Consider the following 111,866-nt stretch of genomic DNA (forward strand, 5'->3'; position numbering starts at 1 on the left):
AGGACAATATGGTGCGCCTGGACATGAGCGAATACCAGGAGCGGCATACGGTCAGCAGGCTGATCGGCGCGCCTCCCGGCTACGTCGGTTATGACGAGGGCGGGCAACTCACCGAGGCGGTGCGACGCAAGCCGTACTCGGTGGTGTTGTTCGACGAGATCGAGAAGGCGCACGCCGACGTGTTCAACACCCTGTTGCAGGTGCTCGACGACGGCCGGATCACCGATTCGCAAGGCCGACAAGTCGATTTCCGCAACACCGTGGTCATCATGACCTCGAATATCGGCTCCCAGCACCTCCTCGACGGCGTCACCGCCCACGGCGAAATCAAGCCGGACGCACGGGATCGGGTGCTCGCCGAGCTACGCGGACACTTCCGCCCCGAGTTCCTCAACCGCGTCGATGACATCGTGCTGTTCACGCCGCTGACGCTGCCGCAGATCGAGCACATCGTCGAGCTACAACTCGAAGAACTCCGACGTCGCCTGACCGAACGCCAGATCAGTCTCGATATCACCCCGCAGGCGCGCAAGCTCATCGCCCAGCACGGATTCGATCCGGTCTACGGTGCGCGTCCGTTGCGCCGCTACATCGCACACGAAGTCGAGACGAAGATCGGCCGGGCGCTGATGCGCGGCGATATCGGTCAGGGCGGCACCGTCACCGTCACCGTGGACGGTGCCGATCTCGCGGTCACGTACACCGCGGCCGCGATCGCGGCATGAAACGAGGTACAACCATGGAACCCGCGAAGATCAAATGCCCCAACTGCGGGAAGATCAATCGGGTCGCGGCCGCGGCGGAGGGCACACCGCGCTGCGGTAACTGCCACACACCGCTGCCGTGGATCGTCGCGGCCGGCGACGACGACTTCGCCGAGGTGACCGGAAACTCTTCGGTGCCAGTCCTTGTCGACCTGTGGGCGACCTGGTGCCGGCCCTGTCTGATGGTCAGCCCGGCGCTCGAACAGCTCGCGACCGAACGGGCAGGTCGGTTGAAGCTGGTCAAGGTCGACATCGATGCCGCCCCGCGTACCGCCGAGCGGTTGGCCGTGCGGGCGGTGCCGACCTTGCTCGTGCTCGACCGCGGCGAGGCGCTGGCCCGGCAGGCGGGCGCCGCTCCGGTACCGGAACTGCGGAGATGGCTGGACCAGGCCCTCTCCGATCGAGCAGATAGGGGCGTGACCGCATGACCTCCATTCATACCGATCCCCATGTCGCTGCGATCCGACCGGTCGCCCCGCGGACACCACAGGGCTGCGAGGAGTGTCTTCGGCTCGGCACGCCATGGCTACATCTGCGGCTGTGCCTGACCTGCGGGCACGTCGGGTGCTGCGACTCGTCCCCGATGCGGCACGCGCGAGCCCACGCCGCCGGGACCGCCCACCCCATCGTCCAATCCATGGAAGCCGGCGAGAATTGGCGCTGGTGCTACGTCCACCAGAACTTCGTCTGATGAACGCCGAAACCCCCGACGATGTCGGCGCGTATCCGCGATTGTCGGACGCGCAGGTGGCGACGCTCGCGGTCGGCGGCGCCCGGCGAGCCGTGCGCGCCGGTGAGATATTGGTTCGCGCCGGCGCCCCGAGCGACGAGTTCTTCGTGATTCTGTCCGGTACCGTCGCGATCGTCGACGACGATGCGGGGCAACGCCGGGTGCTGCGCATCCACGGGCCCGGCCGATTTCTCGGTGAGCTGGGCCTGCTGGAAGGCCAGGTCGCGTTCTACACCGCGGAGATGACCGAAGACGGCGAGGTGCTGGTCGTCCCGGTCAAGCGGATCCGCGCGCTGGTCGAACACGACCCGGTGCTCAGCGACCTCATTCTGCGCGCGTATCTGATCCGGCGCTGTCGGCTGCTCGATTTCGTCTCCGGGTTCCGAATCATCGGTTCCTGTTACTCGCCCGACACCCGGCGGCTACGCGAGTTCGCGGTGCGAAACCGGTTGCCGCACAATTGGATCGACCTCGAGCGCGACAGGAGGGCAGAACAACTCCTGCGTGATCTCGGTGTCGCGCCCGAGGACACCCCGGTCGTCGTCTGGCGTGGCGAGCAGGTGCTGCGCAATCCGACGAATGCCGAGTTGGGGCACCTCATCGGCCTACCGGTGCCGACCACGGCGCGCGAGGTGTGCGACCTCATCGTGGTGGGTGCCGGCCCAGCCGGTCTGGCCGCCGCGGTGTACGGCGCCTCGGACGGGCTCGACACCTCGGTGCTGGAGGCGATCGCGGCGGGTGGGCAAGCGGGCACGTCCTCGCGGATCGAGAACTATCTGGGCTTTCCCGCGGGTATCTCCGGCACCGAGCTGGCCGAGCGAGCGGTCATCCAGGCCGGAAAGTTCGGCGCCCGATTGCTGGTGTCCGCGCAAGTAGTCGGGCTGGAAGCCGACGATGGACACCATCTGCTGCGACTGGCCGAGGGCGGCGCGCTCCTCGGCCGCACTATCGTGCTGGCCACCGGCGCTCGCTATCGCAGACTCGCCGTGACCGGAATCGAGCGTTTCGAGGGCACCGGCGTGTACTACGCCGCGACCCATCAAGAGGCGGCGTTGTGCGGCGTGGACCCGGTAGCTGTCGTCGGCGGCGGTAACTCCGCCGGGCAGGCGACGGTATTTCTCGCCGGGCGTGTCGAACACGTGCACCTACTCATCCGAGGTGGCGATCTCGGCAAGAGCATGTCCCGGTATCTGGTCGAGCAGATCGAGCAGCACCCGCGTGTGACGGTGCACCGCAACACCGAGGTGCGCGAGGTCACCGGCGGCGGCGAGCTCGAAGCAATCGTGGTCGAGAACAACCGCACCGAGGAGCGGGACCAGCTCGCGGTGCGCGCCGTGTTCGTTTTCATCGGGGCCATCCCGTACACCAGGTGGTTGGCGGACACCGTCGCGCTCGACGCGCACGGGTTCGTCTGTACCGGCCCGGACGCGGTGTACCCGTCCGAGCAGCAGCGCGATTCCGACCGCAGACCGCTACCGCTCGAAACAAGCAGGCCCGGCGTCTTCGCTGTGGGCGACGTCCGTAGCGGCTCGGTCAAGCGAGTCGCGTCCGCCGTGGGTGAAGGCGCGATGGCGGTCCGCCATATCCACGAATACATCGAGAGGAGCTGACCGAAATGCCGGTAATGGGCGTTGTCAAGTTTCAGCGTTTCTTTCGTGCCGCGGCCGGGCTGCAGGTGCACCGCAACGATCTCGAGCGCTACACCGAGTTCATCGACGACAAGATCTACGACCTGTTCGTCGTTGCCAAGGCGTCGGCGAAGGCGAACTCGCGCGATGTGATCGAACCGTGGGACCTTCCGATCACCGCGGGACTGCAGCAGAGCATCCATCGGTTCGAGAAGCTGGATGAGGATATCGAGCTGCAACCGCTGCTCGACCAGCTCGCCGCACGACCGCCGCTCGACCTCGCCGTCTCCGAGGGCACCGAGCACCGACTGCCGCTGATCGCGGGCGGCCTCAGCGTGGCGCTCGCACAGACGCTCGTGGCGATCGCACCCAAGGTCAAGAATCCGGGAACTGCCGAATGGTCGGTGGTGTTCGAGATATTTCATCTGCTGCTTTGATGCAGCAACGATGCATATTCGGCACCGGCCGCAAACGCCGGATCTGTCGGTGTACCGTCATGACCAACGTCCACAGAATCAGCCGGCACCTGGATGTCTGTCACTCGAAGCGAATCGATGCGTGTGGCGGCGAGTGGATCGGCCGAAATTCTCCGGGTGGGCGCGGCCGAGGCTGCCGCAGTATCAGGTTCGACCGAAACCTACGATGGGCCAGACCCGCCATGAATCAGCAACTGCTGAGTTATCCAATCGTCGACGGCTCGGCACGCGCCCACCTGGCGTCGCTGCACGGGTTGTGCGCACTGTCGGCGGCGCTGTCGAGCGAGCACGACGAAGCGGAAATACTTCGAATGGCCCGTACGGCTGTCCCGGCCCTCGGCTCGTGTCGCACGCTCGCGAGCTATCGCCGGGTGGACGACGAATTCACCCGGTCCCCACAGACTCGACCTGCACACCCCGGCCTGGACGCGCAGGTCAGCGCGCAGGCGGGCGAGGGCAGTGTGAGCCTGGACGGTGAGAAATGGGTGTGGGCATTCGCCCTGCGAAGCACGTCCGGAGCGGTCGGCTCACTCATTGTCGGCTCCAACCGCGAGCCACGGCCGGACGAGATATTCCTGCTGAAAGTGCTGGCGCAGCTCACCGGTTCAGCACTGGCCAACGCGACCACGCATGAACGTGCTCGCGCCCACGCGACCGAACTCACCGAGATCAACGAGCACCTGGCCGCCACGGTGCGACGCCTCGAACAGCAGACCCGGGTGCACGAGGTGCTCGCCGGCGCCGCCGCGTACGGACAGGGCGAGCAAGGGATCGCCGACGCCCTCGCCCAGCTCACCGATTTGCCCGTCGCGGTCGAGGATCCCTTCGGCAATCTGCGCGCCTGGTCCGGACCCGACCGACCGGAACCCTATCCCAAAGCCGCACCCGAGCAGCGTGATCAACTACTGCACCGTCTGGCGACCCACAATGCGCCGCTGCGACTCCACGATCGGATGATCATGCTGGTGAAACCGCACAGCGATATCCTCGGCACGGTCGCGCTGATCGACCCGGACCATCGAGTTGTCGAGGCCCAGCTGTTCGCACTGGTCTACGCCAGCACCATGCTCGCCCTCGAACTCGCACATCAACGCACTCTCGCCGAGATCGAACTGCGGCTACATCGCGAACTCGTCGACGATCTCGCCTCCGGCACCGACAACGACAGCGCCTACGCCCGCGCCGAAGCGTTGGGACACGACCTGCACGGAACGCATTATGTCGTCGCGGTGCACAGCGCAGGCCGCGCCGACGATTCGATCGCAGACGCCGCGAGCCGCGCCGCGTCGGCCCTGAGCCTGCAATACATCCAGGGCCGCCACGGCGGCACGGTCGTGCTGATCACCGACCGCAGACCCGATCCAGGCGCCTTCCACCACGCAATCCACGAACGCCTCGACACCACGCCGATAACCATCGGAATCAGCGCCCGGTGCGAACAGCCCAGTGATTTCGTACGCGCGTTCGCCGATGCCCACTGTGCCATCCACATCCGGCTACAGTCCCGAATACCTGACGGCGCGACGACATTCGAAGAACTCGGCTTCTACCGTCTGCTCGACGCGGCACACGCCGACGATCAGGTCGATCACTACATACGCGAATGGCTCGGTGCCCTTCTGGAGTACGACACCACCCGGCATTCGGACCTCGTGTACACCCTGGCCCAGTATCTCGAATGCGGCGGCAACTACAACGATTCCGCCGCCGTACTACACATCCACCGCAGCACCCTGCGCTATCGCCTCGGCCGCATCCGCGAACTCACCGGCTTCGACCTACATGATGCGAATATCCGATTCAATCTCCAAGCCGCAACGCGCGCATGGCAATTCCTGTCCGTCGGCGCCAACCCGTGACGTTGTTGTGACCGCCAGCTATTCCCCCGGCCGATCAAAGCCCGTCCCGCAGATCGATGGCAACCCATCAAGAGGCAACGATTTCAACCAGCCCGAAACCGTTGTGACACTATGTCAATCACCTCTCGAGCGTCCTGCCGCAACGAGGTGACCATCATGGCCGGAGACACGGTCATTGTCACCGGTTCAACGGGATTCGGCGGCGAATCCGGAGCCTCGGTGCAGGCCTCCTGCGTGTCGGATCGGTCATCAGGCGTTGTCGAGGACCGCGGTGGGATCGGTTGATCTTGTCGGTTGCCCGCGAGCACGCCACACAGCCGTTCGAGCGATCTGCGCGGGTTCGGTAACTCGGGCAGCCCTCGAGAGTTACAACAACATGTCACATCCGCCGAAGCGTCAAATCGAATACGCACCCACGATGACCAGGCGATTTCCGGTTGCCCATGTTTTGCGTGTCCCGCCGGGGGCGCTCAGCGCTCTGAACAGCGACGACGCCGTCGGGTTCAGAGATTCCCAGCCCGAACAGCGTTCAAACACCACGGAACTTTCCGGGTAGATTCCGGGCATGGGACAGGGCTTGGACGACATCGACGAACTCCTCGAGGACTTCGAGACCGAGCTTCGCCACGTCAACAAGTCCCAGGGCACCATCGACCCGAGGGGCGGGCCGGGTGGCAGCGAGATCGCCGGCAGTACCCGCACCGCGGTGTGACGGGACAGTCGAACCGGCAATGCGGCCGGCACGCGGACCGCCGCCCCGACCGGCCAGTTCTTTCACGATCGCCGCACCTGGCCGGTCGGTCGGGTCGTTCGCCGTTGGTAGCGTTCGGCAAGCCCGGGAACCTGTTCACGGAAAGTCTTGCAGCACTGCGGTGTCGAGAAAACCAGTGATCTGGCCGTAGTCGACGAAGAACGTCTTGGCTGCGTCGGGATTCAGGAACACGAACCGCGCGATGTTGGCGAGGCGTCGCGGCTCTGCCGGCACCGATGCATACGGCGCTCGGCCGAATTGGTTCATGGCGAGCACGGCGGTTCAGGGCCGGCCGGCGAATATGAGATGTGCTGCGCGAGTGATGGTGTGGCGAATGTCGGCGATGGCGGCCGGGTTGGTGGTCAGGTCGAGCAGGCATGTGGTCAGGACATGGCCGAGGACCAAGGCTTGGTCGTGATCGTCGGTCCAGTCGGGATCGCCGATCGCGGCACGGACGAGTTCGGTGAACAGAGGCCGCCACACTCTGATGCCGGGTCCGTCACCGGAGTGCACCGAACTCATGCCCGCCTGTAGCAGGTTGCGGTCCTCGTCGGCCCAGGTGATGAACTCGGCGAACGCTGCCGCCACTCGCTCGGCAGTGTCGGTGGCGGGGTCGCTGGTGCGGTGTTCGAGGCGGGCGAGAGTGTCCAGGGCCCATTCGGACATGAGGTGCTGGACCAGTCCGTCCTTGGAACCGAAGTAGCGGTAGACGGTCACCGGTGTTGTTCCGGCTTCGGCGGCGACCGCTCGGATGGTCACTCCCTTGTAGCCGTTGCGGGAGGCCATCGCGCGGGCGACCGCGGCGATCTCGGCGCGGCGCTCGCGTTCGGCCGGGCCGAATTCGCGTACCACTCGCAGAGAATCACGGGACTCGCGCAGCAGCTCGAACGCGTCATCGATCACCGATCGAGGGTACCGCAGCCCGAGAACACGGTGTATAACACGTTATATAACGCGCGGTGTCCCGCCTCGCGGATGGCGCGATCGGATTCACCGCAACGAGATGACCAGGCCGATAGGGCCTTCGGGCCCGCACCGCTCACCCGAGTCGGGGCGCACGTGCCCGGATCGCCGATCGCGAGGTAGAGGTATCACAACAAGTTCCACTGGTATAACGTGTTATACAACGTGTGAAAGGCAGTTACGATCGTGACCATCAGCGACCTGTTCTCCCCAGCCGTCCTCGAAGACCCCTATCCGGTTCTGGACGAGTTACGTGCGGCCGGTGACGTGCATTTTCTTCCCGATCAGCAGCTGTACGTGGTGCTGGGGTTCGAGGCGATCCGTACGGTTCTGGCCGATCCGCAGGCCTACTCGAGCAATCTGGTCGCGGTCCTGAACGCGGCGTCGGAGGGATCGGCGACGGTGTCGGTGGCCCAGTCCGGTGGAGTGGATGTGCTGGCGACCTCGGATCCGCCGGTGCACACCGCACATCGAGCGCTGGTGATGTCGCGGTTCAGCCCCCGCGCGGTCGCGGACCTGACCGCACTGATCGACCAGGCCGTCGCTCCCGCGGTCGCCGAGCTGGTCACAGCCGGTGCGGGTGACTGGATGCGGATCGTCGCGCACCGCGTGCCGGTGCGGGTGATCGGGCAGCTGATCGGATTGCCGGCCGAGGACAACCAGCAGCTCGCGGCGTGGTCGGACGCGGCGATCGAGCTCGTGTCCGGCGTCGCCACTCCCGAGCGCGTCGGGCAGGCAGCCCTGTCGGTGCTGGAGTTCACGCAGTATCTGGGCGAACGGCTCGACAGTGCGTCCGGCGATGACGCGCCCGGGGTTCTGGGCACGATCGCCACGGCCGTCGCATCGGGCACCCTGACCCGAGACCAGGGCGCGATCCTGCTGGTGCAACTGGTGACCGCGGGCGCCGAATCGACCACCAGCCTGCTCGGCACCGCGGCGCGACTGCTCGCTCAGGACGAGGATCTGCAGCAGCGGGTGCGCGCTGACCCTGATCGGATCGGCGCGCTGGTGGAAGAGGCCGTGCGCGTGGAAAGCCCGTTCCGCGGCCATTTCCGCGTCACGACCAGACCGACCCGGCTGGCCGGGGTACGCATCGAGGAAGGCGCCCGGCTGATGCTGATGTGGGGAGCCTCCAACCGCGACCCCCGCATCTTCGACCACCCGGACCGCGTCGACCTCGACCGCGCCCAACCCAAACTCCACCACAGCTTCGGACGCGGCATCCACTTCTGCCTCGGCGCCCACCTGGCCCGCAAGGAAACCGTCCAGGCCCTCCACACTCTCGTGCACACCACCAGCGACATCCAGATCGCCGACAACGCACAGTTGAACTACGTTCCCAGCCTCATCGTGCGCCGGCTCGCCGCACTCGACCTCACCGTGACCCCGGCATGACCCCACCGGTTCACGCACTCGCCGCCCGGCTGCCGGGAACAGAGCTGTTCACGCGATACGGGCAGTACCGGGAGTATCACCCCGATCTGCGGCCATACGCGATCGTGCTGCCCCGCGAAACCGTCGCCGGCCCCCGCACACTGTCGGTGGTTCGCCACCTGACCGCCCGCGTGCCCGGCCACCCGGCCGCAACGGTCATCGACCTCGGAGACGGTCTGTCGGTCCGGGTGTTCGGCCCACCGGCAACTGTTCCCCGCACTGGCGCGGCGGTGATGTGGATCCACGGCGGCGGCTACATCTTCGGCACCGCCGCCCAGGACGACCGCTGGTGCCACCGCATCGCCGCCCGCACCGGCGCACAGGTGGTGTCCGTCGAGTACCGCCTCGCCCCCGAACACCCGTACCCCGCAGCCCTCGACGACTGCCACCGCGCATTGGATTGGATCGCCGAACAGCCCGGAACCGACCCCGCCCGAATTGTCGTCGCCGGAGCCAGCGCGGGCGGCGGACTCGCCGCGGCCCTGGCCCTGCGCAGCCGAGACCACGGGCCCGTCCGGCCGGCGCTGCAACTGCTGCTCTATCCCATGCTCGACAATCGTCCCCTCCCCGACACGGACTCCTGGCATCGAATGTGGGGGCCACGCGGCAACTCCTACGCCTGGACCAGCTATCTCGCGGACGCCACCCCGGCCGAGGCCGTCCCCGCACGCCGCACCGACCTGCACGACCTGCCGCCCGCGTGGATCGCCGTGGGCACCCGTGACCTGTTCCACGACCACAACCGCAGCTACCACCAAGCCCTGTCCGCTGCCGGAACCATCAGCGCCTTCACCTCCATCGACGGCGCATTCCACGGCTTCGACGCCATCGCACCGCACACCGGCATCGCACAACGACTCCACGACAACGCCATCCAAGCCATCCGCGATGCGATCGACCGGCCCCGGCCGTGACCCCTCGATCGATCCCCACGCGCGAGTTCCCGACCGGCTGCACGATCGTCGTCCACCCGGCCCGCGAATGCTCTCGGATCGCCGCACCGACATATGAGGTCTTACGAGATATGTTGTCCTGCAAGTGAAGTCGCTCAATCATGCCGTCAAGGCGCGTCCGGCAGCGGCACACGACCGGAACGACGATGGCCGCAGCATTACTCCCGCCGAAAACGACTGTGGCGCAAACCCGTTGGACGATGCGCGCCGCGGCGTGCTGTCAGCTCTCGAGGTACGCGACGAGGGCGCCGATCAGGCCGTCGAGCGCGTCGTCGAGGTCGCCGTAGGTGCCCAGTGTCCGTTCCGAGGTGATGCCGCGCATCGCGGCGGGGATGAGCGCGGCCACCTGCCGGATCTTGAGCGCGTCCACTCCGAGGTCGGCGAAGGCTCGTTCACAAGCGGAGTCCCAGTTGGGTTTCCAGGACGACAACTCCGCGGCGGTCAGCGGGAAGTCGCGCTCGAGTTCGGCGTTGTCACGCGGCAGCGCCGCCCGCAGGGTCTCGATCGCCAGAGATTCGGGCCTGCGCAGGCCCGCGGCCATGGTACGAATCATTGCGGAAACCCGCTCGCGCAGTGTGCCGTCGGGCTTGACCCCCGCGGGCAGATCGCCGCGCTTGTCGGCGGTATATCGCAGCACCGCAGCCCACAGGCCGTCGATGTCGCCGAACTGGTACTTGATCACTCCCCATGTCGCGCCGATATCGCGCGCGATCCGGTTACCCGACACCGCCCCGGGATCACCCGTGGCCAGCGAGGCGATCGCTGCCTCGAGCATGCTCTCCCGCGAGGCGATTCCCCGCTTGTTCGCTCGCCGCCCACCCACTGCCACTTCCGTCACAACTGCTGATTGTACGGATCCCGACCAGCGAATCCTAGTTTTCATAGAGCCCTCTTGTTTTATTTCATAGAGGGTTCTACGCTAATCGTTGTCGCTCGGCGAGAATGGTTTCCGCGGTGGATTCCGGCACCGAGCAGTTCCCGTAGTGCCCTTCGAAGGTTCTGGAGGTTCGAGATGGCGAAACCGCCATTGTCGATGGAGCCGACCGGCTGGTTCCAGGTGGCCTGGTGCGCCGAGATCGCCGTCGGCGCCGTGCACAAGATGAAGTATTTCGGCCGCGAAATGGTCGCCTGGCGCTCGGCGTCGGGCCAGGTCGCGGTATTCGACGCCTACTGCGAGCACCTCGGTGCGCACCTGGGATACGGCGGGCACGTCGAGGGCGAGAACATCGTCTGCGCGTTCCACGGCTGGGAATGGAACCGCGAGGGCCGCAACGTATGCATCCCGTACGAGAAACACCCGAACAAGGGCCGCCGCATCCGCAGTTACCCCGTCGTCGAGCGGAACGAGGCGGTGTGGATCTGGTACGACATCGACGGGCGGGCACCGTATTTCGACGTCCCGGATATCTTCGAGTCGTTCGGCGACGGTAAGACCGCCGCGGACTATTACCCGCCGGTGCCCGCGGCGACCCTGTTCCGGGAGCGGCAGGAACTGCACCCGCAATACGTCATGGAGAACGGCGTCGACGCCGCGCACTTCAAGTTCGTGCACAAGACACCGTTCATCCCGGAATTCACCCGGCACGACTTCTCCGGCCCGGTGTCCTATGTCGACTTCACCATCGCGTTCGACGAGGGCATAGCCGAAGACGAGATCAACAGCGGCGTCGAATCGATCAACGCCGGATTGGGATGCTCGATCACCAAGAGCTGGGGCATGGTCGACAACCGCACCATGCCCGCGGTGACACCCGTGGACGAGTTCACCTCCGATGTCCGGTTCACCGTGTGGATCGGCCGCAAACCCGGTGACGACAGCCCGGAGATCACCAAATACGGCAAGACAATGGCCGATTTCGTCATCGACCAGTTCGACGCCGACGTCCACATCTGGGCACATCAGCGTTACTCGGACCCACCTGCGTTGTCACGCAAGGAATTCCAGGGATTCACCGCGCTGCGCGAATGGGCGAGGCAGTTCTACCCCGACGGCGGGCCCGCCGCGGCGGCACGACCAGGCAGCGGCGCGGTCGAACCCCGGCCACGGACGGTCACCGGCACCTGACCGGCACACAACAGACGACATCACCCTCCCTCATGACAGAAAGGCGTTTCGCCATGAGCACTTCCGGCAAGGTCCGAGTCTTCCAGGTCGCCACCGGCAACCTCGGCACCGAAATGATCAGCCGCATCCGCGATCATCGCGATCTGGAACTGGTTGGGCTGCACTGCTACTCGCCCGACAAGATCGGGCGGGACGCGGGAGAGATCGTCGGTATCGACCCGGTCGGCGTGAAAGCCACCGGCACGATCGAGGAGATCATCGCGGCCCGCCCCGACGTACTCACCTTCCACGGCGTCTTCCCGGACGAGGACCTCTACGAGAAGGTCCTCGAAGCAGGGATCAACGTGGTCACCACCGCCGACTGGATCACCGGATTCCACCGCGACAAGAACCACCCGCACCCCTCCGGACGTAAGGTCAGCGAGGTGATCCAGGCCGCGTGCGAGCGCGGGAACTCGACCTTCTACGGCACCGGGATGAACCCCGGCTTGAACCAGATCCTCGGAATCGTGCACACCGCGGACGTCTCCGAGATCGAGAACATCACCACCACCGAATCGGTCGACGTGTCCTGCCACCACTCGGTCGACACCTGGAAGGCCGTCGGTTACGGCCGCCCGGTCGATGATCCGACGATCCCGGACTCGCTCTACAAGTACACCGCGGTGTTCGCCGACGCGGTCTACCTGATGGCCGACGCCTTCGACCTCGAACTCGACGAGGTCAAGTTCAGCTACGAACTAGGCGCCTGCACAAAGGATGTCGATCTGGGCTGGTATTTCATGCCCAAAGGCTCGCTCGGCGCCAACTACATCAAATACCAGGGCATGGTCGACGGCGTCCCACGGGTGGAAACCCATCTGGAATGGCAGATGACCCCGCACACCGACCCGTCGTGGGAGATCAAGGGCTGCTACATCACCCAGGTGACCGGCGACCCGAACATCTACAGCAAACACATGATCTTCCCGCGCAAGGGATTCGACCTGTCGAACCCGGAGAACTTCGCCTCCATCGGCATGACCGTCACCGGACTGCCCGCCCTGAACTCCATCAAATCCGTCGTCGCCGCCCGACCCGGAATCATCACCAGCGCCGACCTGCCGCTACGCGCATTCGCCGGCCGATTCAACATCTGAGTCCCCGCCCCACCACACCGGCGGTGCGCCGACTATCGCTCCGGCAATAGGTCGGCGCACCCCCGCAGTTCGCCGACTACCGATCTTCGCTCGTAGAACCTGCGACCGGGAAATCAGGCTCGGGAGAGCACACACCCGAACGGCAATCGAGGTCCGTGTCGGCCGCCGGGGGTTCCACGGATCGGCCGTCCTCGTTGCGGTCGGCAGTAGCGTCCACTCGGTCGACGAATTCATCTGTGGCAGTGCCACTCTCGGGTCGCGTTCAGCCGCTTCGACGCGCGGCCCGTTCTATGGTCGGTCAGAACCATTGTCGGCAATTCGTTGGGTTTCGAATCTTGGCTGGTCATGACCATGCCGGACACTCGTTGTCGCACAACAGACTTGACGGTCCAGCAGGCGGGTTCAGGAGATGCCTGGCTCGGTCGGCAATTCGCGGCTGCGGTGTTCGATCTGGTTGTGGATAGGTCGCCCGACCTCGAGGGTGTGTCCGGCAGCCTCCTCGACGGCCCAGTCGCGGTTAGGGCACGCCCGGGAAGTAGGGGCAGGTGTCGCCCCGGCCCATGGCCACCACGATGGTTGAGTTTTCGACCGTGTCAGCGGTTGGGGGCTTCGGGGTCCGGGTGGTGATGCCGCTGCAGTTCTGCATGCGAGTGTGTGTCGGCACTAGCTCCCACCCGATGCCTCGGTACAGTGTCGTCGAAGGTTTCGGAAATGAATGTCGTTTTTAGTAGGAGAGGAGTGCGGCGGTGAAAATCGCCTTCGTCGGCAAGGGTGGGAGTGGGAAAACCACGCTGTCGTCGTTGTTCATCGGCTATCTCGTCGAGCAGGGCGCACCGGTCCTGGCGATCGATGCCGATATCAACCAGCACTTGGCGGCGGCTCTGGGATGAGCGAGGAGGAGTCGGTGACCCTGCCGACGCTCGCCGGGCATCTGCCGTTGATCAAGGACTACCTGCGCGGTAGCAATCCCCGGATTGCCTCGGCCGAGGCAATGATCAAGACAACGCCGCCGGGGACCGGATCGCGGCTGCTGGGAGTGGTGGACGACAACCCGATCTATGCCGCCTGTGTGCGGGAGGCCGGTGGGGCCCGGCTGATGGTGACCGGGCCGTTCGCCGAGGAGGATCTGGGGGTGGCCTGCTATCACTCCAAGGTCGGTGCCGCGGAGATGCTGCTCAATCACATGGCCGACGGTCCGGGCGAGTACGTGGTGGTCGATATGACCGCTGGCGCCGATTCGTTCGCTTCGGGATTGTTCACCCGTTTCGATCTGACCGCTCTGGTGTGTGAGCCGACGCTGCGTAGCGTCGGGGTCTACCGGCAATACCTGGGCTACGCCAGGGATTTCGGTATCCGGATCGTGGTGATCGGCAACAAGGTGTGCGACGAGGATGATCTGGCGTTCCTGCGCGAGCAGGTGGGCGAGGATCTGCTGTGCTGGGTGGGGCGGTCGGGCCATGTGCGTGCCGCCGAGCGCGGCGAGGTCCGGCCGGTCGCCGATCTGGAACCGGACAACCGCGGTGCGCTGGCCACTCTGCGGTCGGCTCTGGATTCTGTCGAGCGGGACTGGGCGACCTACCAGCGTTACGCCGTCGAATTCCATGTCCGCAACGCCGAGGCATGGGCGGGGAAAGACCTTGTCGCACAGGTTGACCCGGGGTTCGTGATGCGTCCGGGCGTACTGGCGGCTCGGTAGCGGAAGTGCCGGGCGGAACCGCGCAGGCGTGGCGGCGGCCGCCCGGCAGCAGGCCGCCTTCCGGGCTGGAGAGCGGTCGCGCGGTTGCCCACGTCGGGCGACAACGCGGCCGGGGCGAGCGGCCGGCTGACACGCTCTTGGAGCGAGTCGAAAGATGTTGACTTACAACAGAATCCAAGGCAGCTAGGTGATAGGTGCGAGGTTGAGCACGCCTCGGATCCGCTGCCGCAGAATATGGTACCCGCTCGAGCGGTGCGCTGCGGCGCCGCTGGACGAGCGGCGTGAAGACTGGGTCGGTCCCGGCCGGGCAGGTCCGGGGTGCCGAATCCGGCGACCGCCGCGGAATCGGCGAGCGCGCGTTATGTTTGCGATTGACCGTGTTGGCCGACAGCGCAATCCGGGCATGTTCCGTACAGGTCGATGTGGTGATCGACGTCGGCGTACCGGTGATGTTGTGCGATGTGTTGGGTGTGGAGTTCCAGGGTGTCGAGGGTGAATTGTTCGGCGCGGCCGCAGATCCGGCACAAAAGGTTGTGGTGGTGAATCGTGGTGTGGCGCAGGCGGTAGAGCAGTTCGCCGTCCTCGGCGCGCTGGGTCTCCACGAGTTGTTCATGGGTGAGCTGGTGCAGGATGCGGTACACGCTGGTCAGTCCGGCGCGCACAGCCGTGCCGGCGAGTAGCTCGGCGTGTAACTGCTGGGCGCTGCGGAATTTGTCGCTGCGCTCCAGCGCCTCGAGGACGGCGCGCTGCTGTGGTGTGACGCGGCGGCGCTGCCCGGGTCGGGTGTCAGTTGGCTGTCGGTTCGGTGAGGGCATGGGTTCGGTGGGTTCGGGCTCGGTGGCGGCGGAATCGGTCCAGTAGTACGGCGGCGAGGTAACCGCAGGTGGCTACGGTCATGATCGTGAAGCTGGCCGGTGCGGCGGGAACGAGGTAGGACGCGGTGATACCGGCCCAGACCGCTAGTACCGCCAGCGCGGCCGAGCCCCAGAACGCCCGCCACGGCCGGTTGGTGAGCCGGGCAGCGGCAGCGGGCGGGGCGGCGAGCAAGCCGAGCACGACGACGGCGCCCACCAGTGGGGTGGCCTCGGCGACCGCGGCACCGATCAGCGCCAGGAATACCGCGCCGAGCATCCGGACGGGCACACCGGCCGCGCGTGCGACGGCGGGGTCGATGGTGGCGAACAACAGTGGTCGCGAGATGACCAGCAGCAGAACGATGCTCGCGGCCGTGACGAGCACGGCGGTGACCGCATCGTCGGTGTTGATGCCGAAGATGCTGCCGAACAGCACGTTCACGTTCGCGTTGCCGGTGCTGCCGCCGCTGCGATGGGTGGTGTAATAGGTCAGGAACAGCACGCCCAGACCGAGGGTCCAGGAGAAGAACGAGCCGATCGCCACGTCGTCGGAGCCGCCGCGGGCCCCGCCGAGCCCGAGTGCGATTCCGGCCGCCACCGCGGCGATGAAAAGCCCTGTGTACAGGTTGATTCCGGCGGCCAGCGCTGCCATCGCGCCGGTGTAGGCGACATGCCCGAGCGCGTCCGCGGCGAAGACCTCACCGCGCTGCACCAGGAAGTACCCGGCCAGCCCGCACAGCAACGCCACGGCGGTGCCGGCGGTCAGCGCATGCGTAATGAACGGGTGCGCGAACATGCTCGTCAGAGGTGTCATGCCGGCACCCTTGTGACTGCGGGGGCGGGCCGGGCGTGCCGCTGGGCTCCCCGGTCCAGCACTGCGCGAGCGGCAGCGGCGAGCAGATAGATCCCGAACGCGAAACTCGCGACCCAGAATCCGATCGGGTACGGCGAGAAGTACGCGAACCCCATCCCGACCCAGGTGACGGCGAGGGCGATCACCACAGATACCGCGATGCCCCGCCCGGGGTGGCTGGTCAGCTGGTGTGCCGCGGCGGCCGGGGCGACGAGCAGCGCGAACACCAGCAGGCTGCCGGTGACCTGGCTCGTACCGACCGCCGCGACGCCCAGCAGCACCATGAACAACGCCCCACCAGCCGCACCGGAACACCCTGCGCGGCAGCGGTTCCCGGATCGACCGAGGCCCACAGCAGGGGGCGGCAGAGCACGAACAGCAGCAGCAGGCAGGGCACGGCCGCGGCCAGCAGGATGGTCACCTGGCCGGTGGTGACCCCGGCGATGGTTCCGAACAGCAGATTGGTCAGCCCCGACAGGAACCCCTTGTAGAGGCTGACGAACAACATGCCCGCGGCCAGCGCGAACGCCTGCACGATGCCGATCACCGCCGACCGCTCGGCGCTACCACGGGAGCGGGCCGCCGCGGGCAGTGCGGCGATGACCAGGGCCGCGCCGAGGCAGGCCGCGAAATAGCCGTAGCCGGCGGCCAGTCCGAGCCAGGTAGCCGCCGCCGCGCCGGGAAACCCGACCACCGCGAGGGTGTGCCCGGCGAAGCTTTCGCGGCGCAGCACCATCATCCAGCCCACCGCGCCGGCCACGACCGCGACGATCGTGCCCGCCCGCAGGGCGTTGACCATGAACGGGAACGACAGCATCTGGCGCAGGTCCTGCGCCAGGTTCCAGGTTGCGGCCGGATTCATTCGCCGCGCCTCGCCGCCGGATCCGTTACGCCATGGCCGGCGGGCGCGTCGGGCTGGCCGACCACGACGAGCCGGCCGGTGCTGTCGCGCAGCACTTCGATCCGGATGCCGTACAAAGCCGAGAGCTGCTCTGCGGTGATCACATCCTGCGGGCTGCCGCTGACCGCGGTCGCGCGCGCGAGATACACCACCCGATCCAGGTACGGCAGAATCGGATTCACATCGTGCGCGACCATCATGACCGCGATGTTCTCCCGGTGGCAGATGTCGCGGATCAGTGCGCTGATACCGGCCTGGCTGGGCACATCCAGGCTGTCGAGTGGTTCGTCGAGCAGCAGCAGGCGCGGGCGGCGGATCAATGCTTGCGCGATGAGCAGGCGTTGCTGCTCGCCACCGGAACACTGCCCGATCGGCCGATGCGCGTAGGCACTCGCACCGACCAACTCGATCACCTCACCCAACCGCTGTTGTTCGTCGCGGACACGTTGGGGTGCAACGAGTCTGGATAGCCACGGCAGCGGCGTGCCCCAGCGGGCGCCGTCGAGGCCGAGCCGCACGATGTCGACACCGCGCAGGCGCACACCCGTATCGAAGGCCCGGCGCTGAGGCAGATAGCCGATGCCGGCGTTGTTCCGTCCCGGCGGCCCGCCGAGCACCTCGATATCCCCGGTCGCCGGTGTCACACCCAAGATCGCTTTCAGCAGCGTGGATTTCCCGGCGCCGTTCGGGCCGAGCACGGCAACGAACTGTCCCGGCTCCACGTCCACAGACACGCGCGACCAGACCTGCTTGCCGCCCACTACCGCCGCGGCCCCCCTCATAGAGACCACGGAGGCAGCGTGCGGGATCGCGATGTCGTCCGGCACAGCCCTGGCCTGTGACCTGGTCATGGCTACTTGCCGGTCGCGGTGTGCAGAGCATCTTCCAGCGACTGCAACTGGCTGCTCTGCCAATCCTGGAACGTCGCCCCGGCCGGGGCGAGGGTCTCGGTGACGGTGGTGACCGCGATACCCTGCTTCTTCGCCGCGTCCACCTGCGCCTGCACATCCGGGGTGCTGTTCTGGCTGTTGAACACGTATACCCGCAGCGCCTTGGCGGCGATCTGCTGATCGATGGCCGCCTTGTCCGCCGGCGACGGATCGGTGCCCTCGCTGATCGCCTTCAGGAACTCCGGCGGCGTGATCAGGTTCAGCCCCAGCGCCTCGGCGAGCGGAGCGACGATCGACTCGCTCGCCCCGACCGGGGTGCCGGCGTACTTGGTCTTGATATCGGAGATCAGGCCCTTGTACTTGGCGAGGGTGGTGTTCTCGAACGTGTTCTTCCGATCCTCGAAGTATGCCGCGTCGGCCGGGTCGGCCTTCTTGTAGTCATCGGTGATCGCGTCGACGACCTTGGTCACCGAATCGGGCGAGTATCACTGGTGCGGGTTGCCGTCGTCGGGCACACCCAACTGCTTGCCGATGTTCAGTTCGGTGCGGTTCTGGCCCGGGTTGGCCGCCAGCAGCTTGTCCGCCCAGGCGTCGTAACCGATGCCGTTCTCGAGGAACACCTTCGCCCCGGCCACAGCCCGCGCGTCGGCCGGGGACGGCTCGTAGTCGTGCGGGTCGGTGTCGGGATTGGTGATGATGCTCGTCAGGTGCACCTTGTCGCCACCGAGCTGTCCGGCGATGCTGCCCCACGCATTGATCGTCGCGACCACCTCGAGCTTCCCGCCGGAATTACCCGGCCCGGATGACGTCGAGGACGTACCGCACGCCGTCGCCGTCGCGACGAGCGCGACCCCGCACAACGCGGCCGCCATCACACGGTTGCTCTTACCCGAACCCACCATCATGCATCCCTCATCAGAACATGAAACTGAAAACCATTGTCATCAAGGTAGCAGGGCGCGGGCCGGTTATCCAGCCGAACAGAACCCGCAGCCGCAGGCTGCCCAGTCCGCCTGCGCGGCACGAGGTCCGGCCGCAGCCGAATCGGCCTCCCCCTGGTGTGCGCGCTACCCCGCAACGGTGCGGGTCACGGTGCCGGGAAACCGGTTGACACGCGATTCCCAGCAATGACCGTTACGCTGCCGCGCATGATCGGCGCATCCGGACTCGACTGGGGTCACGAGCTCTTCCACAGCCTCTGGTGGATCGCGAAGGGGTTCGCCCTCACCGCGGCCATCTTCCTGATGATCGCGGCCGCGTTGATCAAGTTCACCGGGTGGGGGCGGATGTTCTGGCGCATCACCGGCGGCTACTTCACGGGCCGTCACAGCTGGGCCGGGTGGGGCCTGCTGGGGATCGTCGTTCTGCTCGCGGTGTACTCGGTGCGTATCCAGGTGCTGTTCACCTACTACTACAACGACATGTACTCCTCGCTGCAGCTCGGCGTGCAGGCACTGGCCGGCCACGATGCATCGAATATGGCCCACGCCAAGACGTTGTTCTGGCACAGCATGATCGTGTTCACGGTGCTGGCCACCATTTTCACGGTCATGGTGATGGTCACGTACTGGCTGAACTACGCCTTCCAGATCCACTGGTGGAAATGGCTGAACCAGCGCTACCTCGACGACTGGCTGTCCGGCAAGGCGTACTACCGAAACCGGTTCATCGACAACACCATCGACAACGCCGACCAACGCATCCAGCAGGACACGCAGGACTTCGTCAACGGCATCTTCGCCCTGGCCTTCGGCGGCACCGTCGGCCCGTATGCGGTCAGCGGCAGCGGTGTGATCGGCAGCGGCCTGACCGTGGTGTCGTTCACGCCGATCCTGTGGAAACTCTCACTCCCGCTGAACGTCCTGGGCTGGCACCTTCCCCGCGCATTGGTGTTCTCGGTGTTCATATTCACCGTGGTCGTCACCGCTGTCGCGTTCTGGATCGGGCACCCACTGATCCGGTTGAACTTCCTGTTCCAGCGCCGCACCGCCGACTACCGCTTCGGCCTCGTGCGCCTGCGCGAGAACGCCGAGAACGTCGCGTTCTATCACGGTGAACGCGAAGAACGCGCCGGGCTCGACCATCGCTTCGACGCCGTCATCGACAACGCCTGGCAGCGCGTCTACCGCCTCATCAAGTTCTACGGCTGGAACCAGCTCACCAACCAGGTCACCGGTATCTTCGTCGGACTGATCATGGGCCCCCAAATACTCGAGGGCATCACCACCCTCGGCAACATGCAACAGGCGGGCAGCGCCTTCACCAGCTTGCAGGCCGCGGTGTCCATGCCACAAAACTCCTACGACGCGTTCACCTACGTGCGAGCCACCCTGGTCCGCCTCGACGGGCTGCGCGACGCCGACGAGAAATCCAGGACACTCCCATCGATCGACACCAGCACATCGAGTGCGGGCCTGGAACTTGTCGATGTGACGGTCACCAAGCCGGACGGGACACCACTGATCAACGATCTGTCCCTGCGACTCCACCCCGGCGATGCACTGGTCGTGAAGGGGAAATCCGGCGCCGGCAAGACCACCCTGCTCCGCAGCATCGGCGAATTATGGCCCTACACAACAGGTTCCGTGCGACGACCGATGGGGAACGACACCCTGTTCCTGTCCCAGCGCCCGTACCTGCCACTCGGGAATTTGCGCGACGCCATCTCCTATCCGGGCACGCCGGGCAGTATCAGCGACCAGACGCTGCGCGAAACCCTGATCAAGGTCAACCTGGGCCACCTGGTCGATCGGCTCGATGACGACGACAACTGGGGTGACACGCTCTCCCCAGGGGAACAACAGCGGATCGGTTTCGCGCGAATTCTGTTGCTACGACCCAAACTCGCCTTCCTCGACGAGGCCACCTCCGCAGTCGACGAGGGCCTGGAATACACCCTCTACCATCTGGTGCGCAGCGAGTCACCCGACACAGTGCTGGTCAGTGTGGCACACCGCAGCACGGTGGATCGCCATCACAACCACCGACTCGAGATCAGTGGCAGCGGCGAGTGGAACCTTTCCCCGGCCGCGCTGAGCGCGTAGCGGGCGAGAAAACCGCATTCATCTACTCACCACGCAGTACCATGCCACCCACGTGGGCAATCGATGGGCAACATAGCTGATGTATGCGAGGATACGAATTATTGGATGGTATCGAAACCTCGGAGAGGGAGTACAGCAGAATGACCAGCAGTGTCCACACCCCGCATTCGAGCCATGAGCACGTCCACGGCGAGGGATGCGGTCACGTCGCCGTACCGCACGGCGACCACGTCGACTACGTCCATGACGGGCATATTCACCGAGTTCACGGCGACCATGTGGATGAATGCGAGCCGGCCGATCACGCCGAGCATTCCGGCGGGCACGAGCATGTCCACGGCGAAGGATGCGGTCACGTCGCCGTACCGCACGGCGACCACGTCGACTACATCCATGACGGACACCGGCACGCGGCACACGACGGCCACTACGACGAGCACTGATCGACACCTCGCCAGACACCACCCGGCTACTGCTGGGCGACCGGGACCGGGAGCCCGCCACGTGCTTCTGCGGTGGCCCCATAAGGACCACCGCGAAGCCTGTTCCAATCCGCGGCCTGCCGGCGCATCAAATCAGCTATAACCGGCCGTCACGAACCGGAACAACAGCCGATCGCCGCAGCGAGGCCGACTCGGGAAATACCCGACTCCACCTCGCTGAGGCTCGGCTCCGGCCGGCCCGACGCGGGCTGTACTACCCGTTCGCGGGACTGCGGTCGCTCACAGGCGGTCCAGATCGATCACGCCCCGGCGCACCGCGGCCGCGAGCCGGGGCGGGATGTACCGCACCACACCATTCACCGTGATCGGAATCAGCTGGGGCGCAGTGGCTTTCCACTGCGAGCGGCGGTGGCGGGTGTTGGCGCGCGAGGTGCGGCGTTTGGGCACGGCCATCCTCACGCCTCCTTTCCGGGCCGCACGCGGCGGCCGTAGCGTCGTTCGAACTTCTCCACCCGGCCCGCGGTGTCCAGCACGCGATGGGCACCGGTCCAGAACGGGTGTGAGTCCGAGGTCACGTCCATGACGAGCAGCGGATAGGTATGCCCGTCGGTCCAGGTGACGGTGCGGTCGCTGGTGGCAGTCGAGCGGGTGAGGAAACGCTTTGCGGTGCTGGAATCCTCGATGACGACCGGGTGGTAGTCGGGATGGATGCCGGGTTTCACGACTGTTCTCCTTCACGGGTGGGGTATACGGAGGTGGGTTCGGTTGTGGCGCACGGGTCTTCGTGCCAGTCGCCGAACGGGTCCGGCCAGTGCTGCCATGAATCCTGTTGGCGCAGTTCGTCGTCGGTGACCAGGGCCCATTGCAGGGCGCGTTCGATGTCGCTGGGGTCGGCGTGGTGCACCAGGGCGACGAGCGCGCAGTGCCGGTCACCGAAGCGGGGATGCCAGCGCAGCGCGGCCAGGGCCAGCCGTTCCGGATTCTCGGCCTGTTGATCGGCGGGGGACAAGGCCGCGAGCCACGGCCCGGCCGGGCCGATACGCAGTCCCGAACCGGCGGATTCGAGCCACAGCACCTCCTGGGGGCGGGTCGCCAGCCAGATCCGGCCGCGCGCGGTGATCACCCCGTCGAGCAGCACATCGATGGCCTCGTGCAGCCGCTCGGGATGAAACGGACGCTCGGCGGTGAACTCGACCAGGCAGACCCCGGCGTCCATCTCCAGCGGCGGCGCGCCGGCCAGCAGCGGCGCGTGCGGATCGAAGCCGCGCCCGGTCCGGGAGGGCTCACCCGTACTCGCGAGCACGCCGGCGGCATCGAGAGTCCCGCTCGCCCACTGCCGCGGCACACCCGGGGCCAACCGGTCGAAGACGGCGTTCAGCACCGCCGCGTCCAGCGGGTCGGGTTGCCCGAAAAACGTTATGGCGTCGGCGAATTCGACCTGAGCGAGCGCGACCTGGGCCACCGTGCGGTCGTCGTCGCCGGCGCCGAGGCGCTCGGCGAGGGTCTCATCGCCCGTGGCGTCCGCCAGCCAGGTGGCGGCGTCGACGGCGGCCAGCATCGCAGTGATCCGCACATCGTGGCCGGCCGGGGCGTCGACCCGGCCGGGAACACCGGCGACGACGACGGTCTCGATCGCCTCGCACACCTCGATCGGTTCCATCACCGGATCCAGCAGCAGCACGATGCGCGTCACCGAACTGCGGTCGGACAGCGTGCGCAGCAGCGGCAGCAGCGACGCGCGCAGCGTGCACGACACACAACCGTGCGCCAGTTCCAGCACCGCCGTCTGTTCGCGATCGTGCATGGTCAGCGTCCGGGTGACCACACCTTCGCGCAGCAGCGCCAGATCGTGCCGGACCAGCGCCGTCCCGGGGGTGAGCAGTCCGGAGCCGAGCTGTCGCACCCCGTCGGGGTGGCCCCCGACCATGATGACGGGCGTCCTGGCGTCCACGTCACTCCTTTCGACAACCATTTTCATTAACTGCGACCCGAGGGTACAGTGCCGACAGGGAGTTGTCGAAAATGATTTTCAACAGTGAGGAGAGTGGTGTGTCCGCACACTGCCAGGTGACCGGGCGAGCGCCCGGCTTCGGCAAGTCGGTGTCGCATTCGCACCGGCGCACCAACCGGCGCTGGGATCCGAACATCCAGCGCAAGACCTACTTCGTGCCCAGCCTGGGGCGGCGGGTCACGCTGAACGTCTCGGCCAAGGGCATCAAGGTCATCGACCGCGACGGCATCGACGCTGTGGCCGCCCGGCTGCGGGCCCGAGGGGAGCGGATCTGATGGCATCCAAGAGCACCGATATCCGCCCGATCGTCAAGCTGCGCTCGACCGCGGGCACCGGCTACACGTACGTGACCCGCAAGAACCGGCGCAATGACCCGGACCGGCTCGTGCTGCGCAAATACGACCCGGTCGTGCGGCGGCACGTCGATTTCCGAGAGGACCGCTGAACCGTGGCGAAGAAGTCCAAGATCGTCAAGAACGAGCAGCGCGAGCTGGTGGTGGCCCGCTATGCCGAGCGGCGCGCGGAATTGCGTGCGACCGTGCGGGATCCGCACGCGAGCCCCGAAACCCAGGCCGCGGCGCAGCTCGCGCTGCAGCGGCTGCCGCGCGACGCCAGCCCGACCCGGCTGCGCAATCGCGATGCGGTCGACGGCCGTCCGCGCGGGCATCTGCGCAAGTTCGGGCTGTCCCGAGTCCGGCTGCGCGAGATGGCACACCGCGGCGAGTTGCCCGGCGTCAGCAAATCCAGCTGGTAGGAGGGCAGGTAGCAACCGCCGTGAAGAACGCCCGCGAAATGGGCCTCCTGCCCTACACCGGAAGGTAGCCGCCCCCGCCCGGCGCCCATCCGGCGCCAGGCCCGGCCCGCCTCCGTCGCACGATGGCAAGCGACCAGCCGAAACGGCGACCCTACCTGCCCACAACTGATATTCGGCGTAGATCACCAGCCGAGCCGCCGTTCCCATGTTCGCCGCGTCCTCCCCGGGGCGCTCAGCCGCTCTGCACAGCGAGATTGCCATCGGGTTCGGAATCTCCCAGCCCGCACGGCGTTCGAACACCCGGGAACGTCGCGGGCGGAATCGGAACATGCCGAACATCCGGCGCGGGCCTTCGGCCCTGGTGAGCAATTCGTCTTCGCGCTCACCTGGCCGGATCGTCGTACTATGCGACGAGTCCCGCACCCGGCGGGAACGCGCCTCACCCGCGAGGGGTGAGCGCATCCGTGACATTCGGGGCGAACTCACCCCGAGCGGATGACGTGCCGCCACGATCGGCGAGCGAATCTGGATCCCGACAGTGTTGGAGTCGGCCCGCGACGAGACGCACCAGCCCACGAGAAGGTGAGCGTGCATGGCGACTGCCGTTCGGTACCGGTTCGTCATCGAGGGCGACCTGTCCGAACGCGCACAGGCCGCCTTCCCCGAACTGACCCGCAGCGCCCACTCCACGCCGGGCACCACCACCCTGTACGGAACGGTTCCGGACAGCACCGCGGTCCGCAGCGTGCTGGCCCGCATCGACACCCTCGGCCTCACTCTGCTGGAGATGTCCCGTCTGCCGGACTGACCCCCGGACGGCCTGATGTGCCTCGCCCTTTCGAGATGAATTCGATCCGGTCAAGAGATCAGCTACCCCCTCGTATCCAGCAAATAGCTGGTATACGTTCGAATTCAGACAGATCAGACCCCTCGACAGCGGCTCGGACGGACAGACAAGCTCACGGAGGCGTTATGGTCGCACCCGAACTATCCACCCTGCGCACCAGCGCGAACCGGTACCGCTCGAACGCCGCGGCGGCTTCGGCGCACACGCCGCCGATCCTGTCCTTCACCCCGCTGCGGATGGTCGCGGCGCAGGCCCGGATGAATCAGGCCAGGCAAGCGGCGAACGGCCACACGATTCTCGTGTGCGCCCCGGCGGGAACCGGTAAGACCGTCCTGGCTGCCGATTGGGTCCAGCGTCGGCTCTGCCCGGCCGCTCTCGCCTGGGTCGGCCTCGCGGATCTCGGCGAAACCCAGCTGTGGCCCGCCGTCGCGACGGCCCTGGACCTGCAGTCGAGCACCGGCGGCGGGTCCGTCCCGGACACCCCGATCGACGAGGCCGCGGCAGTGATATCCGCGATCGGCGACGCGTCCACCGATACGGTGCTGGTCCTCGACGACGCTCACCTGATCACCGACGCGCTGGCGCTCGCGGGCCTCGAGTACTTCCTCGAACATGCCCCGCCCACGCTGACCACCGTGGTCGTCGGCCGCTACGAACCACCCGTTCGGTGGCACACCCTGCAGATGACAGGTCGGCTGACCCGCATCGGGTCGCGCGACCTGTACTTCGACATAGAGCACACCGCGGCGCTGCTGGCCCAGCACGACTGCCGGCTCACCGAATCCGAACTGGCCTCCTTCCACGAACTCACCCGCGGCTGGGCGGGGCTGGTCCGGATCGGCGCGTTCCACCTGGCCTCGCACACCCGCGACCGCGCCACCGCGCTGGCCGCGCTGGAACACGGATCCCACGCGGTGGCCGATTTCCTGGTCGGTGAACTGTTGTCGGCGCTGGCGCCCAAGATGCTGGATTTCCTGCTCGCCACGGCGATCCCGGACTCCTTCTCGGCAGATCTGGCCGAAACGCTGGCGGGGCGAACCGCGCCCCGCACACTGGAATCGCTACTGCGCGGCAACTTTCCGCTAGAGGCGGCCGCCCGCAACGGCAGCCTCTGGTACACCTACCACCCGATGTTGCGCACCTATCTCCTCGCGGAGATCGCGCGGACCGAACCGGACCGCGCACCCGCGCTGCACGCTGCCTGCGCGCGTTGGTTCACCACCGCCGGCATGCTGCCCGAAGCACTGCACCATCTGCTGGCCGCACCGGATCGGACCGGACTGACCGAATTCGTCCGCGAACACGGTCCCCGCATGGTGTTCGACGGCGACGGCGCGACGCTGTTCCGCCGGCTCGACCCTCTCGGCACGGCGACCGACGCCTTCGTCGTCCTGCTGCGGACCGCCGAGGCGATCGAACGGGGCGACCTCGTCCACGCCGCGGCGCTCGGCGACCTGGTCCGGCGGTTCCCATTGCCGGATTCGGTCTTCGCGGCGCCGGAACTGCTCGGGCCGCTGGCCGACGCGGTCGGAACCGACGTCGACATCGCGACCGGTCGACTCACCGAGACCACACCGCGCGGCCTGCCCACCCCGACGGGTTATCCGGAGCTGGACTGCTACATCGCCCTGCAGGCCGCCAGCACTCACCTGTTCGGTCCGCACCCGCACGACAAGGGCGAATCGGAGTTGCGGCACGTTCTCGCGCTCGCCGAGCACGCCGGACTGGACCGGCTGACGATGCACGCCCTGACCCGTCTGGCCGTCGCGGCCGGACTGGGCGGATCGCTCACGCTGATGCGGGAGCGATCCGTGCAGGCGGTCGCCTTCGCCGAAAGCCACCATCTCCAGGACAGCACGGCGCTGACGCATGCGCGAACCATGATCGCGCTCACCGCCTATCTGCAGGCCGACGAGCAGCAGCTGCCCATCGAGCAGATCGCCCCGCTCACCCGCCGGGTGGACGGGTCCGTCGCCCCGGCCCCGGGTCGGCACGCACAGATCCTGGCACTGCTGTTGAACTCGGACTCCACCGCCGACAAACACACTCTCGCCGACACACTGCGCACCGAAATGCACACCCTGCTCGAGGAGACCCCGCTGGTCGCCACCACCGGCGGGCTGCTGATCCAGGTCACCTGGGCGCTGTTGCGCGTCCGGTGGTCCGATACCGCGCAACGACTGCTCGACCGAGCGGCCGCCGCGCTGGGCCGCATCCCCGAGACGGTTCTCGCCCAGGCCGCCCTCGCCGAAACCAAGCACTGCTCATCGGTCACCCTCGAACTGGTCACTCCCCTGCTGGGCCAGGACGATCGACTGCACCCGATCCCGGCGATCCAGGCCTGGCTGCTCTACGCCTCGGCCTGCCACCGGCTCGACCGGCCGGTCGCGGTCTACGACGCGCTGCACCGCGCCGCCACGCTCGCGTACACCGACCGGCTGATCCGGCCCTTCCTGGACGTGCCCGGCACCATCGAACTGCTCGACCAGTACATGGGCCGGTTCGGCTACCTCGACGACTTCGTCGACACGATCCGCCGGCACCGCCGCGCCGACGCCGCCCTGCACGGCCCACATCTGACCGACGCCGAGGTCGCGGTCCTGCGTCAGCTTCCCTCGGGAATGACCACCAACGACATCGCCACCGATATGGGCGTCTCGATCAACACCGTCAAAACCCATCTGCGCGGGATCTATCACAAACTCGGCGTCCGCACCCGCGCCGACGCCATCACCCGAGGCCGCACCCTGGGCGCGATCTGACCCGGGCCGCCACGGCTTCGGCGCTCAGCTGCCGATGCCGTCCAGCCGCACCCGCATCGGCCCGGACAGCTCCGGTTCCGGTGCCGGCGCGATCATGCCGGCCTCCCGGTGCGGCCGGTTGGCGAGATGCGACCGGGTCAGCAGCATCGTCGTCGAGGATCGGTAGGTGACGGCCCCCGCGGTGTCGATGGTCACCCCGACGAGGTCCTGTGCCAGCACGAGATCGTCGGCGGGCAGGGCGAACAGGGAGATCGTGACAGCGGGCGGACCATCGGCGTCTCCGGCGTGCAGCGAGCCGGTGACGAATGCCGGGCATCCCGACAACAGCATGATCGCGGTGCCGAAATCGGCCGGGGCGGTCCCGGGTGTGCGGACCCCGGCCGCCGCGGCGGCCACCGCGCTGCTCAGCGTCGGGTGCCCGGCAGGCCAGTGCGGCGGTTGCAGCCGATGCCATCGCCGCAGCGCCGGACAGGAATCCAGCTCGGCGCGGCCGAGCCAGCGGCGCCGGCCGCACGCCAGTACCCGGCCGACCCGGGATTGCAGACGTGTCGTGTCGTCGATGACAGCTCGGAACTGGACCTTCTCACAGGAGACGAAGGAGCGTTCGGCCGTCATCGGCGGTTCCGGGTGCGTCTGGGTCATGTCACCCTCCGGCGGTTCACTCGAATTCCGTTGCCCTGCAAGCCATTTACCGAACCCTTGCGCACCCGCATCCGCGGCGTCCGCCGATGCCGCGATCTGCGCCGGGCCACCGCGAACGCGAGACTCGCTCCGACGATCAGCACGACGCCGGTCGCCACGGTCGCCACCAGCAGCGCGGCTCCCACGGCCGCCGCGCCGTTGTGCTGCCGGAGCAGAATCGCCGCGCCCACCGGACCCACCGATACGAGGGCCGGAATCAGCAGAATCATGCCGACGGTCGTTGCGAACACCGCGGAATCGGTCCCGAGTGCCCCACCGCCCCCTCGGCCCGGAGGGTGCCGCTCCCACCTGCCAGGATGAGGTTTCTCGCTCATCGGAATCTCCATACCTGCCGACCGATCTCGATGACCGTTGACGGAAGATCTCGGAGCACGAGTCTGCACCCGCCGGTCACGAACTCGACTCACCCGGCCGGGATGATCTCCGTGGGAGCAGAACCCCTGTGACCGAGCGGCGCGGCGCGCCGGGCCGGACCGAACTCGGCGAGGTCGTCGGGCCGGCCGGTTCGTTCGTAGGTGCCCTGCGGGCGCATCAGCGGCGACGGGCCTGGCGGAAGTCCGGATCACTCGGCGACCGCCCTCACCCGCGACGGGTGAATCACCCGGAAGCGCTGCCGTGCCGGGCGGTCCTGCCTTCGCGGGACCGCCCGCGAGCCGCGACGCATCTCACCCGGGCAGGGTGAGGATCGGGCAGCACGCGGCTGCGATCCTCGCTGACAATCCGTGAATCCTGGTCCGCGAAGCCGATAGGGGTTGTGCAATGACCGCTCACACCGAGGTCTCGGCCACCGTGCAGATGCTGAACGAGGAGTCCGCCCGGGCCGGTTCCTTCGATGACGACCAGGATTTCGCCGACGCCCGACGCGGCTTCGTCGCGGCACTCGAACCCGGCGTGATCACCGACGCGGCCGGGAACACCGTATGGGACAGCGACGCCTACGCGTTCCTCGACCAGGACTGCCCCGCGACGGTGAATCCGAGTCTGTGGCGGCAGTCGAAGCTGTGCGCGATGCAGGGATTGTTCGAGGTGACCCGGGGCATCTATCAGATCCGTGGGCTCGATCTGTCGAATATGACGCTGGTCGAGGGCGATACCGGAGTCGTCGTGATCGATCCGCTGATCTCCGCGGAGACCGCGGCCGCCGGGCTCGGGCTCTACCGTGAGCATCGCGGAAACCGGCCGGTGACCGGCGTGATCTTCTCGCATTCGCACATCGATCACTTCGGCGGCGTCAAGGGCGTCACCACACCGCAGGAGGTGGCGGCGGGTCGCTGTCCGATCCTGGCGCCCGCCGGCTTCGTGGAACACGCGGTCGAGGAGAACGTCTACGCGGGCACCGCCATGGCGAGACGGGCCGCCTACATGTACGGCGCGGCCCTGCCCCGCGGACCGCTCGGCGCGGTGGGGGCCGGGCTCGGCCCGACGACCTCGACCGGCACCCCGACGCTCATCACCCCGACCATCGACGTCACCCACACCGGCCAGACCGAAGTCGTCGACGGCGTCCGCGTCGAATTCCAGCTCACGCCCGGCACCGAGGCGCCCGCGGAGATGAACTTCCACTTCCCCGATCACCGCGCCCTGTGCATGGCCGAGAACGCGACCCACACCCTGCACAACCTGCTGACCTTGCGCGGCGCGCTGGTCCGCGACCCGCACGTGTGGTCCAGATATCTGACCGAATCCATCAACCGATACGCCGCCCGGTCCGATGTCCTGTTCGCCTCACACCACTGGCCGACCTGGGGTACCGAGCGCCTGACCGAATTCCTCGCGGTGCAGCGCGACCTCTACGGATACCTGCACGACCAGACGCTGCGCGCACTGAACAAGGGCGCCACCGGAATCGAGATCGCCGAGAGCATCGAACTCCCGCCGGCCATCGTCGGGGCCTGGCACACCCACGGCTACTACGGATCGGTCAGTCACAACGTCAAAGCCGTCTACCAGAGGTACATGGGCTGGTTCGACGGAAACCCGGCCACGCTGTGGCAGCATCCGCCGATCGAATCGGCCGAACGGCACGTCGAATTCATGGGCGGAGCACAGAACGTCGTGCGCAAGGCACGCGAATCGTACGAGGCCGGCGACTTCCGCTGGGCCGCACAGATTCTGAACTACGTGATCTTCGCCGAGCCCGGCAACGCCGAGGCGAGATCACTGCAGGCCGACACCCTCGAACAGCTCGGCTTCGGCGCGGAGAACGGCACCTGGCGCAATTTCTTCCTGATGGGCGCCTACGAACTGCGCAACGGCTCGGTCGGGACGCCGACCGCCACCGCCGCACCGGATATCGCCGCGGCACTCACCGTCGAACAGCTCTTCGACGCCGCCGCCCTGCGCATCGATGGCCCCAGGGCGTGGTCCGCGAACATCACCATCGACTGGCGCATCTCCGACCAGAATCTCGTGCACCGCACTCAACTCCGCAACGGCGTACTGGTGCACTTCGACGTCGACGACCAGTTCCCCGCGGCCGCAACCACATTCACCCTCAGCGGCGCGGACCTGCACGCCGCCCTGCTCGGCAGCCGGGACCTCGGCGAGATGATCTCCGACGGAACCATCACCGTCGAGGGCGATCCGGGCGCACTGACCGAACTGGTCGGCTACTTGGACTCGCCCGACCCCGACTTCGCCATCGTGACGCCGTAGCGCGCCGACCGAACGGCGAAACCGCCTCGGCCACAGCGCAAGACGCGGGTGAGCGGCACCTCGCACACTCGCCGCACCCGACGTGCACAGCGCGACGGCCCGGCCCGCGGATCAGCGGCGTCGACCTCGTCCGAGCGCGGGTGCGGCGATCAGCCGGCCGGAGCGGTCAGGGCACTACCCAGCCGACCGGACCGTCCGAGTGGAAGCCGTGCGCGACGAGCCCGACCTGACCGGGCGAGGTGTCGATGGCCGCGGCCCAGCGGTTGTTGTAGCTATAGCGCAGCAACGGCTGGTCACCGAGGTCCGGGGCGTTGTCGATCCAGCCGATCACGCCCTCGTCGGCGACCCCGGGGTTCTTGATGTCGCGGTCCGCGATCGCCAGCAGGTACGACGGGTGCTCGCTGGACTTGAGCCGCAGGCGATGCACCGCGACCCGGTTGGGTCCCGCAGCGGTGTGCAGGTGGCCGAGATCCTCGACCTTGGTGAAGTGATACTTGCTCACCGCGGCCGACGCCTCGGCCGGGTTGGTGGTGAAGAAGAACCCGGTGTGCCGCGGATCGCGCGATCCGTCGTTGAAGGTCGCGAACTCCTGCAGGGTGACCAGACCGTCCGCCACCGGTGCGGCGGGAGCGGCGTCGGCCTGGGGCAACGCACCGGGCGTCGAGTACATCATCGACGCGAAAGCCAGTGCGGCCGCGAGACCTCCGGCCAATCCGATCCGAACAGTGAACCTCTTCACGTGACACCTTTCATCCGACCACGGAAACAAGTCAGGCACAGTGTAATTGCCGAAGCCGTCCACACCAGTGCGGACAAGGCCGGAGCCGGTGTCGGGTCGTATTCGAAACGGCTGGTCGACAGGGGCGACGATGGTTTCGGCCGGATCACCGCCGCCGAACCGCCGAACGCGGCGAGCACAGCCGATAGGGTCGATTCGTCCGGTGCGCATACGCCGTGTTGCTCCGATGCCGGCGAGGGAGTGTTGTCGTGAAAGTGCATCTGCAGGTGGATGGTTCGCCGCAGGAGGTATCGCGGCACGCACGGGAGATCGCAGATCTCGGCGCGGACGGGCTGTTCACCTTCGAAGGGCCGCACGACGCGTTCTTTCCGCTGGTGGTCGCGTCGGGAAGCACGGATGTCGAGCTGATGACCAATGTCGCCATCGCCGGGCCCCGCAGCCCGATGCATCTGGCGCACGCGGCATACGATCTGCAGTGCTACAGCCGCGGCCGGTTCCGGCTGGGGCTGGGCTCACAGATCAAGCCGCACATCGAGAAACGGTACGGCGCTACCTGGGACAGGCCGGTCGCTCGGATGGCGGAGACGGTGCGGGCGGTCAAGGCGATCTTCGCGGCCTGGGAGGGCGCGGAACGGCTCGATTTCCGCGGGGAGTTCTTCACGCACACGCTGATGCCGCCGAACTTCGACCCCGGCCCGAACCCGTACGGGCCGCCGCCCGTTCTGGTCGGCGCGCTCGGCCCGCGGATGACGGCCATGGCGGCCGAGACGGCCGACGGACTGCTGGTGATGCCGTTCAACTCCGCCCGCCACTTCGCCGAGCGCACGATTCCGGCTGTGCGGAGCGGACTTCGGCGAGCGGAGCGGGACGCGGACGAGTTCCGGATCATCGCGCAGGTGATGGTCGCGGTGGGCCGCACCGAACAACAGTTGGCCGCGGCCGTCGAGGGCGTGTCCGGGCTGACCGCCTTCTACGGGTCGACCCCGGCTTATCTGCCGGTGCTCGAGGTCGAGGGGTGGGCCGATCTGCAGCCCGAGTTGAACGCACTGTCCAAGGCCGGACGATTCCCGCGAATGCGCGAGTTGATCACCCCGGAGATCGTGGCCACGCTGGCCGTGGTCGGCAGCCCCGAGGAATGCGCCGAGCAGATTCGCGACCGGTTCGCCGGACATGCGAGCGAGGTGTGCTGCTATTTCCCGGGTTACCGCGAAGCGCCGGCCGACGTCGCCGATCTCGTCGCGGCACTGCACGCCGGCCCGGCGTGAGCGGACCTGCTGCCGAGTCGATCGGCCGCGGGGGTCGCTCGTCGTGAATCAGAGAGCCGGGAATCAGGGAGTGGCGCCTTGGGATCCGACGAGTCGCTCGGCCTCCTCCTCGGACTGAGCGGACGGCGCCGAACCCCACATCCGCCGGCCGTTGGGCTCCTGCAGGAAGTAGACCGACACCGCGCCGATCACCCCGGCGATGATCAGGTAGTACGCGGGCCAGTTCAGATCGCCGGTGGCTCCCACGAGTGCGCCGACCACCACCGAGGTGGTGCCCGCGAACAACGAGACCGCGACGTTGAACGACACCGACAGGCCCGCAGCGCGCACCTTCGTCGGGAACAGCGAGGGCAGCGTGGACGGCATCGTCGCGCTGAAGCAGATCAGCGTCAGCCCCATGATCAGCAGGCCGAGGAAGACGGCGAACGCGTTGTGCATGCGGACCAGCAGCACCATCGGAAAAGCCAGCACGATCAGCGCGACGATGCCGCCCCAGATGATCGGTTTGCGGCCGACGCGATCGGACAGCAGGCCCAGTAGCGGAATGGTCAGCAGCGCAATGGCCATCACCGCGATCTGCAACCATTGCGACACCGTCGAGGACACGCCGCCGCCGTCCGCATCGGGCACGGTCGCGGTGACATAGGTCGGCATGTACGAGGTGAGCATGTAGTTGGTGACGTTCCAGACGATGACCAGTCCCATGCAGACCAGCACGTACGGCCACAGCTTGGCGAGGATCTTGGCCTCGTCACCGGTCTTGCTGGACTTCTCCCGATCCTCGGATTCCTTCTCCAGCGCGGCGAAGGCCGGAGTGTCGGCCAGCCGCATCCGCAGATAGACCCCGACGACGCCGAGCGGCAGCGCCACGAAGAACGGCAGCCGCCAGCCCCAGGCCAGCAGCTGGTCGTGCGACATCGTCGCATCGGCGAGCGTGACGATCAGAGCGCCGAGCAGATATCCGGTGAACGTCCCGAATTCCAGCCAGCTGCCGAGGAAGCCGCGGCGGCGATCCGGCGCGTACTCGGCGATGAAGGTCATCGCGTTGCCGTACTCCCCGCCGGTGGAGAAACCTTGCAGCAACCGGGCGCACAGCAGCAACATCGGGGCCCACAGGCCGATCGAGTTCTGGTCCGGGATGCAGCCGATCGCGAAGGTGCCGGCCGCCATCAGGATCATGGTCGTGGCGAGAACCTTGTTGCGGCCCACCCGATCCGCGAGCGGTCCGAAGAACATGCCGCCGAACGGACGGACCAGGAACGCCACCGCGAACAGTCCGAAGGTCGCGATCGTGCCCGCGGTATTGCCCAGATGGGAGAAGAACACCTCTTTGATGGTCGGCTCGAAATAGGCGTAGACGCCGAAGTCGTACCACTCGGTGATGTTGCCGATACTCGCCGCGCCGATGGCCCGGCGGATGATCGGCGGGTCCGTGACGACGATGTCGTCGAGCGACCACCGTCTCGGACGTTCGCGCGGGGTCAGCACATGCACCGGACACGACCTCCTCGGGACTCACGAGCAACACTCCCGATCCGCGACCGCGCGGCGCCCGCCGAGCACATCCACACCCTCGGCGAATACTGTCCGGCCGGGATCAGCCTTTCCAGGCTAGGTGATCCTCAGCGATCCGCGAGCGAACTTCCCCGGACCGGGCATCTGTGTCCGTGCGTCGCGACGACCTCGGCTGGCAGACTGTTCCACGCGCGGCGAACGCGCGTCCCGAGTCGAGATCGGAGCGAACGATGCAGGCGATTCGTTTCAGCCGGTTCGGCGGCCCGGAGGTGCTCGAGGTCGTCGAGCTGCCGGATCCGCATCCGGGGCCAGGCCAGGTGCGGATCGCGGTGCGCGCGGCCGGGATCAACCCGAGCGACTGGAAGAAGCGGGCGGGCCTGATGGATCGGCAGCTCCCGCAGACCATGGGCTACGAGGCGGCGGGCGTGGTCGACGAACTCGGCGAGGGCGTCGCGGACGTGTCGGTCGGCGATCGTGTTTTCGGCTTCGCCGCCCGGGAGGGTACCCAGGCCGAACTGGCGGTGCTGTCCCACTACGCGCCGATCCCGGCGGCACTGGACTTCACCGACGCCGCCGCGCTTCCGGCCGCGATCGAGACGGCCACTCGCGCACTCGACCAGCTCGGCGTCACGGACGGGGTGACGCTGCTGATCAACGGCGCGTCCGGCAGCGTCGGCAGCGCCGCGGTCCAGCTGGCGGTCGCGCGGGGCGCGCGGGTGATCGGCACCGCCGGACCGGCCAATCAGGAGTATGTCCGCTCGCTCGGCGCCGAACCGGTCACCTACGGTGCGGGCCTGCTGGCCCGGGTGCGCGCACTCACTCCCGGCGGCGTCGACCTCGCCCTCGACGTCGCGGGCAGCGGAATCCTGCCCGATCTCATCGAAATCGCCGGTGGCGCAACACATGTCATCACCGTTGCCGATTTCGCCGGAGCGCAGGAGCACGGCGTGCGGTTCAGCCGCGGTGATTCCGGACGCGCACTGCACGCCATCGACGAGATCGGCGAACTGATCGACTCCGGCCGCTTCGCACTCCCGCTCGCCCGCGCCTTCCCGCTCACCGAGGTCGCCGAGGCGCACCGGCTGGGTGAACAAGGCGCCGTGCGCGGGAAACTGGTGCTGCTGGTCGACTGAGTGCCGCTCGAATCACTTCGTGACCCCGTGCCCGGGGAACGGGCGGCGATGGCCGGGGGGTCGTGCTCTCGCGGCTCCCGAGCGGGGAAGCCGCCGACCGGACGCGACCGCGTTCGTTACCCCGATCACACCTGTGCCGGAATGGCCGCCCCCTTCCCGGTGTTGTTCCGGCGACCGGATTTCGACAATCGAATCGCCGAATCGGAAGGAAATATGCTCCATGTCACAAGAATCGGTCGGTGATCCCTCGATCCACCTCGACGGATTGTTCACCGAATTCGACACGGGATCGCTGCGGCTGCGGAACCGGTTCGCGATGGCCCCGATGACGCGGGTGAAATCGCCTGGCGGCGTGCCCAATTCGGAGAACATCGAGTACTACCGGCAACATGCGGCCGGTGGTGTGGGGCTGATCATCACCGAGGGGACCTACGTCCGCGGTCCGGCGGCCGGACCGCTCTCGGGGGTACCGAGGTTCTACGGCGAGGACAGCGCGGCGGGCTGGCGAGCGGTGGCCGACGCCGTGCATGCCGAGGGCGCTGCCATCGTGCCGCAGTTGTGGCATACCGGCGTCGAGCGGGGTAACGAACCCGAGTTCGAGCCGGAGACCCGGTCGGTGAGCCCGTCGGGGATCGATCACACCGGGGCTCCGGTCGGGCGCGCGCTGACCGCCGACGACCTGGATACTCTCGTCGCCTCCTACGTGGAGTCCGCGATGCTGGCTCGGCAACTCGGCTTCGACGGTATCGAAATCCATGGCGCGCACGGCTATCTGCTCGACCAATTCTTCTGGGCCGCAACCAATCGCCGCACCGACGACTACGGTGCGACGCTACGGCGCCGCGCGGCGTTCCCGGCTCGCGTGGTCGCGGCCGTGCGCGAGGCCGTGGGCCCGGACTTCCCGATCATCTACCGCTATTCGCAGTGGAAGGGCGTCGACTACACCGCCCGGATCGCCGCGAACCCGGGTGAACTCGAGCAGTTGCTGACCCCGCTGGTCGACGCGGGAGTCGACCTCTTCCACACCTCGCTGCGGCGGCACTGGCTGCCCGAATTCACCGACCACGCAGAGGATTTGAGCCTCGCGGGCTGGACCAAGAAGATCACCGGCCGACCGGTGATCACCGTCGGTTCGGTCGGCGTGGACAGCGTCTTCCGAGGTGACCGGATCGACGAGACCCAGGCCGAACGCTTCCGCTTCCTGAACGAGCAGTTCGAGCACGGCGAATTCGACGTCGTCGCCCTGGGCCGTGCGCTGCTCGCCGATCCGGAGTGGGTGAACAAGGTTCGCGGCCGAAGGCTTTCGGAGATCATTCCGTTCCGGTAGCGGGCACCGGCGCATGCGGCGCCGGCCGCGGCGGCGCGTTCAGCCGAGTACTCGCGCCCCGGATCGCCGCCGGCCTGTCGAGGCCGAGGATGGCAGGCCCGTTGCCGCAACGACTTTCAGCTCACCGCACGAGGGCGCAGGTCCCGCTCGGCTGCCGGGATCGCGGGGGCCCGGGCACATCGGCCGCGCATATCTGCGGCGGCCGCGACCCAGCGGGCATGAACGAAGCCGCGCGCCCGATCCGGTCGGAGCGGGCGCGCGGAATGTTCCGGCTGATCGGAAAGCGTTGCGTGTCAGCGCATCCGGCAGAAGGTGGCGTAGTGATCCCCGGTGTACCAGGCCGATCCGTCGTCACCGGTGACGATGCGCTCGGCATCGCGGTTGTGGCCGGGCACCTTGCGGTTGACGTCCCACTCCTTGTAGTGAACGGCCTTGCCGCCGTCGGTCCGAGGCAGATTTCCTTCGCGATCACTCCAGGTGGTGCCGCCCTTGGTGCCCGAACCGTCGTTCGGCGGCCACTGACCGGCATCGATCAGGCCCAGCGTCTGCCGGGCCTGATCGGGAATCGAGCACGCGACCGGGCGCTGGTCGGTGGCGCTGTGAGCGCCGGCCGAGGCGGTATCGGCCTGATGCGCCGCGCCCGTGCCGCCCAGCAGGACCGACAGCGCGACCAGGGTGGCCATCATCGCGGCCGCGAGCATCGAGAGGGGTCTGGTCCACACGTTCCCGGGCGAGCGGATCTCCGGCGATATCGGATCGTTCGTCATCAAATACCTCGCAATGGTCGTCGATACACCGGCGCCGCTCCGACACCCCCGGGCCGAATGTACTGGTAGCGCGATCCGCATCGGTCGACGCGCAGCCGAGCAACCGGACAACAACAGATGACGAATTCGCATTACCGGACCAGGAGCCGCTCGACCGGCATCGGTCCGGTCCGGTGCGGATACGCTGCACATCGCCCTGCCGCGCAATAGCATCGACCAGCGAGCGCAAGGCCGCGACCACTGTGGAGGCCCCGATGGATCGAACCACCTGTCTCATCGCCGGTGGAGGTCCGGCGGGAATCGTGCTGGGTCTCCTGCTGGCCCGCGCCGGAGTCCAGGTCACCGTGCTGGAGAAGCATGCGGACTTCCTGCGCGACTTCCGCGGCGACACCGTACATCCCACCACGCTCGACCTGCTCGACGAGCTCGGCCTGGGCGAACGCTTCGCGAAACTACCGCAGCGCCGGTTGACTTCGGTGCAACTGCCGATCCGCGGACATATGTTCACCGTCGCCACCATGGACCGGCTACCGGGACCGCACCGTTACATCGCGATGGTGCCGCAGTGGGATCTACTGAATCTCCTTGCCGGAGAAGCCGATTCGGAGCCCACGTTCACGCTGCGAATGAACACCGAGGCAATCGATGTGATCCGCGAGGACGGACGGGTTGTCGGCGCCCGGTATCGCACTCGCGACGGCGAGTCCGGCGAGATCCGGGCGGATCTCACCGTGGCGTGCGACGGGCGGACCTCCGCCCTGCGTGCGGCGGCCGGACTCGGATCGCGGCGCTGGCCAACGCCTTTCGACGTGTGGTGGTTCCGGATTCCGCGCAACGGCACCGACCCGTCCGGCGCCGTCGGATTCCTCACCCCGCGGCGGGTGGCCCTGCTGTTCGATCGTGGCGACTACTGGCAGTGCGCGACATTGATCGGCAAGGGCAGCGACCCCGCGCTGCGCAGCGGCCCCGTTTCCGAGATCATGCGTCCGCTCACCGATATCGTGCCCTGGCTCTCCGACCGCGCCGACGCCGTGTCGAGCTGGGACGAGGTGAAACTGCTGGACGTCCAGCTGGATCGCCTGGACCACTGGTACACCGAGGGCCTGCTGTGCCTGGGCGATGCCGCACACGCCATGTCCCCCGTCGGCGGGGTCGGCATCAACCTCGCCGTCCAGGACGCGGTAGCGGCCGCGAGAATCCTTGCCCCCAAACTCCTTTCGGGCCGACTGAGCACCGCCGACCTGGCTCGCGTGCAACGCCGCCGCCGTCTCTCCACCGCCGTAACCCAGGGCCTGCAACGCTTCCTGCACGCACACGCGATAACCCCCGCCCTCGGCGGCCGGCTCAACATCTCCGACAACCCCACTCCCCCTCTCCCGCTGCGTCTGTTGCGCCGCACGCCTTTCCTTCGCGACCTCCCACCTCGCCTCGTGGCCCGCGGCGTCCTGCCCGAACACGCCCCGGAATTCGCCCGCCGCCCGAGCTGATCGCGGCGGCGCGGACGCCGCGGTATCGGGATCTAGCGCAAATCGTTCCGACGCCACGGGGTCCACCGGTGGCCGGTGTCCGGCGGGAGAATCGCGCGCCCGGACTCCGCCCGTGCGCCGGGCGGGTGTTCGATGCGCTCCGGCAGCGGACTGCCCTCGGGCGAACGGGCCGCGAACGGCGGGGTCGAGCCGGCGAGACTGACGGAGCCGTCGACGCTCTGCCGGACCGAAAGCCCGAAGCCGTCGGCTGTGGATGTGTATGCCGCTCTAGGCCGGGAACCGCGGTCCGTCCGGACCGGCCATGCGGATTCCCGCCACACCCGCACCACGAGGTCGAACGTCTCGTCGGCGGTGGCCGGAGTGGTTCCCGCGACCCAGTACGCGATATCGAAGAACTCCCGATCGACATCCTGGCCGGTCTCGTCGCAGGGTAGTACGACACCACCGTGAAATCGTGCCCGCGCAATCTCGGGATGCGCGAGCGACAGTGCCAGCTCCGCCGGAAGGGCACGCAGCGTCTGCGCGAGATACCGATAGAGCCGGTCCTGCGCCTGCGCCCGGGTCAACTCCGCTCGCATACCGCCATCCTCGTCCGATTCGTTGGTTTCTGAAGGCCCGGCCAGGGTCACGGTCACCTCACCATATGACCGAGTCCGGTGATGATCAGTCCGAGCTTCCCCGCGGCAGGATTGCGGGAATCGAGATAGTGCGAGGCGAAATGCTCGTCCGAAATCCAGCGCGGCTCGCCGGGAGTGGAAGCGGAAGCGAAAACCTTGGCGCCGAATCCCGGAGAGGTGGGAGGCGGTCCGTGCGTTTTCGGCATCAGCTGAACGAAATCGCGTCGGGCCATGGTCGCGAACACATGGTTGCCGATGTCCTCGGCTTCGACGCCGGCGAGCCGCAACTCCCGGACATTTCGCACTCCCATACCCCAGCTGCCGATCACGACCAGGTCGTCGGTGTCGAGCACGGCGCCGTTGCCGGCGGCATGACCCGCCAGGACACTCCCGTACGAATGGCCGACGGTGGTGTTGTGTGACGGCTCTCCCTCATGTGTGATCCGCAGGCCGACGTGATGTTCGCGCGCCATGGCCGCACCGTCCTCGGCGAACTGCGGAAACATCGCCTCGGTCATCGATTGCGGATTGCGGTATGCCCCCCAGAGCGTTATCGCGGTATTTTTGCCGGGTTCGATCGTCGTTGCTATCTGCCGCATCTGGCTCATGGTTTCATCGGCGTACGCGGTGGGGGCGTCGGCGGCGCCGGCGGGATTCAGCAGAATGACGGTGTTGTCGGCGAAGTCCGGGTTGTCGAGGTCGATCACGAAACGCCCGCGATCGTCGACGTACGCGACGTTGATATCCGGTTCACCGCGCCGCGTTCGGTAGATCATGGACTCCAGGTCGTTGTAGGTGTCCGCACGGCCGAAGTCGCCCGAATCCCGGGCCTGCGACCACAGTCGGTCGATATTGCGCTTGTTGAACTCGTATCGATCCGCCCTCGGAATGCCGTCCCGATTGCCGATGAAGGGATCGGCATGGAACAGCTCGTTCTTGTCCGATTCGTTCAGGCCGGACCAGAACTCGTGCAACTCCCTCGGGTTCTCCGGTATGCCGATGTCCGGCAGCTTCGGCCGGGGGATCTCCGGCGGCAGTTCGGACCGCGCCGACTCACCGATCAGGCGGGCGAAATTCTCGTCGTTCGCGACAAGATCCCCTTCGCCACGCACCACCGCATCCCGGGTCTTGCGATAAAGATTCTCGGCGATGCCTTCGCCGGCTTCCTGGATGATCGACTCCAGCCGCCGCGCGATCATGTTCGCGCGGCGAATACCCGGGTACAGCTCGAGCGCGGAGTCGATCGACCCGGCGTCCGGATCGAACTCGCTCACGCTCTGGCGATCGCGACATGATCCGGTCGGCGACCGGGCCCATCGCGGTAGACGGACGATTCGGTCATGCAGGGAGTGTGCCAGATCACGCCGGACCGGACCATTCACCGCCACCGGGCAGCCTGCGGACGCTGGACATACCCGCCGCGATTCAGAAATCGTCGGCGCAGCCGCACGAACCGCGGGTCCGCAGCCCGGCTTCCAGCGACACCACACCAGGATGTGTTGTGCCGCTGTCGATCTGGTCGAGCAACAGTTGTACCGCGAGTTCACCCATGCGGCGGGTGGGCTGGACCATGGTGGTCAGGCCGGGGCGGGTGTAGCGGGCGTATTCGATGCCGTCGAAGGCCACCACGGCCAGGTCGTCGGGGACGCGCAGCCCGGCGTCGTAGGCGGCGCGGAGCATACCCATCGCCTGGAGGTCGCTGGTGACGAAAATCGCGGTCGGGCGGCGGGGGGCGGCCAGGAGTTCGGACAGGGCGCGATATCCGGCCGCGCCGCCGAAATCCGTGCGGACGATAGGTCCTTCGGGTAATCCGCAGGCGGACAGTGCATTGCGATATCCCTGCACGCGGTCCTCGGCAGTGGAGACGTGCGGTCCGCTCAGACAGGCGATTTCGCGGTGCCCGTGCTCGATCAGGTGGGCCACCGCCGCCTGCGCGCCGCTCACCGAATCACACATCACGTGCGTGAACCGGGCCGGATCGATGATGCGGTCCACCGCCACCAGCGCCATCCCGGCCTCGGCGCACGCATCCCCGACACCGGTCTCGAAGGACGACGAAATGGCAAGCAGCCCTTCGACTCTGCGATCGATGAAGGTCCGCACATAGGCCTGTTCGCGCTCCGAGTCACCGGCGGCGTTGCCCACGAACAGCGGATACCCGCGGGCGAAGGCGGCCGCCTCGATGACCGCGGACAGTTCGGCGAAGAACGGATTCGCACCGTCCGGGATCACCATGCCGAGCGCGTGCCCGCGATTCATCCGCAGGCTGCGCGCGGACATGTTGGGCCGGTAGCCCAATTCGGCGATGGCGGCCTCGATCCGCGCCCGGGTCGCCGGCGCGACCTGACGCGGCCCGCCGTTGAGCACGTAGCTCACCAAGGCGGGCGAGGTGCCGGCCAGACGCGCAACGTCCGCGCGTGTCACTGCCATTCGGATCTCTCCTCGTCCTCGGTCACGGTTCGATCCCACGCTATTGGGCCCAACCCCTTGACAGTCGGTGACTCAGGTCACAGACTACTCATCAATTCGTGTTGATCAACACGAGTTGATCAATTGAGGGATAGGTCGAACACCCATGAATGCTCGATTCAGGCGTGCGATGGCGCCGCTTGTCCTCGTCGGCGCGCTCGCCGCGGCCGCCTGCGGGCGTGGCGATCACAGCAGCTCCGGGGATTTCAAGATCGCCATCGTCACCCGCAACTTCACCAACCCGTACTGGGCGGCGTTGCGCGACGGGGCCATGGCCGAAGCGGGGAAGCTCGGCGTGAAGGTCACCGTGCAGGCCGGGCAGTCCGAAACCGACGCCGACGGTGAGAACGCGCAGATCTCCACCATGGCCGCGCAGGGCTTCGGCTGCTTCGGCGTGGTGCCGGTGAACGGCACCAACGTCATCACCCCGCTCACCGCGGTCGCCCGCAAGAACATCCCGATCCTCGATCTGGACACCCAGATCGATCCGGCCGCCTCCAAGGCCGCCGGGGTCTCCTACGCGAGTTTCATCGGCTCGGACAACGTCGAGGCCGGTAAGACCGCGGGCCAGAAACTGCTCGAAGCCCTGGGCGGCACGGGTAAGGTCGCGGTCCTGCAGGGCATCGCCGGTGAGCAGAACGGCATCAACCGCGACAAGGGCTTCGCCGAGGCCGTCGCGGGCAAGCTGGACATCGTCCAGGAGGCACCCGCGGATTACGAACAGGACAAGGGCCTGCAGGTCACCGAGGCGATCCTGAAGGCGCATCCGGACATCACCGGCATCTTCTCCGCGAACGACACCATGGGCCTCGGCGCGGCGCAGGCGATCAAGAACGCCGGCCGCACCGGGCAGATCAAGGTGATCTCCGTCGACGGCATCCAGGCCGCGCTGGAGGCGGTCAAGGCGGGCACCCTCTACGGCACCGTCACCCAATACCCTTATGCCGAAGGACAACTCGCGGTGCAGGGCTGCCTGGCCCAGCACCGGGGCAAGAAGCTGCCGGACCGCGTGGTCTCCCCGATCGCGTTCATCGGCAAGGACAATGTGGATCAGCAGATCACCGCGTTCCCGCGTCCGATCGTCACCTTCGCCAACCCGCTGGAAGGACTCCTGAACAAGTGAGCTCCACGGCAGATATCGCACCCGCCGAGGGCGGCGCCGCGGACGCCGGTACGCGTGAGGGGCGCACCGAAATCCCGGCCAAGCTCGCCGAATACGCGGCGCCGATCGCGCTGGTCCTGCTCTGGGTGGCCTTCTTCATCGCCACGCCGGATTTCCTGACCCTGGCCAATATCGGTGACCTGCTGGTCTCCGCGTCGATCCTGACCGTGCTGGCGCTGGGCCAGCAGTTCGCGGTCACCGCCGGCGGTATCGATCTGTCGGTGGGCGCGAATCTGCCTTGGGCCGCAGCACTGTTGGGCTACACGACCAGCCACGGCTATCCGATCGCGATCGGCATCGTCGTCGCGATCGCGGGCGGACTGATCGTCGGCGTGATCAACGGCGTGCTGGTCGGCCGGCTGCACATGACCGACTTCGTGGTCACCCTGGGCATGCTCAGCGTGCTGAGCGGGCTGACATTGCTGCTGACACACGGCAACACCACGGCGGTGAACTCGTCCTTCCTGCAGAAACTCGCACTGGACGGCATCGGTCCGGTGCGCTGGTTCTGGCTGCTCGCGCTGATCGCGGCACTCGTGGTGGCGGGCATCATCTTCCGCACTCGGATCGGCACCCACCTGCTGGCCACCGGCGGACGTCTGGAGGCCGCCCGCGACACCGGTATCGCGGTGAATCGCATCCGGCTGTTCGCGTATGCGATGTCCGGGCTGCTGTGCGGGGTCGCCGGGGTGATGCTCGTGGCGCGCAACGGCGGCGCGGATCCCTCGCTGCAGACGACCTATCTGCTCAGTTCGATCGCGGCGGTGGTCCTCGGCGGGTCGTCGCTGGCCGGCGGAAAGGCGTCGGTGCTGGGCACCGTCGCGGGTGCGGTGCTGTTCACCTCGCTGATCAACGGGTTCACCATCCTGGGCATCTCGCAGTACTACCAGCCGGTCGCGGTCGGCGCGGTACTGCTGCTGGCCGCCGGGATCTCCCGGTTCCGAAAGTAGGCGCACGTCATGAACATCGAGTCCACTCCCCTGCTCGAGGCCCGGGACCTGACCAAATCCTTCGACTCGGTGCGCGCGCTGGACGGGGTGTCGCTGCGCATCCCCGAAGGCGAGGTCACCGCGCTCGTCGGCGACAACGGAGCCGGGAAATCCACCCTGGTGCGCTGCCTGACCGGCGTGCAGTCCCCCGACACCGGTCAGATCCTGTTCCGCGGTGAACCGGTGCGCCTGCGTTCCCCCGAGGATGCGCGCAAGATGGGGATCGAGACCGTGTACCAGGACCTGGCACTGATCGATGACCTGACGGTGTGGCAAAATCTGTTCCTCAACCGGGAACTGGTGCATCCGCTCGGAATCGTCAACCGGCGCGGCATGATCGCGCGCAGCGGCGAGATCATGCGCGAACTGGACGTCGACGTGCCCTCGGTCCGCACCACCGTGCGGCGGATGAGCGGCGGCCAGCGCCAATCCATCGCCATCGCCCGCGCCGTCGCCTGGGGCAAGGCCATGGTGATCATGGACGAGCCCACCGCCGCCCTGGGCGTCCGGGAGACCGCCGCGGTGGAGAAACTGGTCCGCGGCCTGCGCGAACGCGGCGTCACGGTGCTCATCATCAGTCACGACCTGGCTCAGGTGATGCGCGTCTGCGATAACGTGGTAGTCCTGCGCAGAGGCAGATCGGTTGCCGCGCATTCGATTTCGGAAGTCGACGGCGACCGGCTCGTCGGCCTCATCACCGGCGCGATCGCCGGGAATACGCAGACCCCGCAGCACGGTGACGTCCGGACCGAGGACACCACAACGGCTTCCGAGACGGCGCGAACGTCCTCGGCCACCTCCGAGGCGGCCTCATGACCGTCGTCGTGGTGGGTTCGGTGAACGTGGATGTGGTGAGCGAGGTCGAACGACTGCCCGCACCCGGGGAAACGGTGCTGGCATCGCGGTCGCGAACGAATCTGGGCGGCAAGGGATCCAATCAGGCCGTCGCCGCCGCACGGGCCGGCGGCCGGGTGGAATTCGTCGCCCGGGTGGGTGCCGACGCCGATCCCGGCTTGTGGAAGTCGTTGCTGGAGTTCGGCATCGGCCTCACAGCGGTTCGCGAGGTGCCCGACAGCCGGACCGGTACCGCGTACATCACGGTGGCCGGCGGGGAGAATCAGATCGTGGTGGACCCGGGGGCGAACTTCGGCTGGGAGAACGAAGCCGAGCTGAACGAGCTGACCGTCGAGGCCGGACTGCTGGAGACGGCGGAGGTCGTGGTGGCGCAGCTGGAAATCCCTGTGCGCGTGGTCGATTGGATCTCCACGCGGGCCCGGCGGTTCATCCTCAACGCGGCGCCGGCGATGCGGCTGTCCGAAGACCTGCTGCGCCGCTGCGATCCGCTGATCGTCAACGAATCGGAATTGGCGGCGGTGAGCGGTTCGGTCCCCGAATCTCCCCAACAGGCATTCGCACAGGTCCGGGCGCTGTGCCTGCGCGGGGTGCCATCGGCGGTGGCGACGCTGGGCGCAGCCGGGTCGGTATGGGCGCGGAGCGTATCCGCAGCGCAGGTCGTCGGCGCGTACCAGCCTGCGCCCCAGGTGACTACGGTCGATTCGACCGGCGCCGGGGACGCCTTCGTCGGGGCCCTGGCCACCGCGCTCGCCGAGGGCGCCGAACTCGGCCGGGCCGTCGCCTTCGCCACCGCCGCGGGCGCCCTCGCGGTGCAGTCGCCCGGCACGCACGCCTCGTATCCCACCGGCGACCGGATCACGGCCGAACTCGCGGCGGTACCGCGATCCCGCACGCTCGCTTCGTGATTCGAGCACCCCTCACGCCGACCAGGAGACCCATGCGCACCACCGGAATCATCCACGCCGAACTTGCCGCGGCCCTGACCGGCCTACGCCACACCGATCTGTTCGCGATCAGCGACTCCGGCCTGCCGGTACCCGCCGCAGTCCCCGTCATCGACCTCGGCATTTCCTACGGATTTCCCCGCTTCGAGCCGATCCTTGATCTCGTGCTGCACGAGGTGACCGTCGAAGCCGCCTGGGCCAGCCGCGAGGTGATCGCCGAAAATCCCGACGCCGCAAGACTTCTCACGGAGAATCTGCACGCCGAGCTGATCGACCACGAGGCCTTCAAATCCCGCATCGCCGGCTGCCGCTTCGTCGTGCGCACCGGCGAGGCCCGGCCCTACGCCAACGTCCTGTTGCGCGCGGGCGTGCCCTGGTGACACCGGACGCCCTGTGCCCGGCCGCCGTCGAATACCATCGCGGGCATGCCTGAGATCTTGGTGGAACGTCGCGACAAGGTCGCCGTGGTCACGGTGCACGATCCGGAGCGGCGCAACGCGCTGACCCGGGATCTGTCGGCCGGACTCGTCGACGCGGTGGCGGATGCCGAGGGAGACAAGGATATTCACGCCCTGGTCATCACCGGAACACCGCCCGCGTTCTGCGCCGGAGCCGATCTCACGCTGTTGGGCGCCGCCCGGGAGGAGGGGTTGCGCGCGATCTACGCGGGCTTCCTGGCCGTCGCGAACTGCGCATTGCCGACCATCGCCGCCGTCGGCGGGGCGGCGGTGGGTGCGGGCCTGAACCTCGCGCTCGCGGCCGATATCCGGATCGCCGGTCCCCGCGCCCGCTTCGACGCACGATTTCTCCAGCTGGGCCTGCATCCCGGCGGCGGCATGACCTGGATGTTGCAACGTGCCGTCGGTACCCAGCGCGCCGCCGCCATGACGTTGTTCGGCGAGATCGTGGACGCGGAGCGGGCCGAGGAGATCGGCCTGGTGCACCGCCTGACCCTGGGCGACCACGAGACCCTGCTGAACGAGGCCGTCGCCTTCGCACAGCCCGCCGCCGACGCTCCGCGCGACCTGGTCCTGGCCGCCAAGCGCACCATGCGAATCACGCGCGAGTCGAGCGCACACGCCGACGCCGTCGACGCCGAAATCGCCCCGCAGCTGGCGTCGCTGGACTCCCCCGAGTTCGCCGAACGCCTGGCGGCGATGAAGGCTCGCATCACCCGTTCCTGACATCACCGACCGCACGTATCTACGCTCGATTGCGTGCAGACCACTTCTCCCCTTCCGGCGGCGCTTCGCTCTCTCGTGGTGGACGAGGTCATCGCCGCGCTGCCGCAGGGCCGGGTGCTGACCGATCCCGGCGTCATCGCCCGATACGAGCACGACGAAGGTGAGTGGGCCGAGTTCCGGACCCCGGTCGCCGTGGTGTGCGCCCGATCGGCCGGGGAGGTCCAGGCGGTGGTGCGGCTGTGCCGCCGGCACGGCATCGGGGTGATCGCGCGCGGAGCGGGCACCGGCCTGTCCGGGGGCGCCAACGCCCGCGCGGACAGCATCGTCGTCTCGCTCGAGGCGATGAACGACATCGTCGCGATCGATCCCCTCGAGCGCACCGCGGTGGTGGGCCCGGGGGTGGTGAACGACGACCTGCGCGCGGCCTGCGCCGAGGTCGGCCTGTGGTACCCGCCCGATCCCGCGAGCGCGCCCTGGTCGACGATCGGCGGCAACGTCGCCACCAACGCGGGCGGGCTGTGCTGCGTCAAATACGGCGTGACGCGCGACTACGTGCGGGCGGTGGAGGTGGTCACCGGCACCGGTGAACGGGTCCGGCTCGGTCGGTCCACGGCAAAGGGCGTGGTCGGCTACGACCTGGCCGGGCTGATGGTGGGTTCGGAGGGCACGCTGGGCATCATCACCGAGATCACCGTCGACCTGCGGCCGTTGCGGGCGCCGTCCCGCACGGTCGCCGGATACTTCTCCTCCGTCGTGGACGCCGGTCACGCGGTCACCGCCGTGGCCCTGGCGGGGCTGACGCCCTCCGCGCTCGAACTCATCGACCGGCAGTGTCTGCTCGCGGTCGATGCCTGGAAGAACATGGGCCTGTCGACCGACGCCGATGCCGTACTGCTCGGGCAGATCGATACCGTTGGGGCGGAAGGTGATCGGGAAGCACAACGAATGCGCGAATGCTTCGAGACCGCGGGGGCGAGCTGGTCGGTGGTGTCCACCGACCAGGCCGAGGCCGACGCCCTGTTCCAGGCGCGCCGCCTCGCCTACCCGGCCATGGAGCGGCTCGGCCCGGTCCTGACCGAGGACGTGTGCGTCCCCAAACGCCATATCGCGGAGATGCTTTCGCGCATCGAACGGATCGGAGCCGAGCACGACACCGTCATCGCGAACATCGCCCACGCCGGTGACGGCAACCTGCATCCGCTGCTCATCACACCGCGCGACGACGACGCGGCGCGAGTGCGCGCGCAACGCGCCTTCGCGCAGATCATCGACGCGGCACTGGAATTCGGCGGTACGGTGACCGGCGAGCACGGGGTCGGCATCCTCAAGAAGGACGGCCTCTACCAGGAGCTCGCCCCGGCGGTCGTGGATATGCACCGCGCGGTGAAGTCCGCGCTCGACCCCGACGGCATTCTCAACCCCGGCAAGGTGCTCTGAGGGCGAGTATCCACCGAATCACCCGCCCCGGGATCGGCTTCGGTGGTGATATTGGTAGCTCATCGCACCGACGGAGGTTCTCATGTTGTCACTGCAGGAGATTTCGGATCGACTCGAAATCCAGGATCTGATGGTGCGGTATTCGCATGCCGTGGACACCAGGCAGTGGGACCTGCTCGACGAGGTGTTCACCGCCGACGCCTACATCGACTACAGCGCGATGGGCGGCTCGGCCGGAGATCTGTTGTCCACCAAGGAGTTTCTGGCGACGACACTGCCGAACTTCCTGGCGTTCCAGCACCTGATCAGCAACTCGTCGATCAGCATCGACGGGGACACCGCGACCGGGCGCACGCTGTGCCACAACCCGATGCTGGTCGCCGATGCGGAGGGCAGGCAGAGCCTGATGCTGTGCGGGCTGTGGTACCTGGACACCTTCGCCCGGGTCGACGGGCAGTGGCGGATTCGACGGCGCGAGGAGGAGAAGGGCTACATGTTCGTCGCGCCGTCGGCCTGGTAGCACTCGCCCGCCCATCGCCCGGCCGTCTCCGGGACCATCGTTAGAAACCTGTTACTGTTCCGCCGTGGGCCCAGATTCATCCCTCGCGCTCGGAGCGGTTGCGTGATCGACGATTTCCTACGGCACTGGATGCTGTACTGCTCGATACCGATCGTTGCCGCGCTCATCGGCTGGACCACCAAATTGGTCGCGGTGGAAATGCTGTTCCGGCCGCTGGAATTCATCGGCATCCGGCCGTGGCTGGGCTGGCAGGGCGTGGTTCCCCGGGCCGCGCCGCGGATGGCGACCGTCGCGGTGGATCTGATGTTCACCCGGCTCATCGATCCCCGGGAACTGCTGAGCCGCATCGATATCGCCGAACTCACCACCACTTTGCGCGAACCCCTGAACGATGCCGTCGCGCATATGGTGCACGAGCTGATGATGCGCTACGAACCACGCATCTGGGTCACCATGCCGGAGTTCGCGCGCACGGCCATGATCGCGCGCGTGCAGCGTGACGTGCCCGCCCTGATCGACGACATCGCGACCGATCTGCGCGTCAACCTCGAGCACGTGATGGATCTGCGCGCCATCGCGATCGATACGCTCGTCAACGACAAGGCGCTGCTGGTGCGGCTGGTGCGCGACATCGGTACCAACGAACTGCGGTTCATCGTGCGCTCGGGACTGCTGTTCGGCACGGTGCTGGGTTTCGTGCAGATGTTCACCTGGGCGTTCACCCACTCGCCGATGTTGATGCCGCTGTTCGGCGGCGTTACCGGGCTGAGCACGGATTGGCTCGCACTGCAGATGATCTTCCGGCCGGTGAACCGGCGGTGGATTCTGGGCATCGTGCCGTGGCAGGGGCTGTTCCACAAACGTCGCGAAGAGGTCTGCAACGATTACGGCGATCTGATCGCCACCCAAATCCTCACTCCCGCAAGGATGCTCGAATCGATCCTGGACGGTGAACGCGCCGACCGGCTGGCCGCGATCCTGTCCCGGCGGATGGGCGAATTCATCGACGCCCAATCCGCTCCGGCCCGGCCGCTGGTCACCCTGGTCGCCGGGGACACGATCGCCGCGCTCAAGCGCGAGATGGTCCCGGAGATGCTCGGCTACATCCGCGGCGCCGCAGCCGGATTCGAGGAGCAGGCCATGCGCACCCTGGACCTGCGCAACCTCGTCGTCGAGAAGACCCGCGACCTCACCGATCTGGAATACGAGGGCCTGCTGCGCCCCGCATTCAAACAGGACGAATGGAAGCTGGTGGCCATCGGCGGCATTCTCGGCTTCCTGGTCGGCGAACTACAGGTTCACCTGCTGCTCAGCTGATCGTCCGGTCGTTATCGCAGCGGGTTCTTCTGAACTGCATTACATTTCAACCAGCGGCGGCCCTGTGTCCGATGGGGGACACAGGGCACCGTGCGAAGGGGTGCGCAGGCGCTCACCCACGTGCGCTACCTGCGACGATTGCACTTCCCGCTGCTACCTCACCGGATAGATGTCCCGGAACGCATCCCGCACCACCGCGGCATCGGCTGCATCGCGCCCCTCGATGCCGGTCACGATCTCCGAAACCCGCCAGTACGTAGACGGCACCAATCGCCCCGACTCGACGGCCGTCAGAGCAGCGCCCGCCGCCTCGTCGGGCTTGTTCGCCGCGACCAATGCCAACCCGAGATCCAAGTTCGCAGAAGCAATCCGGCGCGGCCTGATAGTCACTGCGCCGACGAGATCAGCGAGCACATGGCGTGCGTACGCTTCAGCTCCCGGATCACCCAGCCACGCCAGGGTGGTGGCGACGTAGGCATCGGATTTCGCCGGGTCGTACCGGAAGTGATGCTCAGGACGGTCGGGCACGCTCAGCCCGGACACGAGCCGGGCAACCCTACGTAGCGCGCTGTACGTGCCCGTACTGTCGCCGAGTCGCGCCAGTGCCCGCCCTTCCTGCGCGGTCGCCTGGATGAACACCGAGCTGCCTACCGGGGCGATCTCCTGCGCTGCGCGAGACAGTTTCGCGGCCTGTTCGAACTCGCCGCCGGTCAACTGCTGCCACGCTCTCGTCTCGAGGCACCACGCCGATATCTCGGGATGCTCTGCCTCATCGGCGAGAGTCCACGCCAGATGTCCCCGGGCCGCGGCGGCGGACAGTTCACCCAGGTCGACATGGCAAGTGCTCGCCAGGAGCGAGAGCCATCCGGCCGTCACCAATAGGCGCCGATGCTGCCCGAGGGTCATGCGTGAATCCATCAGGCGCCCGGCATATCCGAGGTATGTGCGGATCCGCACGAGCAGTTCAGCGGGCGGAGTCGTGTTGTACGCCGACGCCAGATCGTCAACCGCCGATTCCAGTTGCTCGAGGGTGTCGCCACCGATGTCCGACACGGCGAGCCGTTGCAGCCACTCCGCGGCGGCTTCCTCGCCGTCCGCTGGTTCGGCGAACAGCGTGGAACCGATCCCGAGCGCATCGGAGTAGGCGCGGACGTGTTCGTCCCTGATCCTGCGCTCTCCTGTTTCCAGTTGTCCCAGAAGAGATTTCGAGAAGTGTGTACGTGTGGCGAGCGCGGCGAGGCTGAGCCCTACAGCCTCGCGGGCGGCTCGCAGACGTTCTCCCGTCACCTCGGCGCCGCCGAGTACAGGACGCTGCCCCTCGTCCATCTGCCCATCGTATGCGCAGGTGTGGACGTTTGTGGACGCGAATCTATAGCGCTGCGCCGACCGGGGCGGCGATGCTCGGAACCGGTTCCGACGCCGGGGTGAGCGGCCAGATTCACCCCCGACTCCTTGTACCGCCCTCGGCGTCGGTTCCTTCCACTGGACCACGGAGGCAAGGATGCGGGCGCGACCGACAGCGTTGGGTTTGATCGACCCGGACGGCGAAACCTGCGAATGGCAACGCGCCCAGGTTCAGCGGCTCGCACGGAGTCTCGGCTACAAACTCGTCTGGGGATCGGAGACGAGCCTTCTCCCGGTCGTCGACCAGGTACGCGCCGCAGACGTCGACACGGTCATCATCGCGACAGTCGACCGCCTCGACGCGCTCGCGCTGAACGCCGTGTTGTCGCTTGTGTCGGTCGAATCCGTCTGCCCCCGGCTGAGTTTCGCACGCTGGGCCGACACCTCCCCTGTGGAGCACGGGTGATCGGCAGAGGGAAAGAAACACCTGATCAGCGCCTGAATCCCCCGCCGAAACCCGGATTCGACGGGGGACACAGGGCACCTCACGGAGGTGACCGCCGAGACGTGGTCAGCGGGTGATCAGACCCCCAGACCGGCTGCCAGGGTCGGCCAGGACTTGGGCAGGGCGTCCTTCCAGTACGGCCAGGAATGGGTGCCGATCGCGTTCCAGTCGACCCGCGGACTGAGGCCGGCCAGCTTCATCGCCGCCAGGATCGATACGGTGCAGTCGTGCGCGGCCTGCTCGATCGCGATCGATTCGGTCAAGGTGGCCGGGTAGGTGAAACTGGGGTCGAAGTTGGCGTCGGCGGGGCCGACCACCCCGGTACCGGTGTAGACGAAGACCGGTTTGCCGCGCAGCTTGTCCAGGTGCGCGCTCGGGTCGTGCGCCTTCCACTGCGGATCGGTCGGGGGGCCCCACATGTTGTCCGGATTTCCGCCGTCGGAGATGACCACCGGGCGCACCGACAGCTGCCCGGCGTTACTCGAATACAGGCAACCGCTGAAGGTGGCCAGCGCCCGGTACAGCGAGGGATTGCGAACGGTCAACGTCGCCGCGGCCTGCGCGCCCATCGAGACGCCGCCGATCGCGTTGACGCCGTTACCTTTCAGCAGGCCGTTCACCAACGGCGGCAACTCGACGGTGAGGAAGGTTTCCCACTTGTTGTGCCCCAGTTTGGGATCGTCCTTCTCCCAGTCGGTGTAGAAGCTTCCGGGCCCGCCGACCGGCATCACCACATTGACGTGCTTGTCGGCGAAGAACTGCACGGCCCCGCCGCGCATGGCCCAGGTGCTCTGCCCTTCGGTGTCGGAAGCGCCGTTTCCGTCCAGCAGATACAGGGTCGGGCGGGACGGCCCCTGATCGGCGGGCAGCAGCACATCGAGCTGGACGATCCGCTGCATCGCCGGGGACAGCACGTATATCTCCTCGCGCTGCGCGGAGATTCGAGTGATGTGGTCGATGGTGGCCTGTGCGTTCGCGATCGATGGAGACGCGCACAACGGCGCGACCACCGCCACGACCAAGGCAACGACATACGCTACGGACCGACTTCTGCGAACCGATCCGGCCGCCGAAACAATGTTCACGCCAGGCATAGTAAAGAGCGCAACGCCGAAGCAAACCGTTTTCGGCTCAACCGGCGAGCCGCGAAAACCGCACGCGCGAGGGCGGTCCGGCCACGGCGGGACGGGCAGGAACCCGAAACGGGCCCGGAAGCATCAGGTGGTGCCTGTGTTTCCGGGCCCGCGCGAAGGGACCGCCGACGGATCGGTCAGGAGATCGGCTTGGTCAGGTCGTAGACCGTGGTGCCGCCGACCGTTGTCGCGGTGTAGTGCTGTTCGACCCAGGTCGTGATCTGGGACGCCACTCCGGAGTCACCGCCGGGGCCGCCGTGGCCGCCCGCGATGAAGTAGTGAATGTCGCCGTCGGCCACGTACTGCTCGAACTGCGCCAGCGTCGGTGAGTTGTCGCTGCCGGTGAAGCCGCCGATCGCCATGACCGAAGCGCCGGTGGACAATTCGAGACTGCCGGCCGACTGGGAGCCGATCGCGGCCGCGGCCCAGCGGTAGTTGGCGCTGTTCTTCATCAACTGCTGCAGCGCCGAGTTGTTGTCGGTGCCACCGCCGGGGCCGCCGCCCTGGCCGCCCTGGCCGCCGAATTGCGATGTCTGGCTCGAGTTCGTACCGGTCGATGTCCCGGACGGTGCGCCACCCGGGGCCGCCGTGCCGGACGGAGCGGCGCTCGGCGCGTTCGAACCCGTTGTGCCCGAGAGCTTGTGCGAGCTGCCGCCACCGAATCCGCCACCGAATCCGCCGCCGAAGCCCTGACCGGAGCTCGGGCCCGAGGTCGGGATGGAACCGGTGTGCACCGTCGCCACGGTGTCCACGGTGTAGGCCGCCGAGCCCGCGAATCCGAACAGCAGGCCCGCCGCCGCGACGATCACCGTGAAGCGGCCGAGCGCATGGGCGCCGACGATCAGCACCGCCGCGATCAGGATCGAGCCGACCAGCACGATCCAGCGCAGCGCCGGATACCAGTCGGGGGTGCGATCGAGCAGGACGTAGTTCCAGACTCCGGTGGCGGCCAGCATCGCGCCGAGCACCACGCGGGCCGCGAGATTACCTCTGCCGCGCCACAATTCGACCACCGACATACCCACCAGCGCGGCCACGGCAGGCGCCAGCGCGATCATGTAGTAGGGGTGGATGGTGCCCTGCATGAAGCTGAATACGATGCCGGTGACCAGAAGCCAACCGCCCCAGAGGATCAGGCCCGCCCGGGTGCGCCCGGTGCGCGGTGTGCGGCGAGTGAACCACAGGCCCGCGATCAGTCCGATCAGCGCGGCGGGCAGCAGCCAGGAGATCTCGGTGCCGAAGGAGTCGCCGAACAGCCGGGTGATGCCGGTGCTGCCACCGAACATGGTGCCGCCACCACCGCCACCACCGCCGCCGTTGCCCGCACCGCCCAGAACACGCCCCAGGCCGTTGTAACCCAGCGCCAGCTCGAGCAGGCTGTTGTCGGTCGAGCCGCCGATGTACGGCCGGGAAGCACTGGGCCACAAGGCAACCAGGGCCACGAACCAGCCACCGGAGATCACCATCGCGACGCACGCGCCGAGCAGTTTCACGATGCGCTCACGCAGCGCGATCGGCGCGGCGACGAGGAAAACCAGTCCCAGCGCGGGCAGCACCAGGAATGCCTGCATCAACTTGGCCAGGAAGGCGAATCCGACCGCGACACCGGCCAGCGCCAGCCAGCGCCCGCTGCCCTTCTCGGTCGCGCGCACCGTGCAGTAGGCGGCCGCGACGAGCAGGAAGACCAGCAGCGCATCCGGGTTGTTGAACCGGAACATCAGCGCGGCCACCGGAGTCAGTGCCAGTGCGGCACCCGCGAGCAGACCGGCCGCTGGACCGTTCCAGCGCCGCACCGCGGCATACACCAGGGCCACCGAGGCCACACCCATCAGCGCCTCGGGCAGCAGCATCGAGAACGAGCTGAAGCCCAGCAGGCGGCCGGACAGAGCCATCACCCACATGGCGGCCGGTGGCTTGTCGACGGTGATGGAGTTACCCGGGTCGAGCGAACCGAACAGCAGCGCCTTCCAGCTCTTGGTGCCGGATTGCACTGCGGCGGCGTAGAAGTCGTTGGCCCAGCCGTTGCGGGTCAGGCCCCAGAAGTACAGGAACGCGGCCGCGACCAGCAGAGCCCACAGGCTCGGTCGCGCCCAGCGCGGCTGGTCGGGTGGCCCGTAGAGCCGGCAATGCCACGGCGGTCGCCTGTGCGGCTCGACGGGATCGGCTGGTGCGGCCCGGTGGACGGGCTCGGCGGTGATCGTCATCGGAAGGTCCTCTCATCGGTCCCTACCATGTTCGGATTCCGCGATGGGCCGGATATTGGTCCGCCCTGTGCGCATCCTGTGACGTCCAGGCCCGCACCCCCACACCAACAGCATCCCTGCTGACCTGCTGATTCGATATTTTCCCGATCGGTCGGCTAAGGTTTCTACTCGCCGTGAGAACACGGTATGCGGATGTAGCGCAGCTGGTAGCGCATCACCTTGCCAAGGTGAGGGTCGCGGGTTCGAATCCCGTCATCCGCTCTGTATTTTCTGCGGGTCTGGACTTCTCCCCCGGCCCCGGCTTTTCTTCCCGGCCCACAGCCTTCGGTACACGACTCCGCGCCCGTTCCAGGTCTGGAACGGGCGCGGAGTCGTTGTCCCGGCCTTCGATCAGCGGGCGGCGGTCAGGTCGTAGACCGTGGTGCCGTCGATGGTTCGGGCGGTGAAATTGGCCTTGACCCACGCGGCGATCCGGGTGTCGGTATCGCTGCCGGTGTTGGTGGATCCGCCACGCATGCCGCCCATCACCGAGGCATCGATGTAGTAGTGGATCTTATGTTGGGCCACATAGGTTTCGAACTGTTGCAGGGTCGGCGACGGGTCGGTGCCGTTGTAACCGCCGATGGCCATCACGGGGGAACCTACGGCGAGCTGATATCCGGCGGCGTTGTCCGAGCCTATGGTGGCCGCCACCCAGGTGTAGTCGCTCGCGTTGTTCTGCAGCGCCGCAACGACATTCGCGCCGGGCTCGACACTGCCGAACGGGCCGCCCCGCATACCGCCGGGATTTCCGGTCCGGGAATTACCGGCCGCGATTCCCGCGCCGGGGACGCTGTTCCCCTGCCCGGTGGCCGAATTGCCCTGACCTGCCACGGCATTCGCGCCACCATCGGCATTCCCGCCACCGTTCCAGCGGCCGCCGCCCGGCCCGCCGTGTCCGCCGCCCGGGAATCCTCCCGCACCGTCCGGCCCGGCCGACGGCATCGCCCCGCTGTGCGTAGTCCCCACTGTCGCAATCGAATACGCGGCAGGTCCGGCAAGACCGGTGATCACGGCAGACAACAGCACCACCGTCACGACGGCCTGGGGCAGCCTGTCGATCAGCAGGAGCAGCACCGCCGCGAGCACCGCGGCGACCGCGATCGTGGGCGCCAGCCACGGCATCCAGTCCGAGGTCCGCCGCAACAGTATCCAGGCCAGCGCGGCGGTTACGAGCACGGTGCCCGCCAGCACGACGCGAGAGCGAATATCGTTGCGGCTGCGCCACATCAGTGCGGCGCCGATACCGACGGCGCCGCCGATCGCGGGCGCGAGAGCCACCGTGTAGTACGGGTGCAGAATTCCGTTCGCGAAGCTGAACACAGCTCCGGTGACCACCAGCCAGCCCAGCCACACCAGCAGCGACGCGCGAGTGCGGTCCGTACGCGGCGCGCGCCGGATCACCCACAGGCCGGCCAGGCCCAGGATCACCGCCGCCGGGATCAGCCAGGCGACCTGCCCGCCCATCGAATCGGCGAACAGCCGATTCCACCCGGCGTCGTAGTTGGTATTGCCCAGCCCGCCGGTCTCATCACCGGTCAACCGGCCGACGCCGTTGTATCCCAGCGCCAATTCGAGCACGCTGTTGTTCTGCGAGCCGCCGATATAGGGCCGCGAATCCGCGGGCCACAGCGCCGCCAGCGCCAGATACCACCCCGCGGACACCAGCACGGCCAGCGCCGCGGCTCCCGCATGCAGCAGCCGTCGAGGCCACGACCGTTGTGCGGCAAGCAGATACACCACCAGCAGCGCGGGCAGCACCAGGAACGCCTGCAACATCTTGGCCAGGAAGCCGAAGCCGATGAACGCACCGGCCAGCGGCAACCACCACGCGGCGGAATCCTTCTCGACCGCGCGCAGCGTGCAGTAGGCCGCGACGGTCAGCATCAGGACCAGCAGCGCGTCCGGGTTGTCGTAGCGGAACATCACGGCGGCCACCGGAGTCAGCGCCAGCACGGCCCCGGCCAGGATCCCGGCCCAGTGCCCACCGGCCCGCCGCACCGCGGCATACAGCACCGCGACCGCCGCGACTCCCTCGAGCGCCTGCGGTACGAGCAGACTCCACGCGTTGAAGCCGAACAGCCGGGCGGAGATGTCCATCACCCACAGCGCACCGGGCGTCTTGTCCACGGTGATCGAATTCGCCGCGTCGCTGGATCCGAACAGCATCGCCTTCCAGCTCGTCGACCCGGCCTGGACGGCCGCGGCGTAGAACTGGTTGGCCCAGCCGCTCGCCCCCAGATCCCACAGATACAACACCGCCGTCGCGGCCAGCAGGGCCGCCAGGCTCAGGCGGCGAATCCGCCGCGGCCGCCGGGATTCGGCGGGCGGCGGCGCCGTCGGTGCGGCTACAGGTTCCAGCAATGTCGAGGTCACGCTGTAATTCTTCGGATCATTCGTGGCTCCTGACTTGGTCGCCGCTGTGCACTGGCTGTGAGCCGTGCGAACGGGTATCCCGCGCGTCACTGTTGCCGATGACGCGGGGCGCGGGCGTGCCGAATACCTCCGTGCGAGCCGCGGGGCCTCGCGGGACGCCGCCCCGAAGTCTTCGTATCGCACGTCACGACTTCCGCGCCGGTCCGTGCGATCGGCGGCGCGTCCTGGATCAGCGGCAGCCGAACGGTGAACTCGGTGCGGCCGGGAACGCTGTCGACGGTGATCTCGCCGTCGTGCGCCTTGACCACCGCGGCCACGATCGCCAGCCCCAGCCCGGTACTGCCCGCATGACGCGATCGCGAGGAGTCGCCGCGGGCGAAGCGCTGGAACACCTCGGGTTGCAGCGCGGCCGGGATACCGGGCCCGTCGTCCCGCACGGTCCACACCGCCGAACCGGCGGCGGCATCGATATCCAGCGCGGCCACGACCGTGGTGCCCGGCGGGGTGTGCACGCGGGCGTTGGTGAGCAGATTGGCCAGCACCTGGTGCAGCCGCGCGACATCCCCGACGACCATCACCGGACGATCCGGCAACGACAGATCCCACTGGTGATCCGGACCCGCGACATGGGCGTCACTCACCGCGTCGACGGTCAGCGGGGTCAGATCGACGGGCTGGCGTTCGAGCGGCCGGCCCGAATCCAGTCTGGCCAGCAGCAGCAGATCCTCCACGAGACCGGACATCCGGTGCGCGGCGGCGTCGACCCGCCCCATCGCGTCCGCGACGACCGGCGGCACATCGTCTCGATTCCGTTGCGCCAGTTCGGTATAGCCGCGGATCGCGGCCAGCGGAGTACGCAACTCGTGACTGGCGTCCGCGACGAACTGCCGCACCCGCGTCTCGCTGTCGTGTCTGGCCGACAGCGCTCCGGCGATATGGTCGAGCATCCGGTTCACCGCCGCGCCGAGCTTGCCGACCTCGGTGCCCGGATCCGCGTCCGAAGCCGGAACACGAACGGGCAGTTCGACTTCCCCGCGATCCAGCGGCAGCCGCGCCACCCGGGCCGCGGTCGCCGCCACCCGGTCCAGCGGTGCGAGGGCGCGGCGAATCACCCAGACGCCGACGGTGATCGCGACGGCCAGCGCGACGATCGTGACGATCACCGAAACCGCCAGTCCCCGCATGAGTGTCGCGTCCACCGAGGCCATCGGCAGGCCGCTGATCACGGTGGTGTGCTTGTAGGTCGCGCTCGCCACCACGCGATAGCTGCCCATCCCGTCGAGGTCGATGGTGACCGGTTTGTTGTCGGTCGCGAGGCCGGCGAGCTGACTCTTCGCCGCGTCGCTCAGCGCGATCTGACTTCCGTCGGAGCCGACTTTGCCTGCGGCCGTGACCTTTCCGGCGGAAACGACCGCGCCGATGGAATCGGGCTGAATGCCGCCGCGGTCGAGGAAGGTCGGGCCCGGCCCGGAGGACCTGGACTCGGGCGGATGCGGTGGATGCGCGGCCGGATCGTCCGGGATCGGGCCGACGCTGGGCCCGCCGCCGGAATCGAACAGGGCGTGGGTCTCGGCGTCCGTCAGCTGCGAATCCAGCTGATGAACCAGGAACTGTTGCAGCGCGAGCTCTGTCGCGGCGCCGATGCCGACGACCACGAGGACCAGCAACAGCACCTGTCCGACCAGCAGCCGCAGTCGCAGCGACCAGCGTCGCGGGGACCAGCGGCCGGAACGACGGTGTGGGTTCGTGGCGTCGGTGAGACCGGGCTCAGGTGGCGGGTTTGAGGACATAGCCCGCACCCCGGAGCGTATGGATCATCGGCTCGCGGCCGTTGTCGATCTTCTTGCGCAGGTAGGAGACGTACAGTTCGACGATATTGGAGGTGCCGCCGAAGTCGTAGTTCCAGACCCGGTCCAGGATCTGCGCCTTGCTCAGCACGCGCTTGGGATTGCGCATGAAGAAGCGCAGCAATTCGAATTCGGTGGAGGTCAGGTTGATCGGGTCGCCGCCGCGGGTCACCTCGTGGCTGTCCTCGTCCAGGACCAGATCGCCCACGACGATCTGAGCGCCGCTGTCGTGCATGGTGATTCCGGTGCGACGCAGCAGGGCGCGCAGCCGCAGCACGACCTCTTCGATGCTGAACGGCTTGGTGACGTAGTCGTCGCCGCCAGCGGTGAGTCCGGCGATGCGATCCTCGACCGAATCCTTGGCGGTCAGCAGCAGCACGGGCAGGTGCGCGATCTCCGCGCGCATCTTGCCCAGCACCTCGAGTCCGGTCATATCGGGCAGCATGACGTCCAGGACGACCACGTCGGGGCGGGTCTCGCGAGCGCGGGCGATGGCGGTGCGGCCGTCACCGGCGCTGTGCACCTCCCAGCCCTCGAACCGCAGCGCCATCGACAACATCTCGGCCAGCATCGGCTCGTCGTCGACGACCAGTACGGTCACGGGACTGCCGTCGGCGCGGCGCATCACGGGGCGTTCGGTCGGGGTATTGGCACTGGTCATAGCGGTCACCTCATCATGGTCACGCCCGGTGCTCGGAGCGGGCTTTGTCCCGGCTGTGCGCTACCTGTGAAACGTACCCCGCTCGGAAAAGCGCCCTGACCAGCGCGCATATTCAATGCTGACTCCGCGCACAGCCCGCACCCAGCTTGGCCGCACACGGTGGAGCGAACACCGACGACCCCGTCGGGCCCCGGTATCAAAGGAGTACTTCCGTCATGACCGCTCCCGAGCAGCCTTCGCGCCCCGAGCAGCCCGAACACACCGAACCGATCCAGGCCGAACCGCCCCGGACCGAGCCCACCTGGGGCGCGCCGCAGAGCGCCCCCTCGACCTGGACCACCCGCAAGACCATCGCCACGGTCGGCATCGCCGCGGCGATCGCCGCGGTGGGCGGCGGCGTGATCTACGCCGCTTCCGGCAACTCCTCCGAGCACGGCCAATTCGGCGGTCCGGGCGGCGGCCCCGGCTGGAGCATGAACGGCCCCGGCGGCCAGGGCGGAGCGAACGCCTCCGGCCCGGGCGCGAGCAACTCCGGACCCGGCGGCGCGATCGGCGCACCGACCCTGCACGGCCAGTTCGTCATCTCCGACGGCAACGGCGGATACACCACCGAACTCACCCAAACCGGAACTGTCACAGCCATTTCCGCGGATTCGATCACGGCGAAAAGCAGCGACCAGTACACCCACACCTACACCATCAACACCGCGACCCGGACCGAGTCCGGCCTGAAAGTCGGTGACACCGTGAGCATCCGGGCCACCGACGCGAACGGGACGTCCACCGCCACGGTCATCACCGAGCCCAGCGCCAAGCAGAACAGCAACGGTACGAGCCGCCGCGGCAACCGCATGGTGCAACGTCCCGGCGGCGGCAACGGCGCCAACAGCAGTGACCCGAACCAGATGCCCAGCGACCCAGGGCAATTCGGTCCCGGCGGAATGGGCGGGCCGGGAACCCAGATGGACGCACAGGCCCCGACGACCAACTGATCGAGCGATACGCCGAATAGCGGCGGCTTCCCCGACCGGGGTCCGGGATCGGACTCACCGCCGCCCGGTACGGACGAATTCGACGACCTGTGCGGCCGTGGGCGGGTCCGCTCCGCGGCGGGCGCACGTCAGGGCGGCGATCACGGTGGCCTCGTCCAGAACGCGAGTCAGCTCGGCTGCGCCCATGGCGCGCAGCGCTTTCCGACGGTTCGCGCCGAGCAGATCGCGACGGTGCAGACCGGCGAGCAGGCCGGCGGAGAAGGCGTCACCCGCGCCGACGGTGTCCACCACGTCGATCGGCACACCGGGACGGTGCAGCGGGGCGTCATCCTCGGCGGTGGCGGCGAGGACGCCGTCACCACCGAGGGTGACGACGACCAACGCCGGGCCCCGGCATGCCCAGTCCGTGAGGACGTCGCGCGGTGGACGCCCGGGGTAGAGCCAGGCCAGATCCTCCGAACCGACCTTGACCAGATCGGCCAGCGGCAGCACCGCATCGACCCGGGCCCGCGCCTGTTCGTGATTCATCAACTGCGGCCGCATATTCGGGTCGTAGGAGATCGTCGCGGCGGGCCTGGCGCGTTCGATCAGGCGGAGCAGGGCGTCGGCGCCGGGCTGCTGGGTCATCGCCAGCGAACCGGTGTGCAGGGCGACGACATCACCGTCGAGCGCATCGGCGAGTTCGGCGTCGGTCCACTGCCAATCCGCGGTGCCGTCGATGCGGAAGTCGTACTGCGCCACACCATCCGCGTCCAGATCGACGATCGCCAACGAAGTCGGCTGCCGCGCCCGGATCGTGTGATCGAGGCCTATACCGTTGTCCTGCAAATGGTTCCGGACTCGATTGCCCATCGCGCCCGCGCCGATACGCGCGAGCATCCGCACCGGTGCGTCCAACCGCGCCAACCCCACCGCGACATTGGCCGGGCTGCCGCCGGGCATCGCCACGAACTGTCCCGGAACGTCGGCGGGCACGAGATCGACCAGCGCCTCCCCGGCGACGGCGATGAGCCTGGCTGCCTCACCGGCGTCTTCGACGCTCACCTCAACCACGGACACGGTGACCGTCCACCTCCGCACCGGCCATCGCCCCGGTCATGATGGCGACAGCGTCGGACATCGAGAACTCGTGCGGTTCGATCACCGCTACCCGCCGGCCCAGCCGCTGGATGTGCACACGGTCGGCGATCTCGAAGACGTTGGGCATGTTGTGGCTGATCACGATCACCGCGAGGCCGCGGTCGCGGACCTCGCGGATCAGATCCAGTACCATGCCGGTTTCCTTGACCCCGAGGGCCGCGGTGGGCTCGTCCATGATCACCACATGCCGGGCGAAGGCAGCGCTACGCGCCACCGCCACCCCCTGCCGCTGCCCACCCGAGAGCGTCTCCACGGACTGCTTCATCGATCGGATGCCGATCTTCAGATTCGCCATGTGCTCCTGGGACTCGCGGATCATCCGATCCTTGTCCAGCATTCGGAACACCGAACCCAGGATGCCGCGGCGGCGCAATTCCCTGCCCAGGAACAGATTGTCGGCTATGTCGAGCGCTGGAGCCACCGCCAGATCCTGATACACCGTCTCGATACCGGCGCGGCGGGCATCGAGGGGGCGGCGGAATCGCATCGGCTTGCCGTCGAGGAGGATCTCGCCCTCGTCCGGAGTCACCGCACCCGAAAGTGCTTTGATCAGAGTGGATTTCCCAGCACCGTTGTCACCGATCACCGCGAGGATCTCGTTCGGGTACAGGTCGAAGTCGGCACCGTCCAGGGCGGTGACATGACCGTAGCGCTTCACCAGCCCCGTCGCCTGCAGGACAGGCTGTTTCGACTCGATCATCGCTGCTGCCTCCTGCGGTTGAACTGGTCCACGGCCACCGCGGCGATCACCAGGATGCCGGTGATCAGCGTCTGATAGATCGACGCTACTCCCATGAGCTGCAGGCCGTTTCGGATGATTCCGACGATCAGCGCGCCCAGCAGGGTACCGATCACACTGCCGCGCCCGCCGAACAGGCTGGTGCCACCGAGCACCACGGCGGTGATCGAGTCGAGGTTGTCGGTCTGCCCGGCGTTCGGATCTCCCACCCCGGTGCGCGCGACCAGCAGGAGCGCGGCCAGGCCGTAGATCAGCCCGGCGGCGGTGTAGACGCCGAGAAGGACTCGGCGCGTATCTATTCCGCTCAGCCGCGCGGCCTCGGGATTGTTGCCGACGGCGTAGACGTGCCGCCCGGCCGAGGTCTGCCGCAGCACGTACCAGGCCACGGCGAACAGCACCAGCATGGCCACCGAACCAAAGGTGATGTCGGTGCTGCCGAGTGGGAACGTCTTGTCGAAGAAGGTGAGCATCGGCGGCAGCCCCGAGATGGTCTGCTCCTGTGAATAGATGTGCGTCAGCGCGAACGCGACGCCGTAGGTGCCGAGCGTGACGATGAACGGCGGCAACTTCAGCATGCTGACCAGCGACCCGTTCACCAGTCCGAATGCCGCGGTCAGCGCCAGGCCCAGCACGATCGCCGCCAGCGGCGGCAGCCCGGAGTCCACGGCCAGTTTCGTGATGGCGATATTGCCCAGCGCCATCACCGCACCGTTGGACAGGTCGATACCCGCGGTGAGGATGACCAACGTCTGCCCGATGGCCAGTGTCCCGACCTCCATCACCTGCTGCACGATCAGCGAGAAGTTCCCGCCGGTGAGGAACCGGTCGGATTCGGCGGCGAAGAAGACCACGGCGATGAGGATCGCCGCGACCGGGCCGAAGTTCGGCAGATTCAGCACGCGCGTCAGGGTCGACGAAATCGACCGCGGCGGAGCGCTTTCCGGGGCGGAGGTGGTGGCGGTCATGGGAGTCCTTGCTTCGGTGAGCTGTGGTCCGGGTGGGCTGGGCGATCAGCCCCAGCAGTTGTCCAGGCCGTACTGCACGTCCTTGGAGTCGAGGCCGGCCTGCGGTCGGGCGGTGACGAGGTTGACCCCGGTGTCGGTGAAGCCGGTGGTCTTCTTGCCGGTCTTGGCGTAATCGACGATCGCCCGCACGCCCTCGCCGGCCATCTTCAGCGGGTACTGCTGAGCGGTCGCGGCGATCTTGCCGTCCTTGACCGCCTGCACGCCCGTGCAGCCGCCGTCGATGGACACGATCAGCGCGTCGTTCTTCCGGCCGGCGGTCTCGAGCGCGGTGTACGCACCCAGTGCCGAGGGCTCGTTGATGGTGTAGACGAGGTTGATGTCGGGATCCTTCTGCAGGCAGGTCTCCATCGCCGTCTGCGCCTTGGCCTGATCGCCCTGGGCAGCCTGCGCGCACACCACGTTCGGCGCGGTCACGTCCTGGGTCATATCCTGGGTGGCCTGCGCGGCGCCGTAACCGGACAGGAAGCCGTTGTGCCGCAACGTACCGACGCTCACGCCCGGGTTCAGGTCGATCATCGCGATCTTGACCGGCTTGTCGCCCTCGACGGCCTTGGCGTACTTGCCGATCAGCGTTCCCGCGGTGAAGTTGTTCGTCGCGAACAGCGCGTCGACCGCGGACTGCGGCTCGGTCGGGGTGTCCAGTGCGAACACCTCGACACCCTTGGCACGGGCCTTGGCGATGGCCGGGACGATCGCCTTGGTATCGCTCGCGGTGATCATGATGCCCTTGACGCCCTCGGCGACCATATTCTCGATCGCGGTCACCTGGCTGGCGTTGTCCCCGTCGAATTTTCCCGCGGCAGTGACCAGTTTGACCCCCGCCTGGTCAGCGGCCTTCTGCGCGCCCTGTTTCATCTTGACGAAGTACGGGTTGGTGTCGGTCTTGGTGATGAGCCCGACCTCGATTTGCCCGCTGCCGCCGGCCCCCTTGCCGCAGGCGGTGGCCGTGAGGGCGACACAGGTGAGCGCGACCGCCGCGGCGGCGAAACGAACAACACGAGAGGATGTGGCACGAGAGGACATCGATGTGCTCCTGGCAGGTACTGCTAAGACAACGTTGTCAGAGACCATAGACCGTGACACAGCTCACGTCCAGATCCACAATCGACTGCCTCCAATGCGCTTCATCGGCGGGCGACGCAGCTTCGTCGACCGGTTCGCGCCTTCGACGGCGTGCTAGAAAGAAGGTGATGTCAGCGTTGTCAGGCTCCCGACCGCCCTCCGCTCGCACACCGCGACGCGGTGCCACGATGCGTGAGGTCGCCGCACTGGCCGGGGTGAGTATCAAGACGGTGTCGCGAGTGGTGCGCGGCGAAGCCGGTGTCTCCCCGGAGCTGGCCGCGCGGGTCACCGACGCCGCCGCCATGCTCGACTACCGGCACAATCTCGCGGCCAGCACGCTGCGCGGGCACGATCAGAAGACCGCCGCGATCGGGCTGGTGCTGATGGATGTCGCCAACCCGTTCGCCTCGGCGCTGCATCGCGCGGTGGAGGACTTCGCTCACGGCCGCGGGACACTGGTATTCGCGGTTTCCAGCGACGAGAACCCCGGCCGTCAGCGCGAGGTGCTCGACGCGCTGCTTTCCCGCCGCGTCGACGGACTCATCGTGATGCCGGTCGGTAACGATCACGGCATGCTACTGCACGAGCAAAAGCGCGGCACCCCAATGGTTTTCGTCGATCGACTGCCCGCGGCCACCGAAATCGACAGTGTCACCGTGGACAATCGCGAGGGCGCGCGGCGCGCGGTCGAACACCTCGCCGCACACGGTCATCGCCGTATCGCGTATCTCGGTGACCTGCAAACGATCTGGACCGCAGCGCAACGCTACGCCGGCTACGTCGAGGGTCTGGCCCGCACCGGAGTCACCCTGCACCCCGAGCTGGTCCGTGCCGACCTGCACTCCCCCGAGGCCGCAGAGACAGCGGCCGATATTCTGCTCACTCGTCCCGACCGCCCGACCGCGATCTTCAGTGCCCAGAACCTGGTCACCATCGGCGTACTGCGCGCCATCCAGAAACACGGCCTGCACGAGGAGATCGCCCTCGTCGGCTTCGACGACCTCCCTCTGGCCGAACTCCTCACGCCCCGCCTCACCGCCGTCGTCCAGGACCCCGCCCGCATCGGCCGCACCGCCGCCGAACTCCTGTTCGCTCGCCTGGACGGTGACGTGTCCCCGGCTCATCACCGGGTGATCCCTACCCGTCTGGTCACCCGCGGCTCGGGCGAGATCTCACCGCTCGCGAAACCGGACAGAACACGGCGACCGAGGCCCTGAACACAACAGGAATACCCACGCCGACCTGGACAGACAGCCGCTACCATTACCGCTATGTCCATCCGGCACCATGCGCGCCCCGACCTTCCCGCGACGATGACCTGGGAGGAACTCGAGCTCTTGCCCGAGGAGATCGCGGGTCAGATCGAACTGTGGGAGGGGCGCGTCGTATGGGCACGACGAGGGCCGGCCGAGCATCAGGACTGCACCGTCGAGTTTCGCAACGCGCTCAGACGGTGCGCCCGCGCGGATATGGCCGAGCGCCCGGATCGGTGCTGGCGAGTCAGTGTCGAGACAAATGTATTCCTCGGCGACACAGGCAAATCCGACTTTTTGACCCCCGATTTCCTGGTCTACGGCTGCCTGGAGGAAAGGTACCAGGACATTCGCGCCTCGGACGTTCAACTGGTCGGCGAGGTTCTCTCGCCGTCCAACACTCCGCGCGACGTCGAAATGAAGAAGACGAGATACGCGAAGGCCGGTATCCCTTGGTACTGGGAGGTGCTCCTCGGACGCGGCGAGCATCCAACGACCACCGTTCGGGCATACGGCCTCGAGACCGGCCACGGCCGACTGCCCGAAGACGTAACGCCATTGCGGCGGGCGAACTACCTCATCGCCGGAGAATGGATTTCCGGCCCTCCGGAGCCCGAGGATCTCGAGAACGGCACCGCCCCCGGCGAATTCAATTCCGCCGGAATCAGTTTCGATTTCCCGTTTCCCATCCGCATCCCGTGGTCCGAACTCGAATACTGACACCGCACCCGGCAGGCCCTGCCTGCCGCACCCCGGCCGAGCACAGTCAGAGATCCCGAATCAGTTGGCCGCGTTGAGGTCTCGCCCCAGGCTCGCGGCAGTATCGGTGAGCAGCGGAATGACGACGTCCATGTCCAGGCCGGAGACACGCGTCTGGGGCCCGGAGATGGACACGGCGGCACGGGTCGGGGCATCGGGGATGGCGACCGCGAAACAGCGGACACCGAGCTCGTGCTCACCGTCGTCCATGGCGTAGCCCTGCTCGCGGATTCGATCGACCTCCTCCAGCATCACCGCCAGATCGGTAATCGTGTGAATTGTCCGGGGACTCATGGTGATTCGCGACATAATGCGTTCGGCCTCGGCGGGCGGCAGGGTCGCGAGCACGGCCTTGCCCACGGCGGTGCAGTGCAGGTCCACCCGCTGACCGACCTCGGTGAACATCCGCATGGCGTGCGGGGAGGGCACCTGCGCCACGTAGACGACCTGATCTCCGTCCAGCACAGCCATATTGGAGGTCTCCCCGGTCAGATCCCGCAGCCGGGTCAGATGCGGGCGGGCCGAGGCGCCCAGCACCCGGCCGGCCGTCTCACCGAGACGAATCAGCCTGGGCCCCAACGAGTATCGCCGGGACGGCTGCTGCCGGATGTAACCGCCCGAGATGAGCGTGCGCAACAGCCGGTGAATGGTCGGCTGCGGCAGCCCGGACGCCTCCGCGAGCTGGGACAGCGTCGCGTCACCGCCGGCGTCGGCCACCAGCTCCAGCAGTTCGAAGGCCCGATCGACGGACTGTACGCCGCCACTGGCCCGCGGCTGCGTTTCGGTCACGGCGCTGCTCCTCCTCGGTTGGCATTTCCACCATCGTGCCAGTGAATTCCGCCATACGGAAGAGCGGCCCGTCTCCGCTCAGCAGAAACCGGGGATGCCGTGCCAGGCGTTGCCGGGCTCGGGCGCGTCGTCCCGTTCGACGGTGGCCTCGATCAGCCCGTACGGCCGATCCGCGGCGATGAACACCTCCCCCGGATTGTCCACCCCGAAACGCTCCAGGTCGTAGCGGAAGTGATGCTTGTTCGGCGCCGAGAAGCGGATTTCGGCGACGTCCGGATGCTGTTCCAGCACCGCGCGCCCCATGCTGTACAGGGTCTGCTGCAATGCGTAGGAGTGCACAACGGCGAACTGCCGCAACAGGATCGCGCGAATCGAGTCGAAACTCCCGTCCCAGTCGATCGCGTCGGCGCCGGCGTAGCGCCAGCGGGCGACCAGGGAGGTGGCCATGATCCGGTCGGTGGTCGGTTCCAGAGTGGTGTACTCGTCCTGGAAGAAACCGTGGAATTCCGAACCGGTCGACTTCAGCACCACCAGATCCTTGATCCCGGACACCACGTGCGCCCGCCTGTCCGGCCCGGTTCCGTCGACATTGACCACCGTCGTGCGCACGCCCCCGCCGGTCCGCACGAAGGAATGGTCGTGCAGTGCGCCGTCCACCGGGATGCGATCCCAGGAGTACTCGTCGATCTCGATGCGCGCCCCGTCCGCACCCGGACACCGGGCGATGAAATGGTCGGCGAGGGTCAGCGCGAAATCCTCGATCGCGGCCACACCCTTCTGCTCGGCGAACGCGAATACCGTGTTCTTCTGCGTATCGGTGGGCAGCACGTCCCGTTGGTCACCGGTGACGTGCGCGTCCTCGAACCGGCCGCGCAGTGCGGTGGAGACATTCAGATCGCGGATCCGGTGGCGATCGGTGTCCCGGAAGACACGCACGAGACGGTTCTCGGCCTTGCCGTACTGATTGGGCCCGAGCCGGATGGCCATGGGTCAACTCCCTCGATAGGTGGACATGGCGAACGGGGACAACAACAGCGGAACATGGTGGTGCTGTTGCGGATCCGCGACGGTGAAGGTGATCGTCACCTCCGGGAAGAAGTGGTCACGGTCGCCGTAATAGGCGGCGGTGTCGAAGGTGAGCCGATGGTCAGCGGCCTCCACCCGCTCCGGGCCGAGGGTGGTGCAGCGACCGTCCTCGTCGGTACGGCCGGACCCGAGCTCGCGCCAGCCCTCGGCCGAACGAACTTCGAGGCGGACGGGGACGTCGCGCGCGGGGCGGCCGTGGGCGGTGTCGAGCACATGGGTGGTGATGGCGCTCCGGGTCATGCAATTACCTTCCCTTCCAGCCGCTTTCGCGCGATCGCGGCGAGTTCGGCTCTGGTGACCAGGATTTCGGCATCGGGATCGTTGTTCATCCGCGCGGTGAGGTCGGCGAGCAGCTCGGGCCCGGTACGACCGGCGGCGCACACCAGGTAGATGTGCCCGAATCTGGCTTCGTAGGCACGGTTTGCCGCACGCAGCCGTTCCAGCAACGCGGCGTCGGCGGGGTCGACACCGGACTGCTCCGCCGCGGCCGACGAACCGGGGACCGTCACCGCACCGATACGGGGATGATCGGCCAGCGCGGCGCGCACCTGTTCCGGACGCAGTGCGAGCACCTCGCGTTCGGCCAGGGACAGCAGCGTCGCCGGATCGGGGTAGGGCCGCGCGGCGGCGACCGCTTCGACCCACTCCGCCAGGCCGACCACGGCCCCTAGAGTGTCTCGCCACTCGTCCTCGGGCAGTTCGTTCAGCTGGGCCGTCGTCAGGGGTAGTCGCACTCGCCGCACCTCCGAGTCTCATTGTTCCGGCCGATCCACGAAAGATGTTGACCACCATGCCTGGCAGGCGTTACCGTCGTATTACGGAAATGAAATTCCACATTACGAAACTATTTTCGTATGCCGTCCCGTGGTGAGATCGACGGCAGCAGCGATTCACCCGCCCGGACGTTCGCACCCAGACGAAGAAGAGATGGCATGACACGACACCCTCTGCCCTATGCGGTGAATCTGTCCATCCTGTTCACCGAACTGCCGTTGCTCGAGCGCCCGGCGGCGGCCGCGGCCGCGGGCTTCGACGCGGTGGAGTTCTGGTGGCCCTTCCCCACCGCGACCCCGGCCGACGCCGAGGCCGACGCCTTCGTCGCCGCGATCGAACGAGCGGGGGTGCGACTGATCGGGCTGAACCTCTTCGCCGGTGATATGCCCGCCGGCGACCGCGGGCTGGTTTCCTGGCCCGGCCGGGAGCAGGAGTTCGCCGCGGGCGCGGCCGCTGCCGCGCGGATCGGCGGCCGGCTCGGGTGCCCCGCGTTCAACGCCCTGTACGGCAATCGAATCGAGGGTCTGGACCCGCACGAGCAGGACGAGGTGGCGATCCGCAATCTTGGCGTGGCCGCCGGCATCCTCGGCGAGATCGGCGGCACCGCCCTGATCGAGCCGGTCAGCGGGATGCCCGCCTATCCGTTGCGGACCGCGCAGGACGCGATCGGCGTCATCGACCGAGTGCGCGCGGCGCGGGGCGCGACTAATCTGGGCCTGCTCGCGGACCTCTACCACCTGAGCGTCAACGGCGACGATCCGGACAAGGTCATCGACGGCTACGCGGATCGGATCGCGCACGTCCAGATCGCCGACGCACCCGGACGGCACGAACCCGGAACCGGTGACCTGGACATCTTCGGCTATCTGGGCAGGATCGCCGAGTCCGGTTATCGCGGCCACGTCGCCGCAGAATACGTCCCCAGCGGAGCCAGTGCCGAGAGCTTCGGCTGGTTGCCCGCACCCCGGTGACCACACGATCGGCGCGGGTTTGCGGCGGGACCCGCCGGATCGACCGAACCCCCCTGGGGCACAGCGATATTGGAGCGGCAATGAGCGGAATCGGATTCATCGGACTCGGGATCATGGGCGCTGCCATGGCATCCCGTCCGGCCGAGGCCGGACACGAGGTGATCGGCCATACCCATGATCCGGCGGCACACGCGCGTTCGGTGGCCGACGCATCGATGGCGGCCCGCGAATTCACCCCCGGCTTCCGGATCGACCGGCACCACAAGGATATGGGCATCGTCACCGCCGCGGCCCGCCGGGCGCGACTCGCACTGCCGACCGCCGCGCTCACCACCGCCGCTCGCGCCCAGGGTCTCGGATCGCTCGATCATTCGGCACTGCCGGCCGCGATCGAGAAGCTCGATGGGCTCGGCGAGTCATGACGCGGCGAGAAAGCGCACCGGACGGGCCACCACCGCGAATCGTCTTGGCGCCGGACAAGTTCAAGGGGTCGCTCACCGCCCGGCAGGTCGCCGACGCGGTGGCCGAGGGGATCCGGCGGATTCGTCCCGATGCCGACATCGCCTGGATACCCGTGGCCGACGGCGGGGAGGGCACGGTGGATGCGGCGATCGCCGCCGGATACCAGGCGCGCACGGTCCGGGTGACAGGGCCGACCGGAGAACGGATACGAACCCGCTTCGCGCACGACCGATCCGTTGCCGTAATCGAGGCGGCCGCGGCGTGCGGTTTGTACCAGTTGCCCGGCGGTGTACTCGCACCGCTGACGGCGACCAGTCGCGGCGTCGGCGAGCTGATCCGCGCCGCACTCGATTATAGTTGCCGCACAATCATTCTCGGGGTCGGCGGCAGCGCCTGCACCGATGGCGGGGCCGGCATGCTCGATGCGCTGGGAGCCTCGTTGCTCGACATCGGCGGCCGGCCCGCCGGTTCCGGTGGCGGCGCTCTGACCGATGTCGCGTACCTGGATCTGCGTCGGCTCGACCCGCGTATCCGTGCGGCGGAACTGGTGCTGGCCAGCGATGTGGACAATCCGCTGCTCGGAAACCGGGGTGCCGCGGCGGTTTTCGGTCCGCAGAAGGGCGCGAGCGCGAGCGAGGTGGCCATGCTGGAGGCCGGTCTGGCGCACTGGGCCCGGCTGGTGGGCGAGCGCACCGGATTCGATGCCGCCGATCGACCGGGAGCCGGTGCCGCCGGAGGGATCGGATTCGCCGCTCTGGCCGTGCTCGGCGCGCATCGGTCCAGCGGCATCGATGTCCTGCTCGACCTCGTCGGATTCGACCGAGCCGTGCGGGGGGCGGATCTCGTGGTGACCGGCGAGGGCTCGCTCGATGCGCAGACCCTGCACGGTAAGGCGCCCGCCGGCGTCGCGGCCCGCGCCGGGCACGCGGGGGTACGCACGATCGCCGTGGCCGGTCGGCAACTGCTGGATGAGGCTCAGCTGCGCGCGGCGGGCTTCGCGGCCGCGTATCCGCTCACCGATCTGGAACCGGACATCCGCCGCTGCCAGGACGAGGCCGCGGCGCTGCTGCGCCGGCAAGGTGAGCGGATCGCCCGCGAACAGCTCACCGCACCGCTCCCGCCGTCGTCCCCCTCGCCATCATGACCAGGACCATGCCCGCCGCCCGAGCGGAATCCGGAAACCCTACGCCGTCAAAGGGTTTCCGGCACCACTGCGGCGGGATGCTCACACATCAGCCGCGATGGGCGCCGGGCCCACGTATACGCCGCGCCTCGTGCCGACACCGTGTTCCCGGCCTCGGCGGCGTCGATCAGCTTCGGAATCCACCGATACGGGCCCATGCGGCCGACGGCTGGCATCGACTCGGCATCCCCGAACCGGTGCGCCAACAGATACAGGAGCACCCGTGCCCATGAACGCACCGAACTCGCTCGCCGACAGCGTATTTCGCGCCCGCCGGGTGATCACGCCTGCCGGGGAACTCGCCGCGTCGGTGCTGGTCCGGGCGGGCCGGATCAGCGACATCGCGCCGTACGACGCGGTTTTCGGGGCACGAGAGATCGTGGACATCCCCGGCGACGCGGCACTGCTGCCCGGCCTGGTCGACAGCCACGTGCACGTGAACGAACCCGGGCGCACCGAATGGGAGGGCTTCGCCACCGCGACCCGCGCCGCGGCGGCGGGCGGTGTCACCACGCTGATCGATATGCCGCTCAACAGTATTCCCGCCACCGTCACCGTGGCGGCGTTGCGCGAGAAGCAGGAGGCCGCCGCGGGGCAGTGCAGTGTCGATGTGGGCTTCTGGGGCGGGGCGGTCGGCAGCAATCTCGCCGATATGGGCGATCTGGCGGATGCCGGGGTGTTCGGGTTCAAGGCCTTTCTGCTGCCCTCGGGCGTCGAGGAGTTCTGCCATCTGAACTCCGAACAGCTCGACGCAGCGGTGCGCGCCGTCGCCGAACTCGACGCGCTGCTGATCGTGCACGCCGAGGACCCGAACGTCATCGATGCCGCGCCCGCGCCGCACGGCCGCGGCTACGCCCCATTTCTCGCCTCCCGGCCCGCCGAGGCGGAGATCCGCGCCATCGCAACGCTGATCGAGCTGGCCGAACGGTATGACGCCCGGGTACACGTCCTGCATCTGGCCGCGGCCGACGCCCTGCCGATGCTCTCGGCGGCCCGGCATCGAGGCGTGCGCATCACCGTGGAGACCTGTCCGCACTATCTGTCGCTGTGTGCCGAACAGATCCCGGACGGCGCGACCGAATTCAAATGCTGTCCGCCGATCCGCGACCGGGCGAATCAGCGCGGTCTCTGGAACGGGTTGCGCGACAACGTAATCGACTGCGTCGTCAGCGACCACTCGCCGAGTACCGTGGCACTCAAACGTGCCGGTGACGGGGATTTCGGCAGAGCCTGGGGTGGGATCGCGGGCTTGCAGGTCGGCCTGCCCGCGGTCTGGACGGCCGCACCGGACTGGGTCGATCTGGTCGATCTGGCCCGCTGGACGGCCACCGGGCCGGCGGATCTGATCGGGCTGAACCGCAAGGGCCGCATAGCGATCGGCGCGGACGCGGACTTCTGCGTTTTCGCACCGCACGAGGAGTTCACCGTCGACGCGGCCGCATTACGGCACCGCAACCCGGTGTCGGCCTACCACGGACACACTCTGCGCGGCGTGGTCCGATCCACCTGGCTGCGCGGCGAACGGATCACCGACGGCCGTCCCCGTGGCCGCCTGCTGCAGAAACGAGGTAACGATGAGTGAGTGGTCGCGGCTTCCCGATCTGGCCGCCCGGCACAGCGGCGGCAGTGTCGTCGCCGCCAACGACGAATTCTTCGCCGAACGCGAGAATCTCATCAGAGACGAGCCGCCGGTGTTCCAGCTGCACACCTTCACCGCCAAGGGGCAGGTCTACGACGGCTGGGAGACCCGGCGGCGCCGGGACGGCAGCCCCGGGCCCGACTGGGCGTTGATCCGGCTGGGCATCGCGGGGGTTCCGGCCGGAATCATCGTCGACACAGCGCATTTCGCCGGAAACTATCCGCCGCGGGTATCGATCGAAGGTTGCGGCGCGCTCGGACATCCCTCGGTGACGCAGTTGCTCGAGGCGGATTGGCACACCCTGGTTCCGGTGTCCCCGATCGAGGGGGATGCGCGCAATTGCTTCGAGGTCGGTACGGACCGCCGGATCACGCATGTGCGGGTGAACATGCACCCGGACGGCGGCATCGCCCGGGTCCGGGTGCACGGCACCGCGGTGCCCGATCCGCAGTGGCTCGATGACATCCCCTTCGATCTGGCGGCCCTGCGCAATGGCGGGCGGGTGGTGGCCTGCAGCGACGGCTTCTTCTCGCCGCCGGACAACATGTTGCAACAAGGCCTTTCACGCTTCATGGGTGACGGCTGGGAGATGCGGCGGCGCCGGGACGACGGCAACGACTGGGCCACTGTGGCACTGGCCGCCGAGGCGGTTCCGACCGTACTCGAGCTGGACACCACCCATTACAAGGGCAATGCTCCGGCCCGGATCTCGCTCGACGGCCACACCGCCGACGGAGAACTCGTGGCCCTGCTCGATCCGGTCGCGGTGCAACCCGACGCACCGCACCGATTCCACCTCGCCGGGGACATCCCCGTACAGCAGGTACGGCTCAACGTTTTCCCCGATGGCGGCATCGCCCGCCTGCGCCTGTTCGGCCGGATCACCGACGCCGGGCGCAGGCGCCTCGAAAACCGTTTCGCCGAAACCACTTCCGGCCGATGACGAGGGAGACGCCATGGTTCTGATGTTCCTCAACGGTGACGGTATGCGCGGCGGTCGCCTGAACGCGCTGCTCGACGGCGCGCCGCTGCTGCGAACCGCGCGCAGCGCCGCGAAGTACCGCTTCTACTCGGTCGGCGACCGCTTCCCCGCCATGATCGCCGCCGCCGATGGCCGCTCGGTCATCGGCGAGGTGTACGACGTGCCGCTGGAAGTATTGCGGGACAGGCTCGTTCCGAATGAGCCGCCCGAACTCGAACTCGGACTGATCGAACTCGAGGACGGTACCGCCTGCCTGGCGACGGTCCTGCGCGCGAATCTGCTCGGCTCGCCCGAACTCATCGATATCTCCGATATCGGCGATTGGCGCGCCTACCGATCCGAATCGGCCCCGGGACAACCGGACCCGTGAACCGGACTGCGCACCACACATCGCGGATATGTCAATTGCCTTGCTGATATGGCATATACGTGACGGAACTCGCTTGGGTGCTCGCCTGCATCAGCGCGCTGATCGCAGCGATGCCCAGCACTCTGCCACAACCCGCGCCATACGGCGTTCAGCCGCAGCAGCAATTCCATCCTCAGCAGTCCGGCCAATTCCCGCCGCACGTATCGCCCGCCGCCTTCGCGGCACCGCAGCAGCACACCCCGCAACATCCCGGATGGCAGCAGCCCGTTTCCCGGCAACCATCGCAGTTCTCGAATCTCACGCAGTCTCAGGAACAACCGCCGATCCAGGCCGGCCCGACACCGGGTACAACACCTCCCCGCAAGCGGTCGCGCCATATACTCCTCCCCCGCAGGGACCGCAGAACTGAGTCTTCGACTACCGGAGTCCGCCTGATTCGTTGCGGCGACTGCCGGACCACGCCCGCTTCGATCACCTCCCAGCAGGCTCACAGCAGGTCCTGGAGGTACTGCCAGCGAGCGCGGAGGAAGCTCACAGCGGCGCCCAATACCGTTGCCGCCATGACAAATTCGATACTTTCCACGGAATCCGCCACTTCCTCTCGGCGGCGCAGGATCACGCTGGTCATCGGCACTACGGGGCTGGCCGTGGCGGTTGTGGCGGGGGCGAGCGCGTGTGGTTCGTCGGGAGGTTCCAGTTCGGCGGCGTCGCCGTCCGCGCCGGCATCGAGTTCGGCGAAGGCGGGTAAGGGAATGGGGCGCGGACATGGGGTGATGGGCACCATCGCTGCGGAGAACGCCGATACCTGGACGCTCACCGAGAAGGACGGGACCACCGAGACCGTCACCATCACCCCGCAGACCACCTTCGGCAGCAAACGGAATCCGGCGCAGAGGTCGCAGTTCACGGTCGGCGAGAAGGTGGTCGTGCGCGGTCGGGAGTCCGGGACCACCATCACCGCCACCTCGATCATGCAGGCCGAAGCGCGCCCCGCCACGACCTCGCCGTCCGCCTCCGGCACTCCTGCTCCCACCACCAACTGATCCGTCGTTCCGGTAGCCGCGCACTCCCGGCCACCGGAACGCATTCCGGCCGCGATGCACGACATCTTCTGCGCGGCAGACACTTTCGACGGCAGCGAGCACCGCGACTCCGCGGTTGGACGGTGAGTGCGGCGCTGCCGATCGGTGGCGCCGCCCCAAGTTGCCGGTCCGCACCGCCGACTCCGCGCAGCCCGGCCCCGGTGCCCCGATCCGGCCCCGCTCGCTGCGGTTCTCACAGCTCACACCTAATCTCCACCTACTCGCAACACATGCTCGATGGCGAAGCTCTCCTGGTCGGTCCGCCAGTGCGGGCCGGCGGATCGGACACCGTCCGGCGAGACAAGGAGATGCGATGCGAATCAAGTCGAGGTTGGCAGCGGGTGTGGCGGCGGGTGCCGTCGCGTTCGCGCTGGTGGGCACGGGTGCGGGTATGGCGAGTGCCGCTCCGGCTCCGCAGCAGAACCCCGCACCGAACGGGCAGTGCGCTCCGCCTGCCGGCCACCCGCAGGGGCCTGCGCCCAGCAACCACCAGAAGCCGCCGGGCAACCCGCCCGCGGGCAAGCCGCCCGCCTGCCCGCACAAGTAGTTCTGCGCGGGAGATGAGGGCTGCGTAGAAAGACGATGTGCGACACGGTCCCATGCCCGTTGTGCGGGCATGGGACCGCGCGCATCGGCGTCCCCCTCCGGGCGATCGGCCCGGCGGGAGGTAGTTCCGGGGCCGGCGGCGAATCCGGCCCGCGATGTGCTCACAACGAGGCGAGCACATCCTCGAAAGCCGCCTCGGCGGCTCCGAGAAGTTTGAGATCCGGTCCGAGAGAGGACTTCTCGATCCGCACACCGCCGAGCGCGCGGCTGACCATACTGCGCTCGCGGACATCCCGCTGAACCCGCTGCACCACCGCTTCGGGCAGGATCGCGAACAGGTCGCCGAGCACCACCAGCTCCGGCCCCAGGATGTTGACCACGTTGATCAACCCGAGGATCAGCCAGTCGACGTAATCGCCGAGCCTGGCCACCGGATCCGAATCCCGTTGCAGCTCACGCAGTTCCGCTACGATGGCCCCTCGCGGCACCGACTCGGCCAAGCCCAGCGCGCGGCGCAGGGCGAGTTCGCCGACCTCGGTCTCCCAGCAGCCCGAGTTACCGCAGTGGCAGACTCGTCCGCCGGGATGCACTGCCATATGGCCGATTTCGCCCAGATAGCCACCCGAGCCGCGCAGCAGCCCGCCCTGGGCGATGATGCCGCCGCCGACGCCCACATCCGCGGATACGAATACCGCGTCCGACGCGCCGCGCCCCACCCCGCGCACGTATTCGGCCAGCGCGCCCAGTTCGGCGTCGTTGCCCACCACCACCGGAACGCCCAGCACCGTGCCCATCCGCTCACCGAACGGCACATCCTTCCAGCCCAGATTGGACGAGTCGTGCACCATTCCGTCGGCGCGACGCACCACACCGGGCACCGAGATCCCCGCCGCCACCGGATGCAGATCCAGATCCTGGGCCAGCAGCGCCGAGGATTCCGCGACGTGGGTCACCACCTCGTCCGGATCCCGTTGCCGCCCACGCAGATTCCAGCTGTTGCGGCCCAGGATCTGGCCGCCCAGACCGACCAGCGCGATCCCCGCGTGCTCGACCTGGACGTCCACCGCCAGCACCACCGCCGCCTGTGCCTGCGGCAGCACCAGCAGCGAGGGCCGTCCGGCGCCCTGCGGCAGCCGCGGCACCCGCTCCTCCACCACACCGTCCCCGGCCAAGCCGTCGACCAGCATCTTGATGGTCGAGCGGTTCAGGCCCAGTTCGGTGGCCAGCGCCGCGCGTGTGGCCGGTCCGCCGACGTGCAGGATCCGCAGCAGCGAGGCGCGGTTGAACTTGCGCACCTCGTCCGGCCGCGCAACGTTCATGCCCGCGGCCTGACGCTCTGTGGCACGGCCGTGCGCCGAATGCGCCACGCCGCCGACTCGTTCGAGCGCCCATTCACGGCTGCACCGCGCCCGCGCTTCGGCTCCGTCGTGTGCGACGCGACCGGCGACCTCGACACCCGATTACTCCCTCTCACCCGTTCCGGCCCGGTCCGGCCGAATGCCATCGCTGCGCTCCCGAGCGGCGGGCCGCCGGTACGACGGTGTCCGGAATATTTCCGGACACCGTGCACCGCGGGGACATTCGGCCGTTCCGCCGCTCGTCTCATCGGCCCGTCGCGGCGGCCCTGCGACGAGACAGCGCATCGACCGTCGCCGCCAGCAGCAGGACCAGGCCGGTGACCACCGATACCACGGCGGCCGGCTGGCGCAGCAGGCCCAGGCCGTTGGAAACCACCGCGAGCACAGTACCGCCGATCACCGCGTCGGCGATCCGGCCCTTCCCACCGAAGAGGGAGGTACCGCCGATCACCGCCGCACCGACCGCGAACAGCAGCGTATTCAGCCCACCGGCCTGTGGATCGACCGAACCGACCTTGGAGGAGTACACGATCGCACCCACCGCCGCACAGCCCGAGCTGATCACGAACACACTCGACCGCAACTGCGTGACGTTGATGCCCGCACGCCGCGCGGCCTCCCGGTTCCCGCCGATCGCGTAGAGGTGCCGCCCGTATGTGGTGCGGTTCAGCACATACGTCCCGACCACCAGCAAGACCAGCACGATCGGCACCACGTACGGCACCCCGGAGATCTTTATCAGCGAGCTCGGCGACCGGTTCACCGACATGAACGCCGTCGCCACCGCGGCCAGGACCGTCAGCACCGCCACCTTGCCGATCACCAGCGGAGTCGGCTGGGTCACCAAACCCTTACTGCGCCTGCGGAAATGCCCGAACAACGTCACCGCGCCGTAGCCGCCGGCGCCCACCACGAACAGCACCCAGCTCCACAGCACCGACAGATTGCCGTTGGCCACCGCGTCCAGAACGTGCGAGGAGCTGATACCCAGCACACCGCCCTCACCGATCAACTGCAGGATCGCGCCCTGCCAGGCCAGGAACAGCGCCAGCGTCACCACGAACGACGGCATCCCGATCTTGGAGATCAGGAATCCGGTGATACAGCCGATGGCGGTGCCGACGCACACCGCCAACAGCATCTCGATCCACGGATTGGCGTGGAAGCCCACCACCGTGATCACCACCCCGAGCAGCGACATCGCCACCCCGGGCCAGATCCGCAGCAGCCCCGCCAGCACCGCCGCGAGCACCAGCAGCCCGTTGAAGATGAAGAAGACGGTATTTCCCATGCCCGACAACAGATTTCCGTTGTCGACATAGTGCATCGCCAGGACCGCCCCCGCCACACCGGAGGCGGTGCCCGCCGACAGATCGATCTCACCCAGCAACAGCACGTAGACGATGCCCATCGCGATGATGGTCTGCCCGGCCCCTTGGGCGAGCAGATTGGCGATGTTGTTGAGTGAGAGGAATACATCCGACAGCGAGCTGAACAGGATCACCAGCACCACCAGACCCAACAGCGCCGGCAGCGAACCGATCTCGCCGCCCCTCACGCGGGCAAGATAGGAACGCACGGCCTCCGCCGTGGATACGGTGGTGGTGTCGATGCCGAAATCGGCGATCGCCGTCCGGTCCCCGGTGGCGGACTCGGGGCTCTCTCCGCCACCCGCTGTCTCCGCCGAAACTTGCGTCATCACAACTGCTTTCGATTAACCTGCTACAGCACCGCGGCGTCCGGCCGGGCCAGGCCCAACTCGCCGGAACGTCCCGCGGTGATCAATTCCACGACCTGGTTCTGGGTGACCTCCGAGGTCCGCACCTGCGCGGCCATCCGGCCCAGGTACAGCACCGCGATCCGATCCGCCACCTCGAATACGTCGGCGAGGTTGTGGCTGATCAGCACCACACCCAGCCCCTGTTCGGCGAGCCGGCGCACCAGATCGAGCACCTGGCGGGTCTGCGCCACCCCGAGGGCGGCGGTCGGCTCGTCGAGCAGAACCAGATTGCTGTTCCACAGCACCGATTTCGCGATCGCCACGGTCTGCCGCTGTCCACCGGACAGCGACGCGACCGGGGTGCGCACCGATTTCACGGTGCGCACCGACAGCGATGCCAGGGTGCGCCGCGCCGCATCCTCCATGGCGGCCTCGTCCATGAACCACGGTTTTCCGCGCTCGCGGCCCAGGAACATGTTCTGCACGATGTCGAGATTGTCGGCCAGCGCGAGGTCTTGATAGACCACCTCGATGCCCAGTTCCGCGGCGTCCTTGGGGCCGTGCAGGTGCACTTCCTCGCCCCGGAACTTCACCGATCCCGAATCCGAACCATGGATTCCGGCAATGCATTTCACCAGCGTCGACTTGCCCGCGCCATTATCGCCGACCAGCGCGGTCACCTCGCCCGCCGGAGCGGTGAATTCGACGTCGTGCAGAACATGAACCGCACCGAAGCTCTTGTTGAGCCCGGAGATCTGCAGCAGCGGCTCGCTCATCTCAGGAAATCCCCAACTGGGTGCAGACCGAGGCGACATCGCCCGAGCACAGATCGCTCGCCTTGACGTAGCCCTTGTCGACGACCACCTTGACCTGATCGCGGGTGGTCGACTGCGGTTCCAGCAGAACCGATTTCACGGTCCGGTTGCCCTTGGGATCCTGGGACGTGCCGGTCGCGATGGCGTCCGCGGCGGCCTTGTCGCCCTTGGCCAGTGCCGCGGCGAGCTTGGCGGCGGAGTTCGCCTCCTCCTCGATCGGCTTGAACACGGTCATGTACTGATCACCGCGCAGCACCGCCTTCAGGCCGTCGGTGGTCGCGTCCTGACCGGTCACCGGCACCTTGCCGTTGAGGCCGTTCTTCTTGAGCACCGTGATGATCGCCCCGGCCAGGCCGTCGTTGGCCGCGACGACGCCGTCGATCTTGTTGCCGTTACCGGTGAGCAGCTGCTCGAAGACCTGGCCGCCCTTCTGGTTGTCCCAGCCGTCGATCGCCTGGCTGGCGACGAGTTTCAGCGCGCCGGAATCGTAGAGCGGCTTGAGCACCTGCTCCTGGCCCTGGTGGAACAGCGTGGCGTTGTTGTCGGTGGGCGCACCCTCGACCTCGATGACCTGCGCACCCGGCTTGGCCTTGAGCGCGTCGGCCAGATCCTGCCCCTGCAGCGCGCCGACCTTCACGTTGTCGAAGGAGACGTAGTAGTCCGAGGAGCCGCCCAGGTTCAACCGGTCGTAGTCGATGGTGGGGATCCCGGCCTTGTGCGCCTTGTTGGCGACCGCGTTGCCGACCTCACTGTTGATCGAGGCGATGACCAGAACCTTCACCCCCTTGGCGATCATGCCGTCGGCCAGCGTGCTGAACTTCTGCACATCGCCCTGCGCGTTCTCGACGTCGGAGTCGAATCCCTGTGCGCTCAAGGCCTTCTGCAGCATCGGGCGGTCGAATCCCTCCCAGCGGGCCGAGGTGGCGGTCTCCGGCAAGATCACGCCCACGGTCCCGTTCTTGCCTCCCCCGCTGCCGCCCGAGCTGGTGGAATTTCCGCCGCTGCTCGCGGAATTGGATCCGCAAGCGCTGAGGGTCAGGAGGCCGGCCAGCGCGACAGCCACCGCCCCATACTGTTTCATCCTCATCAGGTGAACCTTTCGAGCCGACGGCATTCGTCGCCGGGCTCGGGTAGGGACCGGGCGACGAGTGCCATATGTTGTAGGCAACAACATATGGCACCGAACCCGCGATGGAGGTCACAATTCCGCAACGGTGTGCCGCAGCTCACGCTCTCCATCCATGGTGACACGCGGGCGGCGAATGTAATCCGCCTCACACGAATTGCACTTTCTGAAATTTTGCAGTTTGTGCTACTTTTCTTCCATGTCGCTGTTCGAGTACGAGGCGCCGGCCGTGGGGCTGCGGGAGCAGAAGAAGTACCAGACCCGGCTCGACCTGTGCCGGGCCGCGCGGCGGTTGGTGCTGGAGCGAGGGCTCGATGCGACGACGGTGGAGGACGTCGCCAAGGCGGTCGGGGTCTCGCCGCGCACGTTCTTCAACTACTACGAGACCAAGCTGGACGCGGTGGTCGGGCCGGTCGGAGATGTCGGAACTCCGCAGGCGCGAGCGCAATTCGTCTCCGGCGGGCCGACCGGAGTACTGATCGAGGATCTGATCCAGCTCTACGCCGCCGGATTCGACGCCGATAATCAAATGCACGAAGCTATTTCGCAGATGGGCGAAATCTGCCGAGCCGAGCCGCGCGTGCTGGCGGGCTTGGTCGCCGCGGGCGCGACGTACGAAGGCGCCATCGCGGACCTGTTGTCGGCACGGGCCGGCGAGGACCTGTCGCCCGAATTCGCCTCCTTCACAGCGACATTGATGTCCACGCTGGCGACCCGCGCGGCGATGGAGGTCGGCCAGCATCCGGACCGGTCGCTCAGCGCGACGCTGCACGACTACTGCGCGATGGCCACTCGGCTGTTCGCGCCGACCGCCGCACACACCACCGAGACCACCGATGACAGGAGACGGGGATGACCACACCGGTGCAAGCTCCACCGCCGATCGTGTTGACGCAGAAGCGAATCTGGCTGATCTTCTCCGCGCTGATCGCCGGAATGTTCCTGGCCGGGCTGGATCAGACGATCGTCGGCACGGCGATGCCCACCATCGTCGGCCACCTGGGCGGGGTGAAGTACATGGCCTGGACCGCGACGTCCTACCTGCTCGCCACCACGATCGTGATGCCGGTCTACGGCAAGTTCGGCGACATGTTCGGCCGGCGCTGGCTGTTCCTGTTCGCGATCGCGGTCTTCACCGCGGCCTCGATCGGCGCCGCGATGTCCACGGGCTTCTGGGAATTCGTGGTTTTCCGCGGGCTGCAGGGCGTGGGCGGCGGCGGTCTGATGATCCTGGCGCAGGCCATCATCGCCGACGTGGTGCCCGCGAAGGATCGCGGTAAGTACATGGCGCCGATGGGTGCGATCTTCGGCATCACCTCGGTTGCCGGTCCATTGCTGGGCGGACTGTTCGCCGACCACCTGGGCTGGCAGTGGTGCTTCTGGCTGAACGTGCCGATCGGGCTGGCGGCGCTGGTGATCGCCGCGCGCTACCTGACGATTCCGAGCCACCGGCCCGAGACCCGGCCGGATTACCTCGGCGCCGTGCTGATGTCGTCCGCGACCGCACTGCTGATCCTGATCACCGATTGGGGCGGTAAGCAATACGCGTGGGGTTCGGCGACGATCCTGGCGATGATCGCGGCTCTGGTCGTCGTGATCGGCGTCTTCGTGGCCGTGGAGGCCCGCGCGCAGGAGCCGATGTTGCCGCTGTGGCTGTTCGGCAACCGGACGTTCGTGCTGACCTCGGCGATCGGGCTGATCGTGGGCCTGACCATGTTCGCGGCGCTCGCGTTCCTGCCGACGTATCTGCAGATGGCGACCGGTGTTTCGGCATCGGTCTCCGGGCTGCTGCTGATCCCGATGATGGTCGGCATGATGCTGACGCTGATCTCCTCGATGGGCGTGATCACCAAAACCGGCCGGTACCGGGCCTTTCCGCCGATCGGCGCGCTGCTGATGATCGCGGGCATGCTGTGGCTGACCCAGCTCACCGCGCAGACCTCGATGTTGGTGGTGGGCGCGCAGCTGTTCGTCATCGGCGCGGGCCTGGGCCTGATCATGCAGATCATCGTGCTGGTGGTGCAGAATGCCGTGGAGCCCGGCCAGATCGGCACCGCGACCAGCGCCAACAACTACTTCCGGGAAATGGGCGGAGCGATCGGCGTCGCGATCTTCGGCTCGATCTTCACCAACCGGCTGACCTCGGGCCTGACCGACGCGTTCACCTCGCACATCCCCGAAGTCATGTCCTCGCACCTGAATCCGGGAAACCTGGTGCCGTCGGTGGTCAAGCATCTGCCCGCCGATCTGCACGACGCGATCGTCGGAGCGTACGTGCACGCGCTGGTTCCGGGATTCTGGTACATCATCCCGGGCGCGGTGCTGGCCTTCGTGCTGGCGCTGTTCATCCCGCACATGGAGCTGTCCGACGAGGCCGGCATGATCGCCCGCGGCGAAGCGGTCCTGGCGGACTCGCCCGAGGCGGCCGACTCCGCCGAGAAGCCGGGTCAGGACCCGAAGCTCGTCACCGAGCACTGACTCGGCGGCCGGGTGTGACACAGTATTGTGTAACACCCGGTACCGGCCGTAGCGTTGAATGGTTGTGCGCGCCGTTCCAGGGGTTTATTGGCGACTGGCGGAAGCAGGGTTCCTCCGGCAGTGGCACTACCGGCTCGCCATGTTCGCGGGCATGGTCACGAATGTGGTGTTCGGGCTGGTCCGTGCCGCGGTGATGCTCGCCGCCGTCCGGGCCAGCGCCGGATTGGGCGGCTACACAGCCGATTCCATGGGCGCGTACGTCTGGCTCTCACAGGGGCTGCTGGGCGCGCTCGGCGTCATGGGACCGCCGCTGGACATCGCCGAACGGATTCGCAACGGTGACGTCGCGGTCGATTTCCTGCGCCCGGTGGATATCCAGTTCTCTTATCTGGCAACCGATCTGGGCCGTGCGGCATGCACCCTGCTGCTGCGCGGCGCGCCCAGTGTCGTGGTGGGGCTCGCGGTCTTCCAGCTCACCCTGCCGCACAGCGCGTGGCCGTATCTGCTCGGCACGCTGAGCATCCTGCTGGCGGTGACGATCTCGTTCCTGCTGCTGTTCGCGGTCTGTCTCACCGGATTCTGGGCCGTGGAGACCCGCGGGGTCCGGCTGCTCTACCAGATCGTGGCGACCTTCCTGGCCGGGCTGTTCGTCCCGGTGCACCTGTTCCCCGACTGGTTGCGCACCCTGGCCGGACTCACGCCGTTCCCCTCGCTGCTGCAGGCGCCCATCGACGTGGTATCGGGCCGCGCGGTCGGTTCTCAGGCGCTGGGAATCCTTGCCGTACAGCTATTCTGGGTAGTTGTCGCGGTTCTCCTCGGCCGGACCCTGCTCCGCGCGGGGCGGCACAAGCTGGAGGTGCAGGGTGGCTGAACTGCTCGACGCCGCCCGGAAATCGGGCACGTGGTTCACCCCCTACAGTGCGGTGCTGCGCTCCCGGATGCGATCGCAGCGCGCCTACCCGCTGTCCTTCGCCGCCGATATGCTCTCCTCCCTGCTCGTCGGAGCGGTGGAATTCGCCGAGGTGTGGGTCATCTACCACAATGTGCGCGTGCTCGGCGGGCTCGGCATGCACGCGATGCTGCTGCTGTTCGGCCTGTCCAACCTGGCCTTCTCGCTCGCCCAGATCCTGGTCGGGCATACCGACACGCTGCCGACCTACATTCGCGCGGGCACCTTGGACGCCTTCCATCTGCGCCCGCAGCCGCTGCTGCTGCAACTGATCACCAGTGACATCTCGCTGCGCCGGGTGGCGCGCGCGGGCGTGGCCGCGACGGTACTGGGCATCGGCGTCGTCACCGGCGACATCCACTGGACCGCAACAATATTCATCCTCATGGCGGTGTCGCTCCTGACCGGGACGGCGATCTTCGCCGGGCTGTTCGTCTGCGCGGCCGGTCTGCAGTTCTTCCTCGTCGACGGCTCCGAGCTGACGAACAGCTTCACCTATGGCGGGGCATTCGCCGCACAGCAGCCCACCTCGGTGTTCGGCCACCCGCTGACCCTGCTGTTCGGATTCACGGTGCCGGTGTCCTTCGTCGCCTATCTGCCCACGATCGCGCTGCTGCGCCTGCCCGGCCCGCAGTGGCTGCCCGCATGGCTGGCATGGGCGAGTCCGATTGCGGCAGTGTGGGTCTGGGCCATCGCGCTGCTGTGCTGGCGCTCGGGAGTACGGCACTATCAGGGAGGCGGTGGATAGCAGTGTCCATCGAGATCACCGATTTGACAAGGGAATTCGTCATCCGTCGCAAGGATGAGCGGCCGTGGCGACGACGCCGTCGCGAGGTGATCACCGCGGTGGACCGGATGAGCTTCCGCATCGAACCCGGTGCGGCGGTGGGGTATATCGGAGCCAACGGCGCGGGCAAGTCCACCACCATCAAGATGCTCACCGGAATTCTGGTGCCCACCTCGGGGACGGTGCGCACCTGCGGGCTCGAGCCGGTGCGCCAGCGCCGGGAGCTGGCCGGGCACATCGGCGTGGTGTTCGGGCAACGCTCGCAGCTGTGGTGGGACCTGCCGCTGCGCGAATCGTTCACCATCCTGTCCGCCATTCACCGCCTCGACCCGGACCGGGCGAGCAAACGCGTCCACGAACTGATCGAACAATTGGAGATGGCGAACACCCTGGACACGCCCGTGCGGCAACTGTCCCTGGGCCAGCGCATGCGCGCGGAAATCGCCGCGGCACTGCTGCATTCGCCCGAACTGCTCATCCTGGACGAGCCGACCATCGGCCTGGATGTGCTGTCCAAACAGCGATTACGCGATTTCCTGTCCTACGAGCGCATCGAACGCGGCACCACCCTGCTGCTGACCACCCACGACATGGGCGATATCGAGCGGCTGTGCGAACGGGTGCTGGTGGTCGATCACGGCCGTCTGGTCTACGACGGCACCCTCACCGGTCTGGCGGCCACCGTGCGGGTGCGCCGGATGCTGGTGGTGGATCTGGCCGTGCCCGCCCCCGACCTCACCGGACTGCCCGGGGCCCAGCTCATCGCGAGCGAGGGCGGCGGGATCCGGCAGCGGCTGGCCTTCGACCCGCAGGTGGTCACCGCCGCGCAACTGCTCACCGCGGTCTCGGCGCGGGCGGAGGTCCGCGATCTGTCCATCGAGGAGCCCGACATCGAGGATGTGGTGCGGCGCATCTACCGCACGCAGGGCCTCGCACCGGATCCGCGCCAACGCAACAGCGCGTCCCCGCCGCATCGCGGCGAGGACGCGCACGGGCCGAAGAACGATCGAACTGTCACGCCCGGCAATGCTGCGGCTCAGGATGATTCGAGGCCGAGCTGAATGCCGGACCCCGGCTCGGCCTGGCGGAGCCGGCCGATTACCGGGCTGCCCTGCCCGATCGCCCTGCGGCTCAGGAGGATTCGGGCCCGGACTCCGGCTCGGCTCCCGGCTCGGCAGGACCGGACTCGGGCGCGGCACCCGGCTCGGGCGCGGGGCCGGGAGCGGGCCCCGGGCTGGACGCGGGCACAGCCGCGCCGGGTTCCCGAGCGCCCTGATCCAGCCGGAACGGCGGGTACTCGTCACGCATCAGCGAGCTGTACACGCGCACCCGGATGATCCAGCGGACCAGTCCCATCACGAAGTCGAACAGCCCGCGCGGGTACCTGCCGGTGAACAGCAGCCCGACCGCGGCGATGAGCACCAGGACGGTCAGCAACGAGATCCAGCTGCCGCCACCGCCGTACATGTGTTCCATCTGCCCGTGGTGGCCGTGGTGCCCGTGATGACGCCCGCCGCCCCAGGCCCCCATGCCGCCGGCGATGGCCGCGACGATCAGATACTGCGGAATCGCCAGCAGCCACCACTTGATCAGCACCAACCCGCGATGCAGCCGCTCGGGGTAGTCGACCTCGAGGTCGGCCGGATAGTTCTCGTCCGGACGCAGGCTGAACGGCGGATAGCGATCGGTGCCCAGCGGGGACAAGGCGTAGAACCGCACCCGCCATCCCCAGCGCATGACGCCGACATTGAAATCGAATAGCCCGCGTGGATAACGAGCCGTGAACAGGATCGCGAAGAATGCGATCACGGTGACCACGAAGTAGGCAATGTACAGGAAAAACAGCACAATGTAATGGGGAATCGCGAGAATCCATTTGACGATCCATTGCCAGCGCGAGAGCGCTGGATCCAGATCACCCCGGACGCGGACGGGGTAAACGGGGGTATCGGGTTGCATGACCACGCTCCTCTCGGGCGTTTCCAGGCTCGCCGCCGAGCCTCGGCACGGTCAATTGTTTCGTATCCAGGTCACATTCATGCGTTTTTTCCGGATGGATGTGTCATCGACTGCGGCGCGTCGCGCTCATCCGCCCCGGCGCGTCACATCGCCCGGTCGAGGCGTGCCCACGTGTTGCGCGAACGATCCTCATGTGACACCTTGCTTCTGATTCTCCGCCACGTTCGAACCACCGGGCCGCGGGGAGGGAAATGAGGAGTGGAAGTGCAATTCCGTCGAGCGCGGTTGTCACCGAAAGGCGACAAAAGGCGTAACCCGGCGGCGAGGCTGTTGCGTCCCCGCACCATCCGCGGGCAGCTGATCCGGGTACTCGTGGTTTCGGTCGTGCTGGTACTCGCGCTGCTGGGCGTCGTGCTCACCGATGAGGTAAGCGACTACCGGGACAGCGACGATACGGTGCACGCGGTATCCCTGGCATTGTCGGTCCAGGACCTGGTGCACGAGATTCAGCGCGAGCGTGGCCTCACCAATGGCATGCTCGGCGGTGATGCCGCGATGCGCCAGGCGCTCGACACGCAACGCCCGGCCACCGATCGAGCCCTGCTGGCCCTGAACTCGGCCCTGCCCGGCGATGTGGACGGCGCCGCCGAGGTACGCACCGCCCTGGCCCAGTTGTCGTCGTTGAGCAGTATCCGGGCCGAGGTGGACGGCCAGCGCATCGAGCGCGCCGACGCGTTCGCGTACTACACCGATGCGGTCGCCGCGCTCGATCACGCCCGGCCCGGCCTGGACCACGCGAGCGACCCGCGCATCTGGCGCGGACTGCAGGCGCTGTACGCCCTGGCCGATGTCAAGGAGTTCACCGGTCAGGAGCGCGGGTTCCTCGCCGGGGTCTTCGCGGCCAACTCCTTCCAGCCCGGCGAATACGTGCGGTTCCTGCAGATCGATGCGGCGAAACAGGCTGCGCTGGCGGCCTTTCCCCGTGATGCCACGGCAAGTCAGCGTGCCCTGCTGGACACCGCCCTGCACTCCCCCGACGCGACCGCGGCCGCGCAATCGCTGACGATCGCCGCCGCCGCGCAGGACGGGCAGCTCGCCGAACTCGTACAGCCCGGACAGTGGTGGGTGCGGACGACGTCGGTGATCGACGCCGAACGCGGTGTGCAGCGGTCCATCGGCGCGGATGTCCAGCATCGCGCGCAGGATTTGCGCCGGACTTCGGCGATCATGCTGATCGCATACACCGCCACAGCCGTGCTGGCGCTGCTGATCCTGGTGGCGCTGGTGGTCACGGGTGTGCGCGCCATCGTGCGCCCGCTCGCGGCGCTGGCCCGCGAGGCCGACGAGGTGGCCACCCAGCGGCTGCCCGCGCTGATCGCCGCCTGGCAGCAGGAGGACCTCAGCGCACCCGGCCCGCCCGAGCCGGTGCGCACGCCGCACAACGCGAGTAACGAAATCGTCTCGGTCGCAGAGGCATTCGACCGGTTGCAGACCACCGCGTTCGAACTCGCCTCGGCACAGGCGCTGCTGCGCCGCAACATCACCGAATCGCTCGGCAACCTCGGACGGCGCAATCAGAATCTGTTGCGCCGCCAGCTCGGCCTGATCAGCGAGTTCGAGCGCGAGGAGCTCGATCCCAAGACGTTGTCGAACATGTTCGAGCTCGACCACCTGGCCACCCGCATGCGCCGCAACGCCGAGAGCCTGCTGGTGCTCGTCGGCGCGGCGAGCCCGCGGCGCTGGAGCGAGCCGATCCCGCTGACCGATGTCATCCGGGCCGCGCTCTCGGAGGTCGAGGACTACCGCCGCGTGGTGCTGCGCCGCATCGACGAGGTGTCGATCTCCGGGTCGGCGGTGAGCGAGCTGGCGCATATGCTCGCCGAGCTGATCGAGAACGGATTGGCCTTCTCCCCACCGGATCTCGAGGTCGAGATCTACGGCCGCCGCCTCGGCCAGCAGTACATGCTGGCCGTGGTCGACCACGGCATCGGCATGCCGGAGGACCAGTTGACCTCGGCCAACGCGCGGTTGCGCGGCGACGCGGACTTCCTGGTCGCACCGACCCGCTTCCTGGGGCACTACGTTGTCGGCCGGCTGGCCAAACGCCTCGGCATCGAGGTCGAGCTGACCGCGTCGCCGATCAGCGGTGTGGCCGCGCGCATCCTGTTGCCCGCCACCCTGGTCGGCAACGACGTCGCCCTCACCGCCGCGGCGCGCAAACTCGAACCGGCACAACCGGTCTGGACCACGGTCACGCTGCCGCCCGCCGAGCGGCTGCCCGCGCTGGAGCCGGTCTCGCAGGATCTGGCCGAACTCGCCCCGGGCCGCACGGCGGCCGCTATTCCGGCGGCCGTACCGGCCGGTGCGCAGCCCGACGGATACAGCGGATTCGCCGTTCCGGGCTGGCCGGCCTCGACCGTGGAGCAGGCGCCGCGGGAACTCCCCGAAGGCCCCGCGCAGGGCCGTGATCAGCCCGAACAGCCCGCGCTGAATCCCACTGCCGTCGAACTCGGCGACCGGCCCGATCCGTTCCCGACGCTGCCCGCGGGCCCGCTGAAGAACTTGCTGAACACCACTGCCGCGCAACGTCATCAGCTCGGTGCGCCGAAACCTGTGGCACCTGCTTCGGACTCCAACGGAATTCACTACACTGATGCCGCACCCGACCCCGAGGTGCAACGGACCCGAAACGGTCTCGTCAAGCGCGCCAAGAAGATTCCCGGAACGACCGCACCGGCCAAGCCGGCCGGCGCCTCCGGGCATCCAGCGGCGCCCGCCGTCGATCGCTCACCCGAGCAGGTTCGCGGGATGCTCACCAGCTTCCGCGCGGGCCATCGGCGCGGCCAATTGAACGAGGCCCCAGCGGTTCCGGCATCGATCGCACAGGAGGAAACCCGGTGACAACACAACTGCCGGATTCCGGTCCGCACACCTTCAACTGGCTGCTCGCCGATTTCGTGCGTACCACCGACGGCGTCCGCGACACCGTGGCGGTGTCCTCGGACGGATTGCTCATGGCGATGTCGGACGGGCTGGACCGCGCCGGGGCCGACCGCTTGGCGGCGATGGTGTCAGGTCTGGTGAGCCTGTCCCGAAGCGCCTCGCGCAGTTACGATTTCGATGGCCTGAAGTTGATCATGATCGAGATGCGGCGCGGGTTCCTGCTCATCTCGGCGGTCGCCGACGGCAGCTGCATCGGCGTGATCGCCGACAGCGACAGCGACATCGGGCTGGTCGGCTATCAGATGGCCGTACTGGCCGAGCGGGCCGGCTCACTGCTCACTCCCGCGCTGATCAGCGAGCTACGAGAGTCGCTACGCAGATGACCGGTCAGCACCGGGCGCCCGATCCACCGGTCGCCCCGGCCCACCGCATACCCGATGGCCTCGAAACCGGCGCACCCGCGGGGCCATCGGATCCCGAGCCCGTGGTGCGCCCGTTCCTGATGACCGGTGGCCGGACCACCCCGATGATCGAGGGACTGCGTATCGAAACCCTGGTCCACGCCACGCCGCAGGCACTGTCGGCCCCGCTGCGCTTCGAGCTGCGAACTGTCGTACGGTTGTGCCAGCAGCCGCTCTCGATCGCCGAAATCGCTGCCGCACTACATGTTCCGATCGGTGTGGCCCGGGTCGTGGTCGGCGATCTGGTGGCCGCCGGACACGTTTCGGTGGCCCAGGCCCAGGAAATTTCCACCGCAGTCATCGAGAGGATCAGGGATCTTGTTCGGGCACTCTGAGTTTCGCAATCCCCCGGAGCTCGCCACCACCCCGCCGGAACCGACGGCCTTCTCGGTCAAGATCGTGGTAAGCGGCGGATTCGGGGTCGGCAAGACCACGTTCATCGGGGCCATCTCCGAGATCGAACCGCTGTCCACCGAGGCGGCGATGACGGAAGTGTCGGTGGGCGTCGACGATCCGGGCCTGCGCACCGAGAAGACGACCACGACGGTGGCGATGGACTTCGGCCGGATCACCCTGGACCGGTCACTGGTGTTGTACCTGTTCGGCACGCCGGGTCAGGAGCGGTTCGAATTCCTCTGGGACGACCTGCTCGACGGCGCGCTGGGCGGGGTGATCCTGGTGGACACCGCCCGCATTCAGGACTGCTATCCGGTGCTGGACTTCTTCGAGCAGCACGACACCCCCTTCGTCGTGGCGGTCAACCGTTTCGCCGAGGGCGCCCGGTTCGAACTGCCCGAGGTGCGCGAGGCCCTGGGTGTGCGCGAGGCGGTCCCGCTGGTCGAGTGCGATGCCCGCGACCGGGAGTCGGTCAAACAGGTTCTGGTCGTCCTGCTCGAGCAGGTACTCGCCGCGCGCCTTGCCGCACAGTCGGTGCGGGCGAGCTGACCGGCTCACCCGGAACATGAATCCGCCCCGGCACATTCGAGTGGCCGGGGCGGATTCGAGCACCTCTCGGGTGCGGGCATCACCGTGCGATCAGCGACCGAACGAGCCGGTCCACAGGGTGCTCAGGATGCCGTGAGCAGCCGCGCTGCCGGTGCCGAGCAGGCCGTGGAGGGCAGCGGAGCCGGTGTCGATGATGACCGGAATCATGGGGTCAACCTCTCTGTCTGGGACATGAACTGTCGGCAATCCTGTTGGACCACCGACCGGGTCCACCCTCGCGGCACGATTTAAGAGCGAGCTGGCCCGCACCTGTGAGGACAATAAGAAGCGCCCATGTTTAAGATCACCGTAACGCAACGCCCGGAGCGGGCGATAACTGTCACATCCCTACCTACCCGGGCGTTTTGCCGTCCGCGGAGTACAGGCTGATCTCGCCGTTCTCACTCAGGAAGGCGTTGATGAGCATCGTTCGGCGCTCCAGCAACTCATCGGCTTCCGGTGCGGCGGTGGTGATCGCGATCTGCGGGATGGCCGCCCAGTTGACGACGTAACGTTCGGGCGGCCCGTCGGCCCCGGACATCGGCGCCATCCGGAACACCGAGACCACCTGACGTTCCATGAGCTGACGCACCACTTCGGCGATTCGCTCCGGATCTTCCAGGGCGAACAGGAAACCGAAGGTCAACTCCGGTGAGGACACATAGGCGGACACGAAATACCAGGTTACGGAAGTCTTGTATCCCCCGTGCGGCCAGGCCGGTCGTGCGGTCCGCGCCCGCGTAGCGGATCGGCCGGAAATCGCACGGACAATTCATCGATCTTGGCGATCATGTGACCTTCTCGTAGCGTGTATAACGATTGCCGCGCAGCTTCCACCGATGGGGGCACCGGCAGTTGCACACTTTGTTCCCGCGCGCTTTCCTGAAGGAGTCCCTTTCCTGGACCGACTCCATCGCATCGTCGCGGATTTCCCGGTTCCACACCGTGCGTTCGAATGCTGGAATGCACTGTGCTGGAAGAGGACAGCATGACCACGATCCGATATCGGATGTGAGGGCGGGAATGCCATGCCGACCGAATATGCCGGTGGCCGTAACGGTTTCGACGAGTTGCCGACAGCGCCGGAATTGTTGCGGGCCTTTCACACCCCGGCCGAGCGACAGGCGCGACCGCACGCGGTACTGGAGGCCGCACACGCGCTGGTGGGCTGCCACGAACGGCGTCATCGCGCGGTGAGCACAGCGCATACCCGCGGCATCGACAGCGACCGGCTGGCACACTGCACCCGAACGGTCGGCGCCATCGATGCCGAACGGGCGAAACTCGTTGCGGAAATAGATGTCTGGGTGGCGGATACGATCCCGCACCGCACCGGCGCCACCCTGCACACCGAGACCCTCGGCGCGGTGATCGACCGGCTGGCCGCGAAATGGGTTGCGGCCCAGGATGCTTTGGGCCTACTACCGGACGACGGCGAGTCCGGCCCGCACCCGCGCGACGATCATCGCGACATGGACCTCGAGGCCCACCTGCATTGGGTGCGTCTGGCCGAACTCACCGACGGCTACAAGGATCTGATCACCGACGTCGCCGCGCGGCGACGCCGGCTTCCGGTGTTCTGAACTCGGCGGCTCAGCGTTCCGGGTCGACGATCTCGACGTCGGCGTCGATGAAGGGCTGATCGGCGGACACCCGGGCGCTGGGCGCCGGATCGTCCAGCAGAACGTCCGGCTCCTTCTTGCCCGTGTTGACGCGCTCGGCCGCCTCCCGGTCGCGTTCCGCGGCCGAGGCCGCCTCGCGCATCTCGATCGCGTCGGTGATCCAGTCGCCGATCTCGCGGGTCACCTCCGACACCGTTCCGGTGATGATCGAGGCGATATTGCCGACGTGCCTGGCCCCGGACGAGGTCAGCTCCTGGATCAGATCCTTGTTGCTCTCGAATTTACCGATCATTCGACGCCCGCTTCGCTCGGCTCCGGCTGTGGCTCGTCGGTGTTCGAGCCGTTACGCATCACGATAACACCGGGCTGCGCGGCCTTCCCGACGAGCGCGGGCGGCAGGGCCAGCCGGAAGATCTTGCCCCACACCGAGCCGATCTGACGGCTCAGCGGACCGGTGTTGTAGGGCAGGCCGAACTTTTCACACAGGGCACGGACCTCGGGCGCGATCTCCGGATACCGGTTGGCGGGCAGATCGGGGAACAGGTGGTGCTCGATCTGGTGCGACAGGTTGCCGGACAGGATGTGGAACAGCTTGCTGCCACTGATGTTGGCCGAGCCCAGCATCTGCCGCACATACCACTCGCCGCGAGTCTCCTCGGCCGTCTCCTCCTCGGTGAACGTTTGTACGCCGGAAGGGAAGTGCCCGCAGAAGATGATCGAGTACGCCCACACGTTGCGTACCAGATTCGCGGTCGCGTTCCCGGCCAGCGTGGACAGGAACAGCGGCCCGGACAGCAGCGGGAACGCCACGTAGTCCTTGAGCACCTGCTTGCCCGCCTTGCGCCACTGCCCCTCGAGCAGACGCTTCACATCGGACCAGGAGCGCTTGCCCGCGATGATGTTGTCCACCTCGAGGTCGTGCATCATGACGCCCCATTCGAAGAGCATCATCAGCGCGAAGGCGTAGACCGGGTTCCCCAGGTAGTACGGATTCCACTCCTGACCTTCGTCGATGCGCAGGATGCCGTAGCCGATGTCGCGATCGCGGCCGTGGATGTTGGTGTAGGTGTGGTGCATGTAGTTGTGCGAATGCTTCCACTGGTCGGCCGGGCAGACCGTATCCCATTCGAACACACGGGAATTCAGCCCCGGCTCACGCATCCAGTCCCACTGGCCGTGCATCACGTTGTGGCCGATCTCCATGTTGTCCAGGATCTTGGACAGGCTCAGCGCCGCCACGCCCGCCAGCCAGAACGGCGGCAGGAAGCCCAGGTACATCAGGGCGCGTCCGGCGACCTCGAAGCCGCGCTGCGCCTTGATGATCGAGTAGATGTACTCGCGGTCCTTCTCGCCCAGGTCGGCGGTGACGCGCGCACGCAACTCGTCGAGCGTGCGGCCGATCTCCTCGACCTGCTCCGGGCTCAGGACCAGCGGGCCGTCCTTGGTTTCGGTGAGAATTGTCATATCGTTCCCCTCTCAGATGTCGATGTCCACGTCGCCCACGGCGGCGTTGACGCAGAGCTGAATCGGCTGATCGGGATCGCTGTCCAGTTCCCCGGTGCGCAGGTTGCGAGTGCAGCCCGAACGCTTGATCGAGGTGCAGGAGAAGCAGATTCCCATCCGGCAGCCGTATTCCGGTGTGAGACCGGCGGATTCGGCCTGATCGAGCAGGCTCGCACCGGTATTGGACGCCTCCTTGCCACTGGCGGAGAAGGTGGTGGTCCCGGCGACCTGTCCGGCATCGACCGGCGCCGCGGCCAGCGTGAATTCCTCGGCGTGCAGCCGATGTTCGAGCCCTTCGCCCCGGAACACCTCGCGCACCGAGTTCATCAGCGGCGCCGGGCCGCAGACGTAGGTCTCGGCGGTGGCGAACCACGGCGCGATCCGCTCGAGCTGCTCGCGACCGAAGAACCCGGAGACCGGATTGGCCGCGCAGCTCCACGGCGCGCCCTGCAACACCTCGGACAGATCCAGTTCCGGATAGCACAGCGCGATCCGGAAGTTGGTGCGGCGCGCGGCGATCGCGTCGAGTTCGTCACGATGCGGCACCGCCTCCGGCGACTGCGCGTAGTGCAGGAAGACCACCGGCCCGCGATATCCCTCCGCGTCCAGGGTGCGCAGCATCGACAGCACCGGGGTGATGCCGCTGCCGCCGCTGATCAGCACGACCTTGTCCGGGCGGATCCGCGGCAGGGTGAACACACCCGCGGCCGGAGACAGGTCCACGACCATGCCGGGTGCGGCGTGGCGGTGCAGGTACTGCGAGACCAGCCCCTCGGGATGGGCCTTGATCGTGAGCCGCAGCCGCCGCTGCGGACCGGCCTGCACGTCGATCGGCGAGTAGCAGCGGGTGTGCTTGACGCCGTCGATCAGCACGCCGATCTGGACGTACTGGCCGGCCAGGTGGCCGCGCCACTGCCAGGTCGGGCGCAGGGTGAGAGTGATCGAACCCGGGGTGCCGCGATGTACCGCGATGATCTCCGCACGCATATCGCGCACGGTCAGCGTCGGCCGCACCAACTCCAGGTAGCGATCGAGGGCATGCGGCGTTGTCAACGTCTGGACCAGATCGACGAGTCCTGCCATTGCGATCTCCCACTGCTGTTCATCGGGGTGGTAGCGCACCAATATTTCGGTGCACATCTGTACACTCAGCAAGTGTGCCTCGAATGTGCACAGAAGTTCAACCAGCAGGTCATGTGACCGCGGCAACATCCTGAGGAATGGACCTATCGTGAACGGATGTATGCTCACCGACGTGAGCGAGCGGATTGAGCAGGCCGAAACCCGGGGCGAGCGCAAGGAGCGCACCCGGCAGGCACTGCTCGAGGGCACCCTGACACTCGCCGCAGAGCGCGGCTTCGCGGCACTGAGCCTGCGCGAGGTCGCGCGCTCGGCCGGAATCGTGCCGACCGCGTTCTACCGGCATTTCGGCTCGCTGGACGAGCTGGGTACCGCGCTGGTCGACGAGGGCGTCCGGCAATTGCGGCTGGCCCTGCGGGATCTGCGCCGCACTCCGGACGCGCGCGTGGCCGAGACGGTGCGGTTCGTGTTCGCCCAGATCGCCGGGCGCGATGCGCTGTACGGATTCCTGATCCGCGAGCGGCACGGCGGCTCGGCGGCGCTGCGCAGTGCCATCGCGATCGAAATGCAGCTCATCACCCGGGAATTGGTCGTGGACCTCTCCCGGCTGCGCGCCCTGGACAGCTGGTCTCCCGACGATCTGGAGCTGGCCGCGGATCTGATCGTCTCGACGGTCGCCAGCCATATCGCCGACTACGTCGCCGCCCCGCCCCGCGAACGACCGGAACTCGTGGAACGCACGGTACGGCAGGTCCGGCTGATCGCCCTGGGGATGGCCGCATGGCACTCGACGCCCCGGCGGTGAACCGGGTTCGGCTGGCGCCCTACGGCATTCGAGTTTCGTGATACAGAAGAACGCCCCGCGAGCCTCCCGGGATCGCGAGGCGCCCTTCCCGTATCCAAGACGGTGCTCCGAGCACCGAGCCCGACGGTACCGTACGGATCGATAATTCGGAACGGAATGGTCCTATGCACCAAGTTGCATAGGACGGCGAATGTCAATTAGTCTCGCCGCATGGCCCTCGAGCACGCGCTGCTGGTGTCGCTGACCGAGCGAGCCGGTTCGGGCTATGAGCTGGCGCGCCGCTTCGACAAATCCATCGGCTTCTTCTGGAACGCCACGCATCAGCAGATCTATCGCGTGCTCAAACGCATGGAGGAGCGCGGCTGGGTCGTCGGCGAGACCGTCCCGCAGGAAGGCCGCCCCGACAAGAAGGTGTACACCGTCGGCGCCGGCGGTCACGCCGAGCTGTCCCGCTGGATATCCGCCCCCACCGAGGACGACGCCGCCTTCCAGCGCAGCGAGCTCGGCATCAAGATCCGCGCCGCCGCACACGGCGACCTGCCCACACTGTGCGCAGAGATCGCCCGGCACCGCGGCAATCACGCCGGCAAGCTCGAGTTGTACCGCCAGATCGAGAAGCGAGATTTTCCCGCGCCCGCACAGCTCACCGGCCCCGCCCTGCACCAGTACCTCGTGCTGCGCGGCGGCATCCGGGTGGAAGCGGGCTTCGTCGAATGGTGCGACGAGGTCCTGGAAGCACTCGGTCACAGCCTCTCCCCGGCACCGCGGAACAGCCCGAATCCAGCGGTGCGACAACCGGATTCCGTCTCCGAAAGGTGAGATCCATGACCGCGAACCCCGCGCCGGCCGCACCCGCCAATCCGTATCCGCATCTGTTCGAACCCCTGCGGGTCGGTTCGCTCACCCTGCGCAACCGGGTGGTGATGGGTTCGATGCACACCGGACTCGAGGACCGGGCGTGGGATACCAACCGGCTCGCCGCCTATTTCGCCGAACGGGCGCGCGGCGGCGTCGGCCTGATCATCACCGGCGGATACGCGCCGAATCGGGAGGGCTGGCTGCTGCCCTTCGGCGCGAAGCTCACCAACCGGACCGAGGCGTACCGGCATCGCGCGATCACCCGGGCGGTGCACGCCGAGGGTGGCCGGATCGCCCTGCAGATCCTGCACGCCGGACGGTACGCCTATGTGCCGTTCAGTGTTTCGGCCTCCTCGATCAAGGCGCCGATCAACCCGTTCCGGCCGCGCAAGCTGTCCGCCAAGGGGGTCGAGCGCACCATCGACGACTACGCGCGGTGTGCGGAACTGGCGAAATTCGCCGGATACGACGGTGTCGAAGTGATGGGCGGCGAGGGTTATCTGATCAACCAGTTCCTCACCCCGCGCACCAACAAGCGGACCGATCGCTGGGGCGGGTCGGCACAGAACCGCCGCCGATTCCCGTTGGAGATCGTACGGCGGATCCGCGCGGCGGTCGGGCCGGACTTCCTGATCGTCTTCCGGCTGTCCATGGCCGAATTCGTCGAGCACGGCCAGACCGAACACGAAATCATCGCGCTGGCAACGGAATTGCAGGATGCCGGCGCCAGCGTCATCAACACCGACATCGGCTGGCACGAGGCGCGGGTGCCTACCATCGTCACCTCGGTGCCGCGCGCGGCGTTCGTGGAGTTCACCGCGAAAATCAAAGCGCGAGTGGATATTCCGGTGTGCGCGTCGAACCGGATCAATATGCCCGAGACCGCCGAGGAGATTCTCACCCGCGGCGACGCCGACCTGATCTCGATGGCGCGCCCGCTGCTGGCCGATCCGGACTGGGTGAACAAGGCGCGCCAGACCCGCGAGGACGAGATCAACACCTGCATCGCCTGCAACCAGGCCTGCCTGGATCACGCGTTCGTGCACAAAACCGTGTCCTGCCTGTTGAATCCGCGCGCCGGCCACGAGACCGAACTGCGGCTGCTGCCCACCCGGCGAATGCGCCGGATCGCCGTCGTCGGCGCGGGCCCGGCCGGTCTCTCCGCCGCGGTGAGCCTGGCCGAACGCGGACACAAGGTGGATCTGTTCGAGGCCGAGGACAAGATCGGCGGGCAGTTCGACATCGCCCGGCGCATCCCGGGCAAGGAGGAGTTCACCGAGACCATCCGCTATTTCACGCGCAAGCTGGAGGTCACCGGGGTCCGGGTGTTCCTGAACCGCAGGGTCGAGGCCGCCGAGCTGATCGAAGGGCGCTACGACGAGGTCGTATTGGCCACCGGAGTACGCCCGCGCATCCCGGACATCACCGGTATCGATCACCCCAAGGTGCTCACCTACGCTGAACTCGTGCGCGAGGAGAAGCCGGTGGGCAAGAAGGTCGCGGTGATCGGCGCGGGCGGAATCGGTTACGACGTCAGCGAATTCCTCACCGTCGACGGCCATCCGTCGCTGAAGCTGGACGAGTGGAAAGAAGAATGGGGCGTGACGGCAAGCGATCCCGACGCACCCGGCCAGCTCGTCACCGCGCGTCCCTCCCCCGCGACGCGGGAAGTGGTTCTGCTGCAACGTAAATCGGGTTCATTCGGCAAGAGCCTGGGCAAGACCACCGGCTGGGTGCACCGCGCCGCGGTCAAGGCCAAGGGCGTGGAGCAGATCGGCGGGGTCAACTACGAGCGAATCGACGACCGCGGCCTGCACATCAGCTTCGGCGAGCAGCGATCCCGTCCGACCGTCATCGACTGCGATAACGTGATCCTCTGTGCCGGACAGGAATCCGTGCGCGAACTGGCCGAGCCACTGCGGGCCGCCGGGGTGCGCATCCACCTGATCGGCGGCGCCGACGTGGCCGCCGAACTCGACGCGAAACGGGCGATCGATCAGGGCACTCGGCTGGCGGCGGCGATCTGATGGGCGCGCTCACCCGCCTCGGCCTGCCCGGCGACGAGAAGGCCTGGACCGCATTGGGTTTCACGATTTCCGACGGCGGCTTCCGGATCGGCGGCATCAGCTGCACCATCGATATGCCACCGAGCTGGGGCTTCGCCGGAGCCATCGAAGATCCGGGCGTACTCGGCATCCCGGAACTATTGTCCGACGATCCGGACGAATCGGCCGAAGGCACAACGCATCCCAATGCCGTGAGCTTCATCGACCACGTCGTGTACTGGGTTCCCGACCTGGACGAGGCCGTCGCCGCGCTCACCGCGGTCCTGGGCGCCGGACCCCGGCGGCGCTTCCGCCCGCGCGGCCCCTCGGGCCCGGAAATGACCTTCTTCCGCGCGGGCGAGGCCGTACTGGAGGTCGTCGCCTCCGGCAAACCGGCCACGCTGCCCGGAATAGCCTTCGGCACACGCGATCTCGACACCACCGTGGCCACGATTCGTTCCGGGGACGGTCCCATCAGCGACCCCAAACCCGCGGTCCAGGGCGGGCGCATCGCCAGTGTCTGGTCCGGGTACGTGAATTGGGGCATCGCCTTCTACGAACCGGCACCCCGCTCGTAGCCGGATCGCAGCCCGTCCACCAGAAGATCGAGCAGCCGCCCGGTCTGCTCGCTTCGGCCATCGGTGACGGTGAAGATCCCCAGGATGCTCGCCGCGACATCCTCCGCGGGGACATCGGCGCGCAGATCGCCTGTGGCACTTCCCGCTTCGAGGATTTCGGCGATCGCGGCGAGCAGTTTGTCGCGGGTCTCGGCATGTTCGATCTCGCCGGCATCGATCATGCTGCGCAGGGTGTCGACCATGCCGTGCTTGGTCGACAGCCAGCTGCCGAACAGGTCCATCCACGCTCGCATCGCCTCGCCCGGCGGAAGCCGGCGCAGTAGTTCACCGGCGCCCTGGGTGAGGCGTTGCACCTGGTCCCGATAAACGGCGTCGACCAGCGCCTCGCGGGTCGGGAAGTGCCGGTAGAGGGTGGCGATCCCGACGCCGGCCGAACGCGCGATGGCCCGCATCGACGGCTCGGTGGCCGATGCGGCGAAGGTCCGGGTGGCCGCCTCCAGTACGGCCTCCCGATTGCGCGCGGCATCGGCGCGCATCTCGGTCGATTCGGCACCAGGCAAAACGGATCACGCTCCACTTCGTGTTACGCTGGATCGGTAAACGGATCGCGTTCCATTTTATCCGACCGCTTCGGAACTCACGATTGCGAGCAGACGCCGATGACCGACAATCACCCCACGACCACGATGCGCACGGTGCGATTCCACGAATACGGAGAGGCCGGCGAGGTGCTGCGGCTCGAGTACGTGCCGATCCCGGAGCCGGGGCCCGGCCGGATCCGGGTGGCCGTGCACGCCTGCGCATTGGCCCCGGCGGATTGGGCGTTGTGCGGCGGTCTGTTCGCGGGTGAACTCCCTCGCGGTATCGGAATCGATGTGTCCGGCACGGTCGAGGCCATCGGCGACGGCGTCACCGACGTGCGTCCCGGTGACGCCGTACTCGGCAACGCCGACTGGCGCGGCTCATCGACCGCGGGCGCATCGGATCACGCGATCATGGACCGCTGGACACCGGCGCCCGCCGGGCTGGACCTCACCCGCGCGGCCGCGCTGCCGATGGCGGTCGACACGGCCTTCGTACACCTCGCGATGCTGGGCCTCGATCCGGACAAGACGATCGTGATCCACGGCGCGGGCAGCACCATCGGATACGCGGCCGTGCAGATCGCACTCACCCGCGGAATGCGGGTTATCGCCACGGCCGGGCAGACACACGCCCAGCGACTGCGTGACCTGGGTGCCGAGGTCACCTCCTACGGGGACGGGATGGCCGAACGTCTCCTGGCGATCGCCGGCGGCCCGGTCGATCTCGTCCTGGATACCTCCCCGGTCGGCGGCGCGCTGCCGGATCTGATCCGCACCGCCGGTGACGATCCGAAGCGGGTGCTGACCTGTGGCGGATCACTTCCGGAGGCCGCGGAACTCGGCGCGCGGGACAGTTTCGGCGAGGCTCGGCCGGAGCCGTTCGACGCACTCCCCGAATTCGCCCGGCGCGCGGCCGACGGCGCCTTCGACATACCCGTCGCTCGCACCTTCGCCCTGGCGGACTGGCGCACGGCGCTCGAGATCAGCCAGAGCGGACACGCACGCGGCAAACTCCTGCTCGTCCCCGGACAGGCACCCTCGAACCCCGAACAGGCCGACCGGACGTAGGGGCGCGCAATCCCGGTAGGCTCCCGGGCGTGAGCCTTCCCGCACCCACTTCAGACAATCGTGCCGTCGTCACCGGGGCCTCCTCGGGGATCGGAACCGCGCTCGCCGAAGAGCTTGCCCGCCGGGGTTATTCGGTGATCCTGATCGCCCGGCGCGGCGATCAGCTCGCCGAGCTGGCCCAGCGACTGACCGACCGATACGGCGTCACCGCCGAGGTGCGCGCGGTGGATCTCTCCGATCGCGAACAGCGCGCCCCGCTCGCGACCGAACTCGCCTCCCGCGATGTCGCGATCCTGTGCAACAACGCCGGGGTCGCTACGTTCGGGCCGGTCGCGGACCTGGACCTGGACTTCGAGCGTTCGGTGATGGAACTCAACGCCGTCGCGGTGCACGACCTGACCCTCGCGGTGCTGCCCGGGATGCTGAGACGACGCAGCGGCGGCATCCTGATCACCGGATCGGCGGCCGGGAACATGCCCATTCCGAACAACGCCACCTACGCGGCCAGCAAGGCGTTCACCAACAGCTTCTCCGAATCGCTGCGCGGCGAGCTGACCGGCAGCGGCGTCAACGTCACGCTGCTCGCGCCCGGACCGGTCCGCACCGACAACCCGGATCAGGACGAGGTCGGCAACAAGATCCCCGATTTCATCTGGGTCACCGCCGCCTACACCGCGAAGATTTCCATCGACGCACTCGAACGCAACAAGATGCGCGTGGTTCCGGGCCTGATCAGCAAGGGTATGAGCGTCGCGGGACAGTACTCGCCGCGGGCGCTGACCGCGCCGATCGTCGGCGCGTTCTACAAGAAACTCGGGGGCTAGAAACACACCGGCGTCAGCAACGCGAAACACACCCGGACGCGACAAGGCGCACCGGGTCGGCCGCGATGTTCAGCGTCATGAGGCCGCACTCCCCAGGGACACCGAGCGGGCCGGTCATGAGCGCGTTCACGCGGGACAGGCGGGCGGAGCCGGCGCTGTCAGTAGTGCGTCAAGATCACGACCCAGCTGGTCAAGGGCGCGTAACCAGCCGACTCGGGCGGCGTCGAACAGCGTAATCCTGGCAGTGGCCCCGCAGTCGAAGGAGAAAGCGGGGATTACACAGGAGAAGCCGTGACGCTGCTCGAGATCTTCCCGTCGCTGCGGTCGGGAATGCCGTCCCCCCGCTTGGCCGCGACCGTCTGGCCGTGTGAGACGCACTACGACGATCTGGGCCGGATCGCCATCGGCGGGGTGGCCCTGGCCGATATCGCCGACCAGTACGGCACCCCGGCCTACGTCCTGGACGAGTCCGAGGTGCGGCGGCGCTGCCGGGCGTACCGCAAATACTTCCCGGACGCCGAAATCATCTATGCGGCAAAGGCTCTGCTGACCAAATCGGTTGCGGCCTGGGTCGCCGAGGAGGGTCTGTCGGTCGACGTGTGCTCGGCCGGCGAACTCGCCATCGCCCTGGCCGCGGGTGTGGACCCGCGGCGAATCGTCCTGCACGGCAGCGGAAAACCGTTCGCCGAGTTGGAGGCCGCGGTTCGTGCGGGTGTCGGCCGGATCGTGGTCGACTCGCTCACCGAGATCACCCTGCTGGCCGCGGTTGCCACCCGGCCGCAGCAGGTGCTGCTGCGGCTGTCCCCCGATATCGATGTGCACGGCCATCCGGCGGTGCGAACGGGTGTGGCGGACCAGAAGTTCGGTTTTCCGCTCGGCAGCGCGGCGGCGGTCGACGCGATCGACCGCATCATGCGTCAGCCCATGCTCGATCTGGTCGGCCTGCACTGCCATCTCGGTTCGCAGATTCACGATCCCGACTTCTACGGCGAGGCGGTGCGCCGGCTGGTTGCCGAAATGTCCCGTGTGCGAATGGAATACGGCCGCACGCTCGCGCAACTCGATCTCGGTGGTGGCCATGCGGTCGCGTACCGGTGCGGTGACGCGGAGATGAATCTGCCCGAACTCGCCGATATCGTCGAGGATGCCCTGGACGCGGCGTGCGCGCTGAACCACTTTCCGCGACCGCGGATCTCACTGGAACCGGGCCGGGCCATCGTCGCGCGCGCCGGGGTGACGCTGTATCGGGTGATGGCGATCAAGCACGTCGAAGGCGCACGCACCTTCGTCATCGCCGACGGCGGTATGAACGACAATCCGCGCGTCGCGCTGTACGGCGCGCGATACGACGCCGTCGTCGCCAATCGCCATCCCACCGGTCCGCATATGACCGCGACCGTGGCCGGACGTTATTGCGAGGCAGGCGATATCATCGCCGCCGACGTCCGGCTGCCCGCCGATCTGCGCCCCGGCGAGGTGCTGGCCGTGCCCTGCACCGGTGCGTACCACCACAGCCTGGCCTCGACCTACAACGGCGTCGGCCGCCCGCCGGTCATCTCGGTGCGCAACGGCCGCTGCCACGAGCAGGTCCGCCGCGAAACCTTCGAGGACCTGCTCGCTCGCGATCTCGGTCAGCCGAGGTGACAGCAGCAGTCAGTGCAGCGCAAGTCAGTGCAGCGCACGGGATTTCATCATCGCGGTCAATCGGCGCAGTTGGGCCGCGAGTTCGATCCGCTCCTGCGGTTCGAAAACGGCCAGGCCCTGCGTCTGCGCCTCGCGCCGCAGCGCCCGCAAGGTGGACATGCGCCGCAGGCCGAGATCGGTCAGTTCGATCAGCACGCGCCGCTCGTCCGGTGCGGCGCGGGTGCGGGTGACCACCCCTTTGCCCTCGAGCTGTTTGAGCGTGCGGGTGGCGGTCGGCACGCTCACGCCCGCCGCCGAGGCCAGCGCCCCCACCGGCAGTCCGCCGATCGGCTGCCCGGCCTCGTCGACGAGTGGTTCGAGCAGCGCCTGCTGGGAGATCGACAGCAGATCGTTGCCGAAGGCGCCGGCGCGAGCCTGACGGATGGCCAGGAACAGCGCGTCTATGGCGCGCGCCAGCTCCTCGATGCCGTCCTTGTCGTCCGCTGCCACGGGTGTTAGCCTAACAGTCTAATTGTTAGCAAGCTAATTGTTAGCTTGGCAATTTCGACCGTGACGACGCATCCACCGACGAGGGAGTCCGGTAATGACCGATTCCGCACGCATCGACGTCCACCAGCACATCCTCCCGCCGAGCTACCGGCGCATCCTGATCGATCGCAATCCGGCCGGGTGGCCGCTGCCCGAGTGGTCGCCGGGCAGCGCCATCGCGGCGATGGACGAGAACGAGATCGCCACCGGCCTGTTGTCCATCAGCGCACCGGGCACGCACTTCGGCGACGACGCCAGCGCTCGCGAAACCGCCCGTGCCGCAAACGAATTCACCGCAGAGTTGGCCAAGGACCGGCCCGACCGCTTCGGCCTGTTCGCGAGCCTGCCGCTGCCGGATCTCGACGGCGCGCTCGCAGAGGTGGCGTACGCGTTCGACACCCTGCACGCCGACGGGGTCACCCTGCTGACCAACTCGGGCGGACGCTATCTCGGCGATCCGGTATTCGAGCCGCTCTGGGCCGAGTTGGATGCCCGCGCGGCGGTGGTCTTCGTCCATCCCACCGAATCGGAGCTGCCCGCCCTCCCGGGCATCGTGGCACCGATCGTGGACTTTCCGTTCGACACCACTCGCACCGCCGTGCAGATGGCCCACGCCCGGGTGCTGTCCCGGCATCCGCGAGTGAAGGTGATCCTGTCGCACGCCGGTGGCGCGCTCCCCTTCCTCGCCTACCGGGTCGCACTGACCGCACCGCTGATCGGCGACGGCAGCGAGCCCGGGGACGTGCTGGCCGAACTGCGGCGGTTCTACTTCGACACGGCCCTGGCCACCAGCCCCGCCTCGCTGCCTGCGATCCAGGAGTTCGCCGACCCGACGCACGTCCTCTACGGCAGCGACGGGCCGTTCGCCCCCGCCGCCTCCGTCGCCCACAACGACCATTACCTGGACGGTTACGACGCCTGGCCCGAGGGCGGCCTGCGGGCGATCAACCGCGGCAACGCCGAATCGCTGTTCCCGCGCCTGGCGGCCTGACCGCGCGCAGACCATCCGGAGCCGCCGGGGTCAGCGCTTGCGAGTGCCGAACAGGCTGCGGCTGATCTCCCGGGTCGCGGCGGTCGTGGCGGTGCGCAGGAAACTCTTGACCGCGGGGTTGCTCATGATCCGCTCGGCGGCGGACTTCTCCGCCCGGGCCCGACCGGCGCTCGGAGCCCGTTCCGGCTCCGGCTCCGGTTGTGCCGCAGCGACTTTCGCGGTAAGCATCTCATAGGCGGATTCCCGGTCGACAGTTCGGCCGTATTTGCCGAACAAGGCGCTCGCCTGCGCGTGCGCGCGGATCGCGTCCTCGCCGATGGTGTTCATCAGCGAACGTGGCGGACACAGCCGCGCCCACGCGACGGGTGTCGGCGCACCCGTTTCCGACAGCACCGTCACGATCGCCTCGCCGATGCCGAGCGCGGTGAGCGCCTTCTCCAGGTCGTACGCCGAGGTCTTCGGGTAGGTGCGCACCGTCTTGACAAGCGCCTTCTGATCGTCCGGTGTGAATGCCCGCAAGGCGTGCTGGATGCGCGCACCCAATTGCGAGAGCACGGAATTCGGTATGTCCGTGGGTAATTGGGTGCAGAAGAAGACGCCGACGCCCTTGGAGCGGATCAATTTCACCGTCTGCTCGACCTGCTCCAGAAATGCCTTCGACGCCTCGGCGAACAACAGGTGAGCCTCGTCGAAGATGAAGACGAGCTTGGGCTCGTCGATATCGCCGATCTCGGGCAGGGTCTGGAACAGATCGGCCAGCACCCACATCAGGAATGTGGAGAACAGCACCGGCCGCGCCGACTGGGCACCGAGCTCGAACAACGTGATCACGCCCTGCCCGCCGACGGTGCGCAACAGGTCGGCCGGATCCAGCTCCGGCTCACCGAAGAACGTGTCGCCGCCCTCGCCTTCGAGGTTGACCAGCGCGCGCAGAATCACCCCCGCGGTCGCCGCGGACACCCCGCCGATGCCCTGCAGATCGGGTTTGCCCTCGGGACTGGTCAGATGCTGGATCACCGATCGCAGATCCTTCAGATCCAGCAGCGCCAGGCCCTGCTTGTCGGCCCAGTGGAAGATGAGACCGAGCGTTGACTCCTGAGTTTCGTTGAGCCCCAGCACTTTACTGAGCAGAACTGGCCCGAAGGAGGTGATGGTGGCGCGGATCGGCAAACCAACGCCCTCGGTGCCCAGCGAGACGAACTCGGTGGGAAATCCGGTCGGTTCCCATTGCGCGTCACCGGTTTCCGCGGCACGGGCGAGTACCGCGTCACTCGCCGCGCCCGGCTGCGCCAGCCCCGACAGATCGCCCTTCACATCGGCGAGTACCACCGGAACGCCTGCGGCGGAGAGTTGTTCGGCGATCGCCTGCAGCGTCTTGGTCTTACCGGTTCCGGTCGCTCCGGCGATCAGCCCGTGCCGGTTCATCATCCGCATCGGAATACGCACGCGCGCATCGGAATTCACCACCCCGTCCGCCAGCACGGCGCCGAGCTCCAGCGCAACGCCCTGGAATGCGTATCCTGCGGCGATCTCGCGAGCGATCGCGGAACCGCTTCCCGCCGCGGAACTCTCGGCCGCCTCCGTCGAATCCGCAACGCTCTCCGCCGATCCGGCCGAGGCCGCCTCCCGCTCGGCGACCTCGGCTTCGGCCGCCGCCTCGGCCGCGATCCGCGCCGCCTCCTGCGCCGCCCTGCGCGCGGCCGCCGCTTTCTCCGCCGGTGTCGTCATCGCCGAACCTCCGTCCGCTCCGCTAACTGACCGCCAACACCTCCGCTCGCCTCGAGCAAGCATTGCTACTGCAAAAACAGTATCTCCAATCGATCGATCCGGAACGCGAACCGCTATCCAGCAATCTCATCGCGACCCGATTTCGAGCGCACTGAGCGCCGCGAACGCGGGCCACCACGCGGGTAGAAACGGAGCGAACACCCCGAAATACGGCCCGGCCGGGGCCCACCGCCCGGTGACGGCGCTAGTGTGGCCCAGGTGTCCGACAAACTTGTGGTGTGGATGGATTGTGAGATGACCGGCCTGCGGCTGGACAGCGACAAGCTGATCGAGGTGGCCGCACTGGTCACCGACAGCGAGCTCAATGTCCTGGGCGAGGGCGTGGACATCGTCATCCACGCCGACGACGAGGCGCTGGCCGCGATGCCCCCGGTCGTCCAGGAGATGCACGCGCGTTCCGGACTGACCGAGGAGGTGCGCAATTCCACGGTGACCATGGCCGAGGCCGAACAGCGGGTCCTGGACTACATCAAGCAATTCGCCCCCGCCCCGGGCACCGTCCCCCTGGCGGGCAACTCCATCGCCACCGACCGGGGCTTTCTGGCCCGCGATATGCCCGCCCTGGACGCGCACCTGCACTACCGGATGATCGATGTCAGCTCGATCAAGGAACTGTGCCGCCGCTGGTACCCCCGCATCTACTTCGGCCAGCCCGAGAAGGGCCTGTCCCACCGCGCCCTGGCCGATATCAAGGAGTCCATCCGCGAACTCGAGTACTACCGCCGCACCGCCTTCGTCCCCGCCCCCGGCCCCTCCACCGCGGAAATCGCCACGATCGCCGCCCAGCTCAGCACCCGCGGTAAAAACCCAGCGTAAGGCACCGATTAGGTGCCACACCGGGGTACGCGTTAGTATCTACCGCGCCGGTTGTTACCGGCATGGTGGCTGTAGTTCAGCTGGTAGAGCACCAGGTTGTGATCCTGGGTGTCGCGGGTTCGAGTCCCGTCAGCCACCCAAACGCGGAAGCGCGAGCCATTCCAGGATGGATTGGTTCGCGTTTTCCGCATTTCAGCAGGTAAGGGATCCTGATTTCTCGATCTGGTTCGGATACTGGGACGTCAGGCCACCGAGTTGCTTATACGAGCACCAACTCTCAGCCGGAGGCAGTCGACCACAGGACGACGTCTCCGTCGTCCTCGGTCCACCTCGTGCTCACCCGGACGAATCCGTTCTTCTCCAGCACACGCCGGCTGGCGACATTTCCGGCCGCAGTATCGGCGGTGACGTGAGTGATGCCTCCAGAGTTCAGCAGATGCTCTCGCAGCGCACCGATGGCCTCGGCGGCAAAGCCCTCTCCCACACTGACTTGTTCATGCCGTAGCCGATCTCGATCCGCCCCTCGATATCGACGTCATCCTTCGTACCCCCTGCCCGATCGCCTTGCACGTCGTGCGATCGACAATCGCATAGCTGTGCTCGACCTGGTCTTCCTCATCAAGCATTCGAAGCAGAGTAGGAAACAAGGGAAAGACCTCCCCCAGCCACTCCGCACCGAAATGAACCCGAGCGCCTCCCTCGGGCAGATCACACTCCAACGTGAAATCCTCGCCGCCCGACCGGACGGAGATCATCGACTTGGAGCGGCAACAGCACCAGCCGGGATGTCGTCGACATGGTCACGCCGAATCAAGCTAGTAGACAGTCCGATTCGTGCCCGCAGCCTCTCCGGCGGCCAGTGCACGGCATCGTATCGGTTGGACAAGTCCCTCGGGAGGCGCTGGAGCGGTCGAGATCATCGGCGTGGACACGCATCGTGACTCCGTGCCGACAGTCGAGGATCAAGTCGCGGGCGGCAACGCCGTGGCGAGCGATCATCTCCTTGAGCTCCCAGGAGCAGACACCATGGTCATCGATCACCGAGATCTGAACCACGACATGGCCATCTTCGCCACGAATCCGCTTGCCGGATCAGGCCTTCCGATGTGGCTACCCGCCGGCGCGGTCATCCGGGAAGAGTTGCAGAAACTGGCCAAGGAACTGGCGGCGGCCGATGGGTGCCTCGGCGTGTTCTCACCCGTTCTCGCCAAACGCGCGCTATACGAGCGGTCCGGGCACTGGGGCAAGTTCGCCGAGGACATGTTCCCCGCCATGCGCGTCGGTGATGACGAGGTGATGTTGCGGCCGGCGAACTGCCCGCATCACGCCTTGATCTACGCCTCGGCCAAACGCTCGTATCGCGAGCTGCCGCTACGGTTCAACGAACTGGCCGCCATGTTCCGAGCCGAGCGTTCCGGCGTGCTGTCCGGTTTGACTCGCGTCCGGCAGATCAACCTCGACGACACCCACGTCTTCTGCCGGCCGGACCAGGTCGGGCACGAAGCCGAACTCGGTTTGCGGGCCGCGCTGCGCGCGCAGCAGATTCTCGGCCTGACCGTCGATTACGTGCGGCTGTCGATGCGTGACGATTCCGATGCGTGGCTCGGGACCCGAGCGCAGTGGGACCACGCCCAGGCGGGGCTTCGCGCCGCCGCACTATCGGTCCTCGGCGAGCACGGACCGGCATT

The 111,866-nt window shown here is 67.5% G+C and carries 112 protein-coding genes, 2 tRNA genes and 3 pseudogenes (2 of these 117 cut by a window edge); 68 read left to right on the forward strand and 49 right to left on the reverse strand.

All coding sequences use genetic code 11. The features are described from left to right. From clpB to AC5WS7_RS21500, 7 genes are all read left to right on the forward strand, one after another. Positions 1–725, forward strand: the end of a protein-coding gene (clpB, locus tag AC5WS7_RS21470) for an ATP-dependent chaperone ClpB (protein ID WP_495956322.1). 1,906 nt of this gene lie to the left of the window's left edge; only the last 725 of its 2,631 coding nucleotides appear in the window; the start codon falls outside the window, past its left edge; the stop codon is at positions 723–725. 14 nt (positions 726–739) lie between these two features. After that, entirely contained in the window at positions 740–1,192 is a 453-nt protein-coding gene (locus tag AC5WS7_RS21475; RefSeq protein ID WP_495956323.1) for a thioredoxin family protein, read from the forward strand. After that, a complete protein-coding gene (locus AC5WS7_RS21480; protein WP_495956324.1) occupies positions 1,189–1,455 on the forward strand; it encodes a UBP-type zinc finger domain-containing protein in 267 nt (88 codons plus the stop codon). Before AC5WS7_RS21475 ends, AC5WS7_RS21480 begins: the two co-directional genes overlap by 4 nt. Beyond that, on the forward strand, positions 1,455–3,104 hold the full coding sequence (locus tag AC5WS7_RS21485; RefSeq protein WP_495956325.1) for an FAD-dependent oxidoreductase: 1,650 nt from the start codon (positions 1,455–1,457) through the stop codon (positions 3,102–3,104). The genes AC5WS7_RS21480 and AC5WS7_RS21485 overlap by 1 nt, the downstream gene beginning before the upstream one ends. 14 nt (positions 3,105–3,118) lie before the next feature. Further along, a complete protein-coding gene (locus AC5WS7_RS21490) occupies positions 3,119–3,559 on the forward strand; it encodes a DUF1931 family protein (protein ID WP_495956453.1) in 441 nt (146 codons plus the stop codon). Positions 3,560–3,780: 221 nt separating this feature from the next. Beyond that, complete coding sequence (locus tag AC5WS7_RS21495) at positions 3,781–5,457, forward strand: PucR family transcriptional regulator (RefSeq protein ID WP_495956326.1); 1,677 nt, start codon at positions 3,781–3,783, stop codon at positions 5,455–5,457. 565 nt (positions 5,458–6,022) lie between these two features. Beyond that, positions 6,023–6,169: a hypothetical protein gene (locus AC5WS7_RS21500; RefSeq protein ID WP_495956327.1), complete on the forward strand. Its 147-nt coding sequence runs from the start codon at positions 6,023–6,025 to the stop codon at positions 6,167–6,169. On the opposite strand, the pseudogene AC5WS7_RS21505 reads toward AC5WS7_RS21500, so the two are convergent. The 3 genes and pseudogenes from AC5WS7_RS21505 to AC5WS7_RS21515 all read right to left on the reverse strand — a co-directional run. Beyond that, positions 6,124–6,351: pseudogene (locus AC5WS7_RS21505) on the reverse strand (ISL3 family transposase); the annotation flags it as partial. The gene AC5WS7_RS21500 and the pseudogene AC5WS7_RS21505 overlap by 46 nt on opposite strands. Further along, the gene (locus tag AC5WS7_RS21510; RefSeq protein WP_495956328.1) at positions 6,305–6,484 is read right to left on the reverse strand and encodes a hypothetical protein; all 180 of its coding nucleotides are present in this window, start codon (positions 6,482–6,484) and stop codon (positions 6,305–6,307) included. The gene AC5WS7_RS21510 and the pseudogene AC5WS7_RS21505, both read right to left, overlap by 47 nt. A 6-nt stretch (positions 6,485–6,490) precedes the next feature. Further along, positions 6,491–7,111, reverse strand: coding sequence for a TetR/AcrR family transcriptional regulator (locus AC5WS7_RS21515; RefSeq protein ID WP_495956329.1), 621 nt, complete (start codon positions 7,109–7,111; stop codon positions 6,491–6,493). 246 nt (positions 7,112–7,357) lie between these two features. Here AC5WS7_RS21515 and AC5WS7_RS21520 point away from each other — a divergent pair, with 246 nt between their 5' ends. Together AC5WS7_RS21520 and AC5WS7_RS21525 are read left to right on the forward strand one after the other, a co-directional pair. Beyond that, the gene (locus AC5WS7_RS21520) at positions 7,358–8,566 is read left to right on the forward strand and encodes a cytochrome P450 (RefSeq protein WP_495956330.1); all 1,209 of its coding nucleotides are present in this window, start codon (positions 7,358–7,360) and stop codon (positions 8,564–8,566) included. After that, positions 8,563–9,519, forward strand: a complete 957-nt coding sequence (locus AC5WS7_RS21525; RefSeq protein ID WP_495956331.1) for an alpha/beta hydrolase — start codon at positions 8,563–8,565, stop codon at positions 9,517–9,519. Before AC5WS7_RS21520 ends, AC5WS7_RS21525 begins: the two co-directional genes overlap by 4 nt. 259 nt (positions 9,520–9,778) lie before the next feature. On the opposite strand, the gene AC5WS7_RS21530 is transcribed toward AC5WS7_RS21525, so the two are convergent. After that, on the reverse strand, positions 9,779–10,387 hold the full coding sequence (locus AC5WS7_RS21530) for a TetR/AcrR family transcriptional regulator (RefSeq protein ID WP_495956454.1): 609 nt from the start codon (positions 10,385–10,387) through the stop codon (positions 9,779–9,781). Positions 10,388–10,570: 183 nt separating this feature from the next. Between AC5WS7_RS21530 and AC5WS7_RS21535 the strand changes: the two genes are divergently transcribed. The 4 genes from AC5WS7_RS21535 to AC5WS7_RS21550 all read left to right on the forward strand — a co-directional run bounded on the left by AC5WS7_RS21535 (position 10,571) and on the right by AC5WS7_RS21550 (position 14,458). Further along, the gene (locus tag AC5WS7_RS21535; RefSeq protein WP_495956332.1) at positions 10,571–11,623 is read left to right on the forward strand and encodes a Rieske 2Fe-2S domain-containing protein; all 1,053 of its coding nucleotides are present in this window, start codon (positions 10,571–10,573) and stop codon (positions 11,621–11,623) included. Positions 11,624–11,676: 53 nt separating this feature from the next. Beyond that, on the forward strand, positions 11,677–12,762 hold the full coding sequence (locus AC5WS7_RS21540; protein ID WP_495956333.1) for an NAD(P)H-dependent amine dehydrogenase family protein: 1,086 nt from the start codon (positions 11,677–11,679) through the stop codon (positions 12,760–12,762). A 746-nt stretch (positions 12,763–13,508) separates the two neighbouring features. Then, positions 13,509–13,652 carry a nucleotide-binding protein gene (locus tag AC5WS7_RS21545; RefSeq protein ID WP_495956334.1) on the forward strand — a complete coding sequence of 48 codons (144 nt, stop codon included), beginning with the start codon at positions 13,509–13,511 and terminating at the stop codon, positions 13,650–13,652. A 14-nt stretch (positions 13,653–13,666) separates the two neighbouring features. After that, positions 13,667–14,458, forward strand: coding sequence for an ATP-binding protein (locus AC5WS7_RS21550; RefSeq protein WP_495956335.1), 792 nt, complete (start codon positions 13,667–13,669; stop codon positions 14,456–14,458). A gap of 359 nt (positions 14,459–14,817) precedes the next feature. On the opposite strand, the gene AC5WS7_RS21555 is transcribed toward AC5WS7_RS21550, so the two are convergent. From AC5WS7_RS21555 to AC5WS7_RS21580, 6 genes and pseudogenes are all read right to left on the reverse strand, one after another. Continuing rightward, positions 14,818–15,273, reverse strand: coding sequence for a Fur family transcriptional regulator (locus tag AC5WS7_RS21555; RefSeq protein ID WP_495956336.1), 456 nt, complete (start codon positions 15,271–15,273; stop codon positions 14,818–14,820). Continuing rightward, positions 15,245–16,126, reverse strand: coding sequence for a metal ABC transporter permease (locus tag AC5WS7_RS21560; protein ID WP_495956337.1), 882 nt, complete (start codon positions 16,124–16,126; stop codon positions 15,245–15,247). The genes AC5WS7_RS21555 and AC5WS7_RS21560 overlap by 29 nt, the downstream gene beginning before the upstream one ends. Continuing rightward, positions 16,123–16,449, reverse strand: coding sequence for a metal ABC transporter permease (locus AC5WS7_RS21565; protein ID WP_495956338.1), 327 nt, complete (start codon positions 16,447–16,449; stop codon positions 16,123–16,125). The genes AC5WS7_RS21560 and AC5WS7_RS21565 overlap by 4 nt, the downstream gene beginning before the upstream one ends. Next, entirely contained in the window at positions 16,347–17,027 is a 681-nt protein-coding gene (locus AC5WS7_RS21570; RefSeq protein ID WP_495956339.1) for a metal ABC transporter permease, read from the reverse strand. The genes AC5WS7_RS21565 and AC5WS7_RS21570 overlap by 103 nt, the downstream gene beginning before the upstream one ends. Continuing rightward, positions 17,024–17,980 (reverse strand): metal ABC transporter ATP-binding protein, encoded by a 957-nt coding sequence (locus AC5WS7_RS21575; RefSeq protein WP_495956340.1) that lies wholly within the window; start codon positions 17,978–17,980, stop codon positions 17,024–17,026. The genes AC5WS7_RS21570 and AC5WS7_RS21575 overlap by 4 nt, the downstream gene beginning before the upstream one ends. Further along, a pseudogene (locus tag AC5WS7_RS21580) lies at positions 17,920–18,861 on the reverse strand (metal ABC transporter solute-binding protein, Zn/Mn family). Before AC5WS7_RS21580 ends, AC5WS7_RS21575 begins: the two are co-directional and overlap by 61 nt. Before the next feature lie 243 nt (positions 18,862–19,104). Here AC5WS7_RS21580 and AC5WS7_RS21585 point away from each other — a divergent pair. Both AC5WS7_RS21585 and AC5WS7_RS21590 read left to right on the forward strand, forming a co-directional pair. After that, the gene (locus AC5WS7_RS21585; protein ID WP_495956341.1) at positions 19,105–21,000 is read left to right on the forward strand and encodes an ABC transporter ATP-binding protein/permease; all 1,896 of its coding nucleotides are present in this window, start codon (positions 19,105–19,107) and stop codon (positions 20,998–21,000) included. 140 nt (positions 21,001–21,140) lie between these two features. After that, on the forward strand, positions 21,141–21,443 hold the full coding sequence (locus AC5WS7_RS21590) for a hypothetical protein (protein ID WP_495956342.1): 303 nt from the start codon (positions 21,141–21,143) through the stop codon (positions 21,441–21,443). A gap of 279 nt (positions 21,444–21,722) precedes the next feature. On the opposite strand, the gene rpmF is transcribed toward AC5WS7_RS21590, so the two are convergent. Genes rpmF through mrf form a run of 3 tightly spaced genes read right to left on the reverse strand, consistent with a single transcriptional unit; the run spans position 21,723 to position 23,394 of the window. Further along, positions 21,723–21,896: a 50S ribosomal protein L32 gene (gene rpmF, locus AC5WS7_RS21595; RefSeq protein WP_495956343.1), complete on the reverse strand. Its 174-nt coding sequence runs from the start codon at positions 21,894–21,896 to the stop codon at positions 21,723–21,725. A 2-nt stretch (positions 21,897–21,898) separates the two neighbouring features. Then, complete coding sequence (locus AC5WS7_RS21600) at positions 21,899–22,165, reverse strand: type B 50S ribosomal protein L31 (protein ID WP_495956344.1); 267 nt, start codon at positions 22,163–22,165, stop codon at positions 21,899–21,901. Further along, positions 22,162–23,394, reverse strand: a complete 1,233-nt coding sequence (gene mrf, locus AC5WS7_RS21605) for a ribosome hibernation factor-recruiting GTPase MRF (RefSeq protein WP_495956345.1) — start codon at positions 23,392–23,394, stop codon at positions 22,162–22,164. The genes AC5WS7_RS21600 and mrf overlap by 4 nt, the downstream gene beginning before the upstream one ends. 98 nt (positions 23,395–23,492) lie before the next feature. Here mrf and rpmB point away from each other — a divergent pair, with 98 nt between their 5' ends. The 5 genes from rpmB (at position 23,493) to AC5WS7_RS21630 (ending at position 27,817) form a co-directional block, all read left to right on the forward strand. Then, complete coding sequence (gene rpmB, locus AC5WS7_RS21610; RefSeq protein WP_495956455.1) at positions 23,493–23,729, forward strand: 50S ribosomal protein L28; 237 nt, start codon at positions 23,493–23,495, stop codon at positions 23,727–23,729. Further along, the gene (gene rpmG / locus AC5WS7_RS21615) at positions 23,729–23,899 is read left to right on the forward strand and encodes a 50S ribosomal protein L33 (protein ID WP_463357918.1); all 171 of its coding nucleotides are present in this window, start codon (positions 23,729–23,731) and stop codon (positions 23,897–23,899) included. The genes rpmB and rpmG overlap by 1 nt, the downstream gene beginning before the upstream one ends. Before the next feature lie 3 nt (positions 23,900–23,902). Further along, positions 23,903–24,208, forward strand: a complete 306-nt coding sequence (gene rpsN / locus AC5WS7_RS21620) for a 30S ribosomal protein S14 (protein ID WP_495956346.1) — start codon at positions 23,903–23,905, stop codon at positions 24,206–24,208. Between the two features lie 592 nt (positions 24,209–24,800). Further along, positions 24,801–25,016 carry a DUF8691 family protein gene (locus tag AC5WS7_RS21625; protein ID WP_495956347.1) on the forward strand — a complete coding sequence of 72 codons (216 nt, stop codon included), beginning with the start codon at positions 24,801–24,803 and terminating at the stop codon, positions 25,014–25,016. A gap of 164 nt (positions 25,017–25,180) precedes the next feature. Next, entirely contained in the window at positions 25,181–27,817 is a 2,637-nt protein-coding gene (locus tag AC5WS7_RS21630; RefSeq protein WP_495956348.1) for a winged helix-turn-helix domain-containing protein, read from the forward strand. Between the two features lie 24 nt (positions 27,818–27,841). Here the strand turns inward: AC5WS7_RS21630 and AC5WS7_RS21635 are convergent, their stop codons facing one another. Further along, positions 27,842–28,459, reverse strand: coding sequence for a hypothetical protein (locus AC5WS7_RS21635; protein ID WP_495956349.1), 618 nt, complete (start codon positions 28,457–28,459; stop codon positions 27,842–27,844). Beyond that, entirely contained in the window at positions 28,456–28,749 is a 294-nt protein-coding gene (locus AC5WS7_RS21640; RefSeq protein ID WP_495956350.1) for a hypothetical protein, read from the reverse strand. The genes AC5WS7_RS21635 and AC5WS7_RS21640 overlap by 4 nt, the downstream gene beginning before the upstream one ends. Positions 28,750–29,314: 565 nt before the next feature. Here AC5WS7_RS21640 and AC5WS7_RS21645 point away from each other — a divergent pair. After that, entirely contained in the window at positions 29,315–31,174 is a 1,860-nt protein-coding gene (locus AC5WS7_RS21645; RefSeq protein WP_495956456.1) for an alkyl/aryl-sulfatase, read from the forward strand. A 166-nt stretch (positions 31,175–31,340) separates the two neighbouring features. On the opposite strand, the gene AC5WS7_RS21650 is transcribed toward AC5WS7_RS21645, so the two are convergent. Next, positions 31,341–31,913 (reverse strand): hypothetical protein, encoded by a 573-nt coding sequence (locus AC5WS7_RS21650; protein ID WP_495956351.1) that lies wholly within the window; start codon positions 31,911–31,913, stop codon positions 31,341–31,343. 248 nt (positions 31,914–32,161) lie between these two features. On the opposite strand from AC5WS7_RS21650, the gene AC5WS7_RS21655 reads away from it, so the two are divergent. Then, on the forward strand, positions 32,162–33,178 hold the full coding sequence (locus tag AC5WS7_RS21655; RefSeq protein ID WP_495956352.1) for a TIGR03617 family F420-dependent LLM class oxidoreductase: 1,017 nt from the start codon (positions 32,162–32,164) through the stop codon (positions 33,176–33,178). A 63-nt stretch (positions 33,179–33,241) separates the two neighbouring features. Here AC5WS7_RS21655 and AC5WS7_RS21660 read toward each other — a convergent pair whose 3' ends face one another. Then, complete coding sequence (locus tag AC5WS7_RS21660) at positions 33,242–34,672, reverse strand: MFS transporter (protein ID WP_495956353.1); 1,431 nt, start codon at positions 34,670–34,672, stop codon at positions 33,242–33,244. A gap of 251 nt (positions 34,673–34,923) precedes the next feature. On the opposite strand from AC5WS7_RS21660, the gene AC5WS7_RS21665 reads away from it, so the two are divergent. Further along, positions 34,924–35,826, forward strand: coding sequence for an NADP-dependent oxidoreductase (locus AC5WS7_RS21665; RefSeq protein WP_495956354.1), 903 nt, complete (start codon positions 34,924–34,926; stop codon positions 35,824–35,826). A 220-nt stretch (positions 35,827–36,046) separates the two neighbouring features. Further along, positions 36,047–37,153, forward strand: coding sequence for an NADH:flavin oxidoreductase (locus AC5WS7_RS21670; protein ID WP_495956355.1), 1,107 nt, complete (start codon positions 36,047–36,049; stop codon positions 37,151–37,153). A 293-nt stretch (positions 37,154–37,446) separates the two neighbouring features. On the opposite strand, the gene AC5WS7_RS21675 is transcribed toward AC5WS7_RS21670, so the two are convergent. Beyond that, positions 37,447–37,920, reverse strand: coding sequence for a guanyl-specific ribonuclease (locus AC5WS7_RS21675; RefSeq protein ID WP_495956356.1), 474 nt, complete (start codon positions 37,918–37,920; stop codon positions 37,447–37,449). A 254-nt stretch (positions 37,921–38,174) separates the two neighbouring features. Between AC5WS7_RS21675 and AC5WS7_RS21680 the strand changes: the two genes are divergently transcribed. After that, positions 38,175–39,407 (forward strand): FAD-dependent oxidoreductase, encoded by a 1,233-nt coding sequence (locus AC5WS7_RS21680; protein WP_495956357.1) that lies wholly within the window; start codon positions 38,175–38,177, stop codon positions 39,405–39,407. Positions 39,408–39,439: 32 nt separating this feature from the next. On the opposite strand, the gene AC5WS7_RS21685 is transcribed toward AC5WS7_RS21680, so the two are convergent. The 3 genes from AC5WS7_RS21685 to AC5WS7_RS21695 all read right to left on the reverse strand — a co-directional run bounded on the left by AC5WS7_RS21685 (position 39,440) and on the right by AC5WS7_RS21695 (position 42,454). Further along, positions 39,440–39,985, reverse strand: coding sequence for a hypothetical protein (locus AC5WS7_RS21685; RefSeq protein WP_495956358.1), 546 nt, complete (start codon positions 39,983–39,985; stop codon positions 39,440–39,442). A gap of 53 nt (positions 39,986–40,038) precedes the next feature. Further along, the gene (locus AC5WS7_RS21690) at positions 40,039–41,298 is read right to left on the reverse strand and encodes an alpha/beta hydrolase (RefSeq protein WP_495956359.1); all 1,260 of its coding nucleotides are present in this window, start codon (positions 41,296–41,298) and stop codon (positions 40,039–40,041) included. 151 nt (positions 41,299–41,449) lie between these two features. Continuing rightward, positions 41,450–42,454, reverse strand: a complete 1,005-nt coding sequence (locus AC5WS7_RS21695; protein ID WP_495956360.1) for a LacI family DNA-binding transcriptional regulator — start codon at positions 42,452–42,454, stop codon at positions 41,450–41,452. 169 nt (positions 42,455–42,623) lie between these two features. On the opposite strand from AC5WS7_RS21695, the gene AC5WS7_RS21700 reads away from it, so the two are divergent. The 9 genes from AC5WS7_RS21700 to AC5WS7_RS21740 all read left to right on the forward strand — a co-directional run bounded on the left by AC5WS7_RS21700 (position 42,624) and on the right by AC5WS7_RS21740 (position 50,901). Beyond that, a complete protein-coding gene (locus tag AC5WS7_RS21700; RefSeq protein WP_495956361.1) occupies positions 42,624–43,616 on the forward strand; it encodes a sugar ABC transporter substrate-binding protein in 993 nt (330 codons plus the stop codon). Further along, positions 43,613–44,605, forward strand: a complete 993-nt coding sequence (locus tag AC5WS7_RS21705) for an ABC transporter permease (protein ID WP_495956362.1) — start codon at positions 43,613–43,615, stop codon at positions 44,603–44,605. The genes AC5WS7_RS21700 and AC5WS7_RS21705 overlap by 4 nt, the downstream gene beginning before the upstream one ends. 9 nt (positions 44,606–44,614) lie before the next feature. Further along, entirely contained in the window at positions 44,615–45,460 is an 846-nt protein-coding gene (locus AC5WS7_RS21710) for an ATP-binding cassette domain-containing protein (protein WP_495956363.1), read from the forward strand. Then, positions 45,457–46,404: a ribokinase gene (locus tag AC5WS7_RS21715; protein ID WP_495956364.1), complete on the forward strand. Its 948-nt coding sequence runs from the start codon at positions 45,457–45,459 to the stop codon at positions 46,402–46,404. Before AC5WS7_RS21710 ends, AC5WS7_RS21715 begins: the two co-directional genes overlap by 4 nt. A 32-nt stretch (positions 46,405–46,436) precedes the next feature. Further along, complete coding sequence (gene rbsD / locus AC5WS7_RS21720; protein ID WP_495956365.1) at positions 46,437–46,823, forward strand: D-ribose pyranase; 387 nt, start codon at positions 46,437–46,439, stop codon at positions 46,821–46,823. 45 nt (positions 46,824–46,868) lie between these two features. Continuing rightward, positions 46,869–47,627: an enoyl-CoA hydratase gene (locus AC5WS7_RS21725; RefSeq protein ID WP_495956366.1), complete on the forward strand. Its 759-nt coding sequence runs from the start codon at positions 46,869–46,871 to the stop codon at positions 47,625–47,627. Positions 47,628–47,702: 75 nt separating this feature from the next. After that, entirely contained in the window at positions 47,703–49,064 is a 1,362-nt protein-coding gene (locus AC5WS7_RS21730; protein ID WP_495956457.1) for an FAD-binding oxidoreductase, read from the forward strand. A gap of 82 nt (positions 49,065–49,146) precedes the next feature. Next, positions 49,147–49,584, forward strand: a complete 438-nt coding sequence (locus AC5WS7_RS21735) for a nuclear transport factor 2 family protein (protein ID WP_495956367.1) — start codon at positions 49,147–49,149, stop codon at positions 49,582–49,584. Between the two features lie 102 nt (positions 49,585–49,686). After that, on the forward strand, positions 49,687–50,901 hold the full coding sequence (locus tag AC5WS7_RS21740; protein ID WP_495956368.1) for a DUF445 domain-containing protein: 1,215 nt from the start codon (positions 49,687–49,689) through the stop codon (positions 50,899–50,901). Positions 50,902–51,054: 153 nt separating this feature from the next. Here AC5WS7_RS21740 and AC5WS7_RS21745 read toward each other — a convergent pair whose 3' ends face one another. Further along, positions 51,055–52,227, reverse strand: a complete 1,173-nt coding sequence (locus tag AC5WS7_RS21745; protein ID WP_495956369.1) for a helix-turn-helix domain-containing protein — start codon at positions 52,225–52,227, stop codon at positions 51,055–51,057. A gap of 202 nt (positions 52,228–52,429) precedes the next feature. On the opposite strand from AC5WS7_RS21745, the gene AC5WS7_RS21750 reads away from it, so the two are divergent. After that, a complete protein-coding gene (locus AC5WS7_RS21750) occupies positions 52,430–52,711 on the forward strand; it encodes a hypothetical protein (RefSeq protein WP_495956370.1) in 282 nt (93 codons plus the stop codon). A 116-nt stretch (positions 52,712–52,827) separates the two neighbouring features. Here the strand turns inward: AC5WS7_RS21750 and AC5WS7_RS21755 are convergent, their stop codons facing one another. Both AC5WS7_RS21755 and AC5WS7_RS21760 read right to left on the reverse strand, forming a co-directional pair. After that, positions 52,828–53,835 carry an alpha/beta hydrolase gene (locus AC5WS7_RS21755; RefSeq protein ID WP_495956371.1) on the reverse strand — a complete coding sequence of 336 codons (1,008 nt, stop codon included), beginning with the start codon at positions 53,833–53,835 and terminating at the stop codon, positions 52,828–52,830. Positions 53,836–54,020: 185 nt separating this feature from the next. Further along, complete coding sequence (locus tag AC5WS7_RS21760; protein ID WP_495956372.1) at positions 54,021–56,087, reverse strand: ArnT family glycosyltransferase; 2,067 nt, start codon at positions 56,085–56,087, stop codon at positions 54,021–54,023. A 188-nt stretch (positions 56,088–56,275) separates the two neighbouring features. Between AC5WS7_RS21760 and AC5WS7_RS21765 the strand changes: the two genes are divergently transcribed. Then, positions 56,276–56,348, forward strand: a tRNA-Gly gene (locus tag AC5WS7_RS21765). 129 nt (positions 56,349–56,477) lie between these two features. Here the strand turns inward: AC5WS7_RS21765 and AC5WS7_RS21770 are convergent. From AC5WS7_RS21770 to AC5WS7_RS21780, 3 genes are all read right to left on the reverse strand, one after another. Continuing rightward, the gene (locus tag AC5WS7_RS21770; RefSeq protein WP_495956373.1) at positions 56,478–58,502 is read right to left on the reverse strand and encodes a glycosyltransferase family 39 protein; all 2,025 of its coding nucleotides are present in this window, start codon (positions 58,500–58,502) and stop codon (positions 56,478–56,480) included. 86 nt (positions 58,503–58,588) lie between these two features. Then, complete coding sequence (locus AC5WS7_RS21775) at positions 58,589–60,292, reverse strand: sensor histidine kinase (RefSeq protein ID WP_495956374.1); 1,704 nt, start codon at positions 60,290–60,292, stop codon at positions 58,589–58,591. Further along, on the reverse strand, positions 60,270–60,974 hold the full coding sequence (locus tag AC5WS7_RS21780) for a response regulator transcription factor (protein WP_169813424.1): 705 nt from the start codon (positions 60,972–60,974) through the stop codon (positions 60,270–60,272). Before AC5WS7_RS21780 ends, AC5WS7_RS21775 begins: the two co-directional genes overlap by 23 nt. Before the next feature lie 251 nt (positions 60,975–61,225). On the opposite strand from AC5WS7_RS21780, the gene AC5WS7_RS21785 reads away from it, so the two are divergent. Continuing rightward, positions 61,226–62,002 (forward strand): DUF5666 domain-containing protein, encoded by a 777-nt coding sequence (locus AC5WS7_RS21785; protein ID WP_495956375.1) that lies wholly within the window; start codon positions 61,226–61,228, stop codon positions 62,000–62,002. A gap of 54 nt (positions 62,003–62,056) precedes the next feature. On the opposite strand, the gene AC5WS7_RS21790 is transcribed toward AC5WS7_RS21785, so the two are convergent. The 4 genes from AC5WS7_RS21790 to AC5WS7_RS21805 are packed head-to-tail and all read right to left on the reverse strand — an operon-like array spanning position 62,057 to position 65,929. Then, complete coding sequence (locus tag AC5WS7_RS21790) at positions 62,057–63,061, reverse strand: carbohydrate kinase family protein (RefSeq protein WP_495956376.1); 1,005 nt, start codon at positions 63,059–63,061, stop codon at positions 62,057–62,059. Beyond that, a complete protein-coding gene (locus tag AC5WS7_RS21795; protein ID WP_495956377.1) occupies positions 63,048–63,842 on the reverse strand; it encodes an ATP-binding cassette domain-containing protein in 795 nt (264 codons plus the stop codon). The genes AC5WS7_RS21790 and AC5WS7_RS21795 overlap by 14 nt, the downstream gene beginning before the upstream one ends. Then, positions 63,839–64,846, reverse strand: coding sequence for an ABC transporter permease (locus tag AC5WS7_RS21800; protein WP_495956378.1), 1,008 nt, complete (start codon positions 64,844–64,846; stop codon positions 63,839–63,841). Before AC5WS7_RS21800 ends, AC5WS7_RS21795 begins: the two co-directional genes overlap by 4 nt. Positions 64,847–64,891: 45 nt before the next feature. Further along, entirely contained in the window at positions 64,892–65,929 is a 1,038-nt protein-coding gene (locus AC5WS7_RS21805) for a substrate-binding domain-containing protein (RefSeq protein ID WP_495956379.1), read from the reverse strand. A 227-nt stretch (positions 65,930–66,156) separates the two neighbouring features. Between AC5WS7_RS21805 and AC5WS7_RS21810 the strand changes: the two genes are divergently transcribed. Beyond that, entirely contained in the window at positions 66,157–67,185 is a 1,029-nt protein-coding gene (locus tag AC5WS7_RS21810; protein WP_495956380.1) for a LacI family DNA-binding transcriptional regulator, read from the forward strand. A gap of 54 nt (positions 67,186–67,239) precedes the next feature. Next, the gene (locus tag AC5WS7_RS21815) at positions 67,240–67,941 is read left to right on the forward strand and encodes a Uma2 family endonuclease (protein ID WP_495956381.1); all 702 of its coding nucleotides are present in this window, start codon (positions 67,240–67,242) and stop codon (positions 67,939–67,941) included. Positions 67,942–68,001: 60 nt separating this feature from the next. Here AC5WS7_RS21815 and AC5WS7_RS21820 read toward each other — a convergent pair whose 3' ends face one another. The 4 genes from AC5WS7_RS21820 to AC5WS7_RS21835 all read right to left on the reverse strand — a co-directional run bounded on the left by AC5WS7_RS21820 (position 68,002) and on the right by AC5WS7_RS21835 (position 70,589). Next, positions 68,002–68,769, reverse strand: coding sequence for an IclR family transcriptional regulator (locus tag AC5WS7_RS21820; protein ID WP_495956382.1), 768 nt, complete (start codon positions 68,767–68,769; stop codon positions 68,002–68,004). A gap of 78 nt (positions 68,770–68,847) precedes the next feature. Further along, on the reverse strand, positions 68,848–69,756 hold the full coding sequence (gene pucL, locus AC5WS7_RS21825) for a factor-independent urate hydroxylase (protein WP_495956383.1): 909 nt from the start codon (positions 69,754–69,756) through the stop codon (positions 68,848–68,850). Positions 69,757–69,759: 3 nt separating this feature from the next. Next, a complete protein-coding gene (gene uraH / locus AC5WS7_RS21830) occupies positions 69,760–70,095 on the reverse strand; it encodes a hydroxyisourate hydrolase (protein ID WP_495956384.1) in 336 nt (111 codons plus the stop codon). Beyond that, the gene (locus AC5WS7_RS21835) at positions 70,092–70,589 is read right to left on the reverse strand and encodes a 2-oxo-4-hydroxy-4-carboxy-5-ureidoimidazoline decarboxylase (protein WP_495956385.1); all 498 of its coding nucleotides are present in this window, start codon (positions 70,587–70,589) and stop codon (positions 70,092–70,094) included. Before AC5WS7_RS21835 ends, uraH begins: the two co-directional genes overlap by 4 nt. Positions 70,590–70,787: 198 nt before the next feature. Between AC5WS7_RS21835 and AC5WS7_RS21840 the strand changes: the two genes are divergently transcribed. From AC5WS7_RS21840 to AC5WS7_RS21865, 6 genes are all read left to right on the forward strand, one after another. Then, complete coding sequence (locus AC5WS7_RS21840; protein WP_495956386.1) at positions 70,788–71,600, forward strand: hydroxypyruvate isomerase family protein; 813 nt, start codon at positions 70,788–70,790, stop codon at positions 71,598–71,600. An 80-nt stretch (positions 71,601–71,680) separates the two neighbouring features. Beyond that, entirely contained in the window at positions 71,681–72,022 is a 342-nt protein-coding gene (locus AC5WS7_RS21845) for an NAD-binding protein (protein ID WP_495956387.1), read from the forward strand. Further along, on the forward strand, positions 72,019–73,206 hold the full coding sequence (locus AC5WS7_RS21850) for a glycerate kinase (protein ID WP_495956388.1): 1,188 nt from the start codon (positions 72,019–72,021) through the stop codon (positions 73,204–73,206). Before AC5WS7_RS21845 ends, AC5WS7_RS21850 begins: the two co-directional genes overlap by 4 nt. Positions 73,207–73,474: 268 nt before the next feature. After that, positions 73,475–74,827: an allantoinase AllB gene (gene allB / locus AC5WS7_RS21855; RefSeq protein ID WP_495956389.1), complete on the forward strand. Its 1,353-nt coding sequence runs from the start codon at positions 73,475–73,477 to the stop codon at positions 74,825–74,827. Continuing rightward, positions 74,820–75,827, forward strand: a complete 1,008-nt coding sequence (gene alc / locus AC5WS7_RS21860) for an allantoicase (protein WP_495956390.1) — start codon at positions 74,820–74,822, stop codon at positions 75,825–75,827. The genes allB and alc overlap by 8 nt, the downstream gene beginning before the upstream one ends. A gap of 13 nt (positions 75,828–75,840) precedes the next feature. Next, a complete protein-coding gene (locus tag AC5WS7_RS21865; protein WP_495956391.1) occupies positions 75,841–76,236 on the forward strand; it encodes an allophanate hydrolase-related protein in 396 nt (131 codons plus the stop codon). 487 nt (positions 76,237–76,723) lie between these two features. On the opposite strand, the gene AC5WS7_RS21870 is transcribed toward AC5WS7_RS21865, so the two are convergent. Continuing rightward, positions 76,724–77,020, reverse strand: coding sequence for a hypothetical protein (locus tag AC5WS7_RS21870; protein WP_495956392.1), 297 nt, complete (start codon positions 77,018–77,020; stop codon positions 76,724–76,726). Between AC5WS7_RS21870 and AC5WS7_RS21875 the strand changes: the two genes are divergently transcribed. After that, the gene (locus AC5WS7_RS21875; RefSeq protein WP_495956393.1) at positions 77,010–77,279 is read left to right on the forward strand and encodes a DUF5666 domain-containing protein; all 270 of its coding nucleotides are present in this window, start codon (positions 77,010–77,012) and stop codon (positions 77,277–77,279) included. The genes AC5WS7_RS21870 and AC5WS7_RS21875 overlap by 11 nt on opposite strands. A gap of 352 nt (positions 77,280–77,631) precedes the next feature. Then, the gene (locus tag AC5WS7_RS21880; protein ID WP_495956394.1) at positions 77,632–77,865 is read left to right on the forward strand and encodes a hypothetical protein; all 234 of its coding nucleotides are present in this window, start codon (positions 77,632–77,634) and stop codon (positions 77,863–77,865) included. Positions 77,866–78,025: 160 nt separating this feature from the next. Here the strand turns inward: AC5WS7_RS21880 and AC5WS7_RS21885 are convergent, their stop codons facing one another. The 4 genes from AC5WS7_RS21885 to AC5WS7_RS21900 form a co-directional block, all read right to left on the reverse strand. Next, positions 78,026–79,231 carry an ROK family protein gene (locus tag AC5WS7_RS21885; protein WP_495956395.1) on the reverse strand — a complete coding sequence of 402 codons (1,206 nt, stop codon included), beginning with the start codon at positions 79,229–79,231 and terminating at the stop codon, positions 78,026–78,028. 235 nt (positions 79,232–79,466) lie between these two features. Further along, positions 79,467–80,921, reverse strand: coding sequence for a sugar ABC transporter permease (locus AC5WS7_RS21890; RefSeq protein WP_495956396.1), 1,455 nt, complete (start codon positions 80,919–80,921; stop codon positions 79,467–79,469). Positions 80,922–80,944: 23 nt separating this feature from the next. Further along, a complete protein-coding gene (locus tag AC5WS7_RS21895; RefSeq protein WP_495956397.1) occupies positions 80,945–81,718 on the reverse strand; it encodes an ATP-binding cassette domain-containing protein in 774 nt (257 codons plus the stop codon). Between the two features lies 1 nt (position 81,719). Beyond that, complete coding sequence (locus tag AC5WS7_RS21900) at positions 81,720–82,844, reverse strand: sugar ABC transporter substrate-binding protein (RefSeq protein ID WP_495956398.1); 1,125 nt, start codon at positions 82,842–82,844, stop codon at positions 81,720–81,722. A gap of 238 nt (positions 82,845–83,082) precedes the next feature. On the opposite strand from AC5WS7_RS21900, the gene AC5WS7_RS21905 reads away from it, so the two are divergent. The 5 genes from AC5WS7_RS21905 to AC5WS7_RS21925 all read left to right on the forward strand — a co-directional run bounded on the left by AC5WS7_RS21905 (position 83,083) and on the right by AC5WS7_RS21925 (position 88,158). Next, positions 83,083–83,739 (forward strand): TetR/AcrR family transcriptional regulator, encoded by a 657-nt coding sequence (locus AC5WS7_RS21905; RefSeq protein WP_495956399.1) that lies wholly within the window; start codon positions 83,083–83,085, stop codon positions 83,737–83,739. Further along, complete coding sequence (locus AC5WS7_RS21910) at positions 83,736–85,361, forward strand: MDR family MFS transporter (protein ID WP_495956400.1); 1,626 nt, start codon at positions 83,736–83,738, stop codon at positions 85,359–85,361. The genes AC5WS7_RS21905 and AC5WS7_RS21910 overlap by 4 nt, the downstream gene beginning before the upstream one ends. A gap of 151 nt (positions 85,362–85,512) precedes the next feature. Then, on the forward strand, positions 85,513–86,232 hold the full coding sequence (locus tag AC5WS7_RS21915) for an ABC transporter permease (RefSeq protein WP_495956401.1): 720 nt from the start codon (positions 85,513–85,515) through the stop codon (positions 86,230–86,232). Beyond that, entirely contained in the window at positions 86,225–87,058 is an 834-nt protein-coding gene (locus AC5WS7_RS21920) for an ABC transporter permease (RefSeq protein WP_495956402.1), read from the forward strand. The genes AC5WS7_RS21915 and AC5WS7_RS21920 overlap by 8 nt, the downstream gene beginning before the upstream one ends. Positions 87,059–87,165: 107 nt before the next feature. Then, positions 87,166–88,158, forward strand: coding sequence for an ABC transporter ATP-binding protein (locus AC5WS7_RS21925; protein ID WP_495956458.1), 993 nt, complete (start codon positions 87,166–87,168; stop codon positions 88,156–88,158). 199 nt (positions 88,159–88,357) lie between these two features. Here the strand turns inward: AC5WS7_RS21925 and AC5WS7_RS21930 are convergent. Then, positions 88,358–89,056, reverse strand: a pseudogene (locus tag AC5WS7_RS21930) (DUF4389 domain-containing protein); the annotation flags it as partial. Positions 89,057–89,320: 264 nt separating this feature from the next. On the opposite strand from AC5WS7_RS21930, the gene AC5WS7_RS21935 reads away from it, so the two are divergent. The 4 genes from AC5WS7_RS21935 (at position 89,321) to AC5WS7_RS21950 (ending at position 93,405) form a co-directional block, all read left to right on the forward strand. Continuing rightward, positions 89,321–91,957, forward strand: a complete 2,637-nt coding sequence (locus AC5WS7_RS21935) for a sensor histidine kinase (protein ID WP_495956403.1) — start codon at positions 89,321–89,323, stop codon at positions 91,955–91,957. Further along, entirely contained in the window at positions 91,954–92,382 is a 429-nt protein-coding gene (locus AC5WS7_RS21940) for a roadblock/LC7 domain-containing protein (protein WP_040831726.1), read from the forward strand. Before AC5WS7_RS21935 ends, AC5WS7_RS21940 begins: the two co-directional genes overlap by 4 nt. Then, entirely contained in the window at positions 92,379–92,795 is a 417-nt protein-coding gene (locus AC5WS7_RS21945; protein ID WP_495956404.1) for a DUF742 domain-containing protein, read from the forward strand. The genes AC5WS7_RS21940 and AC5WS7_RS21945 overlap by 4 nt, the downstream gene beginning before the upstream one ends. Before the next feature lie 61 nt (positions 92,796–92,856). Beyond that, the gene (locus tag AC5WS7_RS21950) at positions 92,857–93,405 is read left to right on the forward strand and encodes a GTP-binding protein (protein WP_495956459.1); all 549 of its coding nucleotides are present in this window, start codon (positions 92,857–92,859) and stop codon (positions 93,403–93,405) included. 391 nt (positions 93,406–93,796) lie between these two features. Here AC5WS7_RS21950 and AC5WS7_RS21955 read toward each other — a convergent pair whose 3' ends face one another. Beyond that, a complete protein-coding gene (locus tag AC5WS7_RS21955) occupies positions 93,797–94,117 on the reverse strand; it encodes a hypothetical protein (protein WP_495956405.1) in 321 nt (106 codons plus the stop codon). A gap of 355 nt (positions 94,118–94,472) precedes the next feature. On the opposite strand from AC5WS7_RS21955, the gene AC5WS7_RS21960 reads away from it, so the two are divergent. Continuing rightward, positions 94,473–95,027 (forward strand): DUF4254 domain-containing protein, encoded by a 555-nt coding sequence (locus AC5WS7_RS21960; RefSeq protein WP_495956406.1) that lies wholly within the window; start codon positions 94,473–94,475, stop codon positions 95,025–95,027. Between the two features lie 10 nt (positions 95,028–95,037). On the opposite strand, the gene AC5WS7_RS21965 is transcribed toward AC5WS7_RS21960, so the two are convergent. Genes AC5WS7_RS21965 through AC5WS7_RS21975 form a run of 3 tightly spaced genes read right to left on the reverse strand, consistent with a single transcriptional unit; the run spans position 95,038 to position 97,652 of the window. Then, positions 95,038–95,358, reverse strand: coding sequence for a hypothetical protein (locus tag AC5WS7_RS21965; protein WP_495956407.1), 321 nt, complete (start codon positions 95,356–95,358; stop codon positions 95,038–95,040). Continuing rightward, on the reverse strand, positions 95,355–96,530 hold the full coding sequence (locus tag AC5WS7_RS21970; RefSeq protein WP_495956408.1) for a fatty acid desaturase family protein: 1,176 nt from the start codon (positions 96,528–96,530) through the stop codon (positions 95,355–95,357). Before AC5WS7_RS21970 ends, AC5WS7_RS21965 begins: the two co-directional genes overlap by 4 nt. A 12-nt stretch (positions 96,531–96,542) precedes the next feature. Continuing rightward, positions 96,543–97,652 carry a ferredoxin reductase gene (locus AC5WS7_RS21975; RefSeq protein WP_495956409.1) on the reverse strand — a complete coding sequence of 370 codons (1,110 nt, stop codon included), beginning with the start codon at positions 97,650–97,652 and terminating at the stop codon, positions 96,543–96,545. Positions 97,653–97,812: 160 nt separating this feature from the next. On the opposite strand from AC5WS7_RS21975, the gene AC5WS7_RS21980 reads away from it, so the two are divergent. The 4 genes from AC5WS7_RS21980 (at position 97,813) to AC5WS7_RS21995 (ending at position 101,935) form a co-directional block, all read left to right on the forward strand. Continuing rightward, a complete protein-coding gene (locus AC5WS7_RS21980) occupies positions 97,813–98,454 on the forward strand; it encodes a TetR family transcriptional regulator (protein ID WP_495956410.1) in 642 nt (213 codons plus the stop codon). 210 nt (positions 98,455–98,664) lie between these two features. Further along, positions 98,665–99,273, forward strand: a complete 609-nt coding sequence (locus AC5WS7_RS21985; RefSeq protein WP_495956411.1) for a PadR family transcriptional regulator — start codon at positions 98,665–98,667, stop codon at positions 99,271–99,273. A gap of 5 nt (positions 99,274–99,278) precedes the next feature. Beyond that, positions 99,279–101,339 carry an FAD-dependent oxidoreductase gene (locus AC5WS7_RS21990; RefSeq protein WP_495956412.1) on the forward strand — a complete coding sequence of 687 codons (2,061 nt, stop codon included), beginning with the start codon at positions 99,279–99,281 and terminating at the stop codon, positions 101,337–101,339. Further along, a complete protein-coding gene (locus AC5WS7_RS21995; protein WP_495956413.1) occupies positions 101,339–101,935 on the forward strand; it encodes a VOC family protein in 597 nt (198 codons plus the stop codon). The genes AC5WS7_RS21990 and AC5WS7_RS21995 overlap by 1 nt, the downstream gene beginning before the upstream one ends. Here AC5WS7_RS21995 and AC5WS7_RS22000 read toward each other — a convergent pair. Further along, positions 101,911–102,471, reverse strand: a complete 561-nt coding sequence (locus AC5WS7_RS22000) for a TetR/AcrR family transcriptional regulator (protein WP_495956460.1) — start codon at positions 102,469–102,471, stop codon at positions 101,911–101,913. The two genes, AC5WS7_RS21995 and AC5WS7_RS22000, sit on opposite strands and share 25 nt — an antisense overlap. 123 nt (positions 102,472–102,594) lie before the next feature. Between AC5WS7_RS22000 and AC5WS7_RS22005 the strand changes: the two genes are divergently transcribed. The 3 genes from AC5WS7_RS22005 (at position 102,595) to lysA (ending at position 106,055) form a co-directional block, all read left to right on the forward strand. Further along, positions 102,595–103,587: an NADP-dependent oxidoreductase gene (locus AC5WS7_RS22005; protein WP_495956414.1), complete on the forward strand. Its 993-nt coding sequence runs from the start codon at positions 102,595–102,597 to the stop codon at positions 103,585–103,587. Between the two features lie 29 nt (positions 103,588–103,616). Further along, a complete protein-coding gene (cmrA, locus tag AC5WS7_RS22010) occupies positions 103,617–104,411 on the forward strand; it encodes a mycolate reductase (protein ID WP_495956415.1) in 795 nt (264 codons plus the stop codon). Between the two features lie 291 nt (positions 104,412–104,702). After that, a complete protein-coding gene (gene lysA / locus AC5WS7_RS22015) occupies positions 104,703–106,055 on the forward strand; it encodes a diaminopimelate decarboxylase (protein WP_495956416.1) in 1,353 nt (450 codons plus the stop codon). Positions 106,056–106,079: 24 nt separating this feature from the next. Here the strand turns inward: lysA and AC5WS7_RS22020 are convergent, their stop codons facing one another. After that, positions 106,080–106,544 carry a MarR family winged helix-turn-helix transcriptional regulator gene (locus tag AC5WS7_RS22020; RefSeq protein WP_495956417.1) on the reverse strand — a complete coding sequence of 155 codons (465 nt, stop codon included), beginning with the start codon at positions 106,542–106,544 and terminating at the stop codon, positions 106,080–106,082. 94 nt (positions 106,545–106,638) lie between these two features. On the opposite strand from AC5WS7_RS22020, the gene AC5WS7_RS22025 reads away from it, so the two are divergent. Further along, a complete protein-coding gene (locus AC5WS7_RS22025) occupies positions 106,639–107,574 on the forward strand; it encodes an amidohydrolase family protein (protein ID WP_495956418.1) in 936 nt (311 codons plus the stop codon). A gap of 30 nt (positions 107,575–107,604) precedes the next feature. Here the strand turns inward: AC5WS7_RS22025 and AC5WS7_RS22030 are convergent, their stop codons facing one another. After that, complete coding sequence (locus tag AC5WS7_RS22030) at positions 107,605–109,302, reverse strand: helicase HerA-like domain-containing protein (RefSeq protein WP_495956419.1); 1,698 nt, start codon at positions 109,300–109,302, stop codon at positions 107,605–107,607. Positions 109,303–109,560: 258 nt separating this feature from the next. Here AC5WS7_RS22030 and orn point away from each other — a divergent pair, with 258 nt between their 5' ends. Both orn and AC5WS7_RS22040 read left to right on the forward strand, forming a co-directional pair. Continuing rightward, positions 109,561–110,178 carry an oligoribonuclease gene (gene orn / locus AC5WS7_RS22035; RefSeq protein ID WP_495956420.1) on the forward strand — a complete coding sequence of 206 codons (618 nt, stop codon included), beginning with the start codon at positions 109,561–109,563 and terminating at the stop codon, positions 110,176–110,178. Positions 110,179–110,243: 65 nt separating this feature from the next. Continuing rightward, positions 110,244–110,316, forward strand: a tRNA-His gene (locus AC5WS7_RS22040). Positions 110,317–110,455: 139 nt separating this feature from the next. On the opposite strand, the gene AC5WS7_RS22045 is transcribed toward AC5WS7_RS22040, so the two are convergent. Continuing rightward, positions 110,456–110,662 (reverse strand): GNAT family N-acetyltransferase, encoded by a 207-nt coding sequence (locus AC5WS7_RS22045; protein WP_495956421.1) that lies wholly within the window; start codon positions 110,660–110,662, stop codon positions 110,456–110,458. A gap of 542 nt (positions 110,663–111,204) precedes the next feature. Between AC5WS7_RS22045 and thrS the strand changes: the two genes are divergently transcribed. Next, positions 111,205–111,866, forward strand: the 5' portion of a protein-coding gene (gene thrS / locus AC5WS7_RS22050; protein WP_495956422.1) for a threonine--tRNA ligase. The gene runs 637 nt beyond the window's last position; only the first 662 of its 1,299 coding nucleotides appear in the window; it begins with the start codon at positions 111,205–111,207; the stop codon falls past the right edge of the window.

The organism is Nocardia sp. PLKS1-43, assembly GCF_059510335.1.

What these genes read in the sequence shown, in the direction of transcription:
- AC5WS7_RS21645 (WP_495956456.1), top strand. Translation starts at nt 29,315, where the DNA reads ATGCTGAACGAGGAGTCCGCCCGGGCCGGTTCCTTCGATGACGACCAG.
- AC5WS7_RS21735 (WP_495956367.1), top strand. Translation starts at nt 49,147, where the DNA reads ATGTTGTCACTGCAGGAGATTTCGGATCGACTCGAAATCCAGGATCTG.
- AC5WS7_RS21565 (WP_495956338.1), bottom strand. Translation starts at nt 16,449, where the DNA reads ATGGTGCTGCTGGGCGTCGCGGCGGTCGGTACGAGCCAGGTCACCGGC.
- AC5WS7_RS21975 (WP_495956409.1), bottom strand. Translation starts at nt 97,652, where the DNA reads ATGGCAGGACTCGTCGATCTGGTCCAGACGTTGACAACGCCGCATGCC.
- AC5WS7_RS21800 (WP_495956378.1), bottom strand. Translation starts at nt 64,846, where the DNA reads ATGACCGCCACCACCTCCGCCCCGGAAAGCGCTCCGCCGCGGTCGATT.
- AC5WS7_RS21745 (WP_495956369.1), bottom strand. Translation starts at nt 52,227, where the DNA reads ATGGACGAGGGGCAGCGTCCTGTACTCGGCGGCGCCGAGGTGACGGGA.
- AC5WS7_RS21585 (WP_495956341.1), top strand. Translation starts at nt 19,105, where the DNA reads ATGATCGGCGCATCCGGACTCGACTGGGGTCACGAGCTCTTCCACAGC.
- AC5WS7_RS21475 (WP_495956323.1), top strand. Translation starts at nt 740, where the DNA reads ATGGAACCCGCGAAGATCAAATGCCCCAACTGCGGGAAGATCAATCGG.
- AC5WS7_RS21775 (WP_495956374.1), bottom strand. Translation starts at nt 60,292, where the DNA reads ATGTCCTCAAACCCGCCACCTGAGCCCGGTCTCACCGACGCCACGAAC.
- AC5WS7_RS22025 (WP_495956418.1), top strand. Translation starts at nt 106,639, where the DNA reads ATGACCGATTCCGCACGCATCGACGTCCACCAGCACATCCTCCCGCCG.
- AC5WS7_RS21710 (WP_495956363.1), top strand. Translation starts at nt 44,615, where the DNA reads ATGAACATCGAGTCCACTCCCCTGCTCGAGGCCCGGGACCTGACCAAA.
- AC5WS7_RS21795 (WP_495956377.1), bottom strand. Translation starts at nt 63,842, where the DNA reads ATGATCGAGTCGAAACAGCCTGTCCTGCAGGCGACGGGGCTGGTGAAG.
- AC5WS7_RS21785 (WP_495956375.1), top strand. Translation starts at nt 61,226, where the DNA reads ATGACCGCTCCCGAGCAGCCTTCGCGCCCCGAGCAGCCCGAACACACC.
- alc (WP_495956390.1), top strand. Translation starts at nt 74,820, where the DNA reads ATGAGTGAGTGGTCGCGGCTTCCCGATCTGGCCGCCCGGCACAGCGGC.
- AC5WS7_RS21695 (WP_495956360.1), bottom strand. Translation starts at nt 42,454, where the DNA reads ATGGCAGTGACACGCGCGGACGTTGCGCGTCTGGCCGGCACCTCGCCC.
- AC5WS7_RS21850 (WP_495956388.1), top strand. Translation starts at nt 72,019, where the DNA reads ATGACGCGGCGAGAAAGCGCACCGGACGGGCCACCACCGCGAATCGTC.
- AC5WS7_RS21990 (WP_495956412.1), top strand. Translation starts at nt 99,279, where the DNA reads ATGACCGCGAACCCCGCGCCGGCCGCACCCGCCAATCCGTATCCGCAT.
- AC5WS7_RS21490 (WP_495956453.1), top strand. Translation starts at nt 3,119, where the DNA reads ATGGGCGTTGTCAAGTTTCAGCGTTTCTTTCGTGCCGCGGCCGGGCTG.
- AC5WS7_RS21910 (WP_495956400.1), top strand. Translation starts at nt 83,736, where the DNA reads ATGACCACACCGGTGCAAGCTCCACCGCCGATCGTGTTGACGCAGAAG.
- AC5WS7_RS21535 (WP_495956332.1), top strand. Translation starts at nt 10,571, where the DNA reads ATGGCGAAACCGCCATTGTCGATGGAGCCGACCGGCTGGTTCCAGGTG.
- AC5WS7_RS22030 (WP_495956419.1), bottom strand. Translation starts at nt 109,302, where the DNA reads ATGACGACACCGGCGGAGAAAGCGGCGGCCGCGCGCAGGGCGGCGCAG.
- AC5WS7_RS21905 (WP_495956399.1), top strand. Translation starts at nt 83,083, where the DNA reads ATGTCGCTGTTCGAGTACGAGGCGCCGGCCGTGGGGCTGCGGGAGCAG.
- AC5WS7_RS21715 (WP_495956364.1), top strand. Translation starts at nt 45,457, where the DNA reads ATGACCGTCGTCGTGGTGGGTTCGGTGAACGTGGATGTGGTGAGCGAG.
- AC5WS7_RS21760 (WP_495956372.1), bottom strand. Translation starts at nt 56,087, where the DNA reads ATGACGATCACCGCCGAGCCCGTCCACCGGGCCGCACCAGCCGATCCC.
- AC5WS7_RS21915 (WP_495956401.1), top strand. Translation starts at nt 85,513, where the DNA reads ATGGTCACGAATGTGGTGTTCGGGCTGGTCCGTGCCGCGGTGATGCTC.
- AC5WS7_RS21995 (WP_495956413.1), top strand. Translation starts at nt 101,339, where the DNA reads ATGGGCGCGCTCACCCGCCTCGGCCTGCCCGGCGACGAGAAGGCCTGG.
- AC5WS7_RS21865 (WP_495956391.1), top strand. Translation starts at nt 75,841, where the DNA reads ATGGTTCTGATGTTCCTCAACGGTGACGGTATGCGCGGCGGTCGCCTG.
- rpmG (WP_463357918.1), top strand. Translation starts at nt 23,729, where the DNA reads ATGGCATCCAAGAGCACCGATATCCGCCCGATCGTCAAGCTGCGCTCG.
- AC5WS7_RS21815 (WP_495956381.1), top strand. Translation starts at nt 67,240, where the DNA reads ATGTCCATCCGGCACCATGCGCGCCCCGACCTTCCCGCGACGATGACC.
- AC5WS7_RS21810 (WP_495956380.1), top strand. Translation starts at nt 66,157, where the DNA reads ATGCGTGAGGTCGCCGCACTGGCCGGGGTGAGTATCAAGACGGTGTCG.
- AC5WS7_RS21555 (WP_495956336.1), bottom strand. Translation starts at nt 15,273, where the DNA reads ATGCCCTCACCGAACCGACAGCCAACTGACACCCGACCCGGGCAGCGC.
- AC5WS7_RS21665 (WP_495956354.1), top strand. Translation starts at nt 34,924, where the DNA reads ATGCAGGCGATTCGTTTCAGCCGGTTCGGCGGCCCGGAGGTGCTCGAG.
- AC5WS7_RS21985 (WP_495956411.1), top strand. Translation starts at nt 98,665, where the DNA reads ATGGCCCTCGAGCACGCGCTGCTGGTGTCGCTGACCGAGCGAGCCGGT.
- AC5WS7_RS21725 (WP_495956366.1), top strand. Translation starts at nt 46,869, where the DNA reads ATGCCTGAGATCTTGGTGGAACGTCGCGACAAGGTCGCCGTGGTCACG.
- AC5WS7_RS21485 (WP_495956325.1), top strand. Translation starts at nt 1,455, where the DNA reads ATGAACGCCGAAACCCCCGACGATGTCGGCGCGTATCCGCGATTGTCG.
- AC5WS7_RS21480 (WP_495956324.1), top strand. Translation starts at nt 1,189, where the DNA reads ATGACCTCCATTCATACCGATCCCCATGTCGCTGCGATCCGACCGGTC.
- AC5WS7_RS21525 (WP_495956331.1), top strand. Translation starts at nt 8,563, where the DNA reads ATGACCCCACCGGTTCACGCACTCGCCGCCCGGCTGCCGGGAACAGAG.
- AC5WS7_RS21635 (WP_495956349.1), bottom strand. Translation starts at nt 28,459, where the DNA reads ATGACCCAGACGCACCCGGAACCGCCGATGACGGCCGAACGCTCCTTC.
- AC5WS7_RS21840 (WP_495956386.1), top strand. Translation starts at nt 70,788, where the DNA reads ATGACACGACACCCTCTGCCCTATGCGGTGAATCTGTCCATCCTGTTC.
- AC5WS7_RS22005 (WP_495956414.1), top strand. Translation starts at nt 102,595, where the DNA reads ATGACCGACAATCACCCCACGACCACGATGCGCACGGTGCGATTCCAC.
- uraH (WP_495956384.1), bottom strand. Translation starts at nt 70,095, where the DNA reads ATGACCCGGAGCGCCATCACCACCCATGTGCTCGACACCGCCCACGGC.
- AC5WS7_RS21700 (WP_495956361.1), top strand. Translation starts at nt 42,624, where the DNA reads ATGGCGCCGCTTGTCCTCGTCGGCGCGCTCGCCGCGGCCGCCTGCGGG.
- AC5WS7_RS21970 (WP_495956408.1), bottom strand. Translation starts at nt 96,530, where the DNA reads ATGACAATTCTCACCGAAACCAAGGACGGCCCGCTGGTCCTGAGCCCG.
- AC5WS7_RS21625 (WP_495956347.1), top strand. Translation starts at nt 24,801, where the DNA reads ATGGCGACTGCCGTTCGGTACCGGTTCGTCATCGAGGGCGACCTGTCC.
- AC5WS7_RS21670 (WP_495956355.1), top strand. Translation starts at nt 36,047, where the DNA reads ATGTCACAAGAATCGGTCGGTGATCCCTCGATCCACCTCGACGGATTG.
- AC5WS7_RS21980 (WP_495956410.1), top strand. Translation starts at nt 97,813, where the DNA reads ATGCTCACCGACGTGAGCGAGCGGATTGAGCAGGCCGAAACCCGGGGC.
- AC5WS7_RS21630 (WP_495956348.1), top strand. Translation starts at nt 25,181, where the DNA reads ATGGTCGCACCCGAACTATCCACCCTGCGCACCAGCGCGAACCGGTAC.
- AC5WS7_RS21560 (WP_495956337.1), bottom strand. Translation starts at nt 16,126, where the DNA reads ATGACACCTCTGACGAGCATGTTCGCGCACCCGTTCATTACGCATGCG.
- AC5WS7_RS21685 (WP_495956358.1), bottom strand. Translation starts at nt 39,985, where the DNA reads ATGCGAGCGGAGTTGACCCGGGCGCAGGCGCAGGACCGGCTCTATCGG.
- AC5WS7_RS21900 (WP_495956398.1), bottom strand. Translation starts at nt 82,844, where the DNA reads ATGAGGATGAAACAGTATGGGGCGGTGGCTGTCGCGCTGGCCGGCCTC.
- AC5WS7_RS21965 (WP_495956407.1), bottom strand. Translation starts at nt 95,358, where the DNA reads ATGATCGGTAAATTCGAGAGCAACAAGGATCTGATCCAGGAGCTGACC.
- AC5WS7_RS21960 (WP_495956406.1), top strand. Translation starts at nt 94,473, where the DNA reads ATGCCGACCGAATATGCCGGTGGCCGTAACGGTTTCGACGAGTTGCCG.
- pucL (WP_495956383.1), bottom strand. Translation starts at nt 69,756, where the DNA reads ATGGCCATCCGGCTCGGGCCCAATCAGTACGGCAAGGCCGAGAACCGT.
- AC5WS7_RS21680 (WP_495956357.1), top strand. Translation starts at nt 38,175, where the DNA reads ATGGATCGAACCACCTGTCTCATCGCCGGTGGAGGTCCGGCGGGAATC.
- rbsD (WP_495956365.1), top strand. Translation starts at nt 46,437, where the DNA reads ATGCGCACCACCGGAATCATCCACGCCGAACTTGCCGCGGCCCTGACC.
- allB (WP_495956389.1), top strand. Translation starts at nt 73,475, where the DNA reads ATGAACGCACCGAACTCGCTCGCCGACAGCGTATTTCGCGCCCGCCGG.
- AC5WS7_RS21895 (WP_495956397.1), bottom strand. Translation starts at nt 81,718, where the DNA reads ATGAGCGAGCCGCTGCTGCAGATCTCCGGGCTCAACAAGAGCTTCGGT.
- AC5WS7_RS21570 (WP_495956339.1), bottom strand. Translation starts at nt 17,027, where the DNA reads ATGAATCCGGCCGCAACCTGGAACCTGGCGCAGGACCTGCGCCAGATG.
- AC5WS7_RS21500 (WP_495956327.1), top strand. Translation starts at nt 6,023, where the DNA reads ATGGGACAGGGCTTGGACGACATCGACGAACTCCTCGAGGACTTCGAG.
- AC5WS7_RS21495 (WP_495956326.1), top strand. Translation starts at nt 3,781, where the DNA reads ATGAATCAGCAACTGCTGAGTTATCCAATCGTCGACGGCTCGGCACGC.
- AC5WS7_RS21890 (WP_495956396.1), bottom strand. Translation starts at nt 80,921, where the DNA reads ATGACGCAAGTTTCGGCGGAGACAGCGGGTGGCGGAGAGAGCCCCGAG.
- AC5WS7_RS21780 (WP_169813424.1), bottom strand. Translation starts at nt 60,974, where the DNA reads ATGCGCCGCGCCGACGGCAGTCCCGTGACCGTACTGGTCGTCGACGAC.
- AC5WS7_RS21540 (WP_495956333.1), top strand. Translation starts at nt 11,677, where the DNA reads ATGAGCACTTCCGGCAAGGTCCGAGTCTTCCAGGTCGCCACCGGCAAC.
- AC5WS7_RS21880 (WP_495956394.1), top strand. Translation starts at nt 77,632, where the DNA reads ATGCGAATCAAGTCGAGGTTGGCAGCGGGTGTGGCGGCGGGTGCCGTC.
- AC5WS7_RS21925 (WP_495956458.1), top strand. Translation starts at nt 87,166, where the DNA reads ATGAGCTTCCGCATCGAACCCGGTGCGGCGGTGGGGTATATCGGAGCC.
- AC5WS7_RS21875 (WP_495956393.1), top strand. Translation starts at nt 77,010, where the DNA reads ATGGGCACCATCGCTGCGGAGAACGCCGATACCTGGACGCTCACCGAG.
- AC5WS7_RS21845 (WP_495956387.1), top strand. Translation starts at nt 71,681, where the DNA reads ATGAGCGGAATCGGATTCATCGGACTCGGGATCATGGGCGCTGCCATG.
- rpmF (WP_495956343.1), bottom strand. Translation starts at nt 21,896, where the DNA reads ATGGCCGTGCCCAAACGCCGCACCTCGCGCGCCAACACCCGCCACCGC.
- AC5WS7_RS21805 (WP_495956379.1), bottom strand. Translation starts at nt 65,929, where the DNA reads ATGTCCTCTCGTGCCACATCCTCTCGTGTTGTTCGTTTCGCCGCCGCG.
- AC5WS7_RS21945 (WP_495956404.1), top strand. Translation starts at nt 92,379, where the DNA reads ATGACCGGTCAGCACCGGGCGCCCGATCCACCGGTCGCCCCGGCCCAC.
- AC5WS7_RS21870 (WP_495956392.1), bottom strand. Translation starts at nt 77,020, where the DNA reads ATGGTGCCCATCACCCCATGTCCGCGCCCCATTCCCTTACCCGCCTTC.
- AC5WS7_RS21675 (WP_495956356.1), bottom strand. Translation starts at nt 37,920, where the DNA reads ATGACGAACGATCCGATATCGCCGGAGATCCGCTCGCCCGGGAACGTG.
- AC5WS7_RS21590 (WP_495956342.1), top strand. Translation starts at nt 21,141, where the DNA reads ATGACCAGCAGTGTCCACACCCCGCATTCGAGCCATGAGCACGTCCAC.
- AC5WS7_RS22000 (WP_495956460.1), bottom strand. Translation starts at nt 102,471, where the DNA reads ATGCGCGCCGATGCCGCGCGCAATCGGGAGGCCGTACTGGAGGCGGCC.